93 protein-coding genes (1 of these 93 only partly in view) are annotated in these 115,343 nt (G+C 51.3%); 57 read left to right on the top strand and 36 right to left on the bottom strand.

The features are described from left to right. From hpsA to H6G21_RS13275, 5 genes are all read right to left on the bottom strand, one after another. Nucleotides 1-3,766, bottom strand: the 5' portion of a protein-coding gene (hpsA, locus tag H6G21_RS13295) for a hormogonium polysaccharide biosynthesis protein HpsA (RefSeq protein ID WP_206755608.1). The gene continues 1,844 nt to the left of window position 1, outside the view; the window shows 3,766 of its 5,610 coding nt (coding positions 1-3,766); its start codon is at nucleotides 3,764-3,766; the stop codon falls past the left edge of the window. Between the two features lie 587 nt (nucleotides 3,767-4,353). After that, on the bottom strand, nucleotides 4,354-4,590 hold the full coding sequence (rpmB, locus tag H6G21_RS13290) for a 50S ribosomal protein L28 (protein ID WP_190573901.1): 237 nt from the start codon (nucleotides 4,588-4,590) through the stop codon (nucleotides 4,354-4,356). 157 nt (nucleotides 4,591-4,747) lie between these two features. Then, entirely contained in the window at nucleotides 4,748-5,926 is a 1,179-nt protein-coding gene (locus H6G21_RS13285) for an aspartate aminotransferase family protein (protein ID WP_190573915.1), read from the bottom strand. 124 nt (nucleotides 5,927-6,050) lie between these two features. Further along, nucleotides 6,051-6,257 carry a glycogen debranching protein gene (locus H6G21_RS13280; RefSeq protein ID WP_190573900.1) on the bottom strand — a complete coding sequence of 69 codons (207 nt, stop codon included), beginning with the start codon at nucleotides 6,255-6,257 and terminating at the stop codon, nucleotides 6,051-6,053. A gap of 135 nt (nucleotides 6,258-6,392) precedes the next feature. Then, a complete protein-coding gene (locus tag H6G21_RS13275) occupies nucleotides 6,393-7,586 on the bottom strand; it encodes an RNA polymerase sigma factor, RpoD/SigA family (protein WP_190573899.1) in 1,194 nt (397 codons plus the stop codon). 1,085 nt (nucleotides 7,587-8,671) lie between these two features. Here H6G21_RS13275 and priA point away from each other — a divergent pair. Next, nucleotides 8,672-11,116 carry a primosomal protein N' gene (gene priA, locus H6G21_RS13270; RefSeq protein WP_190573914.1) on the top strand — a complete coding sequence of 815 codons (2,445 nt, stop codon included), beginning with the start codon at nucleotides 8,672-8,674 and terminating at the stop codon, nucleotides 11,114-11,116. 35 nt (nucleotides 11,117-11,151) lie between these two features. Here the strand turns inward: priA and queA are convergent, their stop codons facing one another. Continuing rightward, entirely contained in the window at nucleotides 11,152-12,228 is a 1,077-nt protein-coding gene (gene queA, locus H6G21_RS13265) for a tRNA preQ1(34) S-adenosylmethionine ribosyltransferase-isomerase QueA (RefSeq protein WP_190573898.1), read from the bottom strand. A gap of 398 nt (nucleotides 12,229-12,626) precedes the next feature. On the opposite strand from queA, the gene H6G21_RS13260 reads away from it, so the two are divergent. Continuing rightward, complete coding sequence (locus tag H6G21_RS13260) at nucleotides 12,627-13,016, top strand: hypothetical protein (protein ID WP_190573897.1); 390 nt, start codon at nucleotides 12,627-12,629, stop codon at nucleotides 13,014-13,016. Between the two features lie 191 nt (nucleotides 13,017-13,207). Here H6G21_RS13260 and H6G21_RS13255 read toward each other — a convergent pair whose 3' ends face one another. After that, nucleotides 13,208-13,660 (bottom strand): YraN family protein, encoded by a 453-nt coding sequence (locus H6G21_RS13255; RefSeq protein ID WP_190573896.1) that lies wholly within the window; start codon nucleotides 13,658-13,660, stop codon nucleotides 13,208-13,210. A gap of 118 nt (nucleotides 13,661-13,778) precedes the next feature. Here H6G21_RS13255 and H6G21_RS13250 point away from each other — a divergent pair, with 118 nt between their 5' ends. Next, nucleotides 13,779-14,294: a pentapeptide repeat-containing protein gene (locus H6G21_RS13250; RefSeq protein WP_190573895.1), complete on the top strand. Its 516-nt coding sequence runs from the start codon at nucleotides 13,779-13,781 to the stop codon at nucleotides 14,292-14,294. 95 nt (nucleotides 14,295-14,389) lie between these two features. Here the strand turns inward: H6G21_RS13250 and dnaG are convergent, their stop codons facing one another. Continuing rightward, nucleotides 14,390-16,324, bottom strand: a complete 1,935-nt coding sequence (gene dnaG, locus H6G21_RS13245; protein WP_190573894.1) for a DNA primase — start codon at nucleotides 16,322-16,324, stop codon at nucleotides 14,390-14,392. 320 nt (nucleotides 16,325-16,644) lie between these two features. Between dnaG and H6G21_RS13240 the strand changes: the two genes are divergently transcribed. From H6G21_RS13240 to H6G21_RS13215, 5 genes are all read left to right on the top strand, one after another. Then, nucleotides 16,645-17,547 carry a hypothetical protein gene (locus tag H6G21_RS13240; protein ID WP_190573893.1) on the top strand — a complete coding sequence of 301 codons (903 nt, stop codon included), beginning with the start codon at nucleotides 16,645-16,647 and terminating at the stop codon, nucleotides 17,545-17,547. A 7-nt stretch (nucleotides 17,548-17,554) separates the two neighbouring features. After that, entirely contained in the window at nucleotides 17,555-18,217 is a 663-nt protein-coding gene (locus H6G21_RS13235) for an HD domain-containing protein (protein WP_190573892.1), read from the top strand. A 174-nt stretch (nucleotides 18,218-18,391) separates the two neighbouring features. Next, nucleotides 18,392-19,033, top strand: a complete 642-nt coding sequence (locus tag H6G21_RS13230; protein ID WP_190573891.1) for a hypothetical protein — start codon at nucleotides 18,392-18,394, stop codon at nucleotides 19,031-19,033. 91 nt (nucleotides 19,034-19,124) lie between these two features. Further along, entirely contained in the window at nucleotides 19,125-20,471 is a 1,347-nt protein-coding gene (locus tag H6G21_RS13225; protein ID WP_190573890.1) for an N-acetylmuramoyl-L-alanine amidase, read from the top strand. A 514-nt stretch (nucleotides 20,472-20,985) separates the two neighbouring features. Continuing rightward, entirely contained in the window at nucleotides 20,986-22,107 is a 1,122-nt protein-coding gene (locus H6G21_RS13215; protein WP_190573888.1) for a hypothetical protein, read from the top strand. A gap of 124 nt (nucleotides 22,108-22,231) precedes the next feature. On the opposite strand, the gene glgB is transcribed toward H6G21_RS13215, so the two are convergent. Together glgB and H6G21_RS13205 are read right to left on the bottom strand one after the other, a co-directional pair. Continuing rightward, complete coding sequence (glgB, locus tag H6G21_RS13210; RefSeq protein WP_190573887.1) at nucleotides 22,232-24,535, bottom strand: 1,4-alpha-glucan branching enzyme; 2,304 nt, start codon at nucleotides 24,533-24,535, stop codon at nucleotides 22,232-22,234. Between the two features lie 629 nt (nucleotides 24,536-25,164). After that, the gene (locus H6G21_RS13205; protein ID WP_190573886.1) at nucleotides 25,165-25,464 is read right to left on the bottom strand and encodes a 30S ribosomal protein PSRP-3; all 300 of its coding nucleotides are present in this window, start codon (nucleotides 25,462-25,464) and stop codon (nucleotides 25,165-25,167) included. A 109-nt stretch (nucleotides 25,465-25,573) separates the two neighbouring features. On the opposite strand from H6G21_RS13205, the gene H6G21_RS13200 reads away from it, so the two are divergent. Further along, a complete protein-coding gene (locus H6G21_RS13200) occupies nucleotides 25,574-26,341 on the top strand; it encodes a TIGR01548 family HAD-type hydrolase (protein WP_190573885.1) in 768 nt (255 codons plus the stop codon). Here H6G21_RS13200 and H6G21_RS13195 read toward each other — a convergent pair. Continuing rightward, complete coding sequence (locus H6G21_RS13195; protein WP_190573884.1) at nucleotides 26,338-27,207, bottom strand: tetratricopeptide repeat protein; 870 nt, start codon at nucleotides 27,205-27,207, stop codon at nucleotides 26,338-26,340. The genes H6G21_RS13200 and H6G21_RS13195 overlap by 4 nt on opposite strands. 107 nt (nucleotides 27,208-27,314) lie before the next feature. Next, nucleotides 27,315-28,487, bottom strand: coding sequence for a Holliday junction branch migration DNA helicase RuvB (gene ruvB / locus H6G21_RS13190; protein WP_190573883.1), 1,173 nt, complete (start codon nucleotides 28,485-28,487; stop codon nucleotides 27,315-27,317). A gap of 152 nt (nucleotides 28,488-28,639) precedes the next feature. Here ruvB and H6G21_RS13185 point away from each other — a divergent pair, with 152 nt between their 5' ends. The 5 genes from H6G21_RS13185 to H6G21_RS13165 all read left to right on the top strand — a co-directional run bounded on the left by H6G21_RS13185 (nucleotide 28,640) and on the right by H6G21_RS13165 (nucleotide 32,756). Further along, a complete protein-coding gene (locus H6G21_RS13185) occupies nucleotides 28,640-29,185 on the top strand; it encodes a hypothetical protein (protein WP_190573882.1) in 546 nt (181 codons plus the stop codon). Between the two features lie 23 nt (nucleotides 29,186-29,208). After that, nucleotides 29,209-29,814 carry a Uma2 family endonuclease gene (locus H6G21_RS13180; protein WP_190573881.1) on the top strand — a complete coding sequence of 202 codons (606 nt, stop codon included), beginning with the start codon at nucleotides 29,209-29,211 and terminating at the stop codon, nucleotides 29,812-29,814. Next, entirely contained in the window at nucleotides 29,811-30,416 is a 606-nt protein-coding gene (locus tag H6G21_RS13175; protein WP_190573880.1) for a Uma2 family endonuclease, read from the top strand. Before H6G21_RS13180 ends, H6G21_RS13175 begins: the two co-directional genes overlap by 4 nt. Beyond that, nucleotides 30,413-31,009: a Uma2 family endonuclease gene (locus tag H6G21_RS13170; RefSeq protein ID WP_190573879.1), complete on the top strand. Its 597-nt coding sequence runs from the start codon at nucleotides 30,413-30,415 to the stop codon at nucleotides 31,007-31,009. The genes H6G21_RS13175 and H6G21_RS13170 overlap by 4 nt, the downstream gene beginning before the upstream one ends. A 91-nt stretch (nucleotides 31,010-31,100) precedes the next feature. Then, a complete protein-coding gene (locus tag H6G21_RS13165) occupies nucleotides 31,101-32,756 on the top strand; it encodes a rhomboid family intramembrane serine protease (protein WP_190573878.1) in 1,656 nt (551 codons plus the stop codon). 34 nt (nucleotides 32,757-32,790) lie between these two features. Here H6G21_RS13165 and H6G21_RS13160 read toward each other — a convergent pair whose 3' ends face one another. Further along, nucleotides 32,791-33,645 (bottom strand): TylF/MycF/NovP-related O-methyltransferase, encoded by an 855-nt coding sequence (locus tag H6G21_RS13160; RefSeq protein WP_190573877.1) that lies wholly within the window; start codon nucleotides 33,643-33,645, stop codon nucleotides 32,791-32,793. A 363-nt stretch (nucleotides 33,646-34,008) separates the two neighbouring features. Here H6G21_RS13160 and H6G21_RS13155 point away from each other — a divergent pair, with 363 nt between their 5' ends. The 12 genes from H6G21_RS13155 (at nucleotide 34,009) to H6G21_RS13100 (ending at nucleotide 51,957) form a co-directional block, all read left to right on the top strand. Further along, nucleotides 34,009-34,866 carry an ABC transporter permease gene (locus H6G21_RS13155; protein WP_190573876.1) on the top strand — a complete coding sequence of 286 codons (858 nt, stop codon included), beginning with the start codon at nucleotides 34,009-34,011 and terminating at the stop codon, nucleotides 34,864-34,866. Nucleotides 34,867-34,995: 129 nt separating this feature from the next. Further along, nucleotides 34,996-36,297 (top strand): ABC transporter ATP-binding protein, encoded by a 1,302-nt coding sequence (locus H6G21_RS13150; RefSeq protein ID WP_190573875.1) that lies wholly within the window; start codon nucleotides 34,996-34,998, stop codon nucleotides 36,295-36,297. A gap of 146 nt (nucleotides 36,298-36,443) precedes the next feature. Continuing rightward, complete coding sequence (locus H6G21_RS13145) at nucleotides 36,444-37,877, top strand: CmcI family methyltransferase (protein ID WP_190573874.1); 1,434 nt, start codon at nucleotides 36,444-36,446, stop codon at nucleotides 37,875-37,877. A gap of 250 nt (nucleotides 37,878-38,127) precedes the next feature. Then, the gene (locus H6G21_RS13140) at nucleotides 38,128-39,756 is read left to right on the top strand and encodes a hypothetical protein (protein ID WP_190573873.1); all 1,629 of its coding nucleotides are present in this window, start codon (nucleotides 38,128-38,130) and stop codon (nucleotides 39,754-39,756) included. Nucleotides 39,757-39,759: 3 nt separating this feature from the next. Continuing rightward, nucleotides 39,760-42,921, top strand: coding sequence for a glycosyltransferase (locus H6G21_RS13135; protein WP_190573872.1), 3,162 nt, complete (start codon nucleotides 39,760-39,762; stop codon nucleotides 42,919-42,921). Nucleotides 42,922-43,074: 153 nt separating this feature from the next. Beyond that, nucleotides 43,075-44,037, top strand: coding sequence for a GDP-mannose 4,6-dehydratase (locus H6G21_RS13130; protein WP_190573871.1), 963 nt, complete (start codon nucleotides 43,075-43,077; stop codon nucleotides 44,035-44,037). Nucleotides 44,038-44,326: 289 nt separating this feature from the next. After that, on the top strand, nucleotides 44,327-45,325 hold the full coding sequence (locus H6G21_RS13125) for a GDP-mannose 4,6-dehydratase (protein ID WP_190573870.1): 999 nt from the start codon (nucleotides 44,327-44,329) through the stop codon (nucleotides 45,323-45,325). Between the two features lie 8 nt (nucleotides 45,326-45,333). Further along, nucleotides 45,334-46,053 carry a sugar phosphate nucleotidyltransferase gene (locus H6G21_RS13120; protein ID WP_190573869.1) on the top strand — a complete coding sequence of 240 codons (720 nt, stop codon included), beginning with the start codon at nucleotides 45,334-45,336 and terminating at the stop codon, nucleotides 46,051-46,053. Further along, nucleotides 46,050-47,027: an NAD-dependent epimerase/dehydratase family protein gene (locus H6G21_RS13115; RefSeq protein ID WP_190573868.1), complete on the top strand. Its 978-nt coding sequence runs from the start codon at nucleotides 46,050-46,052 to the stop codon at nucleotides 47,025-47,027. The genes H6G21_RS13120 and H6G21_RS13115 overlap by 4 nt, the downstream gene beginning before the upstream one ends. After that, nucleotides 47,024-47,965, top strand: coding sequence for a glycosyltransferase family 2 protein (locus tag H6G21_RS13110; RefSeq protein WP_190573867.1), 942 nt, complete (start codon nucleotides 47,024-47,026; stop codon nucleotides 47,963-47,965). Before H6G21_RS13115 ends, H6G21_RS13110 begins: the two co-directional genes overlap by 4 nt. Further along, on the top strand, nucleotides 47,958-48,803 hold the full coding sequence (locus H6G21_RS13105; protein ID WP_190573866.1) for a class I SAM-dependent methyltransferase: 846 nt from the start codon (nucleotides 47,958-47,960) through the stop codon (nucleotides 48,801-48,803). The genes H6G21_RS13110 and H6G21_RS13105 overlap by 8 nt, the downstream gene beginning before the upstream one ends. A 280-nt stretch (nucleotides 48,804-49,083) precedes the next feature. Further along, nucleotides 49,084-51,957, top strand: coding sequence for a YfhO family protein (locus tag H6G21_RS13100; protein ID WP_190573865.1), 2,874 nt, complete (start codon nucleotides 49,084-49,086; stop codon nucleotides 51,955-51,957). Nucleotides 51,958-52,004: 47 nt separating this feature from the next. On the opposite strand, the gene H6G21_RS13095 is transcribed toward H6G21_RS13100, so the two are convergent. Beyond that, nucleotides 52,005-52,208, bottom strand: coding sequence for a hypothetical protein (locus H6G21_RS13095; RefSeq protein WP_190573864.1), 204 nt, complete (start codon nucleotides 52,206-52,208; stop codon nucleotides 52,005-52,007). On the opposite strand from H6G21_RS13095, the gene H6G21_RS13090 reads away from it, so the two are divergent. Together H6G21_RS13090 and H6G21_RS13085 are read left to right on the top strand one after the other, a co-directional pair. Continuing rightward, nucleotides 52,207-54,435 carry an NADP-dependent isocitrate dehydrogenase gene (locus tag H6G21_RS13090; protein ID WP_190573863.1) on the top strand — a complete coding sequence of 743 codons (2,229 nt, stop codon included), beginning with the start codon at nucleotides 52,207-52,209 and terminating at the stop codon, nucleotides 54,433-54,435. The two genes, H6G21_RS13095 and H6G21_RS13090, sit on opposite strands and share 2 nt — an antisense overlap. Nucleotides 54,436-54,709: 274 nt before the next feature. Then, entirely contained in the window at nucleotides 54,710-55,135 is a 426-nt protein-coding gene (locus H6G21_RS13085) for a hypothetical protein (protein ID WP_190573862.1), read from the top strand. A 120-nt stretch (nucleotides 55,136-55,255) separates the two neighbouring features. On the opposite strand, the gene H6G21_RS13080 is transcribed toward H6G21_RS13085, so the two are convergent. The 5 genes from H6G21_RS13080 to H6G21_RS13060 form a co-directional block, all read right to left on the bottom strand. Continuing rightward, nucleotides 55,256-55,642, bottom strand: coding sequence for a response regulator transcription factor (locus H6G21_RS13080; RefSeq protein WP_347278016.1), 387 nt, complete (start codon nucleotides 55,640-55,642; stop codon nucleotides 55,256-55,258). 521 nt (nucleotides 55,643-56,163) lie between these two features. Beyond that, nucleotides 56,164-57,156, bottom strand: coding sequence for a sigma-70 family RNA polymerase sigma factor (locus H6G21_RS13075; RefSeq protein ID WP_190573860.1), 993 nt, complete (start codon nucleotides 57,154-57,156; stop codon nucleotides 56,164-56,166). A gap of 563 nt (nucleotides 57,157-57,719) precedes the next feature. Then, nucleotides 57,720-59,879 carry a polyphosphate kinase 1 gene (gene ppk1 / locus H6G21_RS13070; RefSeq protein WP_190573913.1) on the bottom strand — a complete coding sequence of 720 codons (2,160 nt, stop codon included), beginning with the start codon at nucleotides 59,877-59,879 and terminating at the stop codon, nucleotides 57,720-57,722. A 7-nt stretch (nucleotides 59,880-59,886) separates the two neighbouring features. After that, nucleotides 59,887-60,105 (bottom strand): hypothetical protein, encoded by a 219-nt coding sequence (locus tag H6G21_RS13065; protein ID WP_190573859.1) that lies wholly within the window; start codon nucleotides 60,103-60,105, stop codon nucleotides 59,887-59,889. 266 nt (nucleotides 60,106-60,371) lie between these two features. Then, nucleotides 60,372-60,974, bottom strand: coding sequence for a superoxide dismutase (locus H6G21_RS13060; protein WP_190573858.1), 603 nt, complete (start codon nucleotides 60,972-60,974; stop codon nucleotides 60,372-60,374). A 526-nt stretch (nucleotides 60,975-61,500) separates the two neighbouring features. Here H6G21_RS13060 and H6G21_RS13055 point away from each other — a divergent pair. The 4 genes from H6G21_RS13055 (at nucleotide 61,501) to H6G21_RS13040 (ending at nucleotide 66,323) form a co-directional block, all read left to right on the top strand. Next, nucleotides 61,501-62,739, top strand: coding sequence for a biotin/lipoyl-binding protein (locus tag H6G21_RS13055; RefSeq protein ID WP_242041801.1), 1,239 nt, complete (start codon nucleotides 61,501-61,503; stop codon nucleotides 62,737-62,739). A gap of 59 nt (nucleotides 62,740-62,798) precedes the next feature. Then, nucleotides 62,799-64,043 (top strand): FtsX-like permease family protein, encoded by a 1,245-nt coding sequence (locus H6G21_RS13050; RefSeq protein ID WP_190573857.1) that lies wholly within the window; start codon nucleotides 62,799-62,801, stop codon nucleotides 64,041-64,043. Nucleotides 64,044-64,069: 26 nt separating this feature from the next. Next, nucleotides 64,070-65,350, top strand: coding sequence for an adenosylmethionine--8-amino-7-oxononanoate transaminase (gene bioA, locus H6G21_RS13045; RefSeq protein ID WP_190573856.1), 1,281 nt, complete (start codon nucleotides 64,070-64,072; stop codon nucleotides 65,348-65,350). A gap of 247 nt (nucleotides 65,351-65,597) precedes the next feature. Beyond that, complete coding sequence (locus tag H6G21_RS13040; RefSeq protein WP_190573855.1) at nucleotides 65,598-66,323, top strand: DevA family ABC transporter ATP-binding protein; 726 nt, start codon at nucleotides 65,598-65,600, stop codon at nucleotides 66,321-66,323. A 493-nt stretch (nucleotides 66,324-66,816) separates the two neighbouring features. Here H6G21_RS13040 and H6G21_RS13035 read toward each other — a convergent pair whose 3' ends face one another. After that, nucleotides 66,817-67,641, bottom strand: coding sequence for a YebC/PmpR family DNA-binding transcriptional regulator (locus H6G21_RS13035; protein ID WP_190573854.1), 825 nt, complete (start codon nucleotides 67,639-67,641; stop codon nucleotides 66,817-66,819). 280 nt (nucleotides 67,642-67,921) lie between these two features. Between H6G21_RS13035 and H6G21_RS13030 the strand changes: the two genes are divergently transcribed. Beyond that, a complete protein-coding gene (locus H6G21_RS13030; protein WP_190573853.1) occupies nucleotides 67,922-68,476 on the top strand; it encodes an SH3 domain-containing protein in 555 nt (184 codons plus the stop codon). Here H6G21_RS13030 and H6G21_RS13025 read toward each other — a convergent pair. The 4 genes from H6G21_RS13025 to cruF all read right to left on the bottom strand — a co-directional run bounded on the left by H6G21_RS13025 (nucleotide 68,456) and on the right by cruF (nucleotide 72,327). Continuing rightward, on the bottom strand, nucleotides 68,456-69,391 hold the full coding sequence (locus H6G21_RS13025) for a DNA-formamidopyrimidine glycosylase (RefSeq protein WP_190573852.1): 936 nt from the start codon (nucleotides 69,389-69,391) through the stop codon (nucleotides 68,456-68,458). The genes H6G21_RS13030 and H6G21_RS13025 overlap by 21 nt on opposite strands. A gap of 166 nt (nucleotides 69,392-69,557) precedes the next feature. Continuing rightward, nucleotides 69,558-69,791: a photosystem I reaction center subunit IV gene (locus tag H6G21_RS13020; RefSeq protein WP_190573851.1), complete on the bottom strand. Its 234-nt coding sequence runs from the start codon at nucleotides 69,789-69,791 to the stop codon at nucleotides 69,558-69,560. A gap of 227 nt (nucleotides 69,792-70,018) precedes the next feature. Continuing rightward, nucleotides 70,019-71,224, bottom strand: coding sequence for a 2'-O-glycosyltransferase CruG (cruG, locus tag H6G21_RS13015; RefSeq protein ID WP_190573850.1), 1,206 nt, complete (start codon nucleotides 71,222-71,224; stop codon nucleotides 70,019-70,021). Between the two features lie 197 nt (nucleotides 71,225-71,421). Then, a complete protein-coding gene (gene cruF, locus H6G21_RS13010; protein WP_190573849.1) occupies nucleotides 71,422-72,327 on the bottom strand; it encodes a gamma-carotene 1'-hydroxylase CruF in 906 nt (301 codons plus the stop codon). Between the two features lie 326 nt (nucleotides 72,328-72,653). Between cruF and H6G21_RS13005 the strand changes: the two genes are divergently transcribed. The 3 genes from H6G21_RS13005 to H6G21_RS12995 all read left to right on the top strand — a co-directional run bounded on the left by H6G21_RS13005 (nucleotide 72,654) and on the right by H6G21_RS12995 (nucleotide 79,910). Beyond that, on the top strand, nucleotides 72,654-73,334 hold the full coding sequence (locus H6G21_RS13005) for a CIA30 family protein (protein ID WP_190573848.1): 681 nt from the start codon (nucleotides 72,654-72,656) through the stop codon (nucleotides 73,332-73,334). 548 nt (nucleotides 73,335-73,882) lie between these two features. Further along, nucleotides 73,883-76,117: an ATP-binding protein gene (locus H6G21_RS13000; protein WP_199307195.1), complete on the top strand. Its 2,235-nt coding sequence runs from the start codon at nucleotides 73,883-73,885 to the stop codon at nucleotides 76,115-76,117. Between the two features lie 343 nt (nucleotides 76,118-76,460). Beyond that, the gene (locus H6G21_RS12995) at nucleotides 76,461-79,910 is read left to right on the top strand and encodes a HEAT repeat domain-containing protein (RefSeq protein ID WP_190573847.1); all 3,450 of its coding nucleotides are present in this window, start codon (nucleotides 76,461-76,463) and stop codon (nucleotides 79,908-79,910) included. 18 nt (nucleotides 79,911-79,928) lie between these two features. On the opposite strand, the gene H6G21_RS12990 is transcribed toward H6G21_RS12995, so the two are convergent. Then, nucleotides 79,929-81,140, bottom strand: a complete 1,212-nt coding sequence (locus H6G21_RS12990) for an IscS subfamily cysteine desulfurase (protein WP_190573846.1) — start codon at nucleotides 81,138-81,140, stop codon at nucleotides 79,929-79,931. 194 nt (nucleotides 81,141-81,334) lie between these two features. On the opposite strand from H6G21_RS12990, the gene dprA reads away from it, so the two are divergent. Together dprA and H6G21_RS12980 are read left to right on the top strand one after the other, a co-directional pair. Further along, nucleotides 81,335-82,492 carry a DNA-processing protein DprA gene (dprA, locus tag H6G21_RS12985; RefSeq protein WP_190573845.1) on the top strand — a complete coding sequence of 386 codons (1,158 nt, stop codon included), beginning with the start codon at nucleotides 81,335-81,337 and terminating at the stop codon, nucleotides 82,490-82,492. Nucleotides 82,493-82,975: 483 nt separating this feature from the next. After that, a complete protein-coding gene (locus tag H6G21_RS12980) occupies nucleotides 82,976-83,596 on the top strand; it encodes a universal stress protein (RefSeq protein ID WP_190573844.1) in 621 nt (206 codons plus the stop codon). Nucleotides 83,597-83,690: 94 nt separating this feature from the next. On the opposite strand, the gene pcrA is transcribed toward H6G21_RS12980, so the two are convergent. Beyond that, nucleotides 83,691-86,075: a DNA helicase PcrA gene (gene pcrA, locus H6G21_RS12975; protein WP_190573843.1), complete on the bottom strand. Its 2,385-nt coding sequence runs from the start codon at nucleotides 86,073-86,075 to the stop codon at nucleotides 83,691-83,693. A 105-nt stretch (nucleotides 86,076-86,180) separates the two neighbouring features. After that, the gene (locus H6G21_RS12970; protein ID WP_190573842.1) at nucleotides 86,181-86,510 is read right to left on the bottom strand and encodes a hypothetical protein; all 330 of its coding nucleotides are present in this window, start codon (nucleotides 86,508-86,510) and stop codon (nucleotides 86,181-86,183) included. 692 nt (nucleotides 86,511-87,202) lie between these two features. On the opposite strand from H6G21_RS12970, the gene H6G21_RS12965 reads away from it, so the two are divergent. From H6G21_RS12965 to H6G21_RS12955, 3 genes are all read left to right on the top strand, one after another. Beyond that, nucleotides 87,203-87,976 (top strand): WecB/TagA/CpsF family glycosyltransferase, encoded by a 774-nt coding sequence (locus H6G21_RS12965; RefSeq protein ID WP_190573841.1) that lies wholly within the window; start codon nucleotides 87,203-87,205, stop codon nucleotides 87,974-87,976. A 30-nt stretch (nucleotides 87,977-88,006) separates the two neighbouring features. Next, nucleotides 88,007-88,840, top strand: coding sequence for a cell division ATP-binding protein FtsE (gene ftsE / locus H6G21_RS12960; protein ID WP_190573840.1), 834 nt, complete (start codon nucleotides 88,007-88,009; stop codon nucleotides 88,838-88,840). A gap of 238 nt (nucleotides 88,841-89,078) precedes the next feature. Further along, on the top strand, nucleotides 89,079-89,981 hold the full coding sequence (locus H6G21_RS12955) for a glycoside hydrolase family 19 protein (RefSeq protein ID WP_190573839.1): 903 nt from the start codon (nucleotides 89,079-89,081) through the stop codon (nucleotides 89,979-89,981). Between the two features lie 389 nt (nucleotides 89,982-90,370). Here H6G21_RS12955 and H6G21_RS12950 read toward each other — a convergent pair whose 3' ends face one another. After that, complete coding sequence (locus H6G21_RS12950; protein ID WP_190573838.1) at nucleotides 90,371-90,916, bottom strand: late competence development ComFB family protein; 546 nt, start codon at nucleotides 90,914-90,916, stop codon at nucleotides 90,371-90,373. 283 nt (nucleotides 90,917-91,199) lie between these two features. On the opposite strand from H6G21_RS12950, the gene H6G21_RS12945 reads away from it, so the two are divergent. The 4 genes from H6G21_RS12945 (at nucleotide 91,200) to H6G21_RS12930 (ending at nucleotide 95,519) form a co-directional block, all read left to right on the top strand. Beyond that, nucleotides 91,200-91,373 carry a hypothetical protein gene (locus tag H6G21_RS12945; RefSeq protein WP_190573837.1) on the top strand — a complete coding sequence of 58 codons (174 nt, stop codon included), beginning with the start codon at nucleotides 91,200-91,202 and terminating at the stop codon, nucleotides 91,371-91,373. 26 nt (nucleotides 91,374-91,399) lie between these two features. Beyond that, complete coding sequence (locus tag H6G21_RS12940; protein WP_190573836.1) at nucleotides 91,400-93,673, top strand: cation:proton antiporter; 2,274 nt, start codon at nucleotides 91,400-91,402, stop codon at nucleotides 93,671-93,673. Between the two features lie 96 nt (nucleotides 93,674-93,769). Then, complete coding sequence (locus tag H6G21_RS12935; protein ID WP_190573835.1) at nucleotides 93,770-95,074, top strand: ATP-binding protein; 1,305 nt, start codon at nucleotides 93,770-93,772, stop codon at nucleotides 95,072-95,074. 7 nt (nucleotides 95,075-95,081) lie between these two features. Further along, complete coding sequence (locus tag H6G21_RS12930; RefSeq protein ID WP_190573834.1) at nucleotides 95,082-95,519, top strand: hypothetical protein; 438 nt, start codon at nucleotides 95,082-95,084, stop codon at nucleotides 95,517-95,519. A gap of 129 nt (nucleotides 95,520-95,648) precedes the next feature. Here the strand turns inward: H6G21_RS12930 and H6G21_RS12925 are convergent, their stop codons facing one another. After that, complete coding sequence (locus tag H6G21_RS12925; protein WP_190573833.1) at nucleotides 95,649-96,488, bottom strand: Rpn family recombination-promoting nuclease/putative transposase; 840 nt, start codon at nucleotides 96,486-96,488, stop codon at nucleotides 95,649-95,651. Between the two features lie 372 nt (nucleotides 96,489-96,860). Here H6G21_RS12925 and H6G21_RS12920 point away from each other — a divergent pair, with 372 nt between their 5' ends. The 4 genes from H6G21_RS12920 to H6G21_RS12905 all read left to right on the top strand — a co-directional run bounded on the left by H6G21_RS12920 (nucleotide 96,861) and on the right by H6G21_RS12905 (nucleotide 101,472). After that, on the top strand, nucleotides 96,861-97,511 hold the full coding sequence (locus H6G21_RS12920; protein ID WP_190573832.1) for a hypothetical protein: 651 nt from the start codon (nucleotides 96,861-96,863) through the stop codon (nucleotides 97,509-97,511). Between the two features lie 61 nt (nucleotides 97,512-97,572). Next, nucleotides 97,573-99,453, top strand: coding sequence for a hypothetical protein (locus H6G21_RS12915; RefSeq protein WP_190573831.1), 1,881 nt, complete (start codon nucleotides 97,573-97,575; stop codon nucleotides 99,451-99,453). Then, nucleotides 99,450-100,931, top strand: coding sequence for a DUF1802 family protein (locus H6G21_RS12910; RefSeq protein WP_190573830.1), 1,482 nt, complete (start codon nucleotides 99,450-99,452; stop codon nucleotides 100,929-100,931). The genes H6G21_RS12915 and H6G21_RS12910 overlap by 4 nt, the downstream gene beginning before the upstream one ends. Before the next feature lie 328 nt (nucleotides 100,932-101,259). Continuing rightward, entirely contained in the window at nucleotides 101,260-101,472 is a 213-nt protein-coding gene (locus H6G21_RS12905) for a hypothetical protein (RefSeq protein ID WP_190573829.1), read from the top strand. Here the strand turns inward: H6G21_RS12905 and H6G21_RS26045 are convergent. Continuing rightward, complete coding sequence (locus tag H6G21_RS26045) at nucleotides 101,447-103,210, bottom strand: hypothetical protein (RefSeq protein WP_190573828.1); 1,764 nt, start codon at nucleotides 103,208-103,210, stop codon at nucleotides 101,447-101,449. The genes H6G21_RS12905 and H6G21_RS26045 overlap by 26 nt on opposite strands. A gap of 269 nt (nucleotides 103,211-103,479) precedes the next feature. Here H6G21_RS26045 and H6G21_RS12895 point away from each other — a divergent pair, with 269 nt between their 5' ends. Both H6G21_RS12895 and H6G21_RS12890 read left to right on the top strand, forming a co-directional pair. Next, entirely contained in the window at nucleotides 103,480-103,704 is a 225-nt protein-coding gene (locus H6G21_RS12895; RefSeq protein ID WP_190573827.1) for a hypothetical protein, read from the top strand. After that, complete coding sequence (locus H6G21_RS12890) at nucleotides 103,697-104,071, top strand: type II toxin-antitoxin system PemK/MazF family toxin (protein WP_190573826.1); 375 nt, start codon at nucleotides 103,697-103,699, stop codon at nucleotides 104,069-104,071. Before H6G21_RS12895 ends, H6G21_RS12890 begins: the two co-directional genes overlap by 8 nt. Nucleotides 104,072-104,366: 295 nt before the next feature. On the opposite strand, the gene H6G21_RS12885 is transcribed toward H6G21_RS12890, so the two are convergent. The 4 genes from H6G21_RS12885 to H6G21_RS12870 form a co-directional block, all read right to left on the bottom strand. After that, nucleotides 104,367-104,930 (bottom strand): Uma2 family endonuclease, encoded by a 564-nt coding sequence (locus tag H6G21_RS12885; RefSeq protein WP_190573825.1) that lies wholly within the window; start codon nucleotides 104,928-104,930, stop codon nucleotides 104,367-104,369. A gap of 227 nt (nucleotides 104,931-105,157) precedes the next feature. Further along, nucleotides 105,158-105,385 carry a DUF4351 domain-containing protein gene (locus tag H6G21_RS12880; protein WP_190573824.1) on the bottom strand — a complete coding sequence of 76 codons (228 nt, stop codon included), beginning with the start codon at nucleotides 105,383-105,385 and terminating at the stop codon, nucleotides 105,158-105,160. A 35-nt stretch (nucleotides 105,386-105,420) separates the two neighbouring features. Next, nucleotides 105,421-105,600, bottom strand: coding sequence for a hypothetical protein (locus tag H6G21_RS12875; protein WP_190573823.1), 180 nt, complete (start codon nucleotides 105,598-105,600; stop codon nucleotides 105,421-105,423). Between the two features lie 53 nt (nucleotides 105,601-105,653). After that, nucleotides 105,654-106,508, bottom strand: coding sequence for an Rpn family recombination-promoting nuclease/putative transposase (locus H6G21_RS12870; RefSeq protein ID WP_190573822.1), 855 nt, complete (start codon nucleotides 106,506-106,508; stop codon nucleotides 105,654-105,656). 203 nt (nucleotides 106,509-106,711) lie between these two features. Between H6G21_RS12870 and H6G21_RS12865 the strand changes: the two genes are divergently transcribed. Then, on the top strand, nucleotides 106,712-108,055 hold the full coding sequence (locus H6G21_RS12865; protein WP_190573821.1) for a toll/interleukin-1 receptor domain-containing protein: 1,344 nt from the start codon (nucleotides 106,712-106,714) through the stop codon (nucleotides 108,053-108,055). Between the two features lie 20 nt (nucleotides 108,056-108,075). Here the strand turns inward: H6G21_RS12865 and H6G21_RS12860 are convergent, their stop codons facing one another. Further along, complete coding sequence (locus H6G21_RS12860) at nucleotides 108,076-109,299, bottom strand: glutathione S-transferase family protein (RefSeq protein ID WP_190573820.1); 1,224 nt, start codon at nucleotides 109,297-109,299, stop codon at nucleotides 108,076-108,078. 176 nt (nucleotides 109,300-109,475) lie between these two features. On the opposite strand from H6G21_RS12860, the gene H6G21_RS12855 reads away from it, so the two are divergent. The 5 genes from H6G21_RS12855 (at nucleotide 109,476) to H6G21_RS12835 (ending at nucleotide 113,538) form a co-directional block, all read left to right on the top strand. Next, complete coding sequence (locus H6G21_RS12855) at nucleotides 109,476-109,766, top strand: nucleotidyltransferase family protein (RefSeq protein WP_190573819.1); 291 nt, start codon at nucleotides 109,476-109,478, stop codon at nucleotides 109,764-109,766. Beyond that, nucleotides 109,756-110,106 carry a DUF86 domain-containing protein gene (locus tag H6G21_RS12850; protein ID WP_190573818.1) on the top strand — a complete coding sequence of 117 codons (351 nt, stop codon included), beginning with the start codon at nucleotides 109,756-109,758 and terminating at the stop codon, nucleotides 110,104-110,106. Before H6G21_RS12855 ends, H6G21_RS12850 begins: the two co-directional genes overlap by 11 nt. A gap of 143 nt (nucleotides 110,107-110,249) precedes the next feature. Then, nucleotides 110,250-111,140 (top strand): FecR domain-containing protein, encoded by an 891-nt coding sequence (locus tag H6G21_RS12845; protein WP_190573817.1) that lies wholly within the window; start codon nucleotides 110,250-110,252, stop codon nucleotides 111,138-111,140. A gap of 114 nt (nucleotides 111,141-111,254) precedes the next feature. After that, nucleotides 111,255-113,165, top strand: coding sequence for an adenylate/guanylate cyclase domain-containing protein (locus tag H6G21_RS12840; protein WP_199307194.1), 1,911 nt, complete (start codon nucleotides 111,255-111,257; stop codon nucleotides 113,163-113,165). Between the two features lie 214 nt (nucleotides 113,166-113,379). Next, nucleotides 113,380-113,538 (top strand): hypothetical protein, encoded by a 159-nt coding sequence (locus H6G21_RS12835; protein WP_190573816.1) that lies wholly within the window; start codon nucleotides 113,380-113,382, stop codon nucleotides 113,536-113,538. Nucleotides 113,539-113,638: 100 nt separating this feature from the next. Here H6G21_RS12835 and H6G21_RS12830 read toward each other — a convergent pair whose 3' ends face one another. Further along, on the bottom strand, nucleotides 113,639-115,189 hold the full coding sequence (locus tag H6G21_RS12830) for a hypothetical protein (protein ID WP_190573815.1): 1,551 nt from the start codon (nucleotides 115,187-115,189) through the stop codon (nucleotides 113,639-113,641). Between the last annotated feature and the right edge of the window lie 154 nt (nucleotides 115,190-115,343).

Below are 115,343 nucleotides of genomic sequence, written 5' to 3'. Positions count from 1 at the left end.
CCACCTGGGCAACACCATGATCCGGTATTGGGAATACCGTCCTTGTTGCATCAGGATATCTTGCAAAACCCGGTCTTTGGGCAGTTCTAGGCGGCAACAGACTAATGGCTACTGGGTTGATGGTGGTTACTGCATTGAAATACGGCGTAGGTGGTTTCGGCGTAGCATCTGTCTGGATACGCTTGAAGACAACCTTCTTATCACTGGCAATCTTCTTCACATAGTCATCCACCACGTAGGGTTCCATATCCCCTGAGACTTTATCGGCTCGCCCACCACGAGGAACACTCTGTTGTCCAGTCACTTGCTGTACTGTCAAACCTACCAGTTCCGCTTTAGAAGCCCGAATAGTTCTTGGAGGGGTTGAATTCAGAACCTTGGCTGTCACTTCTGTTCCATCCATGAAGTCCTCATGGCCAGGCTGACGATGATCATACTCACCGACTACATCAGCCACAAAATCATCATTGGTATCCACCAACTCCCCATCCAAGTCATGATCCGCCTCTGGGAAGAGATAATAGAGCGCTGGAAACTTGGGTTTCACCACCGGGCGGGGTGCCGTCATCGCATAGACAGGATCATAGGTGGCACTTCTAGGATCTAGCCTAGGATCCCGTGGATTATAAGTAGTCCTTCCATTACCACTATCAGCCCTCTCATCGCGGGGGAGTTCAAGAGCACCACAGAGACGAGAGAGTCCCAACCGCGCAAACTGGACTCGCTGCATATCTAGAGTACCTAACTCAATCCCATTGGGTAACGAGACCGAAGGCAGAGGAGAACTGGGTGGATTCAGTGACTGTGGATTACCACTACTATCCACCGAAAGACCCACCGGCGCAGATTGGTTATTCAGCCTTGCATTAGCTGCCTGCCTGACTATCGGAAAGAGATCTGGGTCGCAGGCAGAGGGGTAGGCAATCGTGTTAGGAGACGTAGGAGAACCCACGTTAATGACATAGGTGCCAAAGGCAGGGGAAGAGCGGAATCCAAAGGTACGATCTCGCCGCACCTGGAAGTTCAGCATGATCAGTTCAGCCAAGCGAACTATAGGATGATCAGCACTGTACTTTTGGCGCAGTAGCTCAATGTAAGCTTCCGGCGGTACATCAAAGAAGTTTTTCTCTCCTTCTGATCCAGCAACCCCGCTGTTATTAGGACTTGCTGGATCGTAACTAGACCAATATTGCTGGGCTTTGGTCAATACTTCACCATCGGAAGGATCACCATTCATGTACTTATACAACTCTTCGCCCAACTGAACCAACAAGTTAGACTCGCCGTTCCAAGAAGCCAAATCATAACTTGGATTGGTGGGATCAAACCGTTGGATTTGGTCAATGTTGTAGGCTAACATCCCAACGGTACAGGCTGCCGTTTGGATATAGGTCTTGTCTGCAATACTCAGATTGGCGTAGCCCTTGGAATCCAATCTAGACAAGGCACGACGCAGGTTAGAAAAGTTCCCCCACATTGCCATGGCTGGATAGGGATGCACCACGGTATCGTTGGGCTTAGGAGGAAATGCACCATCTGGATCACCTGCAAAGTTCGCTAAGTTATCCAATGCCTTCCGTAGAGCAGAATTCGTGTTAGCAACATCACTCTCAAACGTTGCTTGATCCTTGTCTGGAGGTTGAAACTCCAGACCATTCGTTCCCCGACCTACCAAGAAATTCGAGAACAACGCTAACGTTGGCGCATTATTTGCCGCACCATCTCTCAGCAATGTTGGGAAGAAATTGGTAGATTCCCGCAAGGTCAGGGAAGTCCCAGGATGCACCGTCGAAGCTAAACATGCCACAGGATAGTCTTTGTTGACTGCCCCATGGTAAATTGCTGCACTCTGGACTGCCGCTAGGTTATCCCGCAGCGATCGCCGTTGCTGCTGAATATGCGTTAGGGTTTTGACTTTGTCATTATCAATGGGATAGGGCTTCACGGTTGGAGGATAGAGCGGATCCGCATCTCGCTCCAAGAACGAAGCCGAGAAACTGATTCGAGTAGAACTTGGGTTCTCAATGTAACCATCCTTGGTGTTATCCCGTGCTGTGTTCCAGCCAAATAAATTCCCCAGTTCTAGACGTTCCCCCACTAAGATGCGTAAGCCTTCATTCCGCGCTCGACGCTCCCAATAGCCATCAAATCCAACCTCCCCAAACGCATCTGCAGTTGGGGGATCATTGCGGGTCAAATTAGGCTTCCCGACAATTTCATCACCCACCTTCTTGTCAGCCGGAATTTGATCATCTTTGTTAGGACCATAACGAGGCTTCGGCCCCCACAAATCATCAGCTCGATAAAGGTCATCCACGTAGGGAGCCGGTTCCTTCACATTGACAATACGGGTCGCCATTGGCCCGTTTTTGAAGGCATTCCAGGTAGACCCCGCACGGTTGTTATCCCCTTTGACGGATTTGTATTTATCCGCAGCCAATAATCGTTCTGGATTACTGAGCATCGTCAACATCGTCGCCTTATCGGTCGTTGCTACAGTATCCGTCGCAGTAGTGATGGTCGGAGCTGTATTTACACCTTGCCCCACTTGGACGTGGATGGGGATATTCGTTTGGTCAGGGGTCGTTCCTGTTCCCACCCGACCCAAGGACATAACTTGCCCTTGGAAATCCATATCTGTTTCCGTCGCATCCTTCGGTGTTGTATTGGTTGCCGAGATAATGGAAGCTTCAGGGTAGAACAAACAAGAAGCCTTAGCACTGATCAAAAAGGCGTTAAACGCATTGCCCCCAAAGACAAAGCTGCCCTCGGTATGCATAGCCCCATTCCAGCGGAAGGCCGGCCCCGGAGAGATTTCTAAATCATTTCTAAACCAAGCCCCCCACTTATTCCCCCGGTTCAGTTGCCGATCCTGGTGAAATTCCATGGTGACCGCAGCACTCTTGGGGTCGTCTGGAATAACAAAAGAATCGACTTGGAAATTCTTCCGAATCGTCGAGGTATTACTCGCATCTAGGAACCAGCCTTCTTCTGCTTGGTTACCCCCAGTTGCACTCGAAACCTTACAGGCCCCCTGGGTTTCATTACTCAACGGCCCATGGCGCACAATTTGGGCAGCCGCTTTATCCGCATCATTCGTTCGGACTAGAACTTGGTCAAAGGACAGGGTATTGGTTCCCTTAGGGGTACTAAATACGATGGAATAAACAACCGTCGCATCTTCTTTGCCATCCCCGTTGGTATCTGTCCGGAATGACCAAGCATTATCTGGGCCATTATCAGACATTTCCCCAGCTCCAGGGCGCGTTCCCAGATCCAAGCGAGTTTCATCCGGCAGGGTGTAGGGATCGGTGTTACCACTCGCATCAGGTGTGGCCAAGGGCAGGCGGGCTAATCCTTTGGTTTTGCCATCGTTCAACAGCATTGCCATCAAGTAACTCTCCTGGGGCACCCCGCCGGGATAGCGGGTGTCTTTCGAAGAATCAAACATGAATTCAAGCTTCGATCGCGCCCGATCGATCGCAGGGGTGGCCGCATTGTAAAGAACCCGCTGCTGGTTTTGGACAATGACTTGGGTATTGCGGCTATAGGCGCGATAGGTTAAGGCTCCGACCGTGAGGGAAACCACCAAAATCAGCAGCACGGTGGTAGGTAGAATAAACCCTGAATTTGTGGTTGCCCGCCGATTCGCAACAAACGTGGCTCGCAACAACCAATTGACAAGACGCTTGCTCATCGATCGCTGGAGTTTCCAGATTTCTCGAACAAGACTCTGAATAGCTTTGGAGAAATGACGGTTTGACATAGCGAATGATTAAAGAGCAAATGCTGCAAAACTGGATGCTGAGAGAAGGTAATTAATCCGATTATCCGGGTTTTCTACTTTTGGGCTGTATACCCAGAAGAGTCAGGTTAGATGGAAACCTGTTTCGATATTACTCACTACTTTTCAAACTGGCAAAAAACCAGCAGATTCCTTCGATTTCCCTCTATATGGTCTCAGGGGAATGATAGTTATCAATCAATTATTTACTCGGAATAATTCATTGAAGTAGCTTGTACCCATGAAGATAGGGCGATTTTCCTCCCAATTGACTCCGTAGAATTCAGCAAAACAGATTCCTCGACTGTGTTAATCGGCAAAATCTAGTAAGTTATTTGCCAAAATTGCTTAGAGTTGTCGGATTATTCCTAACGTACCCGCGATCGCAGCCTTTGATAAACCCGATCACGTAAAGTTTAGATGAGTATCTTTTTGCTAAGGGAAAGATTTCCCGCCAAATTCCCTCAAAATAACCAAGGGCGATAGTCTTAAGTTTCAAGACTATCGCCCCCATTGGCTAATCTGCACCATCTGAGTGGTTGATTTGACAACAACCTTCGAGTAGAGATTTACAGTTTGTTTAGATTGAGCCCTGCTTGCTTAGCAAAAGCGGATAGACCTTTGATTTCCAGGGTTTTGATTGCTTTTGTAGAAAGGCGCAAACGCACAAAGCGATTTCCTTCCGGCCACCAAATGCGCTTCCATTGCAGATTAGCTTCTTGCAGCTTTTTTGTCCGGCGGTGAGAGTGGGACACCGCCATGGCATTATTAGCTTTCTTGCCAGTCAACTGACATACACGGGACATGCTTCGTTCTCCAAGCTGTGAATGTTCGACATTTCATGCAGTCTCTCATTGTATACAGATCAACTGCCAATCGCAAAGAGCGAATTCAGCGGGCAGTATCATTGCACCCGCCAGTCGTCTGGATTGCAGACAGTTGCTCTAGCCTACATCCCTAGGACTAAACCTGTGCTAAAGCCAGATCACATAGGGCTAAAGCTTGCTCAACTTCTTCTGCGCTAACGATTAACGGGGGGACAAATCGCACGACCTGGGGCCCTGCAGGAACGAGTAACAAGCCCTCTTGCATCGCTGCTTTAACCACTTCGATCGCAGTTACCGGTTGATCAGGCTTCAATTCCAAACCATTAATTAAGCCCCATCCTCGCACTTCGGAAATCAGGTGAGGGTACTTGCTAGCCAAGGTCTGAAGCCCCGACCTCAACTGCTCACCTCGCTGCTGCACATTCTGGAGAATGTGCTCCCGTTCTAGGGTCTGACAAACCGATAGAGCCACTGCACAGACTAAAGGATTGCCACCATAGGTACTGGCGTGATCCCCCGGTTGGAAAACATCACAGGACGCTTTGCACAGAACAGCGCCGATCGGAACGCCCCCCCCTAACCCCTTTGCAGATGTGAAAATATCCGGTTCAATCCCCAACGTTTCATGGCCCCAAAGATGTCCTGTGCGTCCCATCCCAGTTTGCACTTCATCCAGAATCAGCAGAATCTCCTTTTCATCACACAACTGACGAACCCGTTGGAAATAAGCCTGATCGCCGGGGCGGACGCCGCCTTCACCTTGCAAGGGTTCCAAAAGAATTGCTGCGACTTGAGGAGTCTCTGCATCTAACGCTTCAATCACAGCTTCCAGTGCAGCTAAATCGTTATAGGGAACATAGTGAAACCCTGGAACCAAGGGACTGAAGTTCTGTTGGTATTTGGGTTGGCCGGTAGCAGTGACGGTTGCTAGGGTTCGCCCATGGAAACTGGCTTGAGCAGTCACAATCACCGGATTTTCAATTCCCCGACGCACATGGGCATACTTGCGGGCTAGCTTAATCGCGCCTTCATTGGCTTCAGCACCCGAATTACAGAAAAAGACGCGATCGGCGCAGGAATGATCCACCAACCATTTCGCCAAATCACCCTGGGGTGGAATGTAGTACAAATTGGAAACATGATGCAGGGTCTGCATCTGCTGGGTCACAGCCTGCACCATTGCTGGGTGGGCATGGCCTAGGGTACAGGTTGCAATCCCTGCCACAAAGTCCAAGTAGGAGCGATCTCGATCGTCCCAGACCCGACACCCTGCCCCCCGCACTAAGGTTAAGGGAAAACGCCCATAGGTTGACATCACACAGGTATCAAATGGTTCAGAGCTACCAGGTTCAGCAACTGACTGCTCTGACTTAATCAGGGTATTCAGACTCACAACGATCGCCTCGCAACGGTAGATCAATTCAAGGGTTCAATTCAATTTAGTCCAGTTTTAACGCACTGGCCGGGACTTCATCCCAAGATTCTACTGTTCGAGTCCTAACTATCCAGCCTGCTGATTTTTGCTGCTGGGTCAAATTTTCCTCAAAGGATTGACGACAGTCCTGGGCTTGTTGTTCGTCACAGCAAGCAATACAGACATAAAGTAATCCAGCTGGATCCAACTGTTCATTGACCCAAATTTTCATTTCCTGATCTCCTGTATCAAACCGCAAGGCAACGGGGGAAACTTCTATCCATAACAAATCTGGATAAGTTTCATTGTCATACGGATAGCCAGCCTATGCATCCCGAGTTAAACATCCGGTCACTCAAGGAAAAAGTCACCCTAGCCAGCCTTTAAGACGCTCAGCCACTTGGGGCCGTCGCAGCTTGCGCATGGCCTTACTTTGAATTTGTCGAACCCGTTCCCTAGAAAGATTAAAAATACAGCCCACTTCCTCAAGGGTGCAAGGTTTACTGGTGGTTAAGCCATACCGCAGCGAAATGACATCACGCTCCCGTTGCGTCAGAACAGTGCCCAAGATTTCAGTAATTTCTTGCCGCATGACAGCTTCACTCATTTGAGCTTCAGGAGACTGGGTCATGCCATCTTCTAATAAATCCAGTAATTCCGTATCTTCACCTTTGCCGACTCGATGGTTGAGGGATAGCGATTGGCGGCGTACTTGCTGAAGATAGGCAACTTGATCTAGGGGAATTGCTAATGATGTAGCTAATTCTGCCTCCGTTGGATTTCTGCCGAGGTCTCGCCGAAGATCACGTTGAGCCCGTTTCAGCTTATTGAGTTTTTCTACAATATGGATGGGTAAACGGATGGTTCTGGCATCGTTTGCGATCGTTCGTGTAATGCCCTGTCTGATCCACCAATAGGCATAGGTAGAGAATTTATATCCTTTGTCTGGATCAAACTTTTCAGTGGCACGGTGCAAACCCAAAGCCCCTTCCTGGATCAAATCTAGGAACGGAACTCCACGATTCAAGTAGCGCTTTGCGATCGAGACAACCAGACGGAGGTTAGAGCGAATCATTGTCCGTTTAGCCACCCGACTTAGGTGCAGCTGATGATCCAGTTGTTTTTCGGTAAAGCTCAGATGATTGGCTAATTCCAATTTTGTAGGTGCTCGATCGAGCGCTGTTGTCAAATTCTCTCGATGGCGCTCAATCTCGTTGCCAGTTCGGATTTGGCGTGCCAGTTCAATTTCTTGATCTGCTTTTAATAAGGGATAGCGAGCCATTTCCTTGAAAAAAGACCCGATCGCATCATCTGAGATCCCACGGCTATAGGTCGCTGTCCAAGTAGGTTGTGCAGTCTCTTCTAAGGATTCCAGGTTACTGGAGTCATCAAACCCATCAGGTTCATCAAAAACTTCCAGGGTGATGAGGTCAGCTTTATCGATGTCTAAAAAATTACCAAATGAATCCGCTTGTATAGACTCTAATGACTCTCCTGAGTTCGATCGAGGTTCACTGGAAAGGACTTCTAAATGAGAGGTGGAATTTGATTTTCTGCTCATTTTAAAATGATGGATGGGGGTTTAAATATTCAGTGAAAAATGATTAGTGGAGTGTAGAGAATAAAGCAGGGAACAGTTATTTGAAAGACTCTAAAAAGACTTGCTGTTTCAACTGTTAGTCCATTAGTTAAATGATTCACAACCGAAAGACAGTTCAACCCGTACTCATGGGATTTTTTTGCAAAGATGACAATATTGGAATTGGAAACTGCTCAACTGAACGAATTAGGTTGAATCATTGAACTAGATAGCTCAGCCCTATTCTAGACGGAGCAACAAGACTTGCTAGGAACACGCTCAGCTAAGTGGCAAACTCAGTGAAAAAGGTTGCTACTACGGCAGTTAGCTAAACTATAAGGAAAGATGCAAAAAATTCTGAAACGGTAGAAGTTGGTTGATGCATTTTGTAAGCCTGAGTCTTGCTGAGAGAGCATTTACCCTCTTCTGAGACTTCCATGGACCTAACTTCCGTAGACCTACAATTTTAAAGTTTGAATAATTATATTCTGTAGTTAATTTAACGAAATTCTTGAAAAATTTACATCCCTTATTATCAGCTAGAAATAAATAGACGATCTGTTTCAGCGTAGAGTTGTGACATAGAGTGCTGGACAAATGGTTCATAATCAGCAGCTACACCGACTTTAAGCGGGTCAAGAATTGGCCTAAAAGGCTGTAAAACTGTTGGATGAGTTTTAACTGAGTTTAAGTACTCGCTCTTAACTTTGGCGTTTTGGTTCAATGGGAGACAATATCCATGACTGTTTTTTGGGAAGTAAAACACTCAGAAAACTTTTCTAAGTGTAGATTTTTTAGCATTCTCTTAGCTGTTGTAGGAAGTTCTGCACTTTTTCTTAAGCTTTAGCGGGTTAACGGTATAGGGGGGGCTATGGGGCTCAATTTTGTATGACGCATTGGAGTTCAGTACTTTCCAATACAGTCGCTGTAGACAATTTGCTATAGGCAAATGGCTATAGTAAAGTTCGCTATATTCAGGGAGAAGATTCTAATCAGCTCATTGGGAAGTATTGTGGGAAATATTGTTGGAAAGCGTGCCTGTGTCACCTTTGGATAGTGCTGCAATTATGCCTGATGGGGCGATCGTTCCCATGAGCCCATGGATAGAAGTCTTGGTGGATTGTCCAGGAGCCCAGGGGCTATACACCTATACCGTCCCCCAGGGTATGGAGATTGCAGTGGGGGATGTGTTGACAGTTCCCTTTGGGGCGCAGCAGGTCGGCGCGATCGCGATTCGTTGGCTCAATGCCTTAACCGATGATTTGGATCCGCAGCAAATTCGTCCAGTGGAGTCGATCGTCAGTCGTGCCTTTTTTCCCTCCACCTACTGGCAATTGTTAAACCAGGTGGCAACCTATTACCAAACCTCCCTCATGCAGGTGATTCGGGTTGCATTACCGCCAGGATTGCTGACGCGATCGCAACGTCGTCTGCGCTGCCAAACCGGCCAACAAAGTGAACCGGACGCATTGCCTGAATTAACCTTGCCCGCTCAAAAATTATGGAATTTGTTGCAACAGAGTAAAACGGGAGATTATTCCTGGAAGTTTATTCAGCAGAAAATTAAAGGGGCCAATCGAGCGGCTCAGGAACTAGAGTCCTTAGGGCTTGTGGAAAGTTATTTACAGCCCCCAGAGCAGATTCGGACAAAACAACAGCAAACGGTGACCTGGGTGTCTGATCAGAGCGAAGGGCTGAGCGATCGGCAGCGGGCCGTTTTGGATCAGCTGAAGCGGCGAGGGGGAGAGGTCTGGCTGGCGGAATTACTGCAACAGTGTCAAGTCAGTGTTTCTGTTGTCAGAACCTTAGAAAAAAAAGGTTTAGTGACGCTGCAACTGCGTGAAATACTGCGTCAGGAACAGTCTGAGATCGAGGCCGACATGGCCAAAGTGTTAACTGCGGATCAAACCCAGGTTTTGGCTAATCTGCGATCGTTGCAAGGCTCTCAGCAAGTGCTGTTGCATGGGGTGACGGGATCGGGCAAAACGGAGGTCTATCTCCAAACGATCGCGCCTCTGTTACAGCAGGGGCAATCGGCGTTGGTGTTGGTGCCGGAAATTGGGTTAACGCCGCAATTGACCGATCGCTTTCGGGCGCGGTTTGGCGATCGGGTGTGCGTGTATCACAGTGCCCTATCCGATGGTGAACGCTACGATACCTGGCGGCAAATGCTGCTGGGACAGCCCCAGGTTGTGATTGGCACCCGATCGGCTATTTTTGCGCCCCTGCCGAATTTGGGGTTGATTATTCTAGATGAAGAACATGACTCCAGTTTTAAACAAGATCAACCCGTTCCCTGCTACCATGCCCGGACGGTGGCCCAATGGCGATCGCAGCTTGCAAACTGTCCCTTAATTTTAGGGTCTGCTACCCCGTCATTTGAAAGTTGGGCTACGGCCCAGCGATCGGACTCGATCTATCTCTCCATGCCCCGACGAATTCACGATCGACCCATGCCCCAGATTCAAGTTGTAGATATGCGATGGGAATTGCAATCTGGTAATCGATCGATGTTCAGTCGAGCGTTGCAAGAACATATTACTCAGCTTAAACAAACTGGACAGCAAGGAATTTTATTTATCCATCGTCGTGGCCATAGTACCCACGTTTCCTGTCGCAGTTGTGGCTATGTGATGGATTGTCCCAACTGTGATGTTCCGCTGGCTTATCATCACACCCATGCGGATGCGGTGGAGTTATTGCGGTGTCATTACTGTGGATATACTCAAGTTCAACCTCAGCATTGTCCCGACTGTTCCTCTCCCTATTTCAAACATTTTGGCAGCGGGACTCAAAAAGTGACCCAAGAGTTAACAAAGTTATTTCCAGAGCTGCGGGTATTGCGATTTGACAGTGATACAACACGCACCAAAGGAGCCCATCGCGCTTTACTGACCCGCTTTGCCAATGGGGACGCGGATCTCCTAGTCGGGACACAAATGCTGACCAAAGGGATTGATCTTCCCCAGGTGACGCTGGTCGGCATTGTGGCGGCAGATGGGTTACTCCATCTCCAGGATTTCCGGGCCAGTGAACGGGCCTTTCAAACCCTACTGCAGGTGGCGGGCCGATCGGGGCGTGGAGCTGACCCTGGTCGCGTGATTTTGCAGACCTACACGCCGGAGCATCCCGTCGTGCAGGCAGTGGTGAAACAGGACTATGCGGCCTTTGTAGCAGCGGAATTGCCCCTGAGAGCTGCGTTGAATTATCCGCCTACGGGACGGCTGATTTTGCTGAAGTTCAGTAGTCCCGATGCCGTGGCGGTGCAAAAAGCTGCCGATCGGGTAGCCCAAGTTCTGACGCAGCTGGATGCAAAACCGGATGCAAACTATGAACTCCTCGGCCCCGCCCCGGCGGCGATTTTACGAGTGGCGCAGCGCTACCGTTGGCAAATATTACTGAAGAGTCCTCTGGGAAGTGTCCCCAATTTGCCGGACTTAGCTACCCTTCGATCGTACTGCGGCCAGTCCGTCAGCTTAACGATCGACATTGATCCGATGAATTTGTTGTGACGGGTGGTGTGGTCGGAAATGGATAGCGATCCAGGCTAAATTTTGGCCTCGGGCAAAATCAGCATGGCATCCCCGAAGGAATAAAAACGGTAGTTCTCACGAATCGCTTCTGCGTAGAGATCCAACAGTCGCTGACGGCCAATCAGTGCACTGATCATCATCATCAAGCTGGATTTCGGGAGGTGGAAATTGGTGATCATTCCATCCACGGTTTTCCAATCGTAACCGGGATAGATAAAAATCTCCGTTTTGCCGCAGTAGGGTTCCAGCTTCCCCGATCGCTGGGAGGCTCCTTCGAGCGATCGGGCAGAGGTTGTTCCCACGGCAATCACGCGCCCCCCATTGATTTGGGTTTGCCGCACCTTTTCAACGGTTTCCGCTGGGACTTCAATCCACTCCCCATGCATCTCGTGCTGGGTGATGTCCTCCACTTCCACGGGACGGAAGGTGCCCACGCCGACATGTAATGTAACAAATGTGCGATCCACCCCCTTTTGGGTTAACCGTTCCAGTAATTCTGGGGTGAAGTGCAAGCCTGCTGTGGGGGCAGCGGCGGATCCGAGGCGATCGCCGTAGACCGTTTGGTATTGCTCCGGGGTGGATTGGCTGTCCTGGATGTAGGGCGGCAAGGGCATGTGCCCGTATTGCTCAATCACTTCTAGCAAAGACTGATTCGTTGCAGTGCGGAATTCCAGGAGTCGGCCTCCCGTAGCGCTGTCCCGATCGAGGATGGTTGCAGCTAATTGCACGGATGTGTTCTGGGGGGCGATCGGCGTAAATTCAATCACTGCACCGGGTTGTAACTTGCGACCCGGTTTGACCAGTGCAAGCCACTGGTTAGGACTTTTTTCCTCCAATAAGAGAACTTCAACTTGGCTACCGGTGGGCTTGTGGCCGTACAATCGCGCCGGAATCACCCGCGTGTTGTTCATCACTAACAGGTCGCCCGGTTGGAGGAATTGCTCTAGCTCATAAAAATGTTGATGACGATGCTGGGAGCGATCGGAGATGACCATCAGCCGAGAATGATCCCTGGGATGGGCGGGATTTTGGGCAATCTGTGTCTCCGGTAAGGTGTAGTCGTAGGCCGAGAGGCTGCGATCGAGATCCATGGAATTGTATCGGAACAAAGTCTAGACAATCAGCGTACAGGGGAATGGAACTAGAGGGAATGTATAGAACTATGGAGAATGTGTACAATAACGATAGAGTCCAAAAACTAACTTCACTAATCGTTGGTAATTGTAAAGTATGGAGAATGTGTACAATAACGATAGAGTCCAAAAACTAACTTCACTAATCGTTGGTAATTGTAAAGTTAGGACTTATAAATGTACCTATTAATACATTTTTTAATCAACATTAACTAAAATTTAGCCTCAAAAATTTCTTCCCTGGAAATTCACTTTTTTTGGGTAGGTTCCCGCTCCTAGGTTGGGGGATATTCCCCTACATTTACAGCGGATTGCCGTCGATGATTGAAAGTGTCGCATTTGCGAGGACATCTTGTATGGATTATCTTTACTACCTTGCGAATGCCAGCCTCACCCTTCGGATTGTTGAGTTTCTGCATGCGAATACCCAATTGCCGCTTCTCTTCATGACGGTGATTCATCAAATTGATGGATGGGTGGTGCGAGTTAAGTTTGAACACCCACTTAACCCGCAGCAGGATGGTGATTTTCGCGCCTTCCTGAATGAGCTGGGCATTCCCTATGAACCCAATGTTCGTGTCCAGATGGCCCTTTGGGGGTTAGAGATGGGCCAGATGCCGATCGATGTGATGCAACGCTACCAAATAGCAGTGGTGTCCCATGGCCAACCCGATCGGGCGGAAATCGAAGCCTTTCGAGGCCAGTTTGTGCAGGGTTTAGGTTATTGCCCTGAGACCTTAGCTTAGGGCAGGTGGTGAGCGGAGAAGTGCTTATGATGAGCAGATTCTCGGTTTTATGAGGTTGCCTAGGCGTTAAATGCTTGGGTTGAGTGGGTTGAGCAAGCTAGGTAAGGACTGAATTGAGCGAATCACTCTTGAGCGAATCAATTCAGTCAGTTTAGTTCCATTTAGTTCCATCGGGATTCGTTGCAGGTCAGTTAGATACGCTGGTTAAATTCCAAGGCGTTGATTAAATAATTCACCAAAGTTAAGTGGTAGTTTGCGATCGTGCGGCTAAATCCAGGGTGATCGGGTTGGCTGTGCGATCGGGGAGAACAATGAACCAACGCAAGATCAAACCGGCAGGGGCGATCGCGGTGCTGGGGATGTTTGAGCAGAAATATTTGGGCGGTTTTCCAGAGTTTGGTTTGCTTCTGACGGGTGACGGCGAGGGAGCCATCGGAATCCCAGTTGTAGGGCTGGCGGGTTTTGACTTCGATGAAGATTAGATCGCCAGCGGCATTGAGTGCCACGACATCTAATTCGCCAAAGCGGCAATGCCAGCGCTGATACAGGACAGTGCCGCCTTTTGTGGCGACCCATTGGGCCACTAACTGTTCTCCTAGGAGGCCAGGATCGGGGGTGGGATGGGTAGAAGAGGGACTGCTCATGGCTGTGTTGCTCACGGTCTTTTCTAGGATTCCCCGAGTTACGACCGTGCCCCACCGATGTACGATCTAAGAATAGGCAGATTGTTTGAAAAGATTCAGTTGGTGAATGCGTACCGAAATGCGTACCGAAATACGGATTGAAAAGCTTGCTGCACAGTTTCAGCGCTTGGCATTGTGGGTGGCGATCGTCGCGATCGGGTTACTGTGCACGCTGACTCCAGCCTGGGCAGAGGACTATAACAAGGAATTTCTGGTAGGCCGAGATTTTTCTAACCGGAATTTAACCGATTCCAGCTTCAACCATGCCAACCTGCGGGAATCAAATTTTAGCCATGCCAACCTGCAAGGGGTCAGCTTTTTTGCTGCGAATTTGGAAGCATCGAACCTCGTGGGTGCGGATCTGCGGAATGCCACGTTGGACAGTGCCCGCATTTCTGAGGCGGACTTGAGCGATGCCAATTTGGAAGGGGCCTTTGCGTTCAATGCCAAGTTCGAGAGTTCGAAGATTGACGGTGCGGACTTCACCGATACCCAGATGCGGGAAGATACGCGGCTGTTGCTCTGCAAGTTGGCCACAGGCCGCAATTCCGTCACAGGTCGAGAGACTCGCGAAACGCTGTATTGCGATGAATAGGCGCGACTAGCGTTGGGGATGTTAGAAACCGGGGTTCTACGGACAACTAGGCTTCTTGCCTAAATTTGCCAAAGAACCCCGGTTTCTGTTTGGCGTCACTCGCCTACCCAAGGGCTGAGCACGAGATCGGAAAAGTTCACTTGCCGCTGCCGATCGAGTTCACGAATCCGTTGATCTTCGGCGTAAACTTTTTGCTGGTAATACTGCCCCAGATCCGGGGACGTCACGAAGTCAGTATTTTTCCACAAATCGAGAAAATGTCGGCGACGCTTTTCGCACATGACCCGCTCCATGGCAGCGGCGGCTGTACGAATCACTAGTTCCGCCCGCTGAATATCCGTGGTGGTTTTTTCATCCAGTTCAAACAGGCGATACACCTGCGTCATTTCCGTGGGGAACTCAGTGCAGCGATCGCGCAGCAAAGTCAACAAATCTGGCGCATCCGGCGCGACAAATTCTGAGGCGGTGGGATTCGCGGCTTGAATTTCTAAAATTTGTCGCCAGAGAAAACGATGGTGGGACTGGCTGAATTCCAAATCGCGCTCTTCCAAGACTTCCACAATTGTGGAACGATGCTGGGGGGCATGGAGATACAGTTGCAACAGTTGGGACTCGGCTTCTTCCAGAAGCGATCGGTCACCGGGAGTTTGCCATTTGGCCGATCGACCGTGCCAGCGTTGCCCTTTAACCTGGAGCCGTAGATTCTCTTCGATCTGCCGGACGAGTCGGGTATTGCCCTGGCCGAGTAATTCCGAGCATTTCTGGATGTAATAGGTTCTTAAGGTCGGATTAGGTAAATTTCCCAGTAATTTGACCAATTCCTCCGTGGCCGCCTGCATCTGATCGGGCTGCTGGAGGTTTCGGGGGTGGATCGCCTGCTGGATTTGCCAATCGATCCACAGGGGCGCATTATCCAGCAATCGCTCATAATCAGCCGTGGCGTGGTGTTTTAAGAATTCATCGGGATCCTTGCCGTCGGGAATATTGAGGATCCGTAATTGCACATCACCTTGGTAGGCCAGGTTGGCCACTTCCCCGATCGCCCGTTCCGTGGCCTGGACGCCTGCCCGATCGGCATCGAAGTTAAACACTACCCGTTTGGATTCGGTGTAGCGCAGGAGTTGTCGGACTTGGTGGCTGCCCAAGGCGGTGCCCAAGGACGCGACGGCACTGGTAATCCCGGCGGCGTGCAGGGCAATCACATCAAAATAGCCTTCCACTACGATCGCTTGGTCGGTTTTGGCGATCGCGGCGCGGGCTTTGTCCAATCCGTAGAGGGTTTTGCCCTTGTCAAACAGTTCGGTTTCCGGCGAGTTGAGATATTTCGGTTGCTCATCGCCCAGCGATCGGCCCCCAAAGCCAATCACCCGACCTTGCAGATCCAAAATTGGAATCATCAAGCGATCCCGGAAACGATCGTAAAAACCGCCACCTTCCTTGCGCGGTACCAGCAATCCGGCCTGCTCCACCAAGGCCACGGGATATTTTTTCTGCTCTACCAAATAGCCGTAGAGGGTTTCCCAGCCGCCCGGTGCATAGCCGAGCTGGAATTGCTGAATCGTTTCTTCCGAAAGCTGCCGCTGCTGGATTAAATAATTGAGTGCGGTCTGCCCCGTCGGTTGCCGCAGGGCATATTCGTAGAACTTTGCAGTCAGGGCCAGAATTTCGTACAGTTGCTCCCGCACGGAGAGTTGGCGCTGAAGTTCCTGCCGTTGTTCCACGTCCAGGGTTTTCACCGGAACTTGGTACTTTTTGGCCAAATCCAGCACCACTTCGCTGAAATTGCGTTTGCCAATCTCCATCAAAAATTTGATCGCGTTGCCCCCCGCCCCGCAGCTAAAGCAGTAATAAAACTGTTTGCTGGGGGAAACGCTGAAGCTGGGATTGCGTTTGTCGTCGTGGAAGGGGCAGAAACCAACAAAATCTTTGCCCTGCTTTTTCAGGACGACATGTTCCGAAACGACATCGTAGATATCAGCACGCTCTTTGACAGCTTCGATCGTGTCTGGATGCAGACGAGGAACGTTCATGGCAGTGCGCAGGTTGGACAGTTCAGGTTGAATGGCTAAACTTTAACAGGATTTTTGGGCGATCGATCCGATCGTTTTCCAGTCGGTTTTCGGCAGGAATCGGTTTACCTGGGCGAATAGAACGCGGTAGACATGCATACATTAGATTTAGCGTGCTTCAAACAGATTTAGCGTACTTAACCCTCTTTTATAGTTTTTATGTACTAATTTAATACCAATTTCCCCATAACTGTTAGCTGGTCAGGTATGATCTGGAAATTTGCAGCGAGATTGTCTACCCTAAAAGGAAATCTTTCAGCCACGATGAGGGTGCAATCAGGATGAAACGTTCTCTGCAAAGATTCTGGCTAGCGTTTGCCTTAGGTGCAGTATCCTTGATTCCCTGCCGAGGGTTGGCTCAATCACCTGCACCATCGGTACCGCAACCACAACCGCAACCGCAGGTAAATCCTCTCTACCAATCTGCGGTGCAGGATGCGGCCAAGGTGGAACCGGGGGAAAATGTAGATTCCCTCTGGCCGATTACGCCGGACAATCCCAAACTGGTGTGGAATGCCAATAAAACCCGGCTGCTGGTGGTGACTTGGAAAAGCCAAGCGGCCTACGATCGCTTCATCAAACCCACCACCCATACATCGGCCAGTGAAGCGTTTGTGGTCTGGGTGACGGCGGCCCCGCAGGTGAAGGAATTCTGCCAAAACTATTTAAAAAAATATCCCCACGCCTCGATCTCCGATCTCAACCAGCGGCTCAAGCAATACCTAGGACTCCATCCCGATTGGCCGTATGACCTGTTTGTGGAAATGTGGGTCAGTCCGACGGATCTGTTTCGTCCCTGCGTTAATCCCAGTATTACCGATCGGCAATGTGCACTGACGTTTGATGCCAGTAATGCCAGCAAACCGACGGTGAAAAATATTGCCGACTACCCTGCGTTTTACAAAAATCTCTACTTCCAAAGTTTTCGCAGTGGGCCGGGAGTGCCTTGGACGGGCTTGGGCTATACCTATGACTGGGGTAATGCGCCAGCTCCACAGAAGACCGATCGTCTCGATCTCACCAAAGCGATCGGAGCCAGCGAGTTTATCCTCGTACCCAGTGCTTCCTACAGTTTGCAACAGGCAGCCTCAACCCAGCGCTACTGTGAACCTGGGATTGCTGATGATGATCCGAGTGCTACACTTCCGAGCTCTACAATGGGAGCGCACAATAACCCTCTGTGATCGATCAATGCTACCTGCCTCGCCCCGGCTGCAACAACAACTGACGTTTATTTTGGAAATCGATCGCCTGAAACAGGTGCTGCGGCATACTTTGCTGACCGATGGTTCCCGCCGGGAAAACGATGCAGAACATTCCTGGCATTTGGCCATGATGGCGATCGTATTACAGGAATATGCGGCGCAGTCCGTGGATTTGCTACGGGTGCTGAAAATGCTGCTGATTCACGACTTGGTGGAAATTGATGCAGGCGATACCTTTTGTTATGACGAGCAGCTTCTGACGACTAAAGCCGATCGGGAACAGCAAGCTGCCGATCGCTTATTTGGCCTATTGCCGATCGAACTCCAAGCGGATCTCTATCCGCTCTGGCAGGAATTTGAAGCGAGGGAAACAGCGGATGCCCAGTTCGCCGCAGCCCTCGATCGCCTGCAACCTATCCTGCACAACTACCAAACCCAAGGGCACAGTTGGCAGAAGAATCAGGTGACAGCGGATCAAGTGCGCCGCCGTGCTCAGTCGATCGGAGTGGGTGCGCCTGTGCTAGGTGACTATGTAGAGGCTTTGCTGCAAGCGGCGATCGACCAGGGATATCTTTTAGACGCGCCAGTATCCCTTGCATCGGCGATCGACGGCCAATCTGAAATATCGCCTGAAAGGTCGGAATATTAAATTATCTTTCCAAGAGTGAATTGAGTAATCGGGCCGAATTATCCTGACAGCAAGGTTTGGGTGTCGCTGACTCTGTTGTGTAAAGCCACTGTGTAAAGCCACTGTGTAAAGCCAGGGAAATTCTACCCATCGCCCCACCTAGTGAATCGCCCCACCGAATGAAAGGTCTACGTCATGGCTGATTCTCCTCAACCCAGCGACGATCAAAGTGACGATCGAACGCCGAATTCTTCTGTCCAGTCATCCCCGGCTAGTGGCGAGACTTGTGGTGAGACAGTGGATGAGATTTTGTCGCAGCATCCTTTGAATCGTCGATTGCTGGTGGTGAGTGGGGTTGTGGGGAGTCTGGCCGAGATCGTGACGGCTTCAACGCAACTGTTTGAAAGTTTTCAAGGCTTTTTTAAAACGACCCATGATCCGGTTGCCCAAGCTCAACTGAAAATTTTGACTCCTGCTAATAATAGTGAAGTGTCTATGCAGGTGAAGTTTCAAGGCACGTTTCACTCGATTCCCGATCGCTACAGTCCCTGGTTGTGCATCTACGCCCCCGCCATCAAACGTTATTACTACGAGGAAATCATTCTGCCCGTCGGTCAAAAAAAAGGTGTTTGGCAATCAGGGCCTTTTCCGATCGGCGATCAATCCTCTAAAGGCATTGGGTTCACGATCGAGGCCCGATTATTAGATCCTAAAGATTCTGAAGTGATTCGCACCTTTCAAGAAGCGGTGTCCCGTCGCCAAGTTGAGAATGGTCGTAAAGAACCGTGTTTAGGGACTCCGTTGGATGCTGTGAACGTGATGCGGCAAAAGAACTGACCCGGAAGGTAGGGAATAGAACCGTGTGAGCTTGCCGCTGCATTCCCTAATTCTTCGTCCATAATGGACAAGCATCATAGAAGACATCGGTATGGGACGAATCTTTCTTTCCGCAGCCCACGGGGGATTAGAAAATGGCAAATCCGATCCAGGTTCTGTGGCGGGAGGAACCACAGAAGCGCGGGAAATGATTTTGCTGCGGGATATGGTCTTAACGGAACTACGATCGCGCAGATTGGAGGTGTTGGCTGTCCCCGATGACTTGAGCTTGCAGCAAACCCTAGATTGGATTAACCTGCGGGGCCGCAACGATGATGTCTCCCTGGAAATTCATGCCGATTCCGCCAGCAATCCCTTGGTGCGGGGATGTAGCGCCTTTTACATTAACCAAAATGATCAACGCAAACGCCACGGAGATTTGTTGCTGCTGGCGTTGACTAAACGGGTGCCGCAGTTGCCCAATCGCGGAGCCAAGCCGGATACCACCGTGGGGGTTGGTAATCTCGCCTTCTGCCGTCAGTTGGTGACGCCTTCTCTGTTACTGCAAATCGGCTTTTTGACCAATCCCGACGATCGCTTCATCATCCAAAATCAGCGGCGGGATTTGGCTCTGGGCATTGCCGATGGGGTGCAAGCTTGGCTGAAGGATGTGGAATCGTCTCAACCGCCCCAGCCGGTTTATCCGCCGGTGACCATTAATATGAACGGCCAAAGCTATGGTGAACAGGGAATCTTGGTCAATGGAAACTCCTACATTCCCATTGACCTGGCCGATCGCCTAGGGGTTGATCTGTCCCAAGTGCCAGCGGTGCGGCGGATTACCTATCGTAATGTCGTGTTTGTTAAGGCGATCGAACTGCGGGATTACAACATTTCCGTTGGTTGGGATTCCCAGACCCGCACGGTGATCTTGAAATCGATCCTGAAAATTTGTCCTGGCTCCTTCGATCGCATCATGGAACATGGCAAAACCACGGAACTGCAAATGATGATGTTCCTCAAGACGAACAACGAATTAGCGGTGCGCGATTACCCGGACATTGCCAAACTGTATCGGGAAGAAGGGTCGATCGAAGGCGTGGATTACGATATTGCCTTTGCGCAGATGTGTTTAGAGACGAACTACCTGCGATTTGGGGGAGACATTAAGGCGAGCCAGAATAATTTTGGGGCGTTGGGCACCGTCGGTGGTGGGACGGAGGGTGCATCATTCGCCAGTGCGCGGATTGGGGTACGCGCCCATATTCAACACCTGAAAGCCTATGCCAGTACGGAGCCCTTGGTGCAGGAAAATGTCGATCCACGGTTTCGCTTTGTGACACGGGGCATTGCACCGTTGGTGGGTCAACTCAGCGGACGCTGGCGGGAAGATCTGAACTACGGCGATAAAATCTTGGGAATTCTCCGCCGGTTGTATGAAACCGCTGGCTTGTTGTAATTCTGAATGTGGCTAAGATGCACATCACTCAGCAACAAGAACAATTCAGCAACGGTTATCTCCAAATCGTTGCGTCAACTGCGGGTTGTAAGTTGTCCAAATCAGATGTAGATGACGATAGCGTTGACTTTAATATCCAAGGTAAGGGTTTCTCAGGGCTGATCTCACGTCCACAGCTTGATGTTCAGCTGAAATGTTACATGAGTAATTTCCCCATTGGCCCAAAGGGGTTCAGCTACCCTTTGAAGATGAAAAACTATGATGACTTACGGATAACAGACATCCTTGTGCCCCGAATCTTGATTGTAGTGGTTGTCCCAAATGATATTTCACAGTGGACAGTACAATCTGATCATGAAACTCTGGTTAAATACTGTGGCTATTGGGCGTCGATTAGGGGACAATCAGAGAAAGTCAACAAAACAAGTGTATCAATTCACGTCCCGCAGGCAAATCGATTAACCGTTGATGGACTCAGACAGCTATTACAGATTGTTGCCTCAGGAGATGCCCCATGAAAGCGACAATTCGAGACCCTGAAACCCTTCAATCTATTGAACCCAACCAAGTTGCCACCTACCTTCAGATGAATGGCTGGCAACAAGAAAGCTTTTTGCCTGATAAAGCTTCAATCTGGACGTTAGGTAGCGAACCTGAATCACAATTTGAAGTTCTTTTACCATTGAATCCTAAGTTTCGAGACTTTCCGATTCGTATGAGTGAAGTTTTGAAGACTTTAGAAGCTGTAGAGCATCGATCTCAAATCGAAATTTTAACCAGTTTGGTTGGTAGTGTCGCAGACATTATTGATATTCGATTAACACATCCTAGCTTCGAGGATGGAACCATGCCCTTGCATGACGGTGTTCATCTAATTCGTCATGCTAGAGACTTGTTACTTTCTGTTGCATCCTCTACTGTTGAGCCAAAAGCTCATTTTGAGCGGACTAGACCACCTCGAGCCAGTCGGTATGTAGAAAAGGTGCGCTTGGGACAAACCAAGCGAGGCAGCTATGTCTTATCGATTGTGTCTCCGCTTTCTCCTATGCAACTCTCTCTGGATTCTTCTGAGCCTTTTGAACGTGCTGTCGTTAAGAAACTCTTTAAATCACTGGAAACAACAAAACATGTTGCAGAAGAGATCGCTTCATCTTCCCGACATGATCTTCTAGTCTCCAATAATGAGATTCAGCAAGGGATCAGTGCTAACCTCTGTGCAGCTCTGATGGGAATTCATAATAGTGGAAAACAACAAGGATTGGAGATCAATTTAAACTGGGCCTCTGCAATTGGAGTTCCTGAAGATGTAGGCACACAAATTATTTTTCCTTCAAGAATAATGCCTAGTGTGGCGCGGTTAGGAAGACGGCTGAAAGCGCATGTTTATGAGAACTTTGAAGTTCGAGGAGAAGTCATCAAACTCGAAAGGCAGAGAAAAGATGCAACAGGATCAGTCACATTGCTTAGTAGAGTAGACGATAGAGAAAGAAAAATCAAAGTAGAACTTGCTGAAACAGACTACAGGTTGGCATCTATTGCAAATCAAGAGAGGAGAGTTGTTATCTGTAGAGGAAATTTAATTAAAGAGGGGCGCATCTTCACTTTAGCTTACCCCCAAGGGCTATCACTGGCTTAGGGAATATTTTTTGATTGGATATTGTTTAAGGATGCGATCGCCCGAGCACAATAGCCCCAGCGATCGCATCCTACCGTTGACTTACCCTACAGCAGGGTGGATCTACGTTAACCCTGGATCTACGTTAACCCTCCTCGGTCTGCCCTGGTAGAGAGGGCTTCTTGTTCCGATCGAGCTTGAGGATGACCGTTGCCAGGGGGGGCAGACAGAGATCCAAGGAATAGGGCCGATTGTGATAGCCCCAGTCCTCCGTCCATTTGCCACCGAGGTTGCCCATATTGCTACCGCCGAATTCCCGAGCATCGCTGTTAAAGACTTCTTGGTAGAACCCGGCATCGGGAACCCCGACTCGGTAGTGGGCGTGGGGTTGGGGCGTAAAGTTACACACCACCACCACGTATTCCTCGGAATCCTTGGCCCGACGGATAAACGACACCACACTGTGGCGATTGTCGCTGCAATCGATCCATTCAAACCCAGGCTCCGCAAAGTCCTGGCTATAGAGGGCAGGTTCGCTACGGTAAACCTGATTCAGCGCGGACATGAACGAGAGTAACTTCTTGTGCGGTTCGAACTGCAACAGGTGCCACTCCAGATCCGCCCACACGTTCCACTCGCTCCACTGGCCAAACTCCATGCTCATGAACAGGGTTTTCTTGCCGGGATGGGAAAACATGTAGGTATAAAGGCAGCGCATGTTGGCAAATTTCTGCCATTCATCCCCCGGCATTTTTCCGGGCATGTTGCTCTTGCCATGCACGACTTCATCGTGGGAGAGCGCCAGCATAAAGTTTTCGCTGTGGTTATACCACATGCTGAAGGTGATGTTGTTCTGGTGGAATTGGCGGAACCAGGGATCCATACTGAAGTAGTCCAGCATGTCATGCATCCAGCCCATATTCCACTTCAGGTTGAACCCTAGCCCCCCCACGTAGGTCGGCCAGGAGACCATGGGCCAGGAGGTGGACTCTTCTGCGATCGACAAAATGCCGGGGAAATAGCTGAAGATCACGTGGTTCATCTGCCGCAGGAAATCTGCCGCTTCGATGTTTTCCCGTCCGCCGTATTGGTTGGCGACCCACTCGCCGGGTTTGCGGTTGTAGTCCAGGTAGAGCATGGAGGCCACGGCATCTACCCGAATCCCATCGATGTGGTACTTGTCAAACCAGAACAGGGCATTGGCCACGAGGTAATTGCGCACTTCATGGCGGGCGTAGTTAAACACCAAGGTGCCCCATTCCTTGTGCTCGCCCTTGCGGGGGTCGGCGTGCTCGTAGAGGTGGGTGCCATCGAAGAAGGCGAGCCCGTGGCCATCCTTGGGGAAGTGACCCGGAACCCAATCCACAATGACGCCGATGCCATTGAGGTGGCACTGATCCACGAAGTACATGAAATCTTGGGGGGTGCCAAAGCGGGAGGTGCAGGCGTAGTGGCCCACGACTTGGTAGCCCCAGGACCCATCAAAGGGGTGTTCCGCGATCGGTAAGAGTTCAATATGGGTAAAGCCTGCGTCCTTCACGTAGGGGATCAGCTTGTCCGCCAATTCCCGGTAGGTGAGGAACCGTGCACCGGGCTTCAGGTCGGATACTACGACCACGGGTTCCGGCGTGCCATCGGGTAATACAGCGGGTTCGGACGAAGCGGCATGGAGCCAGGATCCCAGGTGAACTTCGTAGACGGAGATGGGCTCGTGCATCGGCTCCGATTGGCGTCGCTGCTCCATCCAAGCGGTGTCATTCCATTGGTAGGTATCCAGATCCGCCACGATCGAGGCTGTTTTAGGCCGGACTTCCTGTTGGAATCCGTAGGGATCGGACTTTTCGTAAATGTGGCCGTCCTGGTTTTTCACCTCATATTTATAGGCGGTGCCGACTGTCAGGCTGGGAATAAAGAGTTCCCAAATTCCCGTGGGGCCTCTGCGCATTTGATGTTGCCGCCCATCCCACTGGTTAAAGTCACCCAGGACAGAAACGTTGCGGGCATTGGGAGCCCAGACTGCAAAGTAGACGCCCTTCACGCCACTCACTTCGGCCAGGTGCGCCCCCAGCTTTTCATAGATGCGGTGGTGGTTGCCTTCGCCGAACAGGTGCAGGTCAAAATCGGTCAGGCAGGGCGATCGAAAGGCGTAGGGATCGTAAATGACGCGCTCGTGACTCCCTTCCTGAATCCGCAGTTGATAGTTACTGAGTTCCGGCAGATCCACCACACATTCAAAGAAATGGGGATTGTGCAGCGGTTGCATGGGGTATTCCGTCCGCTCTTCGGGGCAGACCACCCAAACCTTGTCGGCGGTCGGCTGATAGGCCCGAATGACCCAGACGAGCCTGCCATTTTGTTCAATTTGATGAGCGCCGAGAACCTCGAACGGATCCTGATGCTGGTTACCAATAATACGTGCGACCTGTTCGGGGCTGAGGGTGCTTGTCATGCGGATCTACCTTACCAACGGAATTATCTCAAAGAACTCAAAAAAATCAGGATTCAGGGGGAACCCGTCCTCCTTCAATTCGTTATGGAAATTAACTTAATCAGAATTGCTTATTGGGTCGGTGTCGTCACCCAACTTGGTGCTGTTGAATCGGTTGACATCAAACTTACCAGGATGAGTTGACATCAAACCTACCAAATCCTTTTGAAAGTTGAAAGTCTTAATGATTTCCTCCCCAGGATTCCGACTGGACTGCCGATCGATCTAACGGATTTTTCTAAAGTGGACTGTTCATAGGGAACGTAACGCTTCCCTGCGGATCGATCGGTTGGGTGAAATGGATAACCCGAAATGGGATCTGGCACTCCTAGATTACTTGGATTACGGGTCAGTGTCTTGGATGACTGGCCAATTCTATCGATCTGTTTTTCGGTTGCAGTCTGCCTTTAGGAGGTTTGGAGAGCATTTCCCTAAAAAACAAAGCCCCAACTCCAGCGGAATCAGGACTTTGCGAACCCTTGATTAAGTGAACTTTGGGTCGGTGAACCTGTCAGTTCAGGGGAGGGCAGTTCAATTTTGAATGCAATGGGAGGCTCTTCAGCGTTTCAGTTGAGCGTTAGGCAGCAGGATTAGGCGCTACCGCTGAACATGACATCGGGGAATTTAGATTGAGCTTCCGTTACAGGGCGGCTCTTGCCCTCTTCTTGCCAGTAGTTGATGACTTCTGTTGCTTTGTTGAGCAATTCCACGCGATCGACTTCAGAAATCCAGTGCTTGGATTCCAATTCGGTCTTCATTTGTTCCCACGCATCATTGCGCGGCCAGAAGAAATAGCAGGTCAGCGGGCTAGAACCCTTTCCAACGACCTGATCAACGGCAAGTGCCACATCTTTATCGAGCCAAAGAACCTTTAAGATAAACTTCGACAAACCTAGCCTCCAGCGCAGTCCCAAGCTTTAAATAAGTACAGCCCATAATTGTACCAGGAATTGGTAATCTTGGATGTTCTAGAGGCTGGAGTCGATCGAGGAACGGGCAATGATTTTAGTGTTCGACATTGATGGTGTGATTCGGGATGTGGCGGGTTCCTATCGGCGGGCCTTGGCAGACACGGTGGAACAGTTTACCCAGGGTGCCTACCGACCCACGCCCCAGGAGATTGATGCCCTTAAGGGAGAAGGGTTGTGGAATAACGATTGGGAAGCCTCCCAGGAATTGATCTACCGCTATTTTGAGCAGCAGGGGCAACCCCGATCGCAGGTGGATCTCAGCTATGAAACGATCGTGGCCTTTTTCCAGGGCAAATATCGCGGGGAGCAGCCGGATGGCACCTGGACGGGCTACATCACCCAGGAACCGCTGTTGGTGGATGCGGCCTACTTTGATGCGTTGACGGCTGCTGAGGTCAAGTGGGGCTTTTTTAGTGGGGCGACGACGGCTTCAGCGACGTTTGTGCTGACCCAGCGGGTGGGGTTGCGATCACCGTTGCTAGTGGCTATGGAAGACGCGCCGGGGAAACCGGATCCCACGGGGTTGTTTGCGGCACTGACCCAGTTGGGAGAGCATCCGGGTGATCGTCCGGTGGCCTACGTGGGGGACACGGTGGCGGATATGCACACGGTGGTGCAGGCCCGTCAAATACAGCCCGATCGCCGCTGGCTCGGGTTAGGGGTATTGCCACCCCACATTGCCGCTGATGCAGACCGTCGAGAGGCTTACAGTGACGGATTACGCCAAGCCGGAGCCGATCGGGTGGTGAGTTCTGTGCGGGAGATAACCCCCGCTTGGTTAGACGGGATCCTCTAGGACAGTTTGAGGAATTTTTCTAGGGCGACGGTAATGTCATTGGGCCAACGGCGGACGGTTTTCACCCAATCGAGATCTTTGTAACGGGCATCCAGTTCGATCGCAGAGGCCCAATTGCTTTCGGCCTCATCCCGTTGCCCGATCGCCCATAAAGCCGCTGTGTAAGCTGCTCGCATGTCCGCAAACCGGGGATACTTGCGAATAATATTGCGCATTTCCCGAATCGAGTCTTTGAGGTCGCCCATTTGATACATGGCGAGGGCGGCATTGGCCCGGGCGATCGCGAAATCCGGGGCTAACAATGACGCTTTGCGGTAGTCAGTCAGGGCTTCTCCCCAGCGCCGCAGGCCGCCTTTAGCATTACCCCGATTGTTATAAGCAGCGGCATCGTTGGGATCCAGTTCCAGCACATGGTCATAGTCGGCGATCGCGGCTTCGTACTGGCCCAAGCCTTCCAAGGCGGCCCCTCGGTTCAGGTAGGGATCGGGGGCATTGGGCGAGAGGGAGATCGCGGCGTTGAAATCTTCGATCGCGGCTTCTAGTTTGCCTTGGCTGACCCGTGCATTGCCGCGATTGCTGAGCAGGGCGGCATTGTTGGGCAATTTTTGCAAAAGAGTCGTCCAATAGTCCTCGGCCTGGGCAAATTTGCCTTCATTGGTGGCAGTAAAGGCTTTTTCCCGCAGGTCGGCAATCTGCTTGAAAAACTCCTGGGGCGAAGCTTGCTCCAGCACCTCCTCAGCCGCTTCCTCTTGGGCAGGAGCCGGACTTGGAGCCACTGTTACCGCAGCGATCGAGGGCATGGGGTGACTCCAGAATCCAGCGATCCCCACCCACAATCCAAGAACCCAAGACAATAAACGACGCATGATCCAATTCCCCCCACGGTGAACAAATCGGTAAACCAGTCAATTTGATATCACTGCCCCAACTCATGGGCGATCGCTAGAACCGCTGAGCCTATTTTTACAAATCTTTAAGATAGCAGGGTTAGTTGGCTGCTGGGGGGTTCGTAGCCTAGATGTTTCCAAGCGGCGGCGGTGGCGACGCGGCCTCTCGGGGTGCGGCTGAGGTAACCGATCTGCATCAGGTAGGGTTCGTAGACCTCTTCGATCGTTTGGGCATCTTCCCCGGTGGAGGCGGCCATGGTTTCCAAGCCCACTGGCCCACCGTTAAAGCGCTCGATCATCACCGTCAACATGCGGCGATCGGTCCAGTCCAAGCCACAGGGATCCACGTTAAATAGTTCCAAGGCTTCGGCGGCGATCGCGTCATCGATCGGGCCACTGCTTTTGACTTGCACGTAGTCCCGCACCCGTTTGAGCAAGCGATTGGCAATCCGGGGGGTGCCCCGCGATCGACGGGCGATTTCTTCGGCTCCCGGTGGGGTAATCGGCGTTTCCAGTAAGGTTGAAGTCCGCAGAACAATTTCCGTCAGTTCGTCCAGTTCATAGAACCGCAGGCGTTGGATCAGACCAAAGCGATCGCGCAGGGGGGAAGTCAAGGCTCCCACGCGGGTGGTGGCTCCGACGAGGGTAAATGGGGGCAGTTTGAGCGATCGGGTGCGGGCGCTCTGGCCTTTGCCGATCGTCACATCGATGCGAAAGTCCTCCATGGCGGGATAGAGAATTTCCTCGGTGACGCGGGGCAGACGGTGGATCTCGTCAATAAACAACACATCCCCTGGTTGTAGGTTCATCAGCAGGCCCACAATATCCCGAGGTCGCTCCAACGATGGTGCACTGCTGATTTTGCAATTAACGCCCATTTCCGTCGCCAGGATCAGTGACATGGTGGTTTTTCCCAATCCCGGTGGGCCGTAGAGCAGTAGGTGATCGAGGGACTCGCCCCGTCCTCTGGCCGCTTGGATGGCAATGTCCAGCACGTCTTTCAAATCCCGCTGACCCACGTATTCCCGAATGCTCTGGGGCCGAATCTTTTCCTCTTGCCGTAGCGTCTCTTCTGGGGCTGATTCCGGCTGTAATAACTCGTTCTTCGATCGGTCTAGTGGTTGGATGGGATCGGCTTCCTGACGGGCAGGGCGAACGGTGCGCGATCGTCGTGCTGGGGCGATCGACGGTTCTGGGAGGGGTAACTGCCCCTGCTCAGGTGGATCGGGATTGGGTTGCTTGGAGGAAATGATCGCCATACATTCAACATCAGGGAAAAGCTTGCGGGGTCAACGGTGGCAGAGGATTAGGACAGACCTACTAATAGCCTATACCACGGAACTTAAACTGAACTCACGCTGAACTCGCTAAACTCAGAACAGTCGCCCTAATCGCAAGCAATTGAACAAAAATGGCGGACATTGATTTAACCTTTACCATTCCCCCAGAGGTCACCTTTGAACAGGCGATCGCGATCGCCCAGGATCTCCTAGCCGCTCAGCCGACGGATGATGTGCTGACAGCGGCGATTACGGCGCTGGTGGCCACCCCAAATGGGGCACGGGGCTTTTTAGTGACTTTTCTATCGGGGGATCTATCAGGAGAATTTGCCCGCGCCGATCGGCCCACGGAGGCGGTGGCCCAAGGGTTGCGCACGAATCCCGAGTTGATTGCTGATTTGATGGCGAAAAATCTGGCCATGTCCACTGCGATGGAACTGACCCATCGGCGCAACGGCCATCCGGAGATGGCGGCGGGATCCCACCTCACCCAGCAGCGATCGCGGCAACTGATCCAGGGCCTCCATCTCCCGATCGTGCAAAATCGCTTAATGGCCCTCCAGCAGTCAATTACCCAAGGCCGTGGCGAGTATGCAGATTTCCTAGCGCGCTGGGGCTATGATGACGAACAGAAGGCTGCGATCCTGGCGGCGATTGAGCCACTAATCTCTCCGTAGCTTCTCAATCAGGGGGTGAAACGATGACGATCGCGACTCCACGACGGATGAGCCTTGAGGATTATCTAAACTACGATGACGGGACTGATACCCGCTATGAGTTGGTGGATGGGGTATTGGTCGCGATGGGTGCTGAAAGTCCAATTAACAATACGATTGTCATGGTTTTACTGGGGGTCTTAGGATCCCTGGGTATCCCGTTCTATCGCTTTGCCACGGGCCATCACATTCAAGTCGATTCCAACAAGGCCACCGCAAGACAACCCGATCTGATTGTTCACACTGAGGAATCCATCCAAGCGATCCTGAAAGAGGGAAAGATGCTGCGATCGGAGATGCCTGCTCCGCTGTTGGTGGTGGAAGTGGTGTCTAATAGCGACCACGATCGCAGCAGTCGAGAGCGGGATTACTTTGACAAATGGACTGAATACGCAGCACGGCAGATTCCGGAATACTGGATAGTGGATCCCAGTGCAGGGTTGGTGCTGGTCTGCGTTTTAGTCGGGGCTGCTTATCAGAACGTTGAGTTTCGGGGCAATGAGGCGATCGTGTCTTCCACGTTCCCAGCGCTGAATCTAACGGCTAGTCAAATTCTCAAGGCAGGGCAGGACGGGGAGGTCAACCAATGACGATCGCGACTCCACGACGGATGAGCCTTGAGGATTATCTAAACTACGATGACGGGACTGATACCCGCTATGAGTTGGTGGATGGGGTATTGGTCGCGATGGGCAACGAGAAACGACTGAACGAAAAAATTGCGCTTTGGCTGATTGGGCAGTTTCTCCCCTGGGTTCCCCTTGACTTGATCGCGCGGGGCACGCAGATAGCAGTCCAGAGTCCATCCGTTACGATACGGACGCCCGATCTCATGGTGCTGACTGAGACGCTAGATCAATTGCTGACCCAGGCGAGTCAATCTGTGATTACCCACGAGATGCCTCCGCCTCAACTGGCGATCGAGGTGGTGAGTCCTGGTGCGGTTGGCAGTGAAAACTACCAACGGGACTACGTTCAAAAGCCGATCGAGTATGCAGCGCGGGGCATTCCCGAGTATTGGATTATCGATCCGGAGCGGGCTGTGGTTTTAATTGGCCTCTTGCAGGAGGGGCGCTACCAGTTTCAGGCGTTTAGGGGGAGTGAGGCGATCGTGTCTCCCACGTTCCCAGCGCTGAATCTAACGGCTAGTCAAATTCTCAAGGCAGGGCAGGACGGGGAGGTCAACCAATGACGATCGCGACTCCACAACGGATGAGCCTTGAGGATTATCTAAACTACGATGACGGGACTGATACCCGCTATGAGTTGGTGGATGGGGTATTGGTCGCGATGGGCGCTGAAAGCACGTTGAATAACTGGATTGCAGGATTTTTGTATGCTTACTTCCTGCAACACATGGGTCTTCCCTTCTATCGACTGGGGATGAAACAGAAAGTTCAGGTCAACAGCCGCTTTGCGAGTGCCCGTGAACCGGATCTGATTGTGCATTCACCCGAATCAGCAGCAGCGATCGAAGGCTTATCCGAGGTCTACCTGAAGCTGGCAAATGGCGTTAACCCTTGGGTTGTGATGGAAATCGTTTCCCCCGGCGACGAAGCCAGTGAAAACTACCAACGGGACTACGTTCAAAAGCCGATCGAGTACGCAGCGCGGGGCATTCCCGAGTATTGGATTATCGATCCGGAGCGGGCTGTGGTTTCAATTTGCCTCTTGCAGGAGGGCACCTACCCATTTCAGGTATTTAGCGGCAGTGAGCCGATCGTCTCACCCACATTTCCAGCCCTGAACCTAACGGCTAGCCAAATCCTAAAGGCCGGTCGTTGAACCGTCTTTAAACCGTCGTTACATCGATGGGAGCCGATCGCAGGCGACTGATTTTTTGCTTACCTTCCTTCTTACCCGATCGGCCTGAGCCATGAGCCTTGATGTCTTGATTATTCAGCTAGTGGCCTTGTCCTGCCTAGTGATTATTGCGCGGGCTGGACGACGGCAAAGTTGGGCCTGGATTGCTTTGGCGATCCTGGCGGTGCTGGCGATCGGGCTGCTGCTCCAGGCTCCGTGGACGGCAGCGGTGAGCGGTACCCTGTGGGTGCTGGCCATTGTGATCCCAGGACAGGGGCTGCGCTATTTCAATAGGTTGCGCTTGCAGGAGCAATATCAACAGGCACGCAACTGGGCTAGGGTACTGCGCTGGTTGCACCCATTGGACGGGTGGTGGCAATTCCCGGCCATTATGCAGGCCCAAGCCTTGGCCCAGGCGGGTGATCGGGACGCGGCACTGGCCTTGCTGAAACGCTATCAAACCGATCTCACCCCTACGGGCCGCTGGGTCACCACGATCGTCTATCAACTAGAAGGCCGCTGGGCTGAGGCCGTGATCTGGGCACCCCGCTGTTTGTCGGAGGCCCAAATGTTGCGGGAAACGGCGGTATTGGGGTTGTACCTGCGGGCGCTGGGGGAAACGGGGGATCTCAATCAACTGGTGCGGCTAGTCGATCGCTGTGCTCAACAACGCCAACGCCTCGGGAGTTCCATGGCTCTGGATTTTGGCAGACTCTATGCCTTTGCCTTTTCGGGACAACCGGAGCCTGTTGCATATCTGTTCACAACGTCGTTAAAAGCCTGTAGTTCCCCAATCCAGCAATTTTGGCAGGCTACGGCAGAGTGGTGCGCTGGGAATCGGGCTGGAGCCCAACCGCTGTTTCAAGCCTTGCAAGCTCAATCGGATGTCGGGTTGCACCAAGCGATTGCCGCACGGCTTGCCGCTCCCTACCGTCCCCCAGAACGCACCCTCACCTTGGCTGCCTACGAACTACTCAACCGTCTGCGCCAAGGGCTTGACCAAGATGGAAAATATAATCTCCGCCAAGTGGTCGCGTTTCAACAAGCTCCCGTGACCTACACATTAGTCGGTCTCAATGTCCTCATCTATGGCTTACCCATGGCGTTGGCGTTGCTGTGGGATTTGGAACGGGATTTATCCCGCTGGCTAGACCGCATTCAGGATCCTAGTTTGCCCCTTTGGGTCTTCCAGCCTGTCTGGCTGATCTATCGATCGGGGGTGATGGTGCCGGAATTGGTGCAGCAGGGGCAATGGTGGCGACTGCTGACGGCCACGTTTTTGCACATCGATCTGATGCATCTGGGCTTGAATATGTTGGGGCTGTGGTTTGTGGGGGCCTTTGTAGAAGCTCGCCTGACGCCTTGGAAGTTTTTAGCGGCCTATCTGACCTGTGGGGTGGGTTCTATGGCGATCGTGGCGTGGGGCGCGATTCTCTCAGGCGAGGTGGATATTTCAGCCCTAGGCGCATCGGGGGCAATCATGGGTGTTTTGGGCATGATGGGCATAATTTTTTTCCAGGAATGGCGACATCATCGTGCACCCCTGGCGGCCCGCTGGTTGCGAACGTTTGGCGTGATTATTGTCCTCCAGACGGTTTTTGATGTGCTGAATCCTCGGGTGAGTTTGTTGGGGCATCTATCAGGGCTGATTTTAGGCTTCGGTGCGGGATGGATTCTCTTTCGGCGTCGTCCCGTGTCTTCTGCGTCAGGGGATAGTCCCTTGCTGTAGTGAAGTTGGATGATTTCGCTTCTCCAGCGCCTGTCTATGTGGTGAATGGTTTCACCGCAATTCTTGCCGTATAGTCCACACGATTGAGCAGCAGTGGAACTTGGTGTTCAGCTAAATATTCATCGGTGGCTCTTCGACTGCCTTGCCAATGACCGTAGTCATCGATAATTAGTACCCCACCCCCCACTAGGCGAGGAAACAGGTGAATCAGTTCATGGTGGGTTGATTCGTACCAATCCGTATCGAGCCGAAGAATCGCAATCTTGTCCGGTGCCTGGGCAGGAATGGTGTCCTCCACTTTGCCTTTAATGAGGTTGACCCGATGGGCAGGATAGCCCGTGCTGGCTAAATTCTGCCGCACTTGCTCGATCGAAGCGTAGCACCAATCCGAACTGTCTGCCGTTTTCTTCATTGCCTCAAACTCAGCCGCAGCGGGGTTGCCGGAATAATCAACATCCGCTTCGGTGGGCTGGGGCATGCCTTCATAGGTGTCAAACAGGTAGAGATCGCGATCGGTGTCCCCCCACCGCTGAAGGGTCTGGGCAACCGCCATCATGCTCCCCCCTTGCCACACCCCACATTCCACCACAGCGCCGGGAATGTCGGCCCTCACAACATATTCCACCGCTTGCATCAAGGCAAAGATGCGCTCAACACTCGTCATGGTGTATGGCTGCACCGATCGGATCACCGCAATGCTGTTTTCGTCAAAGTCGGAGGGAAAACTCGTTCGATCGGAAGCATCTAGCACCGGAGCCAAATCTTCTGACGGGGGCTGTTCGATGAGGTGCAAGGGAGGCTGCTGGTTGTCCAAAGCTGGCTTCTGGGCAGGATAGCGGGTTACTTCAAACCCGAAATTTCTGATCCATTGTTTGATTGTTTGTTTCATATCCTTACTCCCTAGCTACTAGGAACCAACCCGAACCACCCTGATTTGGTGGATATTTGATAGAGCTTCATTGGGCAGATTCAATTTGCATATCAATCTCTAACCATATCCGAGAACCTTTAAGGTGATTGAAAAAAGACTATTCCAGAAAGACTTAACGGAGCCTTAGCGTAGATTGCTAGATCTGCTCTGGATCTGTGAATGTCTTCGAGTAGGATCTTATGTCGTCTTCTGTAACTAAATGCTAATAAATTTCAGCGTGATTTCTAACCTTATACTCGTCCTAAAGCCGCACACAAGCTATTGTTCTTTGACGCGAGGTGTGATAACTATAGGGGGCAACTGCAAGCTAGGGACTGTTCAGTGCTCAAACCCGCCTATCTGTTTCGTCAAGTGACTCGCCGACTCCCCCTTTCATCGGGTCTTTGGGTCAAGGCTGATTTACTGAAAGTATTGGTACAGCGGGAACTCGTTGCACGGTATAAAGGCTCTTTGCTCGGCAACTTTTGGACACTCATTAGCCAGTTAACTCAGTTGCTGATCTACACCTATGTCTTTTCGATCGTCCTCAAGGTCAAGCTCAGTCATCAGGCCGATATTCATGGAGCGTTTCAAGGCAGTAATTTGGGGTTTGCGCTGTGGTTGTTTGCCGGATTAATTTCTTGGAATGCTTTTGTCTCCGGATTGATTCCCGCCACAACCTCCGTAGTGAATCAGCCCAATCTCGTTAAGAAAGTAGTGTTCCCCCTGACGCTCCTGCCCCTTGTTCCAACCGTTGCCGCCTTTGTGGATAGCTCGATCGGGCTGGTGGTACTAATTGCTGTTTTAGGAATTTTCACTCACACGGTTCATGCAACGCTATTACTGCTGCCATTCATTTGGATGCCTCAACTGATGCTCACCGCAGGTTTAGCCTATCTTACTGCTGGATTGACTGTGTTTGTGCGGGACATTCCCCAAAGCATTGGTATTTTATTAAACTTTGCATTCTATTTGACGCCGATTATGTACCCGATCGACCTCATTCCCCAAGCATTTCAAACCTGGATTCGCTGGAATCCCTTTAGTGTTATCGCTGAAATCTACCGCGATTTAGTGCTCTGGGGGCAGGTGCAGCACTCAGGTGAATGGATCTACCTCTGGATCGTGGCTGTTGTGATCTTTGGGCTCGGATCTTGGGTGTATCGTCGGCTGACTCCAGCTTTTGCTGATGTGCTGTAGCAGCGTCTGTTTTTGCCTCCGTTTCCAGAAACCTTGTTTCCACAGCATCGAGTCAGATGGCTGAGTCCTTGCTCCTGTCGATCGCTGCCTTGCCCGGTTTATCGCTAGAAAGACATCGCTAGAAAGACAATGTCAGATATTGCAATTTCCCTCAATCAAGTCTCCAAGTGTTTTAAACGCTACGCCCGTCCGGTCGATCGGCTCAAAGAACTCCTCCTACCTGGTAAACCCCGCGCCGAAGCATTTTGGGCGCTGCGGGATATTAACTTAGAGATTCCCAAAGGAGAAACCTTCGGCCTCGTTGGACAAAACGGTTCCGGCAAAAGCACGCTCCTCCAAATCATTGCAGGGACCCTCCAGCCCAGCAGCGGCGAAGTCATTACCCATGGTCGCATCTCTGCCCTGCTCGAACTGGGCAGTGGGTTTAATCCAGAATTCACAGGGCGGCAAAATGTCTTCTTTAACGGACGTATCCTGGGGCTGAGCCAAGCGGAAATTGAGGCACGCTTTGACGATATTGCCGCGTTCGCTGACATTGGCGACTTTCTCGATCAGCCGGTTAAAACCTATTCCAGTGGGATGTTTGTTCGCTTAGCCTTTGCTGTTGCGATTAATGTCAGCCCCGATATTTTAATTGTGGATGAGGCGCTGGCTGTCGGAGACATCTTCTTTCAGGCTAAGTGTTTTCGGCGGATTGAGGTGCTCCAAGATCAGGGCGTGACGATTTTATTCGTCTCCCACGATCTGGGCTCGGTTCAAAATCTTTGTAAAGAGGGGATTCTGCTGCACCATGGCCAAATCCTATGTCGGGACGAGCCCAGCGTTATTTCCAGCGAATATTACAAGCTGTTTCGGGTCGAGCACGAGAAACTGCACTCCTCCCAAACTGATTACACCGACACTGATTTCCCCTCGGTTCGAGAAGGGCTGATCGAAGTGACCTACGATCAACGCATTAGTAACGGCAAAGCCACGATCGAACAGGTGTACGTCACAGCCCTCAACGATCACCCCCAAAAGACATTTCAGGTCGGAGAAACGGTCAAAGTCACGCTGGTTACCCGCTTCCATGAGGACTGCGAAAAGGTTTCGTCTTGCGTTGGGCTACGCGATCGCTTTGGCCAGAGCCTGGTGGGTAAACACACCTGGTATGACCATCCCGGCCTCATTCCCAAGGTGAAGGGAGGTGAGGTTGTAGAATTCGAATTTACGATGCAGCTGGATCTCCACCATGGAGAATATCTCGCCATTATCGCCGTGGCCTCGCAGCGCAGTGAAGCCGACTACGACTCCCTCGATATCATTCAAGATGCCTTTGTCATCACTGTCGCTGGCGAAAATCGTCATTGGGGCATGGCGAAGATAGCCGGTTCCGTCAACATCTACCACCACGGTCAACCCTTAGAAATGGCAGAAACGGCTGCGCTCTAGATCCCGTCACGTCCCAACTGCAACCAAGCTGCAAATTTTGTGAGAAGATACGATGCGCTGAGGCTTGTGCAGTGTTCTTGCCTGACCTCATCCCTCCGAAAACTCCAGCTTCTGCAGCAACGTTCTTTTCCAACACCAGAGAAACTATGGCTGTTACCACCTCCCAGTCCCCCTTTGCCCGCCCAAAAAACTGGCTGATTCGTAAGCTCGATCGCTGGGCTGCCCGTTGGGTGCTGCGTGCCATGGTTGAAAAAACCGAAAACATGATGTCGGTTCGCTGGACGGGGCGTCAGATTTGGCAATGTCCAGTGGATGCTTGGGTCGTGCAGGAAGTCATCAGCGAACTCAAGCCTGACCTGATCATTGAAACCGGAACCTTTCTCGGGGGATCGGCCTACTACTACGGCTGTATCTGCGACATGCTTGGCCATGGCCATGTGGTCAGCGTTGATATTGCGCCTAAGGGGATTCAACCCCATCCCCGCGTTACCTACATTTCTGGGTCATCCGTCGCCCCAGAGATTGTTGATCAGGTGGCTGATTTAGCCCGTAGCCTGCAAGCCAAGCAAATCCTCGTCATCCTTGACTCTGATCACAGTGCGGGGCACGTTTTGCAGGAAATGGAGATCTATTCGGCTTTTGTCCCCATGGGGGGCTACATGATGGTGCAGGATGCCTGCATTGATGAATACGAGGTCTTTAAGGTCGATCGACCCGGTCCCGGTGTTGCGATTCAGAAGTTTCTGGCGGAGCGATCGGATTTGGTGCTCGATCGTGAGGTGGAGAACCGCTATGTGGTGACCTTCCATCCCCAAGGCTGGCTCAAGCGAGTCGCTCCAGATCCCAAGCCGATCGATTTAACTCCCCCTGCTGAACAGACTCCAGTCGCTGCACCCAAGCTCAATGTGCCAGACATCTACCAGCATGTCAATTTCCAGCTACCAACCCACCGTCTGAGTGAGATTTTTCCGGGGATCGAAGGGGTGTCCGTACGATCGATCGCTTCCCAAATTCAGCGCAAAGACGATTGGCCTCTGCCCGTCGTAGAACTCCTCACTTTAGGCGCGATCTGTCAGCATCTCCAGCCCAAGCGGATTTTTGAAATTGGCACCTATCGGGGAGCCAGCACAGTCATGATGGGACTCAATACGCCGGAGGAGACGGAGATCTTCACCCTGGATCTTCTCCCTGAGACCCAAGCGACCCACCAGCATGGGTTGGGGGTTGGACTGCCTCAGTTTCCTGTGGGTGAGCAATTTCAGCACAATCCTACGGTATCTCCGAAGATTACTCAGCTCTATGGTGATTCCCGCGAATTTGACTTCAGTCCCTACTATGGCACCTTGGATTTGGTGGTGATTGATGCCGACCATACCTATGAGTTTGTCAAATCAGACACAGTGCAAGCCCTGAAGCTACTCCGCCCAGGTGGTGTGATTCTTTGGGATGATTACCTCTGGATCCAGAAATATCCCGAATGTGCTGGTGTGACACGCTGCTTGGACGAACTCCAGCAGGAAATCGATTGTGTACAAATTGCAGAAACTCGTCTAGCGATTTACGTGAGTCCTCAATCTTGAATCTAGGCCATTGCTCCATGGGGGCTTCATAGAAGTGGGGTTGACTGCTCAGTTAATACGGCTCAGTCAGTGCTAAGCAGTCAATTTAGTGAAAAGTCAAAGGCTTGCTATCAACCTAGACGGCTGATGATTGGCGTGGCTGATTCTAGGAGGATGCTAGGTGTATGAGGATGTGGAATAAACGTACAGAATTCGCATTGATTTAGGTTTAACCATTTTCTATTTTTTCTTGTCCTGATCTGTGAAGTCTATGACAAGTCATCTGGTTTGCACCATAATCACGAAAAATTACCTTGCCTATGCTCGGGTTCTCGCAGTTAGTCTCGCGGTTCATAACCCTGATTTGAAACTTTATGTCTTGTTGGCTGATCGTAATGATGGGGAGATTGATCCGGAGCAGGAACCCTTTCACCTGATCCCGTTAGAAGCGTTAGCGAATCAAGCCGCGGTGCAGCGGATGTGTTTTTACTACACTCCGTTTGAGCTGTGCTGTGCTTTGCGGGGCTTGCTTCATCAGTACATCCTGGATCATACGACGGCAGAGCGCTGGATCTTCCTCGACTCAGATATTTATGTCTGTGGGTCGCTAGAACCGGTGTTTGAACGGCTGCGATCGGCTGCGATTCTCTTGACGCCCCATAACCAAACGCCCCCCGAAATTGAACGAGCAAATATCTGTGAAGTCAATCATCTTCTACAGTCTGGCTTATACAATGCTGGGTTTCTGGGATTACGACGCTGTGAAACCACTTCCCGATTTCTCCATTGGTGGCATGCACGCTTAATTCATTTTTGTTTTAATGACCTAGGGCATCAAGATTCTCGTGGCCTATTTGTGGATCAACTGTGGCTTAATTTGGTTCCCATGTATTTCCCAAAAGTTGAGTTTCTTCAAGATTTGGGGTGTAACTTAGGTCATTGGAATCTCTGGGAGCGACCTTTAAGCCAAACTGGGCAGGGCTTAATTCTTGCGGGAGGATCTGTTCTGCGATTTGTGCACTTTAGTGGTTGGAGCTTTGAAAATCCGACTAAAGTTTCTCGTTATGATGACTTCTATGATTCGACAGATCAGCCTGTCTGGGCAGAGTTAGGGGTGAATTATCAAGTCCTTTTGAGGGAACAAGGTTATGCAGAACTGAAGCATTTCAGTTACGGATTTGCAAAATTTGTGACGGGAGAACCGATTACCCTGGCAATGCGGCGAGCCTATTACGATGATCTTCAAGCTGGACGAGCGATTGACCAGCCCTTTTCCCAGGCTAGATTTTTTTTGTCCCGAACCTATGAACCCGGTAGTAGTGTTCGTCTACTGTGGCAAGAAATTGTGCAACTCCAGCAACGAGTGCGTCAAGTAGAAACACTAGAAGTGCAGTATCAAGAATTACAGACCCAGTCTCAAGAATTACAGACCCAGTATCAAGAATTAGCAGACTGGGCGATGGCACTGGAGTCACAGTGCCATCGGTCTGAGCAAGCCTTAGAGAGGAGTCAGCAAAAGTATGATCGGTTAATGGATAGTTACTCTATGCGGATTACTGCTCCCTTGCGTTCTTGGAAGCGTCAAGTGAGAAGGCTTGGGGCAGGTCTACTACGCCTGAGTAAATGTCTTCTGAAATTAGGCTTCATCCGAATAGTTCTTTTGCTGAAATTAATTCCAGGGATGAAGATGCTGCTGAAGAACATCTTGAGGAGATTTCCAAAACTAGAATCGAAGCTGCGTTCGCGCCTATCCAGTGCCTCCTTGCCCTTGGCACATTCGCCCTCAATGATTTCTGTAGATCCTGTTATTCCGCCCGAATTGCTGCACCTCACTGCCACTGCGCGATCGGTCTATGCGGAATTGAAAAGTGCTATTGAGAAACACCAGAAGGATGAGTGACGGATGAGAATTGTTGTTGACTTGCAAGGGGCTCAATCGGTTAATTCTCAAGCTGGGGAAGTGAGTGAGTCTTCTCTGAGACTGCTCCAAGAAATTGTTCGTCATCGAGGCAAACATGAAATCATAATCGCTTTGAATGGCCTTTTTCCGGCAACGATCGAACCGATTCGCGCCAAACTTCAGGGGTTACTCCCTCAGCAAAACATTCGGGTTTGGTATGCCGCCGCTCCTGTGAGTGCGCAGAATCCGGATAATGCATGGCGACGCCAAGTGGCAGAACTCACCCGTGAGGCATTTCTTGCAAGTCTCAACCCCGATATTGTGTGGGTTGCAAATTGGTTTGAAGGTTTTGAAGAAGATGCTGTAACCAGTCTGGGTAAGTTTGTGCGTTCCATCCTAACGGTGGTGACTTTATTTGACTTAACACAGTGGCTGCATCAGCAAACTCATCAGGGAGATCCGCGCTTTCAAGCGTGGTTTTCAGATCAGGTCAAGCAGTTGGCTTGTGCTGACCAAATTCTTGTCACTTCTGAAGCTTTACGTCAGCAAGGGATACAGCATTTAGACTGGTCAGATCAAAAAGTAGTGAATCTTGCTGCGGGAGATCAAAGTGATTGGAGTGGTTGTGCACAGCAATTTATTGTTGCCCTAGAGCGTTTGTACGCTGAACGATCGACCTTCTGTCCGCCATCGTTCCCTATTAGTGAACAGCTTCCTAAATTAGCGTTTCTCTCGCCCCTCCCCCCTGAGCGGAGTGGCATTGCGGATTATAGTGCTGAACTGCTGCCAGAACTAGCCCGCTACTATGAGATTGATGTGATTGTTGCTCAGGCAGAAGTCTCGGATTCCTGGGTTTGCGATAACCTCCCGATTCGCAGTGTGGATTGGTTTGTTCAAAATGTAGAACATTACGATCGTATCCTTTACCACTTTGGGAATTCGCCGTTTCATCAACATATGTTTGACTTGATAGAGCGGTTTCCTGGTGTGATTGTTCTACATGATTTTTTCCTAGGGCATATCCAAGCCCATCGTGATTTGCAGGGATTTGTTCCAGAGGAATGGTCTCGGGAGCTGTATCACGCCCATGGTTATGGGGCTCTATGCGAACGCTGGCATGCTGCGGATCTTTCTGATGTGGTGTTTCGTTATCCCTGTAATCTGAGTATTTTGCAACAGGCGATCGGCGTGATTGTGCATTCTACTCAGCCCTCGAAGCTGGCTCAACAGTGGTATGGTTCAGAGATCGCTCAGGCTTGGTCAGTGATTCCGCTGTTGCGGAAGCCTGCAGAAAACATGGATAAACGGCTGGCTCGACAAAAGCTGGGTCTCGAAGAAAATGCCTTCATTGTTTCCTGTTTTGGGATTCTCGGCATTACAAAACAAAATCATCGACTATTAGACGCCTGGCTTAGGTCGTCTCTTGCCCAAGACAAACGCTGTCTCTTGCTGTTTGTGGGGAATCATGGGGGAGGAGACTATGGTAACCAAATCCTACAGACCATTAAGTCCAGCGGGTTACAGAATCGAATTCGCATCACGGGCTGGGTTGATGGTTCCGCGTTTCAAAATTACTTGGTTGCGAGTGACGTGGCGGTGCAGCTGCGGACACTCTCTCGAGGGGAGACGTCAGCATCTTTGCTGGATTGCATGAACTATGGCTTGCCGACGATCGCCAATGCCCATGGTTCAATGGCGGAATTGTCACCGGATGTGGCGTGGATGTTACCGGATGAATTTAGTGACGATGAATTGACTGAAGCCTTGGAAGTGCTGAAGGTAGATCAATCCCGTCGTGAACGCCTGGGGCAGCGCGCCCACGAAGAAATTCTCCATCGCTACTCGCCTGAGTTATGTACTCAACAATATCAGGCAGTGATTGAGAAGTTTTATGCCCAAGCGGCGGCGAATCGAACTCAACTGATTCAAGCCATTGCCCGTCTGGAGGATTCATCCCCAGCTCAAAATGAATTGCTTGAGGTCTCTACGGCGATCGCGCTCAGTCTACCCAATCAAAAAGGTCTTAAACAACTCCTAGTCGATGTGTCTGCGCTAGTCCAGCACGATTTGAAAACAGGGATTGAGCGAGTGACCCGAAGTATTCTACGAGAACTCTTGCTCCATCCTCCGAAGGGATACCGTATTGAGCCAGTTTACGTTACGCCCCAGAGTGGTGGATATCGCTATGCGCGAAAGTTTACCCTGAAATTTTTAAACTGTCCGCAGAAAATCCTGTGGGATGATCGCCTGGAGACTACCTCAGGGGACATCTTTTTGAGTCTGGATGTGCACTACGCTTTTACTCAAATGCTGGACTCTCTACAGATGATGCGCCAGCAAGGAGTGCCAGTCTATTTTGTCGTCTATGATCTTCTGCCGGTGCTGCTGCCCCATTGTTTTCCAAAGGAGTCAGAAGGCCTGTTTCGCAATTGGCTACGGGTGGTTGTTCAGGCAGATGGAGCAATCTGTATTTCTCGAACGGTTGCGGATGACCTGCGACAATGGCTCATCAAGACTCATCCGGAGCGATTGCATGAATTGAAGATTGAATGGTTTCACTTAGGCTCCGATCTGGAAAATTCAGTGCCTACGGTAGGGATGCCAGAAGATGCGTCCACGGTGTTAGCCCATCTGATGACGAGGCCAACTTTTTTGATGGTAGGGACGGTCGAACCTCGAAAAGGCCATGCTCAAGTGCTGGCTGCCTTTGAACGACTGTGGGATCGGGGTGTTCAGGCCAATTTAGTCATTGTTGGCAAAGCTGGGTGGATGGTGGAGACATTGGTCCATCAATTAAGTCACCATTCCCAGCTCAATCAGTGTCTTTTCTGGCTCCAGGGCATTAGTGATGAATACCTTGAGCAAGTCTATGGGGCCAGTACGGCCCTCATTGCAGCCTCTGAAGCAGAAGGATTTGGATTGCCCCTGATTGAGGCCGCTCAACGAGGGTTGCCGATCGTTGCACGGGATATTCCAGTGTTTCGTGAGGTGGTGGGTGATCATGCGTTTTACTTGGCGGGGACGACTCCGGAGGCGTGGGCGTTGTCCCTAGAAACCTGGTTGCAACTCTACGATCGTGGAGAAGTCCCTCAATCCGGTTCCTTAGAATGGTTGGATTGGTGTCAAAGTACCCAACAGCTTCTCAAGGGAATCGGGATCCAGTGAGATATTCCATCCTCCGGGTGCAGGGCTGGGTCGGGATGATCTTTAGGGGGAGGGCAGAACTGTGATTGTGAGCGCTGGTGGAGATGGCGGCTTGTGCTACATGGGTCGCTACTTTGCTAGACTTTGCGGTGGCCATCTCCATAGGAAATACCCATGACCAAAAAGGCACTCATCACAGGACTGACGGGACAGGATGGTTCTTACTTGGCGGAGCTGTTGCTGGAAAAAGACTATGAGGTGTATGGTCTCGTGCGGCGATCTAGTTCTGGAAATCTTGATCGGATTTCTCACTTGGCCGATCGGGTCAAAATCATGTCCGGAGACTTGCTTGATCAATGCTCCTTAATGGATGTCATTACAGAAGCTCAACCCGACGAAATTTATAATTTAGCTTCCCAAAGCTACGTCCCGTTGTCATGGACACAGCCAGCACTGACAGCAGAATATACGGCGTTAGGGGTGTCGCGGTTATTGGAGTCGATTCGTCGCTGCAAACCCGATGCTCGATTTTATCAAGCCTCCAGTAGTGAAGTCTTTGGGCAACCGGATGAGTCCCCCCAAACGGAGCGCACGGCCTTTCGTCCCCGTAACCCCTACGGTGTGGCTAAAGCTTACGCCCACTGGATGACGATTAATTACCGCCAACAATACAATCTCTACGCCTGCTGCGGCATCACCTACACCCATGAATCCCCGCGTCGGGGGGCGGAATTTGTGTTTCGCAAGATTACTCGCGGGGCGGCGATGGCCAAGCTGGGATTGCTCCAGGAGTTAAAACTGGGGAATTTAGATGCCAAGCGGGATTGGTGCTATGCCAAAGATGCGGTGTATGCCATGTGGCTGATGCTACAACAAGATGTGCCGGATGATTACATTATTGCCAGTGGCGAAGTCCATTCTGTGCGCGAATTAGTTGAGTGTGCTTTTGGTTTTGTTGGGTTGACCTGGCAGGACTTTGTATCTGTGGATCCGACATTTTATCGTCCCGATGAGGCAGTTCAACTGGTCGGCTCGATCGAAAAAATCCGCCACGATTTGCAGTGGCAACCTCAGTATTCCTTCAAGCAATTGGTTGAATTAATGGTGGAGTACGACCTTAAATTGCTCCAGGCGTAAAATTGCTCCAGGCATAAAATTGCTCTAGGCGTAAAATTGCTCCAAGCGTTGTTTCCTCGGCTGAAGACTGGCTGGAAACAACCTGTCGGGATTGGAGCACAGGGGCTGAATACCGTTGATTTGTCTTGGGGGTGCGAGGGATAACGATCAGAATTTGCTCAGCAAGGGAACCCAATTCAGATTACATTGAGTCAGGGAACAGGCTGATACAAGTTCTAGTTAATGTTCTAAGGCGCGATCGAATTATGTCGATCGTCCTAAGCAAGATATTTACGGCGTTTGCGAGACTATGGAAAACTTTAGCTGGACTGGAAAACAGGTTTTAGTTACAGGGGCAGGCGGTTTTATTGGCAGTCATCTGTGTGAAGCGTTGGTTGAAGCAGGGGCTGAAGTCACCGCCATGATTCACTATAGCTCTCGAAGTGACTGGGGAAATCTGGAGTTTTTGCCACAGGACTATAAAAAATCGCTCCAAGTGGTATCTGGGAATATCGAAGACAGTGATTTTGTCATGCGCCAGGTCAAAGGGAAAGCGATCGTCTTTCACTTGGCCGCTTTGATTGGGATTCCCTATTCCTATGTTGCGCCCCGCAGCTATCTAAAGACCAACATTGAAGGAACGCTGAATGTGGTGGAAGCAGCGCGCCATTTTGACTTGGAGCGGATTGTCCATACCTCAACGTCCGAAACCTACGGGACGGCGATCTATACCCCGATCGATGAACAGCATCCCCTCCAAGGCCAATCGCCCTACTCCGCCTCCAAAATTGCAGCGGATAAAATGGCAGAAAGTTATTATTTAGCCTTCGGTCTGCCGGTCTCGACCATTCGTCCGTTCAATACCTACGGGCCCCGTCAATCGGCTCGGGCTGTGATTCCGACGATTATCAGTCAAGCCTTTACCCAGCCTAGTATTCGACTTGGTTCCCTTGATCCGGTGCGCGACTTAAACTTTGTCAAAGACACCGTGTCCGGCTTTATCAAAGTGGCGGAGTCGGAAAGCTGTATTGGTCAAGTGACAAATGTGGGCTACGGCAAAGGCATCACGATCGGAGAACTGGCTCACACGATTTTGTCCTTGATGGGGGTTGATAAACCGATTGAAGCCGATCAAGCGCGGGTTCGCCCCAGCAATAGTGAAGTTTTTACCTTGATCTGTAATAATTCCAAAGCTGCGGAGATTGCGAACTGGCAACCACAATATTCTTTAGAACAAGGTCTGCAAGCGACGATCGACTTTGTGCAAGCCAATTTAAACTTCTTCAAAACCGATCAATATAGCGTGTGAGGTGCAGGATGCAGGCGTTAGTGTTGGCCGGGGGGAAAGGTACTCGGCTCTATCCCTATACCACGGTGCTGCCTAAGCCCTTGATGCCAGTGGGAGATTACCCAATCTTAGAAATTTTGCTGCGCCAATTGAAAGCAGCAGGCATTACTGAGGTGATTTTGGCAGTTGGCTATCTCAGTCACTTGATTGAGGCATTCTTTCAAAATGGTGAACGGTTGGGCCTCAAAATTAGCTATTCCCTAGAAGAGAAGCCCTTAGGAACAGCAGGGCCGATTTCCTTAGTGCTCGATCGGTTGGAGCAGGACTTTTTAATCCTGAATGGCGACCTGCTGACGACCATGAGATTTAGCAACCTGATTCAATATCACAAAGCAAACCAGGCTGCTGCCACGATCGGGCTCTACCAACGGGAAGTCAAAATTGATTTTGGGGTGATTGAGACTAACGAGCAATCCCAACTCCTCTGTTATCGAGAAAAGCCAGTCTATCACTTTGATGTCAGTATGGGGGTCAATGTTTTAAATAAACAAAAAATCCTCCCCTATCTCAAGCCCGGTGAATATTTGGATATTCCCGAACTGATGATGCAATTGTCTCAGAATCAGCATCCCGTTTATTGCTATCGCGAACCTTGCTATTGGCTGGATATTGGCCGAGTCGATGACTATCAAGTAGCAGTGAGCCGATTTGTCGAAAATCCCGAAGAGTTTATTCCATCCGGCCTATGACGGCTCCAGCTATGACTCCAGCCACAACAAAGGTATTGATGACGGGGGCCGGTGGTTTCTGTGGCAAGCATTTAGCCACCTACCTGAAGTCTCAGGGCGTCACTGTCTACACGATGGGGATGCATCCACCGGAGCCATCCGACGAGACTGTCCAGCAGCATTTTACGATCGCTGACATCACCCATTCCCAGGAACTCGCCAGCATTTTCGATCGGGTACAGCCGGACTACTGCTTTCACTTGGCAGGGGTCGCCAGTGCGGCGGATCCCGTCACGTTCTATCGGGTGAATGTCTCCTACGCGGCGGCCTTGCTCCATGCCCTAGACCTGAGTGGGCTAGCAGCAAACTGTCCCACCCTACTGGTGGGAACCTCGGCGGAATACGGGGTGATTACGCCTGAACAGGTGCCGATCCATGAAAACACTCCGGTGTCTCCCTACCACCACTATGGCATCAGCAAACTTGCCCAGACCCACTTGGGAATGGCTGCTGCGAGAATGGGTAGACCCCTGGTGATGGTGCGCCCCTTTAACATCATTGGCCCTGGGATGCCCCGCCATTTATCGGTGCAGAGCTTTGCGACCCAAGTTGTGAAAATTGGTCTGGGGCAACAACCCCCGGTAATTGAGGTGGGGAATCTGGGCAGTTCTCGCGATTTTATTGATGTTGAATCCACGGTTCGGATCTACTGGCAGTTGCTGCAAAATCCCCAAGCCTATGGAGAGGTGATTAATATTTGTTCTGGGCAGGGCGTGGTGATGGCGGACTTGTTGCAGCGGTTGATTCAGCTATCTGGGGTGGCGGTGGAGGTCAAGGTCGATCCCGATCGCTTTAAAACCCTAGATATTCCCGTGCATTATGGCTGTACGCAAAAGCTAGAACGGTTTATCCATGGCGTGCCCCACTTGGATCTAGACGGGACGCTTCAGCGAGTATTAGACTACCTAACGGTCAACCCCTGCTTTGCGCTATGAAAACTCTAACGGTAATTAGCCCCATTTATAACGAAGAAAGTGTCATTGAGGCTTTTTACACAGAGCTTTCGGCGGTGCTGTCTCGGCTGGTAGGGTATCACTCAACGATACTCTTTGTGGTCGATCGCTGTACGGATCAAACCCTCCCCATTCTGAGGCGAATTGCCCAAAAAGATCCCACTGTCCAGGTTTTGGCATTATCCAATCGGTTTGGTCATCAAATGTCTTTGCTGGCTGGGATTGACCACTGTGATGCGGATGTGGTGGTGATGATGGATGGGGATTTGCAACACCCGCCGGAACTCATTCCAGCAATGCTAGAAAAATATGAACAGGGCTACGAAATTGTTTACACTTTGCGGGAAGATGCAAGGCAAAGTAGTCTCTTTAAGCGCTGGACCTCGCGATTATTTTATCGGTTTATTAATTGGATTTCTGAGATTCCCATTTCAGAAAGTGCGGCAGATTTCCGGCTGGTGTCTCGATCGGTAATTGAAACCTTTCAGACGCAAATTCGAGAACGCAACCAGTTTATGCGAGGGCTGTTTAGCTGGGTTGGGTTCAATAGTGTGGGCGTACGATTTCGGGCTCGCGATCGCTTTGCAGGCACCACCAAATATTCTCTGCGGAGAATGGTACGCTTTGGTTTGCACGGAATTGTTGCTTTTAGCAAACGCCCATTGCAGCTTTCAATTTTGGCAGGTACGATATTTGCATTTTTTAGTTTGATCTACGCGGTCATTGCGTTTGTTCAATACTTTTTTTATGCTTCGTTGCCCTCGGGATGGACAACCCTGGTGATTATGATTGCCCTATCTACTGGGATTCAGCTGATTTGTCTAGGGTTTATTGGCGAATACATTGGCGCTATCTTTGACGAAGTCAAGGGTAGACCTCACTACCTTGTGTCGGAGAAGATTAATTTTAACCATGAGTAACTGTATTGTTTGTAACCACGATGAGAAAACTCCGCTGTATCGCGGGATCGATCGATGTCTGAGCTGTGGTCATGTGGCGGCGGATTTGTCGATTTCCAGCGAAGAACTGTTCAAGCTTTACCAGAAAGACTACTTTTTTGGGGAAGAATACAGCGATTACGTGGCAGATAAGCGGATTGCTCAGAAAAATTTTGCCCTGCGCCTCAAAACCCTAAAGCAATTTTTGCGACCGGAACGACACCGGACGCTGTTTGAAATTGGCTGTGCCTACGGGTTCTTTTTGGAGAAAGCCCAGGCATTGTTTGAGAAAGCCCAGGGCATTGACATTACCGAAGATGGAATTCGCTATGCCCTGAATGAACTGAACCTAGATGTGGTGCAAGCCGATTTTTTGAGTCATGATCTGGGCGATCGTACCTTTGATGTCGCCTGTATGTGGGACACGATCGAGCACTTACCCAATCCCCATCTCTACGTCGAAAAGTTGAGTCGGCATATGGAAAAGGGCTCACTGATTGCGATTACGACAGGGGATATCGACAGTTTCAACGCCCGGATGCGGAAAGAAAATTGGCGCTTGATCCATCCGCCTACCCACATTCATTACTTCTCCCAGAAAAGCCTAGCTCACATGCTGAATAATTACGGCTTTGATGTGGTTTACAGCCGCCATTGTGGTTTTTATCGGAGTCTCGATAATGTTGCTTATAACATTCTTGTACTTCGCTGGAAGCAACCTAAGCTGTATCACTTTTTGAAAAAACTCCGGCTAACGGAACTGGATTTTTACCTCAATCTTTACGACATCATGTATGTCATTGCTCGCAAACGTTACTAAATCAACTGTGCAGATCGCCCTAAGTTCTATAGTGATGAGATCCTAGGAGCATAAGCAGGGTTAACTGCGATCGCAGGATCATCCTTTGGATGATGGTGGAACTGTTAAGGTTAGCGGAGTCGAGCATTGTAAGACGAGCTGGCTGTGCTTCGTTGGGAAGGTTGATTCGATCGGGACTGCTGAGGTAATCGATCGTTGATCGGGGCTGTCTCAGGATACGGTTTGGAGTGTTGCTGAGATTAGATTGTTACTGAGATTGAATTGTTGCTGAGAAAAAGCTATGCAGATGGCGAATGAGTATGCTCAGGCTCCTCGAAAATTTAATTGGGAAAATCCTCTGATTCACAGTGTAGTGGTGTTTCTGAGTTTCTCATTGCTGTTTACGCTTTTCTTTGCTCCGGTGTTGTTCTCAGGGCGGCTATTGGCTCCCGGAGATGGCATTATCTACTATCTCCCTGCTCTGTATTCGGCAAAAACGCTGTGGACTGACCTGATTTTTGGGGGATATCCCGTAGTGGGCGATCCGCAGAATATGACTTGGTATCCCCTGGCACTGCTATTTCATTGGATTCCGAATTCCTGGAATGCCTTTGTCGTTTCGGCATATGTCCTAGCTGGCAGTTTTGCCTACTGTTACGGGTACATGCTAACGGGGTCGCGTCTGGCAGCCAGTGTCAGCGGGATTGTATACAGCATGTGTGGTTTCATGATGGCCCATCTCGGTCATGCCACAATTATTCATGCAGCGGCTTGGATGCCGTTGTTGTTGTGTGCGATGGAGCGGCTGCGTTACGGGTTTTCGCGGCTTTGGTTTGGGCTAGGCGTGCTGGCGGTTAGCTGCTGTTTCCTAGGCGGACATCCTCAGATAGCGGTTTATAGTTTGGGGATGGGCTTCTTTTACGCGCTATTTTTAGGATGGCGTGTTCCTTTGGGCCGGAAAAAATATTATGCCTATGCGATCGGGGTATTGGCGGTTGGATTAGCTTTGTGTGCCATCCAGATCATTCCGACGGCTGAATTTAGCCGCTTGAGTCCCCGTTCTGCGATGACCTTTGGAGAATTTGCGAGCTATTCTTTGCCAAGGTGGCAGACGTTACAGACTCTGTTTCCCTACTTCTTTGGTGGGCTTCTTCCTCCCTTTAATTTTCCGTATTGGGGCAAGACCAGTCTCACAGAAGTGGCTGGATATTTAGGCTGGCTACCCTTGATGCTAGCCATGGTGGGAGCGATCGCCCATCCCAAGCGTTCTATCGTTCGTTTTTGGCTATGGGTTGGGGGGATTGCGTTCCTCCTCACCTTTGGGGGAGATACATTTTTAGGTCATCTTTTCTATAACGTTCCGGTTTACAACAAATTTCGTGCCCAGGGGCGTCATGTCATTGAAGCAACCCTTGCGGTTAGTGTTTTGGCAGGCTTTGGAGTGGCGGCTATCCAGCATCGACTTGTGTCTCGGAGGGTTATTGTTAGAACAATTGCGGTTACGATCGCGGTGTTGCTCCTGAGCCTAGTCAGTATGGGGATTTTGTACCCCGCGTTGCAAGAGAAAGCGATTCAGGCGGGAGTGACTGTGTCCCTCAACTTTTGGCCTTGGTCAAATCCAGCGGTCGGAGTGCCAATAGTGATGTGCGTGGCAAGTCTGGTGGGTTTTGGACTATTGCTGCGCTGGCGCGATCGTCGCTGGGTTGGGTTCATCCTCATCCCGATTTTGATTGCTGATCTTTCCACATTCGGCTGGTTTTGGGAGTGGCAAATTAACTCTCCCCTCGCAACTGCGCTAGAAGCAAAGCCGATCGTACAGAAATATCGATCGTTGTTGGAGGCGAATCATCAGCGGTTTCTAGGAACCGTCGAGTCTATCGCTTCGCTCCAAGATTTCGAGTCTGACGTTTTCCCAAATCTGACTCGTCTGTGGGATCTGCCGAATATCAGTGGATATTCTCCGCTGATCCTGTCTCGCTTTAGTGAAGTGATGCGGATGAGTACTAACGGTGTGCTGTCCAGTGTTCCGGTGAATGTGAATGATCGGCGTCTGGATTTCATGGGAGTGCGGTATTTTCTTGATCAGTCTTCGGGCATGTCTGAGCAGCCAGGATTTGTATGGGCGGGCCAAGATCTGGGGATTGCCTTAGGATCTACGGCCTGTGGTCCATCATTGCTGAGTCCTTCCATGAACGTCTATCTATCCACAAAACCGATTGAGGTGAGCGAGATAAGTCTTGTGACGATGTTGGGATGTTCGGTGACGGTTCCACAGAATGCAGCCGTTGTGCAGGTTCAAGTCACGGATACCCAGGGTCGGGTAGAAACCCATGCATTACGGGCGGGGCGGGATACGGCGGAAAATTCCTATGATTGCCCGGAGGTCAAGCCTTTGGTGCGGCACCAGCGAGCGACCGTCTTTCGCGATCTTCCCGCAGCTAAACCGGGGGCATGTCAGGCCCATGAGTATGTGAGTAGCCTTGTTCTGAGTCAGCCACGACAAGTCAAACAGATTGAACTGAAATGGAGTGATAGTAAACTTCCAGGGGTGCTCCTTCTCCAGCGCATGAGTCTGATGAATCGACAGCGCAACACCTCTTTTCCCTTAACGTCGGTAGGGGTGTCGCCGAAGTGGAAGCAAGTTGAACAGAGCGACGCGGGAACGATCTACGAAAATCAACAAGTCTTACCCCGGGCATGGCTTGTATCCAAGACAGTCCGGCTAGAGCCCCCGGAGATTGTGACTGCGATTCAGACTTCCCGCCTGCCTGAGGGGGGAGTTTATGAGCCAGAGAAAGTTGCCTTAGTGGAGAATGCAGCAGCTGTCTTTCAAGGTTCAGACCTCGGAACGGCAGGTCAAGTAAGGGTGGTTCAACGGGCTGAAGCCATGATTGAAGTGCAAACTAAGGCCCCATCAGAGGCATTTCTGGTCTTGAGTGATGCGTATTATCCGGGCTGGCAAGCCACGATCGATGGCAAGCCGACTCGTATTTTTCCAACCAACTATATTCAGCGAGGGGTCAAAGTCCCTGCAGGCGAACATGTTGTCCGGTTTGAATTTCACCCTTTGAGTTTCAAGATCGGGGTCGGGATTACGACCGCAACGTTGGTGGCTGGAGGCTATGGATTGTTACGGATGGGTCGGAAGAAAGTACCCATGGAGGCTGTGGACTAGGGTATGGACTTGCGGTTTAAGGTAAGGCTGCCCCTCTAGGCATTGAGTCATCGTAAACGCAAAACAAGGGTATGTAAAAATAGAGGGTTAATGTTTGCGGTAGAACGTCGATCGCTGAGATTGACGCCCCATTGTGCTGATTCCCGTTGGGTGCCATCTTCTTGTGCCAAAACATACCCCGTTGTGTCAGTAACCGCAGGACAATACCCAAGAAATCCATCCAAGAAATCCATCATCGTAGGAAGCGCCATGACTGCCCCCGCCAAGATTGTTTATACCTTTACCGATGAAGCTCCAGCATTGGCGACCTATTCCTTCTTGCCGATCGTCCAGGCATTCACAAAGGCGGTCAAGGTGACGATCGAAACCAGCGATATTTCCCTGGCAGGTCGCATCCTGGCCAACTTTCCGGAAAACCTGCGGGAGGATCAGCGGCAGCCGGATGCGTTAACCCTGTTGGGGGAACTGGCGAAAACACCAGAAGCCAATATCATCAAACTGCCGAACATCAGCGCTTCAGTCCCGCAACTCCTAGCGGCGATCGCGGAATTGCAATCCCAGGGTTACAACATTCCCGACTATCCAGCGGAACCGAAGGATGAGGCAGAGAAAGCGATTAAAGCCCGCTACGCCAAGGTGCTGGGTAGTGCGGTGAATCCCGTCCTGCGGGAAGGCAACTCCGATCGGCGGGTGGCAGCAGCGGTGAAGCAGTATGCCCAAAAGCATCCCCACAAGGTCGGGGCTTGGGCGGCGGATTCGCGATCCCATGTGGCCCATATGCAGAGCGGTGATTTCTACGGCAGCGAGCAGTCGGTCGTTGTGGAACAGGCGGGTAATGTCCGGATTGAATTGGTGGCGGCGGATGGTGCAGTCACGGTGCTGAAGGAAAAGACGGCAGTGCTAGCGGGCGAGGTCATCGATGGGGCCGTCATGAGCGTCAAGGCGCTGCGATCGTTCTATGAACAGGAAATCAAGGCTGCCAAAGCTGACGACATTCTGCTGTCCTTGCATGTCAAGGCCACGATGATGAAGGTGTCTGATCCCATCCTGTTTGGCCATGCGGTAACGGTGTATTACCAGGATGTGTTTGCCAAGCACGGGAAGACCTTTGCCCAATTGGGCGTGAATCCCAACAATGGCCTTGGGGATGTGTACGCCAAGATTCAAGCCTTACCCGAAGCGGAACGGGCGGCGATCGTGGCAGATATTAACGCGGTCTATGCCACTCGACCTCGGTTGGCGATGGTCAATTCCGATCAGGGCATTACTAACCTGCACGTGCCCAGCGATGTGATTATTGACGCCTCCATGGCCGCCGCCATTCGTAACTCCGGTAAGATGTGGGGCGCGGATGGGCAAGCCCACGACACTAAGGCGATGATTCCCGATCGCTGCTATGCCACGATGTACCAGGCTTGCATTGAGTTTTGCCAAACCCATGGGGCATTTGATGTCACAACGATGGGCAATGTCTCCAACGTGGGGCTGATGGCGCAGAAGGCTGAGGAATACGGCTCCCACGACAAGACCTTCGAAATTCCCACCAACGGCACCGTGCGAGTGGTGGATGACCAAGGGCAAACCCTGCTGGAACACGCGGTGGAACAGGGCGATATTTGGCGGATGTGCCAAACAAAGGATCTGCCGATCCAGGATTGGGTCAAACTGGCGGTGAATCGGGCACGCTTAACGGGGAATCCGGCGGTATTTTGGTTGGACGCCGATCGAGCCCATGATGCCAACTTGATCGCCAAGGTCAACACCTATTTGCCTAACCATGACACCGCTGGGTTAGACATTCGCATTCTGTCTCCCGTGGACGCGATGACGTTTACCTGTGAGCAGATCAAGGCGGGGAAAGACGTGATTTCTGTGACGGGCAATGTGTTGCGGGATTATCTGACGGATTTATTCCCCATTTTGGAATTAGGAACCAGCGCCAAAATGCTGTCGATCGTGCCGCTGTTGGCGGGCGGTGGGTTGTTTGAAACGGGGGCAGGCGGCTCGGCTCCGAAGCATGTGCAACAGTTCCTCAGTGAAGGGCATTTACGCTGGGATTCCCTTGGGGAGTTCCTGGCCTTGGCGGTATCCCTGGAAGATTTGGGGCAAAAGACGAACAATGCTGATGCGTTAATTTTGGCGGAGACCCTCGATCGGGCCAATGGTCAGTATTTGGATCAAGCCAAATCCCCCTCGGCAAAAGTCCAGGAGTTGGATAATCGAGGCAGTCATTTTTATCTAGCGATGTATTGGGCCCAGGCGTTGGCGGCGCAGGCTCAAAATCCAACCTTGGCTGCGCAGTTTGCGCCCTTGGCCCAGCAGTTGAGTGAACAGGAAGCTCAGATTTTGGCAGAGTTGAATGGCGCTCAGGGGCAGTCGGTGGAGATTGGGGGCTATTACCATCCGGATCCGACAAAAGCAAGCCAAGCCATGCGACCGAGTGCAACGTTAAATACCGCGATCGCGGCGCTGGGCTAGGCAGAAAATCTAGGCTCCGCAGAAAAATCTATGGCAGCCCCTGGTTATCCCCTATGGATCTGCGTGACAGTTCAGGAACAGGAACATCAGGGGCTGAATTTTCGAATTAATTCTTTGATACTAAAATCATCAGCCCACAAGATTTGCACATTCAAGATTCACACATTCGCAGATCTCCAGATTCTGGATTGGTAGAGTCAAGATTCGCGCAGTCTCAAGCCGTATTCCGCTTACACGCTTCCACTTAGTAAAGACTGCCCCGGGGGTGGTTTTGGTGAACAAGACTCTAGTTTGGACATTAGCGCTCACGTCTCTCGTTGGTCTGGCTGGCCCAGGGCTAGCTCAGAATCAAGATCAAGCGATTCGGATTACATCAAATAGTTCAGTAGAAACTCGAACTGGGACTTCTGCCAGTGCTCAGAAAGACTCTAGTTGTGCTGGGTTTATTCCTGCCCAGCCTAATTATGAGGTGACGTTGACAGAAGACCTAGATCGCCGCTTTATCGTGCAAGGCAATCCGAACACCACCTTGCTGGTCATCAACAGCAAAGGCAAAAAGTTCTGTGTGCAAGCAGATAGTACCTCTAATGGCAAGGCAGAGATTCCTGGTCGCTGGGCTAAGGATATCTACCGAGTCTTTATTGGGGCGAGAACACAGGGACAAAACCCGTATAAGTTGACGATCGAACCCGTCAACTAATCGATTCAACCTGGAATTCCAAAAACTGAGACTTTAAGAGCAGTGCAGTCAGAACTGTCCTAACTGGGCCTATCTGACTGCACTGCTCCAACCTTTACAGACTTTTCTATCGATTAAAGCTTAAAAAACAGGATACTCTACCAGAGGCTGGCTCAAGAGTTTGGCCTTGGACAGAATTTCTGTCATCGCAGTGTCTTTGCGACAGAAGATGTCGATCGTGCCTTCCTGGAGCAATCGCTCAATGCGGGGTTCCTCCAGGGAAGAATAAGCCATGATTTGAACGGAAGGGGCGATCGTTTTGATTTGTGCCGCTGCCCCTGGGCCGTCTAGAACCGGCATTTGCATATCCAAAATCACAACATCGGGATGGTACCGTTTGACCATCTCGACCGCCTGAACCCCATTTTCAGCCACATCAACAAGCTCTATCCCCGGTTGGCCCTTAAGCGCAAGCTTGAGGGTGAACCGAGTCAGTTCATGGTCGTCTGCAATAAGAATTCGCAACACTGATCGCTCACAAGAACGCATTTCAACACGCATTTCAACCTAGTCGATTCAATGGAACACCTACGTCGAGTGTAGGCCGCAGATCTGAAATTGGTCGTCTACCCAGAGACTTAAGCAGTCTTTAAGATTTCGCTTTTCTCGATCGGGGGATTACACGGTTGGGGTTATGGGTTGGTGCCATAGTGGCAGGAATCCCAGGAGAGAGCTAGCGCAGATTTACGGAAGTCTGGCTCCCATTTGGATGGGGGGCTGTCCTTCAGTCTGCCAGGTTTCAGCAGATTCCCTGAAATTGCGAAAAACCACCTCTGTATGATCACAGAGATGGCAAAAACGCTGAGTTACATGTTTTAAGGGTGGGTTTTCAGGGGGGATGTAATGAGGGATTGTGTAACGACAGATTGTGTAACGACAGATTGTGTAACGACAGATTGTTGATGGAAGGTTAGATGGTGGAATGTTGGGGTTGGTAGATGCTGGAAGCAGGAGAAGATGAACGAATTTCCCCTAAATTAAGAACCCGCCTATACCCAATCCTTGAGCAGGGCTTGACGCCGAGGGTGCCGTAACTTGCGCATGGCCTTGGCCTGGATTTGGCGCACCCGCTCCCGGGAGAGGTCATAGATTTTGCCAATTTCGGTCAGGGTATAGTGTTGCCCATCTTCCAAGCCATAGCGGAGACGAATGATTTCCCGCTCCCGATCGCTCAGATGTTCCAAGACGGAATTCAAGCGATCGCTGAGAAGCTTGCGATCGAGGTTTTCATTGGGGGCGATGTTGTCCGCATCTTCGATCAACTGCATCAGCTCAGTGTCTTCGTCCTTGCCCACCCATGCATGGAGGGACAGGGTGCGTTGGCTGACATCCAGCACCTGATCCAGCTTATCCTCTTCCATATCCAAGGCCCCAGCCAGTTCTTGCTTCGTGGGACGACGACCCAGCTCCTGGGAGAGGGTTTGGCGTACCTTGCGCACCTGGTTGAGCTTCTCGACCATGTGGACAGGCAGGCGCACCGTACGGGACTGGGACGCGATCGCCCGTGTAATCCCCTGCCGGATCCACCAGTAGGCATAGGTTGAAAACTTATAGCCGCGTTCGTAGTCGAACTTTTCTGCGGCGCGCATCAACCCCATGGAGCCTTCTTGAATCAAATCCAGGAAGGGCACGCCCCGATTGAGATACTTCTTCGCGATCGAGACGACTAACCGGAGATTGGCTCGTACCAACTTCCGCTTGGCCCGTTCCCCTGCGATACCGCCCTTGGCAATCTCCCGAGCCAGTTCAATTTCTTCCGCCTGATTCAGCAGGGGGTAGCGGGCCATTTCCCGCAAAAACATGCCCACGGAGTCATCAGACAACCCCAAATAGTCACTTGAGTTTTTGGGGAGTGCCTTGGCGATCGCTTCTGGGGTCAGCTCTTCGTCGCTCAGAACTTCAATTTCGTTTTCGTCGATGGGAAAGTCCTGAGGGATCACATCGGGCACTGGATCTTTCTTTTTGGAATACTTAGATGCCATAACTCAAGTTACACAATGGTTTCAGCGTTTTTAGAAAATTTTGCCTCCAACTTTAGCGCAAGTTGTGAAAAAAATGACACCAATGTTGGAAAAATTTCACTCTTCTTACAGTTGATCTTTTCGGGAGTCTAGTATTCGCTATTGAGCATCACGGAAGAAACCAGCTCTGAACCAGGATGTCTGGCAGGGGTATGCCAAGGGATGCCAACGTTTGGACGTGACCCCTTGTCTGCAAAGTGGATCTGTAAAGTGGCGTCTTCTAGCCAGTGCCGCCGAGCAGCAAATGATGGATCATTCTGCTCCTCCAGCAACGATCTGTGTGCTTAGAAACCCGTAGCCGCACCACAAAGGAACTACGACACTAGATATAGCGTTTTTCTGGATTTGTCAACACCAGAATTCAGAAAACTTCAAGTTCACTGCCTGCCACCAGGGCTGTTCCAGGGGGCGCAGAATCGACTACAAGCCAGACTGGGCAAGGATTAAGCGGCAGTTGCCCTGACCTAGTTGCCCTGACTTAGTTGCCCTGACTTAGTTGCCCATGTCCAACGTGTTTCGATCGACTAGGAATTTGCCTGTTGTGCCATTTCGCAGAATAACTTTTGGGAGGGTTGCTCATGGCTGCCATGACTAGGCCGCCGCTGGACATAGCGACCATCCGCTTGTAACTCCCAAGCTTGCCGATTGTCCGCCAGCATCACCCCCAGCATTTCCTGCAAATCCAGGATTAACTCCGGATCTTCCACAGGAACGACCGCCTCCACCCGCCGATCGAGGTTGCGAGGCATCCAATCCGCGCTGCCGATTAAAATTTCTTCTTCGCCGTTGTTACGAAAATAGAAAATCCGGGAATGCTCTAGGAACCGCCCAATGATGCTGATGACCCTTATGTTTTCGCTGACCCCCGCCAGTCCTGGTTTCAAGCAGCAAATGCCGCGAATAATCAAATCAATGCTAACGCCTGCCTGGGAGGCTTCGTACAGTGCCCGAATGATTTGGGGATCAACGAGGGCATTCATTTTGGCGACGATGCGCCCCTGATTGCCCGCCCGTTGATGGTCAATTTCTCGCTGAATCAGGGTCAAAATGCGATCGCGCAAATTCACCGGAGCGACCACGAGCTTGCGGTAATCCCTTTGGCGAGAATAACCAGTTAGGTAATTGAACAAATCCGTCAAATCGGCTCCGATGTCTTCGCGGCAACTGAACAAGCCTAAATCCGTGTATAAGCTAGCCGTCTTGGGATTGTAATTCCCCGTACCAACATGGGCATAACGACGAATTCTGCCAGCTTCCCGCCGGACAACGAGCACTAATTTGGTATGGGTTTTCAGGCCAACTAGGCCGTAGACAACGTGGACTCCAGAACTTTCCAGCTTCTTGGCCCAGAGGATGTTGTTCTCTTCGTCAAAGCGCGCTTTTAGTTCCACCAGCACGGCCACCTGTTTGCCATTTTCCGCTGCTGTAATCAACGCTTGGATGATGGGCGAATCCCCCGAAGTTCGGTAGAGCGTCATCTTAATCGCTAAGACATCCGGATCGTGGGCAGCTTCTTCAATAAAGCGCTGCACACTGGAGGTAAAGGAATGATAGGGATGGTGGACGAGTAAATCCTGTTTGCGGACGACTGCGAAAAAGTCTTCCTCTTTGCTACTCGGCGGATCGGTGACATCGCTGTCCACTACGCGGCGCAACCGAGGATGAACAACAGATTTCCAGGCAGCGTCTTTTAAATCTGGGACGGGCAGCGCCAGAAAATTCATCAAATCCCGCAGACTCAACAACCCATCGATTTCATAGACATCCTCCGGTACGACATCCATTTCTTCCATGAGCAGCGATCGCAGGGCGGTGGGCATGGCGGATGGGGTTTCCAGCCGCACCACTGAACCGCCTACCCGTCGCTTGCGCAATTCCTGTTCGATCGCCAGCATCAGGTCATCGGCTTCGTCTTCCTCCACTTCCAAATCGGCGTTGCGGGTGACGCGGAAGGGATAGTATTCCTGGATTTGCATGCCCGGAAAGAGACTTTCCAAATTGTGGGCAATCACCTGTTCTAGGGGAACCCCGGCCCAGAGTGTTGGCTTGGATTTGGTGCCCGTGGGAACGTTTGTCTCGATCGGCAGTTGAATGAAGCGGGGTAACACCTTCGGTGCTTTCACCCGAGCGTAGAGTTCTTCTCCGGTTTCGCTATCCTTAATCACCACAGCCAGATTCAAACTGAGGTTGGAAATATAGGGAAAGGGATGGCTCGGGTCGATCGCTAGGGGCGTCAGAACGGGAAAGACCTGTTCTTCAAAATAGTTTTTGAGGTAGGCCCGCTGTTCCTGGTTCAGATCCATGTAATCCAACAGGAAAATGCCATGGCCTGCCAGTTGGGGCCGCAGGGCTTGCTCAAAATGGCGATGTTGCTTCGTGACTAACGGGTGGAGCCGTTGCCGAATCATCGCCAATTGCTCCTGGGGGGTTTTCCCGTCGGCACTCAGTTTGCGCACCTCCGCTTCTACCTGCTGCTTGAGAGCCGCGACGCGCACCATGAAATATTCGTCCAGGTTGGAGCTAAAAATGGCGAGAAACTTGAGTCGCTCGATCAAAGGCGTTCTCGGGTCAAACGCTTCATGGAGTACTCGACTATTGAACTCAATCCAACTCAACTCACGATTGAAGTAGTACTGTGGATCCGTGAGATCAATTTCAATGGGTGTTTTTCGCCGCCGTCGCATCATAAACCTACAGTCCTTGGCCAAAGACTTCGTGCTCCCGTCCAACCCACCATTCTCCCAGATTCATCAAATCTTGGTGAATGTCGGCTAAGGTCTCTTCATACTCTTCCGGTGTCATTTCGGCCCGTTGTTCCTGAAGTTTGGCGAGGCGCAATTGCACCAATAACCAAGGCTTAGTGATTCCGTTGGTGGATTCTAGATACTTCGCGAAGTCATGACTATTCATAGCGCACTGGATAACAAAAGGTGAGTGATATACAAAACAGTTGCGATCGACGTTGGAAGGCTCCTGTTTGGAAAGCTCCTGCGATCGCAACTGCTAGGAAAGGTTAATTGAGCTCCGATCTACCAGTTCGAAGATGGTAGAGGGCAAGGAAATGGGAGGCGTATCCCCTGGACTGAACGAAGCCCTGAGGCTTGAACAGAGCCCTGAGGCTTGAACAGCGCCTAGGACTAAACAGCGCCTAGGACTAAACAGCGCCTAGGACTGAACTAAGCTGCTAGGTTCGCAGCCACAAAATCCCAATTCACCAGCTTGTCCAAGAAATTCGCAATATAGCCAGGACGTGCATTCCGGAAGTCAATGTAATAAGCATGCTCCCACACATCCAAGGTCAGCAGAGGCTTTTGACCTTTGGTGAGGGGATTATCTGCATTCGCTGTTTTGGTAATTTTGAGGGTGCCTGCGTCTTCCACCAGCCACGCCCAGCCACTGCCGAATTGGGTTGCTGCGGCATTGGCAAATTCGGTTTTGAAGTTATCGTAGCTGCCAAACGCTGCATCAATTTTTGCTGCCAGGTCACCGGTGGGTGCACCACCGCCACCTGCTTTAAGGCTATTCCAGAAGAAGGTGTGGTTCCAGACTTGAGCTGCGTTGTTAAAGATGCCTGCTTTATCCGCATCACCAGCCGTTAAGCGAATGATATCTTCGAGGGATTTCCCTTCGTATTCCGCCTTACCTTCGATCAACTTGTTCAGATTGTCCACATAGGCTTTGTGGTGTTTCCCATAGTGATACTCAAAGGTTTCAGCCTTCATCCCAGATGCTTCGAGGGCATCGGCAGCAAAGGGCAGAGGGGGTTGTTCAAATGCCATGTTTGTTCTCTCTCCAGTCAGGACGGTAGGACTAGGACACCAGGGCCCAAATTGAATGTTCGGTTTGTTCTGGTTGGGCGCTGATCAAGTCACACGCTCTCTATTGTCTCACCAAGGTGAGGATATATTACAGAACGTAGCCATATCCAGTTCAACTTAGGTGAACTGTCTGCATGGTAGCAGATACATCCCAGATTCGGCTGTAAGGGGGCAAACTTTAGCCACCTGAGCAACCTGTGATGAGCCATCTAGAATGGATCGTAGAACAGGAGGGAGTTTGGGAGCGATCGCAGGCCAGGGTCTGGGTTTAATTGCCTGCCTAGAACCCTTCATAATTCGTTATTATCTTTAGGATTGAAGCTTAACCACCCGATCACCTGGTCTATTGATCTATCGGCTCATCAATCGGCTCGTTGCCTCATCCAGGGTCAGGATTTCTTCCTGCATTGAGGCTAGGATCAGGTCTGACTGACTGCTTCTCTCCTCTGCCTATGCATCTGCTGTGTTTTTCTAAGGAGTTTAAGCTTTGAATCCTAATCCACTGATGAACCCGTCTGGTGCAAGGCTCGTTTTGATTGTTTCGGTGGTCGCAGTCGCGATCGCGGGGATTGGTACCTCGGTGGTGTTGATGCGACCCAGTCAACCCACCCCTACGGAAACGACCAATGTAGCCAAGGCAGAAGAGAATAAGGATGCGATCGGCGCGTTGGGGCGTCTAGAGCCCGCCGGAGAAATTTATAAGGTGGCTGCGCCTGCCACGGGCTTTAGCTCACGGATTGAGAAGTTGTTGGTGAAGGAAGGGGATAAGGTCAAGGCTGGTCAGCCCTTGGCGGTGATGGATAACTATCCTTCTCTCGTAGCGGCGGCTCGGCAAGCGGAAGCTCAGTTGATTGAAGCACAAACTCGGCTGGATCAGGTGCGGGCTGGGGCAAAACAGGGGGATATCAGGGCGCAACGGGCGGAAGTCTTGCAGGCGGGGACGGATTTGGAGCGATCGCGGGCAGATTTGAGCACGGCAGAACTCGAGCGGCAAAAGGCGATCTTTGAAGCGAACAAATGGGAAGCTGAGTTTAAAAAAGCAGAGTGGGACTACCAACGCTACAGTCAACTGCGCAAGGAAGAAGCCATCTCCGAAGCGGAATTAAAAAGTCGGGAACTGAATTACATCACGACGAAGCGACAGTTTGACCAGGCGCAAAAGGCGGTGGGCCAAGCGGAACAAACCGTGCAGCAACGGCAGCAGGCAATTGCTCGTGCCAATCTCGCGATCGCCAAGGAAGATCAGCGGCTGAGCAGTGTGGCGGAGGTTCGGCCAACGGATCTCAAGCAAGCAGAAGCCCAAGTTTTGGTGGCAAGAACCAATTTTGAAAAAGCCAAGGTGGAACTGGAAACGGCAGTAGTCAAGTCGCGGATTGATGGCCAGGTGCTGGTGATCCATGCAAAAGATGGAGAAACGGTGGGCACCAACGGCATCATGGAAGTGGGACGCACGGATCAAATGTTTGTGGTGGCGGAAGTCGATGAAAACTACATTGGCAAAGTTTCCTTAGGGAATAAAGCCAAAATTAAGAGCGATGCTTTCCAGGGTGAGATTACCGGCACTGTGACGGAAATTGGCCGACAGGTCCGCAACAATGATGTGACCAGCGCCGATCCGGCGGATAAACAGGATGCCCGTATTGTGGAGGTCAAAATTCGATTGGATGACAGCAAACCTGTAGCGGGTTTAACTAATCTCCAAGTGAAAGTGGCAATTAACCCCTAGCTGTTTACGGGTTGCTAGTAATCTCCTAGCTGTTTGCTGAAATTTTCCATGGTTTCACAATGATATTTGCAATTCCCCTAGCTTGGCTTCAATTGAAGCGTGAGACAATCCGGTTGCTGGTTGCGATCGCGGGTATTAGCTTTGCGGTTATCTTGATGTTTTTGCAACTGGGTTTCCAGGATGCATTGTTTGAGAGTGCTATTACCTTTCACAAAAATTTGAAAGGGGACATTTTTATCATCAGTTCCCAATCCACTGCATTGATTGCAATGGAAAATTTTCCAGAACGCCGACTGTATCAAACCTATGGGGTGCCTGGAATCAAAAATGTGAGTCCCATGTATATTGGCTTTGGGACTTGGAAGAATCCATTTTGGGAAGGCTTGCCGAAATCCCAAACTCGTCAGCTCATGGTCACTGGGGTTAATCCTAGTGATGATGTCATTGAGATTCCAGGATTTACGGTACAGGCGCGCAATGAAATTCGCTTAGAAGATCGGTTCCTGTTTGATAGTAAGTCACGGGAAGAGTTTGGCCCGATCGCCCAAAAATTTCCCGAATATCAAGCGAAAGGTGAACTGATTCGTACTGAGATTTCCAATAAGCAGGTGAAGATTGCGGGCTTGGTTGAACTCGGTGCGTCCTTTGGTGCCGATGGTAACGTGATTACCAGTGACGATAATTTCCGTCGAATTTTTGATCAACGACAGAAAGGCGATATCAACGTTGGCATTATTCAATTAGAACCGGGAACGGATGTTCTCAAAACGTTAGATACGCTGAAAGCGACGATGCCGGGGGCTCTCAGGGTGAATCCTCAATTAACCCCAGAGCAAGCGCGGGAAGACTTCATCATTGGGGATGTACGGATTCTGTCAAAAAAAGGATTTATTAACGTCGAACTGAAGTATTGGCAAGAAGGAACCGCGATCGGATTTATTTTTGGCCTAGGAGTCGCGATCGGCTTCATTGTAGGCATCGTAATTGTGTATCAGATCCTCTACACGGATGTCACTGATCACCTAGCAGAATATGCAACTCTGAAGGCAATGGGTTATAAAAATCGCTATTTGCTGAAAGTGGTGTTTCAAGAAGCAATGATTCTAGCCGTCATGGGTTTCATTCCTGGTTACGTGCTCAGCAGCGGGATGTATGTGTTGACCAGAAATGCGACGGCACTTCCCGTAGGTATGACGACCAGTCGCGGTATTTTTGTATTCTGCCTTGCGGTAGTCATGTGCTTAATTTCCGGCACAATTGCAGTGCGCAAAGTCCAGGATGCTGATCCAGCGGATATTTTCTAGCGAATCTTAATCCTTTTTGGTAACCCATGGCTCACCCGAATCTTTGGTATCCCTACACCCAAGCAAAAACGGCTCCTGATCCGATTAAAGTGATTGCAGCTCAAGGCGCTTGGCTAGAGCTAGAAAATGGTCAACGGATTTTAGATTGTATTTCCAGTTGGTGGGTTAACCTGTACGGCCACGCCCATCCCCACATTGCGGAAGCGATCTACACCCAAGCCCGTACCCTGGAACAAGTAATTTTCTCGGGTTTTACCCATCAGCCAGCGGAAACCTTGGCGGAGCGGTTGACTGCCCTATTGCCGCCACCATTGACGCGGGTGTTTTATTCCGATAATGGCTCCACGGCGGTGGAAGTGGCGCTGAAAATGGCCTATCAGTACTGGCTGAATCAAAAGCAACAACGCCGCACGTTTATCGCCTTTGAAGGGGCTTACCACGGTGATACCTTTGGCGCGATGTCGGTTTGCGCCCGATCTACCTATTCCGATGCCTTTGCGCCGATGTTGTTTGAGGTGGAGTTTATTCCCTTTCCCGATACGTTTTTGGGGGATCCGGAGGTTGAAGCCAAGGAAGCCGCAGCCTTAGCGATTCTGCAAGAGAAACTCCAGCAGAACCCCGATCGCTATGCTGGGGTGATTGTCGAGCCGCTGGTGCAGGGAGCCTACGGAATGCGCATGGGGCGGCCCCAGTTTTTGCAGCAGGTCCAGCAATGTTTGCAGGAATGGGGAGTGCTGCTGATCTTTGATGAGGTAATGACAGGCTTTGGGCGGTTGGGGACAACATTCGCCTGCGATCGGGTGGGAATCTGTCCCGATATGATTTGTTTATCCAAGGGGATTACAGGGGGATTTTTACCGTTTTCCGCCACGGTCTGCACAGAGGCGATTTACGAAGCCTTTTACAGCGAGGATTTGAGTAAGACGCTGTACCATGGCCATAGCTACGCTGGAAATCCCTTGGGCTGTGCTGCTGCGATCGCGGGGTTGGATCTGTTGCCGCAGTACGAACCCAGGTTTGCCGCCTTAGAAAACCAACATTTAGAGCACCTCCAAGCCCTGAAAGACTATCCCCAGGTAGAACGGTTGCGGGTCACAGGAACGATCGCGGCGATGGACATTACCACCGTTCCCGAGGGCTATCTCAACTCAGTTTCGGTGCAGGTGCGGCAGTTGGCGATCGAGCATAATCTCCTCCTGCGACCCTTGGGGAATGTGCTGTATCTCCTACCGCCCTACTGCATCACCGATGAGGAATTGGCGTTTATCTATGGGGGGATCCGGGCGATTTTAGAGAAACTTGCTTAAAATTGAACATATCCTTGTTCTTCTGGATTTAGACCTCATACCAAATTGATTGATCAATGCTACAGATCCGATCCCTAGCCCTCCTTAATAAAGGGGGAATTCAGCTAAATCCTTGCAAAGTCCCCCTTATCAAGGGGGATGTAGGGGGATCGTTATGTGTGGCAATTACAAGTTGATTTAGACCTTAGCCCCTCTGGATATTGGCTTGTAATGTCTTCTTACTGTTTCCTCAACCGGATCGAATTCCATGACTGAGCCTATTATCGCGATCGACAAGGTGAATCATTACTTTGGAAAAGGGAACCTCCGCAAGCAGATTCTCTTTGAGGTGACGACCACGGTTGATCCAGGGGAAGTGGTGATTATGACCGGGCCATCGGGTTCCGGGAAAACGACGCTTTTGACGCTCATTGGGGCCCTACGATCGACCCAGGAAGGCAGTATGAAAGTCTTGGGGCAGGAGTTACGCAACGCGGCGGAAGGGCAATTGGTGGGACTGCGGCGGAATGTGGGGTATATCTTCCAGGCCCATAATTTGCTCAATTCCCTGACAGCCAAACAGAATGTCATGATGTCCTTGGAACTGCATGACCAGATTACGCCCAACGAGGCGCGGGATATGGCGGAGGGCATGTTGGAGGCTGTGGGATTGCAGGATCGCATGAATTACTATCCCGATGAATTATCCGGGGGACAAAAGCAACGGGTGGCGATCGCCCGGGCCTTGGTCTCCAATCCAAAGTTGGTTCTGGCCGACGAACCCACCGCCGCGCTGGATAAGAAATCGGGACGGGATGTGGTGGAGATTATGCGTAACTTGGCCAAGGAACGGGGATCCGCTGTGGTGTTGGTGACCCACGATAACCGGATTTTGGATGTGGCCGATCGCTTGATCCACATGGAAGATGGACGCTTGGAATCCTACGATTTGGATCAGGAACCCGCGCCCGAAAAAGCGATCGCCCTCGGTTAAAGGCAATTGCTCTCGGTTAACGTCTTTGCGTCTAATCTTTGCGATCGACGAGTCTCCGCGATCGGCTAGCTTCTGCCATCGGGAGTTCTGAAATCGGAAATATCAATGCTAGAACTACGGAAAACCTAACGTTCCCCTCAATCTTTTCGGGATTGATGTGCGATTGTCCGACAAATCGGTTATTATTGCTAGAAAGCATGTGATCCTCATCACAAATCATCCATAGGAATGAACCGATCGGGTGATGGCGAATCACCGTATTGGATGAAGTTATTGAGCCTGGGTCAAGGCTAATCTAAAGGGGTATAGAGCACAAGGCTTCGGGTTGACGGGAAGGGGCTTTCCAGTTAATCCGAAGTTTTTCCCGTGATGCCCCCCGTTGGCACCCAAAGCGCATCTGTCTCGAACGGGGATACCAAAAACGGGGGATATCACGGTGATATCAGGGGATAGCAATAGGTGATAGCAATGGGAAGATTACGCGCAAAAAAAATTACGCGAAACTCATTGCCATTAACTCATCACTGATTTCAAAGTTAGCGGTGACCGTTTGCACATCGTCCAAATCTTCCAAAGCATCAATGAGTTTTAACAACGATCGGGTTTGATCGGCATCCTCCAATTCCATGGTGGTGGTTGGAATCCACCGGAACTCCGCCTGGGAGACGGTATAGCCCTGTTTTTGTAAGCACTGACTCAGATTTTCCAGATTGGTGATATCGGTGAAGACTTCCGCCAATTTCCCGATCGCGATGCCATCGTCTTCCGACAGGTCGCTTAACTCGTAGGTGTCTGCCCCCGCTTCTAGGCAAGCTTCCAATAAAGCTTCTTCGTCCAGGGTGGCGGGAATGCGGTTGCGGCCTCGCCCAGTGGGGGTGAGATCGAAGGTCAAAGAAACCACGCCTTTTTGTGCAAACATCCAGCCCACACAGCCCGTTTCCCCCAGGTTTCCGCCATTTTTGCTGAAGGCGGCGCGCAAATCGGCGGCGGTGCGGTTGCGGTTGTCGGTCAGGGCTTCAATCAAAATTGCCACTCCTCCGGGGCCATAGCCTTCGTAGCGAATGGATTCCAATGCATTCCCATCGGCTTCTAAGGTGCCGGAGCCCTTCGCGATCGCCCGATCAATATTGTCATTGGGAATGCCTGCGGCCTTGGCTTTGTCGATCGCGGTGCGCAGTTGAAAATTCCCCGCTGGATCGGCTCCGGCGCGGGCCGCTACAATAATTTCCCGCGAGATTTTAGTAAAGACATTGGCACGTTTTGCATCAACGCGGGCTTTTTGCCGTTTAATATTGGCCCACTTACTATGTCCTGCCATTACTATGTCCTGCCATAGGTTCGGTGCTAGTTCAACAGTTTTCTAGGATAGACGATGAACTGTATCCCTGAGGAGCACTTGACTGGGTGTCGGTCAGCCTGAATGGAAAGAAATGTAAAACATCGCCCCCATTTCCCTAAAATCTACGTCACGATCGAAGGTAAGAGGATAAGGATAGCTAATTATTTCTATGCGTAAAATTAAGTAATCCCTATCCGAAGGATGCCGATCAATTGATAGCCGATCGCGGCCTGCGATCGTGCGTTGTGAGGAATGCCCTATGAAACTTCTCACCTTACTGCAAACGGGAATACGAGCGAGTCTGACGGCGGTTAGTCTGCTTCTACTGGCAGCAATGGCAGCGGTGGCCAGACCGGCCTATGTGGTGAATGTGCAGCCAGGAAATGTGGTGAATGTGCGATCGCAGCCAACAACTCATTCGGAAGCGTTGACCTATGCAACCAGCGGGCAAAAGTTGGAAATAATGGATGGGCAACGCGGCCAACAGGGATACATCTGGTACATGGTGCGGATCAATCCCGACGATCGCGGGTGGATTCGGGAGGACTTTCTGCAATTTCCAGCGATCGGGGGCGAATTTTTTCCATCCCAGGCGATTTTGGATGCAGGTGTGCCTCGTGGAAGGTTAAATGTGCGATCGGGGCCATCGACCCACTACAATGCGCTGTTTGCTGCACACCATGGCGATAAGGTTTTGATTAAGGAAATGGCGGCAGATCCGGCGGATAACGCTACCTGGTATTACGTGAAATATTTGAACGACTCCCATCGGCAGGGGTGGGTGAGAGGAGATTTAGTCCAGTTTTTGTTTTAGAGAACTCGCGGTTTTACGATCGGTGTTGCGCCGCGGAGAACGCCCGATCGATGGTTCTGCGATCGGCTGGCACTGGGGGCACTGGCACTGGGGGCAATAGTGGGCCGATCGCCCCGCTAGTTTGATGCGTTCGATCGGGGTTCCGCAGACCCGACAAGCTTCTCCATCTCGCCCATAGACCCACGCCTGTCCGCCGTAGTTGCCATTCACCCCTTCCACGGTGCGATAGTCCCGCAATGTCGTCCCTTTGGCGGCAATGCTGTCTTCTAAGACTTGAATGACATGACGGCGCAGGGTCGCGAGTTGTTGCGGCTGGAGGTCGGCGCAGTGGGTGGTCGGATGCAGATTGCTCAAAAATAACGATTCATCGGCGTAAATGTTGCCGACTCCGGCGACTAACGTTTGATCTAGCAAGGCATTTTTTATCGGACGTTTGCGATCGCGACACCAAGCGGCTAAATATTCTTCGGAAAAGGCGGCATCAAAGGGTTCTGGCCCCAGATTTTGCAGGCCGTGCACGATATCTTGAGGCAGGCGATCGGGCGGTACCCACCAAATTTGCCCAAAGGTGCGCGTATCGACAAAGCGCAATTCCCGATCGTTCTGGAAAAAGAAGCGCACTCGGGTATGTTTCTCCACGGGGCGATCGGATGGGACCCAGAGCAATTGCCCGGTCATGCGCAAATGCACCCCTAAATAGCCTTGGCAGCCAGCCTCTCCTAACTCTGCCAGTAAATATTTGCCCCGCCGTTGCCACTGGGTGATCGTGCAATTCACGAGATTGCTGGGAAAATCCAGGGGATCCGGATAGGCGATCGTGCGGGGCAACAACACTTCAGCGCCAGTCATGGGCTGGTGCAGGGTTGTTGCGTTCAAACCTCGGCGCACGGTTTCCACTTCAGGTAACTCAGGCACGATCGTCGTCCTCACAAACAGTCCTGATCCAGTCTAGGTGATGTCATCAATATAAAAATGGAGTAGATCGATCGACCTACTCCAGACGGCTTGTGACTGCTGAATTATCTTCTAAGAGATGCCTGGGCTAACCTCAAACATACTCTCTGAGAGAATCCACCTAGCCTTATTTCTTAGCTTTAGCGGGAGGAGCTTCAACTTCCACCAATTCGCTCACTGCAAAGTTGTTGGTGTTGACGCCACTAGCGCTACCGCTAAAACCGCTGTAATTTACTTTGTCAAAGCGCACCACTACGTTGTACTTAATGCCGCTTTGGTCAATGGATGCCACGGTACCAATATCATTGTACCAATAGGATTCGGGACGCAGGATGCGAACTTTTGAACCACGCTGAACCATGAGTGTTTTTCCCTCTTTTTATCAAAGCTAAACTCATACAGCTTTATTGATTCCCACTTTACTATGGGAGGGAAAGGTTGCTACGGAACTCATCCAGGGTTGCAACAAACTGAAACATAACCGCAACTTTTGGCATGAATTAATATTACTAGCCCCATGAAATCCATAGAAAATCGATCGAGAATCAAGCAATTGCCCGATCGGGGTATCCATTTAGAGTTGAAGAATCATTGAGCTTGGTAAATTCTGCCCCGCCACTGGGTGGGTGTGCGGCTAGAGGATAGCCAAATTCGCCAGACTGCGAAGGGATCCGCTAGGGGCGACAACCAAAACCACAGTTTTCCTTGGGCTTGACTGAAATCGTAGGACGGCGCGATCGCGAATCCCAGGGCAAATCGCATGATGACTAAGATGCTATTGCCAGCTAAGGTGCCGAGGATGGGTAATGAAGTATTGCCTGTGAAATAGCAAATCGCACTGAATAGCAGGAGGGCGATCGGAAACCCTTGGGTCATGGCGAGAAACCACAGATCGCCCCAGACCTGCTCCGGGGTGGCGGCATCTTTGAGATCCAACGATCGGCCCCATTCCTCCCAGGTCTCTCGCCAGCCTTCATACATCCGCACTTTCAGTACGTTAGCTCCGTCTAAGAAGCCCACCTTGGCCCCCAGCGCGGCGGCATTTCTCGCCAGGGTCACGTCATCACAAAAGGATTGGCGAGCGCTGCTGTAACCACCTAGATCGGCCAGGAGCGATCGGCGACAGAGAAAACATTGACCGTTGGCCATGACCCGATCGGCCTGGTTACCCGTTTCCCCCGCTGCGCCAAAGCGGTAGACCAAGGTCATCAGCAGGGCGGGTTGCAGCCACAGTTCCCCTGCGGATTTCAAGATAAATCGAGGCGATAGGGAAATCAGGTCATAGCCTTCCGCTTCTGCCGTGGTGAGCAGGCTAGCGACCAATCCGGGTTGGGGCTGGGTATCGGCATCGATCCCCAAAATCCATTCACTTTGCTCGGAACTGGCGAGGAAGCCATTGTGCAAGGCCCAGGGTCGTCCCACCCAGCCCCGAGGCAGGGGATCATCCTGCATTAACTGAAAGCGAGGATCGGCCATGGCGGCAGTTTTGACCAGATCGGGGGTGCCGTCCGTCGATCGGCTATCCACGACCAAGACTTCCCGCACTTCCGGCCCTTGGGTTGCCAATCCATCCAAACAGGGTTGCAGCCGCGCCGCTTCGTTCAAGGTGGGAACCACGACGCTAACTCTGCCAAACTGGCTGGGTTGGGCCGATCGAGCTTGCAGGGGCGGATGGCGAAAGGGGCCGCGCAGTAACCGGGACAGCAAAATGGCGATCGCGGGTAGTTGCAGGAGCAGAATCAGGGCAAAGGTGGCATCTAACACAGGCAAAACCGTAACAGAACATGAGTTCAATGAATTCGTGGTGCGGCGCGATCGTCGGGGCTGCTACGCAGCGAAGATCGGGGAACTTCTCCCCGCCCCCCTGCGATGTCAGGGGACTCTACTCCCCCGACACCCCCCGAAAGTGAATTCTCCGTCCCAGTACAGGGGCTTAGTGAGGGACAATTTTGCTTGTCGAATTCACTTGAATAGAAAGGACCGACGAACATTTAGCTGGCGACGATCGATTCCGCCACGGTTTCGCTGGCAACGGGCGCAACATCGGGCGTCTCAACGGGTACCTTGCGCCAGAGGGCGATCGCAGGCACGACCCCAAACCCGACGGAAATGGCCATCATGACCCAAAAACGGTGATCCAATTGCGCTAGGGTGATCAGCGCTCCAAATGCAAAGTTGATCAGGTAAATCGCGAGGGGGGTATTCAACTGCTCGCGGCGTAGACCGATCGTGCCCTTACCCCAAAACAGAGAGGCCGCGGTCATGAAGACCATCCCGGTTCCCAACCACCCAGTAATGTTGCGATAGGGCATGCCGAAAAATTCGCCGACATCTTGGAACTGCCAGAAGGGATAGGGCGTTTGGCTCATAGCGGGATCCAGGACGAAGTCCCAGGCGGTGAGCAAGCCTGCACCCACGACAATGCTGCCGATCAGTCTGGTCCAGGTGGGGAGTTTCAGTTGTTCCAATCCCGATCGGGCGATGACATAGCAGGACAGCCCGACGTAGAACCAGGACAGGGGAATGGTGAAGGGCACTAAGCCTGCAATTTTGTAGCCCAGGCCATCCAGATAACCGTAGGCTCCGAAGGGGAAGCCTGTGCTGGTGCCCAAGAGTTCGCTACAGAGGGATAGGCCAACGGCAGGAATCATAAAGGTAAGCCAGCGCTGATATCCCAAAACCCGGTAGGCATAGAGGGAAACGGCGATCGCCCCTAGTACGATGTAAACCACACCCCCGCCCGCCATGCTGTAGGCAAAGGCCCGCTGCCCAAAGGCGGGTAAAGCAGTGATGAACTCTGGATTAGGCAGCACCAACAGCAAGCCCGCTAATCCAAAGGCGAGGGACAAACAGTGACCCACTAGACAAGCCCGCTCTGCGATCGCAATTCGTCCCATAGCTTTCTCCATGGATGTACTCAACGGATGGACTGAGATAAATGGACTGAGGTAGTCAGACAAAGATAATCAGATAAAAAAGTATAAATTTATAGACTGCTTCTTAGTTTACGAATCTTTATGAAAAAAAGTAACAAGCCTGACGACGGTTCCTGAAATTCTCCCCTGAACCGATCGGGTCGATCGTGGAAAATTGCGGGATGATCCAGATGATCCATAGGCGTGATCCAGCTAACCACTCGCGGCAGGGGAACCGATAAATCCTTAGAATAGAAGTACTGGCTCCGTGTAACCGTTCATTGCGCTCAGTTTGGTGAGTAATCCCGATGGCTCAACCCAATCCCTTGGAAAATTTAGGTCGCTTGGTGAAGACGCTGGATTACTTTGAAGCGATTCCGATCGTCAGTTGGATGCAAAAAATGTTTCAACCGAATGTCCCCGTTCCCCAACCCCAAGTGATCCAGGCAAACTCTGGACAGGCGGTGGTGTTTGACTTTACGACGATCGACAACCTGCCCCAAACCTGGGGAGCCGTGGATGATGTGGTGATGGGTGGGGTGAGTGCGAGTTCGTTGATCCGGACGATCGAGGGAGCGCTGTTTACGGGAAATGTTTCCACGGCGAATTCCGGTGGCTTTGCTTCGGTGCGGACCCGTAATTTTGAGGCTCCGCTCAATTTGGCTACTTATCAAGGGCTGGAACTGCGGTTAAAGGGGGATGGCAATCGTTACAAATTCCTGGCGCGCAGTGATATGGGCTGGGACACGATCGCCTATGCCTACGCCTTTGATACCCAGGCCAATGAGTGGATGACGATCCGCATTCCCTTTGCAGAAATGATTCCGGTGTTTCGGGCTAAGACGTTACAAAATACAGCGCCGATCAACCCCAGCCAAATTCGATCGTTGCAATTGATGCTTAGCAAATTTGAGTACGATGGCCAACTGAATCCAAAATTCACTCCAGGACAGTTTCAGTTAGTGCTTTCGTCGATTACAGCCTACTAGTGTTCTGTGATGCCTCCAGAATCCGCCTCATGCAGGGGCTGCCAGAACTGTTTCGGTTGCTAAATCAGTCTAAACAGTTCCCAGGTTGGGGTTAGGTTATTTGTCTCAATCTAATGTCTCAATCCAAACTTGTTGTTTTTAGTAATCTATTGCACTGGAGAATAATACCGGGAATTGATAGAAAAGTAACTGCGACTGGTTACTGCAATATTGGGTCGGAAGATCTCCCACCGACAGGGTGAGTTGATATTGAGATTCATCAACATCTAGGTAGTTTTGCCGTGTATCAGGGCATTCTGCCAATGTATGGTGTTGCTTAATCTACTTTTCCTGTCTAGTCGTTCCATCGTTTTTTCTAGCCCCTCGAACAATCAAATTCTGCGCTAAGGGAAACACTAGGCAGAGCTGAACTAAAGCCAAGACCGTTCTACTTTAAGCGTTCTACTTCAACAGTGTTTGACTAACAAATCTTTTGCCTGAAACAGTGGCGTTATCAATTTATGAAATTGCGGCATTTGAACTTTTGGGGATCAGAGAAGAAGTCGGCCATGTCTCTCCAGCAGAAGCTGCTGGTCACCTTTTTACCCATGAGCCTCCTGCCGATCGGAATCGCAGGTACGATCGTTTGGGGATTGACCTACCAACGGGCCGCCCAACAAGCTGAGACGAGACTGAAATCCCTAGCTGGTACAACCGCAGAATTAACCCATCGAGATTTAGAAAGTAAACTTGCCTTGCTCAAGACGATCGCTGCGACTCCCTTGGTACTAGATAGTGTGAAAATGGGGACTTTGCAGGCGGACGCGATGGATCTGCCCAAGTTGCCCATTGAGCAGGTTGAAGCCCAATTTCGCCAGACAAAGCTAATCCAACCGAATCTATCCCTGAACCAGTACTTAAAAAGTGCTGGTGAGAGTAGTCAATTTGCTGAAATTTTTATTACAGAGCGTTATGGTTTCAATGTCGCCTATAGCCAACCGACCAGTGACTTTGTGCAGAGTGATGAAGCTTGGTGGCAGCACGGAAAGCACAAAGAACATTGGATAGGGACTCCTAAATTTGATCAGTCTACTCAAAGAGTGACGATCGAAATGGTGGCGGCTATCTATGATTCACAAACCAGGATTTTTTCGGGTGTCCTGAAGGGGGGCTATGATGCCGACCAATTGGAATATTTAAAAAAGGATGTGCAAAATCTGCAATTGGTGGGTTCTGAGCAGCTTCAACTGATTGCGGTGGGAACGCAGCCTACGGTAATTGCGACGGTGCAGCCCAAGGGGATTAGTAGTTCCCAAGAGATTCCTGACCAAGCAGAACTTCTTAAACAACTGCGTCATTTAGTAAATGGGGCTGTTCTATCCGATCGGTTATCCTTTGAAGATCATCATTTGGTGTATTGGGTCGCGGGCGATCGGCAATATGCACTGATGACCATTCCGGAGACCAATTGGGTGACGGTGACCTCAGTGAAACTAACGCAAATTCAAGCCGCAGGTTACCAAGTGGCTTCCATGTTTAGCTGGTTTTTCCTGGGCCTGAGTATTGTGGTGACCGTTGGAATTGTGAGCTTTGCGCGCACAATCTCAGCTCCCTTAAATCACTTAGCTTCCGTGGTGCAACAGGCTACGGAAAAAGCCGATTTCACCCTCCAAGCGGCTGCTACGAATAGTACCCATGAAGTAGGTGTATTATCCCAATCTTTTAATCAATTACTTCAACGGGTACAACAGTTATTGCAAGAACAACAGGAAGCTCAGTATGTGCTTGAGAGCTATAACCAAACATTAGAACAAAAAGTTCAAAGACGAACACAGCAACTGGAAAAATATAGTCAAACGCTAGAACAAAAAGTTGAGGAACGCACCCAAGCCTTGCGGGAAAAGACCCTGCATCTGGAACAAACGCTGCAAAAATTGCAAAGTACGCAAGCCCAAATGGTGCAGGCAGAAAAAATGTCCAGTTTGGGACAGTTAGTTGCAGGCATTGCCCATGAGATTAATAATCCGGTTAATTTTATTCACGGCAATCTTCTCCATGCCCACCAATATGCGCAGGATCTGTTCGAGGTGTTGGCTGTTTATGAAACGGAATATCCTTATCCCACGGCATCGATCGTGGAGGCTAGGATTAACTATGACTTGAATTTTCTGAAGGATGATTTGCCGAAGTTATTAACTTCCATGCAAACGGGAACCGAACGCATTCGTGATATTGTTAAATCCCTCAGAAATTTTTCGCGCCTTGATGAAGCGGATATCAAAACCGTAGATATTCATGAAGGGATTGACAGTACGCTGATGATTCTGGGGCATCGCCTTAAGGCCCAAGGCCAGTGTAAACCCATTGATATTGTGCGTGACTATGGGAATGTACCCCCTGTGGAATGCTATGCAGGACAACTGAATCAAGTGTTTATGAATGTGATCGCCAATGCGATCGACGCGATCCAAGAAAAACCGCTTCAGAATGCTGAAATTATGGGGCGCATTGGGATCCGTACATCCGTGATTCGATCGAACTGGGTGGAAATCGCGATCTCGGATACGGGAAGCGGCATTCCCCCGGACGTCCAACAGCGCATTTTTGATCCCTTCTTCACCACCAAACCCGTGGGCCAAGGGACAGGGATGGGCATGTCCATTAGTTATCAAATCGTGACAGAAAAGCACAAAGGGCACCTAAAATTTTGCTCAACCCCCGGAGTGGGGACTGAGTTTGTGATTCACATTCCGATGCAAGCGGCCAATGCCGATCCAAGTGAAGATTGGCAGCAGCAGGCTTGACGAAAATTACTGCCCCTGGCTCCCGTAATTTTGCGAGGATTGGAAAATTTTGCGATCGCCTGTTCGGTGGTTTCCCTCATTGGGCATCCTAGGCGCAGCAGGGTTGCCTATTTTTAGGCATCGTCATCTACTTCTCATCACCGTCCTTTCGTTCCGAGCATCGTCATTCCTTCCTGATTTTTCGATTGCAATCATGCTGTATTTGGATCCACTGGTTAAGAGCTGCTCTGTCCGGGGATGCTGGCAGATGGGTTGTGAATAGCAAATTAGGATGGACGCGAGTTTTTAGATGGCACCCTGCTAAGCGTTTCGTCCTCACAACGTTGATTTTCTGGCGGGTGCTATGGCTACTTCCAATCTACGATCGCTATTCTGGGTCATGCAGCTCAGTGCTTGGTGCGTGATGCCTATTACGCTGATGACGGCTCCCCCGGTCTGGGCCAGTGAGCGACTGGTGGCCGAAGTGCAGAAACTGACCAATGAAGCTAAGCGAGATAAAGCTGTCCAAAAATTGCAACAAGCCGGTTCTGCCGCGATCGAGCCTTTGCTAGAAGTGATCGAAAATCGTAAGGCTCCCCTGAAAAATCGTCTTGCTGCGATCGAGGCCCTGTCGGAACTTGGCTCCGATGCAGAATTAGCGGTGCCCGCCCTCAGTGAAGCCCTCAGCGATCGCAATGCAGAAATTCGGAGTCAAGCCGCGCGCAGCCTAGGGGCGATCGGGCCTAAGGCCAAGGCCGCCGTTCCTGAACTGATTGTGGTGCTGAAGGATCCCAATGAAGGGGTGCGGATTAGCGCGGCCAATGCCCTCAGCCGTATGGGAAATGCGGCCAAACCTGCCGTACCTGCGTTGATTGAGGCGTTGGAAGATTCCAGTCAGGGGGTCAAGTCCAATGCGATTGCGGCGTTGTCTGGACTGGGAAGTGATGCCAAAAGTGCGGTGCCTAAATTGGTTGAGGCGCTGGCGGATAACGATGAAGGAGTGCGGCAAAGTGCAATTACGGCCTTGGGAAGGTTGGGCGCGGATGCCAAAGCGGCAGTCCCTGCCCTGAGCCAAGCGTTGCATGATCCCGATAAGGATATTCGCCTCAGTGCCATTACAGCCCTGGGTCGGATTGGGGGAGAGGCCGGGGGGTCGGTGGAAGAGTTGGTTAAGCTATTGCAAGGCAGCGATCGGGAATTACGGTCCTTTGCGGCGCTCTCCCTGGGGCGCATGGGAGAAGCTGCTGCCCCCGCGATTCCCGATCTGATGAAGGTGTTGGCGGATGCGGATAAGGATGTGCGGTTAAATGCGGCGGCGGCTTTAGGCCGCATCGGCTCCCAGTCCCAAGCAGCGCTGCCAGCCCTGACTGAAACCTTGAAAGATACCAATATGGGTGTGCGGCTGAGTGCGGCCAATGCCCTGAGTCGCATTGCAGGCGGACTCCAGGATGAAGCGACGAAGCTGTCCCGTGAGGAGCTGATGGATGCGATCGAACATCTGGAAAAAATGTTGCCCGTTTTAGAGGATCCTGAGAATGGTTTCAGTGATGAAGTGGTAGTAGCGGTCAAGCGATCGCTCACGGTGTTGAAATCTACAAAGGATTCCCAACTGTTTGAGCGCACCTTAGATTGGGCCAAGGAGAATCCTGCGATCGCCCTGGTGGGGTTATACATTGTGGCCACGCCTGCGTTTTGGCTCTTAATTTTGTTGCTGCGTCCGCTGTGGTTGTTGAAACTCAACGATTTGCTCAAACCCTATACGGATTTTGAATTGCCGACCCCCCTAGGCAACACAATTAAGGTGCCTCTGCGGTTTGTCATGTTTTTGGGCTGGTTCCATTACCATCCTCGGGTGCTGGATGCCTGGGTGGAACAACAAGTGCCGATCGCGCGGGATGCCTTTGCCCACAAGAGTACGGTGAGCGATCGGGCCGTTTATATTCCCATTCCGGTGGTGATGCAGGGCAATACGATCGCGGAACTGAGCAGCCAGGATATGCATTCCACCTTCTGGGATGGGCGGCAATGTTTGCTGATTTGGGGGGAAGGGGGCATTGGCAAAACCAGTTTGGCCTGCAATATGGCGAAGTGGGCTATGGCCGATCACAAAGACCAACGCCTCTGCCGCCATCGCATGATTCCGGTGTTGCTGGAGCAGGAATTGGATTTTAAAGTGCCGGAGGACAAGGATCCCTTCCGGGAAGCGATTCGGGGGCAGTTACAGGCGCTGGTGGATTCGGCGGAACCGCTGTCCGATGAATTCATTGAAAAACTGCTGCGCCAACGCCGCATTTTAGTCATCGTCGATCGCCTTTCGGAACTGAGTGATGCGACGCGGCAGGAGATTCGTCCTGGCCATCCCGATTTTCCGGCCAATGCGTTAATTGTGACGTCGCGGGTGGAGGAAACCTTGGATGGCGTGCCGAAGACGATCGTGCGTCCAATGCGAATTGAAGGCAATCGTCTTTCATCTTTCCTAGAAGCCTATTTGACCCAATGCAATAAACGGGAATTGTTTAAGGATTCGGAATACTTTGACGCCTGTAGCCAGTTGTCCAAAATGGTGGGGCAGCGCAATATTACCGTCTTGCTAGCGAAACTCTATGCTGAGCAAATGATTTCCACCAAGGATCACGATCGGGAGGACAATCTACCGGATAATATTCCTGATTTAATGCTGAGTTACTTAAACGAACTCAACCGGAATCATAACGAAGATGAACCGGATAATCCCACCATTCACCAAGACAGCAAAATTATTGCTTGGGAATGCTTAAAGCAATCTTTCCGTCCGACTCCTGCGCGGCGAGAAACGATTTTGATGGAATTGGAAACGCAGTTGGGAGTGGATAGTGAAACGGCAAAAAATCACTTAAAACATTTAGAAAAACGCTTACGCATTCTGCATACCGTTGGCCCTGCCCAGGATCAAATCTGCTTCGCCCTTGATCCATTGGCAGAATGTTTAGCCGCCCTCCATTTAGTCGAGTTGTATGGGAATGAGGCTTATTTGTGGGCTGACTTTTTGCTGCAAGCGGATGCCATGCCCGGTGCACCAGAAAGCATCCAAGGATTTCTGCTAGCGTTGCGGGATTGTTGTCTTTCCCGTGGCGTCGATATGGATATTCCGGAATTTATTCTGGATGAGCTAGGGCGGCGTGTGGGGTTGAGTGCGGAATTGCTGCGGCGGGCCCAGGTGGAGCAGCGGCTGGCGCGGCTGGCACCGAAGTTGCAGGATGAGTTACTGGACAGTCGCCTGCGGGCAATTCGTGAGCTGAGTGATTTGGGGAGTTCGGCGAAACCGGTGTTACCCGCATTGGTGAAAGCGTTCCAGGATGATCACTGGCAGGTGCGCCAGGAGTCCATTCGTGCCGTGGGTCAGATTGGGGCGGAGGCTCGCAGTGCGATTCCGGCCTTGGTGGAGCGGATTCGGGATCCCGATCGCCGCATTTCGGGAGAGGCGATCGCGGCCCTTGGAAAAATTGGAACGGTGGCGATTCCTGCCTTAATTAGTGCGTTGGAATCCAAGGTGCCCCACGTTCGCAGTAGTGCAGCTTGGGTGCTAGCGAGTTTCGAATCCAATGCCAGAATTGCGGTGCCTGCGCTGACCCGCTGTTTGCAGGATGAAGATTGGCAGGTGCGCTGGGTGGCGGCCTATGCCTTAGGCGCGATCGGGTCGGAGGCTAAGGAGGCAGTTCCGGCACTGATTGCAGCGTGCAAAGGGGAGCTATCCCTCGTGCGGCAGGAGGCCAGTCGGGCCTTGTGGCGGATCAATGGTGAAGAGGCTTCCGCGATCGTGACGGCCCTGAGTTAGACGGGTTGGCGCTATCGGTCAGTCAGGGGGGCTGTTGATTGCGGTGTTGATTGCATCACTGTGCGGTGTGTTGATTGCATTATTACGCAGTGTGTTGACTGCTGTGATCACTGCTTGGGCTGCCCGATCGATCTCAGCTTCGGTGTTAAATCGACCAATGCCAAAGCGCAGGGATGCAAAGGCGAGGTCATCCGTCAGACCTAAGGCTGTGAGGACGTGGGAGGGGGCAATTTTAGCGGAGGTGCAAGCGGAACCGGAGGAAATGGCGATCGTGGATTGCAATGCTACGAGTAATGCTGCGCTGTCCACTCCAGCAATGCTGAGATTTAAATTTCCCGGTAGGCGTTGCTCAGGATGACCGTTGAGGTGCACACCTGCCAAGGATTGTAATTGGGCCCACAGGCGATCGCGGAGTTGGCGGAGGCGTTGGGCTTCCTCCGGTAAGGTGGCTAGGGCAAGGTCCACGGCCTTGGCAAACCCAACAATTTGGGGCGGGTAAAGTGTGCCCGATCTGAGGCCCCGTTCGTGGCCCCCGCCGTGGAGTTGGGGGGCTAGGGTGACTCGTGGATGGCGTCGCCGCACGTACAAGGCTCCGATGCCCTTGGGGCCGTAGACCTTATGGGCTGTCAGGGACATCAAATCCACTTGCAGACTTTGTACGTTGAGGGGGATTTTCCCGATCGCTTGGGCGGCGTCAGTGTGGAAGATGATTTGGCGATCGTGGCAGATTTGGCCGATGTCAGCGATCGGTTGCACAACCCCAATTTCGTTATTCGCTACCATGACCGACACGAGAATGGTGTCCGATCGCAAGGCGGCTTCCAATTGCGCTAAATCTAGCAAGCCATCGGATTGCACTGGCAGAATGGTGATTTCAAAGCCTAAGGTTTGCAAATACCGACAGGGATCAAGCACAGCATTGTGTTCCGTGGCAACGGTGACAATGTGTTTGCCTTGGCTGTAATACGCTTCGGCAATGCCCTTAATTGCCAGGTTATTCGCTTCCGTTGCACCGCTGGTGAAAATAATTTCCTCGGGGGTTGCGCCGATCGCATCTGCGAGGGTTGTCCTTGACTGGTTGACGGCGGCTTCGGCCTCCCAGCCATACTGATGGGTCACGCTGGCGGGATTGCCAAAAAACTCTGTAAAAAAGGGTTTCATCGCCTCAAAGACACGATCGTCTACGGGTGTTGTGGCGTGGCAGTCAAGGTAGATCGGACGATCGGGCATGGTGGCAGTGGCAGGTTAATGAACGTCAAAAGACACGATCGTGATAGGTCAAACGCTACAGCGCAAAGCACATGGATCAAAACAGGATCAAGAATCCCTACGGGATCAAGACCGGTATCAAGCCCTAACCCAATCTGGGCATAATAACTCAAATGATCGAATTAAGCACAATTGAGCATGTAGGGAAATAAACGGTGCAGGAGCGGGCGTACTGGTTGGCTTGGCGGGAAGTTGCAGGGGTGGGGGATGTGTTGCTCAACCGGCTGCGCGAGTATTTTGGGGATTTGCAGACGGCTTGGGAGGCAACGGCAGCGGAATTGTTAAACGTGGAGGGCATTGGCCTCCTGACCGCCGATCGCATTGTGCAGGATCGCCGCGATCTGCACCCGATCGAACTTCTCCGGGCCTATGAGCAAAGCAATCCCCAGTTCTGGACGCCTAGCGATCCAGACTATCCTCCGCTGTTACAGGAAATTCCAGATAAGCCTGCGGTGTTGCATTATTTAGGCAATCCCCACCTGCTGGCTAACCTCGCAACTGCGCCTGGAATTGCCATTGTGGGCACGCGCAACCCATCGGATTACGGTAAACGCTGGACTCACCGCATTAGTAAACTGCTCAGCCAGAACAACTTTACGATTTTGTCGGGGTTGGCGGATGGCATTGACGCGATCGCCCATCAGGCTTGCTTAGAGGCGCAGGGATCGACGATTGCAGTGCTCGGAACGGGGGTTGATCAAATTTATCCTGCGAGTAACCGCCAGTTGTATCGGCAAATCCTCGATCGGGGACTGCTGCTGAGTGAATATCCCCACGGAACCAAGCCGGATAAAGCCCATTTTCCCCGCCGCAACCGCATTGTCGCGGGTCTTAGCCGAGCGATTTTAGTCATGGAAGCTGGTGAAAAGTCCGGTGCCCTGATTACTGCTCGCTTGGGGAATGAGTGTGGACGGGAAGTCTATGCCCTGGCAGGCAATCTGGATAATCCCCAAGCTGAAGGTTGCATTAACTTGATCTCCCAAGGGGCGCAAATTATCCCGAAACCGGAGAAGTTGTTAACCCTACTGGGGGCGTTACCGGGAATTGATTACACAACATTAGCGACAGTGCAAAGTGCATCAGCACCAAGTTCATCTTCAGCGTCAGTGATGGCTTCTGTTGATTTAACGACTTTAGAACCGATGCTGAGAACGATTCTGGAAATGCTGATTGAGATGGATGGCTCAGTGCCGATCGATTGCTTGGTTCAGCAAACGCAATTGCCGACGGGAGATGTGAGTAGTGCTCTTTTACAGTTGGAACTCATGGGTGTGGTGCATCAAGATCCTGGAATGCGCTATCGCGTGGTGTGAAGGGGCAGACTCCCTAGCTTTCTGCCTGCGGCAGAGTCACAAATTGAGATGCGATCGTGTTGTCCGTCGATGGTGTTTATTAACTTTTGTATTGTTTTTTGTCAATCTTGGAAACTTCCTGGATTTATATCATACTTCTCAGTAGGCTTGAATTAGACTGTTGGCGCTGCGACATTGACGTTTCATGGGTTTCGATCTACTGATTTCCATCTGCTAATCTATTGTTAGTTAACTTTGTTTCTGATTAGGATCGATCGCGAACTTTAATTGCAATGATAGTCCCAGAGTTGAATAAATCAACTTTTGCGTTACGTTCTGGGGGCAATTATGTTATGTCATCCGCTTATCTGGGTTGCATCTCTCTCGCCTACTTGCTAACTCAGTTCCTTCCATGACCGTGACTATGGTTTAACTACGGTTAACTACGGTTTATCTGTTGTCCAGCTTGATTTGATACCATGCTGTATGCGAGGGGATTCAATTATGAGCTTTCGCCGCGTTTTAGTTGCTTTGGATCACTCCAGTAAGGATGATTGGGTGTTTGGTCGCGCGATCGATCAGGTGCATCCCCAGGCTAGTCATTTGTTAATTACCCATACGGTCAAAACCGATCGCGATGTGCAGGCGACGATGCCCACGTCTCTCGATATTCGCAATGCCCAGGATGCGCAGTCGATGTACGATACGCTGCGACGGGTGCAACAACATCGCCTAGAACATGAATTGAAAAAAGCGCGACAATGGATCGATCTCTATCTTCAGCAGGCGATCGCCAAAGGGGTTGCCACGCAGGTGGCTTGCCAAATGGGGAATCCAGAGTTGAAAATTTGTCAGCTTGCCGATCAATGGAAAGCGGACTTAATTGTGATTGGCCATCGCGAAAACCAAGGGGTGCGTCAGGTGGGTATGAATAGTGTCAGTCAATATATTCTGCAACATGCATCTTGTTCGGTGTTGGTGGTGCATGAAATGGTGCAGACGGTTGATTGGCCGGAGGCTGAGACTGCGACGAGCAGCCATCCGCAATCTCCAACCGTGGCGACCCATGCCTATCCTGACCCAGCGTCTTTGTCGTCTTACTCCAGTTATCAGGTAAATGCGTAAAACCCTCGTCACTGGAGCAATCCTGTCAGGACAAGTGACTTCCTAGAGCCAAGAATCCCCCCGTGCTTCAGATGGGGGAGTGTCAAGAGGCAACTTACTGCACCTTGCGAATTGGCGCAATCTTCGGATCAATAATCTTGTGTCCAGCTTTAGGAAACTTCACCCCTAAATTCACCTTGCTACCATTGCCAAACACATGGCTCACCTGACCTGTCCCAAACGCCTCATGGACTAACTTATCGCCCACCTTCCATTCCTGGGGGGGATTGTTCCGAGCTTTGAAGGTTGAGCTAGTTGCAGCCTTGCCAGCGGTTTTACTGCTAGCAACCCGCCCCGATGCCATTCCCTGACTCAGCCGGGACGGGATCGCTGACAGCGTATTGCTTTCCAGTAATTCCTTAGGTAATTCCGCAAGAAAGAGTGATGGCATTGCTGGTTCCCGGTTGCCATAGAGCCGCCGTTCCCGCGCATAGGAGATAAACAGTCGTTCCTGAGCACGGGTAATGCCCACATAACACAGCCGCCGTTCTTCTTCGATCGCGGCGGGATCATCCAGCGATCGATAACTGGGGAATAGCCCCTGTTCCAATCCCACCAGAAAGACCACCGGAAATTCCAACCCCTTCGACGAATGCAACGTCATGAGGGAAACGACCTCATCTTCGTTATTTTTATCGTCAAGATCGGATGCGAGGGCCGCACTGGCCAAAAATCCCGTTAAGCTACGATCGTCTTCGCTGTCTTCCTCAAATTGCAAGACTGCGTTGTATAACTCCTGCACGTTTTCCATGCGATCGATCGCTTCATCGGTGCCCTGCATTTTCAGATCATCTAAGTAACCCGATTCCTCCAACAAGTTTTGCACCAATTCTGAAGCAGACATCTGATCAAGCCGTTGACGATACTTGTGAATCAAGCTGGAAAACGCTAAAACCCCTTTAGCAGAACGGCCTGCCAGGGTTTTAACAGAAGTTTCATCGCTGAGAATCTGCCACAAAGATGTCTCTAATTCCGTGGCGGCTCTGACTAACGATTCGATCGTGGATTTGCCGACCCCACGTTTGGGGGTATTAATCACCCGCAGCAAACTGACTGTATCGGCAGGATTGGCAACCGCACGCAAATAGGCCAGCACATCCTTAATTTCTTTACGATCGTAGAAGCGTAGGCCCCCAATGATTTTGTAGGGCACGGCGGCACGGCGGAGGGATTCTTCCAAGGCGCGGGATTGGGCATTGGTGCGATAAAGGAGCGCGAATTTGCCCCAGGTCAACTCTGGATTGGTGCGCTCCAAGCTCTGAATTTGCCGCACCACAAATTCGGCCTCATCCACTTCATCCTCACAGCGATGGCAATAGACGGCTTCCCCTTCCCCGCGAGTAGCCTTGAGGACTTTATCAATGCGTTCGGTATTGTTCTCAATCAACGCATTCGCCATTTCCAGGATATTCGCCGTCGATCGATAGTTTTCCTCCAGCTTCACCATCGTCTGCGTTTCCGTATCGGCTTTACGATCGCCGAAGTCTTCTTGGAAGCCCATCAGGATGGTGAAATCCGCCGATCTAAAGGAGTAAATCGACTGATCTGCATCGCCCACCACAAAGATCGATCGGTGGTTCCAATCGTTGAACTTGCGCGGAGATTGGCCGTTGGTCGTCAATTGTTGCAGCAGATCGTATTGCGTGCGATTCGTATCCTGGTATTCATCAACCAAAATGTGACGGAAGCGTCGATGCCAGTAATCCCGCACCTGTTCATTTTGTTGAAATAGCTTTACCGGAAGCCAAATTAAATCATCAAAGTCCAGAGCGTTATTTTCCGCCAGTCGATCGAGGTAATGGTTATACACATCAGCAATAACCCGACCTCGGAAATTCGGCTGTTCCCGTTCTACCTCTGCTGGAGACAGTCCTTTGTTTTTAGCATTGCTGATGGCGTAGCGAACATTACGCGGCTCAAACTTCTTATCGTCTAAGTTCAGCTTATTAACAATGATATCTTTAATCACACTTTGGACATCGGATTCATCAAAGATCGAAAAGGTTTTCGTCCATGTCCGACCTTTTTCGTCAGTGTACTTCTCAATATCAAAGCGCAGAATTCGGCAGCAGAGGGCATGGAACGTGCCAATCCACAGGTCTTTGGTAATGGTTTTGTAGACCTGCGATCGCAGCTTGGTCTGTTCATATTCCGGCAAAGCATTCAAGGGTTTGCCATGGCTTGCCTGAGCCTGCTGATCGGCAAACAACCGCTCAATCCGATCCTTCATCTCCTTGGCGGCTTTGTTGGTGAAGGTGACCGCAAGAATATTTTCTGGATCCACACGATGGGTCAGAACAAGATTCGCGATACGATAGGTCAAGGCTCGCGTTTTGCCAGATCCAGCCCCCGCCACAACCAACAATGGCCCACAAAAGTGTTCGACCGCTTGCCGTTGGGACGGGTTGAGGTGTGCCAAAAAGTCCTGAAACTGAGCCATGGGTTTGCGCAGAGAAAATGAGAGACAGACCAAATACTCACAATAGCGTTTTCTGGGAGTTTTGGGCGATCGTCTGGCAAGTCGGATCGGTTCAGAAATTATCGCCTATGCAGAAGGAGATGAATCCTGTCCACAATTGCCCCCAGACGGCACTTCCTTGGGGTCAGAGTGAGGGGCGGATTCGGGGTCAGATTTAAGGTCAGACCGGGGAACGTAGTAGGAGTGAATCAGGAGCAACAACGCTGTTGTTCGCCAGGATTCATCTTCTTCCAAGTCCTCAGTGAGGGCGGGTAACGCAGCCACCATGCGATCGAGGAGTGCCTGGGCAATTTCGGTGTAGTAGGTAAAGGGATCTTCTCCAGCGGGGGATGGCTGTTCCCATCGTTGGATTAACCGTTGTTCGTCGAGTTGTAACAACTCCGGATACACAAACATGAGTCTTCACCCAACATCATGGACTCTAGTGTGACAAAGTTTGCAAATTTCTTGGCAAGAGGATGTGCCGATCGAAGATCTGTACACTGTAGTACAACGATTGATTAAAAGACATTAAGGAACGATTAACGCGCTATGGTATCTAGCGCAAGGATACCGTGGACTACTATCCCAGGAATAGGCAAAAGCGATCGACGGAATTAATAGACCCGATTTGAAGGCTAGACCGACTTAAAAACGGCTTTAAAACCAGGTTTGCATAAATCAATTTGGAATTACTAGCAGCAACAAGAAGCAACCATTGGAGCAATAGAATTCTACAAATCAGTATTCAATTGACAATCAGGTTCTCAGCCCATACAGGATCAATGCAGGTCAATATGGTTTGACCAATCGTCCGTAGACCTGATCCAGTCTCACGGTTTTCCAGTCTCACGGTTTTCCAGCACCATTGCCAGACACTTTGCCAGAAAGAGATCCATGAAAATCCAATGATTAAGCGTTTTTTAGGGACAGCCTGGGTTACAATGCATTGCCTGGATGGGCAATCTATTTCCTAGGCAATCATGCCTAGCAGATCACTCCTCCAGACTCTGATCAAGTGTCTGTCAAATGTCTGTCAAATGCTTGATTACAAACTCGAACACCAGGATCATTGTAGAGGTGTGGCAATGGTTGCAGCTGATCCGCATATGTCCAACTCCCCCCAACAAAAGCACCCCGATCGCTTTTCTGTGCTCGGGTTGCCCGTGCATCTCCTCCCCAACTACGCCAACTGGTTGGCCGATCGCCTACGCCATCGCCAAGGTTGCCATGTCGTCACGCTGAATGCGGAAATGACCATGCAGGCCGAGCAGAATCCGACCTTGGCGAACATCATTCATCAAGCGGATTTGGTGATTCCCGATGGGGCGGGCATTGTGCTTTACCTCAAGCTCTATGGCAAAACCACCCAACGCTGCCCCGGCATTGAACTCGCAGCCACCCTCCTGCGCCATGTAGCCTCGTCTGGCGATTCAGTCTTTTTCTATGGCGGTGCGCCTGCGGTGGCGGAACAGGCCGCAATCAATTGGCAACACCAACTGCCCGGATTACAGATCGCTGGCAGCCAGCATGGCTACCTCCAGGGTGAAGAAATGGCTGCGTTCCGGGAACAATTACGATCGCTACAACCGCGCATCATCTACGTCGGGCTGGGCGTACCGCGTCAGGAACTGTGGATTGCTGAACACCGTCACCTCTGTCCAGAGGCCATTTGGATTGGGGTGGGTGGCAGTTTTGACATTTGGGCAGGCACCAAGGATCGCGCCCCCGCTTGGCTCCGGGACAATCACCTAGAGTGGGTGTATCGCCTGTATCAGGAACCCTGGCGTTGGAAGCGGATGTTAGCATTACCGCAGTTTGCTTGGCGATCGCTGGTGTACCGAATGACCGGACGCAACCCCGTCAGCCGTGAATTGCGATAGGAACCCGTATTAGAAAGGAGTTGGTCACGTATGGCGCAGAGTTTGGTGAATCCCCAGGGCAGTCCTGCCGACCCGGTTGCTGAGGCAGAGCGGGGCCATTCACCACACCTATCGACCCACCCACCCACGCATCCACCAGCTGGGGAATCGCGCCAGTCCCCCACGGAGGAACGAGTCTCCCCCCAGGCGGCCAGGGAAACGATTATTCAATTGCGCAACGTGGGCAAAACCTATCGCAATGGCAGCCAAGCCCTGACGGGGGTGAATTTGGATCTCAAAAAAGGAGATTTCTATTTGGTGACGGGGCCGTCGGGCTCGGGGAAGTCCACACTGCTGAAGCTGCTGTATGGGGAAGAACGGGCCAGTAGCGGTGAAGTGAAGGTAGACGGCTGCGATTTGAATACCCTGCGGGGCGATCGCTTGGCCCGGTTGCGGCGGCGGATTGGGGTGGTATTCCAGGACTACAAGTTGATTTCCCGGCGTACCGTCGCGGAAAACGTAGCCTTTGTCCTGTGGGCCCAGGGCTATGGGCGGGCGGAAGTGGAACGGCGGTTGCAACCAGCGCTGAAAATGGTGGGGCTTCAGCACAAGGCTCAAGCGTTTCCGGAGGAGTTGTCTGGGGGAGAACAGCAACGGGTCAGCATTGCCCGCGCGATCGTGGGAACGCCCCCAATTTTGCTAGCGGATGAACCCACGGGAAACCTGGACCCCGATAACTCTCGCCAAATTTTAAATATCCTGAAGCGGCTCAACCAGATTGGCATTACGATTCTGGTCACGACCCACGATGAAAGCCTGATTCGATCGGCGGATTTACCGATCCTCCAGGTGCGCAATGGTCAGCTTTCCCTGCTACAACCTTAAACCTAGGACAACCTTAAACCTAGGACAACCTTAAACCTAGGACAACCTGAACGCTCAGCGGGAAGGTGTTCAAGCTGGGAAGGTGTTCAAGCTGGGAAGGTGTTCAAGTTAAAGTGGGAACAGAATTGCGGAAGTTCTCTCTAGTCAAGTGAAGTAATGCTACGGATGTCGAAGACCTTTTATTTTTTCGACAACATGGGAAGAAAGCTCTATTAAACTTGATCGATCGAACGGAACTATGCCCTCTGCAACTCAGCTCAAACTTTGGCGTCAACAAGCTGCGGATAAAATTTCCAGGTTGCTCACCGAGAACGACGGCACCGAACTGGTGACGGGCGATTTCAAAGTAGATGAACTCCTGCGGATTCTGAATAACCTGCCCAAGCGTCCGGCCAACCGCCCTCCCTATGCAGGCACCTTTCCTAATCTTGCAATCCCTGAGGCCCGCCGCAAAGCGGCTGATCTCTTGAAACAACGCATTCGGGCCATTACTGGGGAAACGTTGCAGACCCAGGATGGGCTGGTGGATGACACGCTGCGGGTGTTGCTGCGGGCCAACGATCGGCCAGACGGGAAATCTCCCTATGCCGAATTTTTCCCAGAAGAAAAAATTCCACCGGTGTCGGTCGATAATTTGCTGGATATTGCCCCCTATGCCGAACCGGCGCAGGTCAGGTTACTCTATCCCCACCTCTTGGTCACCATGGCCACCTATAAGATCAACACCCCCCTGCGCCAAGCCCATTTCCTGGCTCAGGTGGCCCATGAATCGGGTTCTTTTAACTATTTGGAAGAACTGGCGTCTGGGGAGGACTATGAAGGGCGGGAAGATCTAGGCAATGTCCAGGAAGGGGATGGGGTTCGCTTTAAGGGACGGGGATTGATTCAAGTTACGGGTCGCCACAATTACCGTCATTGTGGCACAGACTTGGGGATCGATTTGCTGGCCAATCCCACCCGCCTAGCCGATCCCGATTTGGCTTGTTTAAGCGCAGGGTGGTTCTGGAATCGGGAACACCTGAATAGTCTGGCAGATGAGGATGATCTCGATAACGTTACCTTGACGATTAACGGGGGGTATAACGGCTACGAGGAGCGCCGGGACTTCCTGATCGTCGCAAAACAGGTCTTGCAGGTGTAGCCCGAAGCACGGCAACGATTGAGCAATATCGGCGTAAACAAATGAACCCCCAGGAAGATTCTAGAATGGCTCCTGGGGGTTATCGTTTAGAAGACTGGATAGCAGCAAGCAACTTTCAATCAATCACTTTGTAATCAATCACGTTGCAATTAATTACTTTGCAGTCAATCACTTTGCAGTCAATCACTTGCGGGGAACAAGTTGCGCTAAGTAGGGTTTGCCTAGATCCTAAGAAGAACGACGATCGAAGAATAACTGCTCCATCCTGCGATCGAGGCTGACCAGTAGATTGCAATCTATAGAATTGGCAATTAGTCCATAAATTTAATCTATTTATTTATCTAGCCGATCTTGAATTCACCGCAGCGGCCTTGGGAACTTGGGATACCCTATCTAGCGCCCGCTTCAAAGGTGGGTGCATAGGCTTGTAGCAACGAACTGACCTGGGTCAGGATTTCGTCTTTGTTGTTGTTCTTGCCGATCGCTTGCCGTTCGGGGTAGAACTCTGGACGATCGAGGTTCTTCGCGATCGCTTCGTTGACACACTGGGCGATTAGGGGAGATAAATCTTCCTTCGCTTTCGATCTTTGGTAGGTGGCCCCTTCTTCCGTCGTAGCGTAGAGCGGGGGGAGACGGTTAAGAGCATAGGCGGCAATATCCCCCAGATCTAGGGTACGTTCGCTCGTGGCTTCAATTTCGGCCACCCGCGCGATCGCTTCCGTCAGCACCAACTCTTCCATGACGTTGATGAACTGCTTCCGGGGTACGGCCACCACTTCTCCAGTCAGCAGGGCACCCATCAGACGATCGAGGGACATATATTCTTCGATCGAAAGTTCTGAGGCCGTATCACAGATCCGTCCCACTTCCGCTTCCATGGCGGGAGTCAGATAACCATCCTGCAAGGCTTGTTCGACGATCTTCTCAATACTCATAGCGCTTTCCACTGGCTTGATCGTGGCGTGTTGAGATGGGTTTTATCCATCATGCCCCAGAATCGAGGTCTAGCAACACCCATTATGCACCACACAATTTATATACGTTTTCCCCTCAGTTGTATCAGGGAAATCAAGGATTCTCCAAGGAATTCCTCATTTTTTTTCCCGTGGCTTGATTGGGGACTGTTTTGGGCTGAGACCCGGAAATAGGAGCTAGGTCGGGAATTACGACCTAGCTCCGAATCAAGGCTCAATTCAAAGGGGAGAAAAGGGGGATGGTTTGATACCAAAACCCGTTCAGGAGACGGGGTGGGAGGTTGGCAGGCCGGGGCATCGCCCGATCGAGGTTGAAAGGCCAGAATGCCGATTTGGCAAGGTCGATCGAGATTATCCCCGCGATCGACCCCGTGGGAACCTGTGGGCCTGTAGTATCCTGAAAGTTAATCAACTGTAATATTTCTTCTCATCTGAGAGCGGCCTGTGCAGGAAGACTTTCGACTGATTGTGGATTTGGTGACCGTCCTGGCGGCGGCGGCGGCGGGTGGTTTGCTGGCAGCGTTGCTGCGCCAACCCGTGTTGCTGGGCTATCTGTTGGCGGGCATCATTGTGGGGCCGACGGGGCTGGGGCTGATTAAGGAACTGGTGCAGGTAGAAACCTTGGCGCAGTTTGGCGCAGCCTTTTTGCTGTTTGCCCTGGGAGTAGAGTTTTCCTTCTCAGAATTGCAGAAGGTGAAGTGGATCAGTTTAGGTGGGGGCGGTTTGCAGATTGCCCTGACGATTTTGGTCACCACGGGGGCTTCGTTGCTGATGGGCTGGGTGACTTCGCCGCCCCAGGGGGTGTTTCTCGGGGCGATTTTGTCGCTGTCTTCCACGGCAGTGGTGCTGAAGTCGTTGATGGAGCGCAATGAGACCGGGACAGCCCACGGGCAGGTGATGCTGGGCATTCTGGTGGTGCAGGATTTGGCCTTGGGGTTGATGCTGGCGGTGCTGCCAGCGCTGGATAAACCTGCGGAGGAAATTGGGCTAGCGATAGGCTGGGCTTTGGTGCAGACGGGGTTGTTTGCGCTGGGGGCGGTGGCGGCGGGAATTTGGGTGATTCCACGGCTGTTGCGGCTCCTGGCTAAGACGGAGAGCCGAGAACTGTTTTTGTTAGGCGTGGTGGCGCTGTGTTTGGGGATTGCGCTGCTGACGGAACAGTTGGGCCTGTCGATCGAGATGGGGGCCTTTGTGGCGGGGTTGATGATCTCGGAGGTGGAGTATGCGGATCAGACCCTGACCTATGTGGAGCCGATTCGAGATATTTTTGCGTCGTTGTTTTTTGCGTCGATCGGGATGTTGATCGACCCGGTGTTTTTGTGGAATAACCTGGAGCTGATTCTGGGGCTGGTGGCGCTGGTACTGGTGGGTAAGTTCCTGATTGTGACGCCGTTGGTCAAGGGGTTTGGCTATGACTTGAAGACGGCGCTGATCAGTGGTTTGGGGCTGGCGCAGATTGGGGAGTTTTCCTTTGTGTTGGCGAGTGAGGGACAGGCACTGGGGCTGGTATCGCGGCGGGTGTATTTGCTGATTTTGGGGACGACGGCGGTGACGTTGGTGGTGACGCCGTTTATTTTGCGGGCGGTGCCGCAGTTGCTGGCTTGGGCGGAGGCGGTGCCCTGGTTGGCGAAGTATTTGCTGAAGGCCGATGGACTGATGGACAGTTCGGACGAGTTGCCGCAGAAGAGCCATGTGGTGATCTGTGGCTATGGCTGGACGGGGCGTAATTTGGTCAAGCTGTTGCAGCAGCAGAATTGCCCGGTGGTGGTGGTGGAGCAGTCGGAAAGCCGGATTCAGCAGTTGCGAGATGGGGGGATTCCCTACATCTATGGCAATGCGGCGAGTTTGCATGTGCTGGAGAAGGCGGGGGTGGCGGAGGCGCGCAGCATGGCGATCGCGCTGCCGGATCCGATGAGTACGCGGTTGGCATTAAAGCGGACGTTGGAGATTGCGCCGGATTTGGATGTGGTGGTGCGGGCCAATCAGCCGAAGGATATCGAGATGCTGTACCAGCTGGGGGCACGGGAGGTGGTGCAACCGGAGTTTGAGGCGAGTTTGGAGATTTCAGCGCACCTGTGGATGGGCATGGGGTTGACGGAGAGTTTGGTGCAGAGTCGGATTCAGACGATTCGCAATGCACGGTATTTGGAGTTTCGGCCTGCGTTGTCGTCGGATGAGGTGTCGCGGGAGTTGAAGGCGGCGACGAGTGATTTGAATAACAAGTGGTACAGTATGCCGGATGATTCGCCGCTGCTGGGGATGACGTTGCAGGAGACGGATGTGTGGCGGCTGACGGGGGTGACGCTGATGGCGATCCGTCGGGCGGGGGGTTTGGAGGTGGATTACCCCACAGGGGAGGTGACGCTGGAGCAGGGCGATCGGGTGTTGCTGGTGGGCGATGTGGCGGAGATGAAGGCGTTTGAGGCGCTGGTGAAGGGAGAGGCGGCGGTTCCGGCTCAGGGGAATTCTTGCCAGTGGTTGCGGGTGCCGGAGGGCAGTCCGATCGTGGGGTTACGGATTCAGGAGTTGGCGTTGGAGGGGGTGCAGATTCAGGCAATTCGGCGGGAAGGCAAGTTTTTCCAGGGGCCGGAGGGCAGTGTGGATGTGCAGGCGAACGATCGGTTGTTGTTGTGTGGGACGGTGGCGGCGTTGATGGTGGCGCAGGTGCAGATTGTGCCGGAGTTAAGTTCGCCGCTGGGTTCGTCGATCGCGAGCTGAGGTTGGGGCTGAGGCTGAGGTTTCCGTCGGAATGCTAGGATCGGTGAGGATACTAGCCTTTTTGGATGGATTCCTTGCCGTGGCTGGGTTGAGGGTATGACTGAAACAGTAGTCGTTAGAAATTTTGCGGGTATTCAGAACCTGGAAATTGAGGTGAAGCGAATCAATGTTCTGATTGGCCCCCAGGCAAGTGGTAAGAGCATTTGTGCAAAATTACTGTTTTACTTCAAGCGGTTGATTGAGCAGTATTTCTTGGTGGTTGAAAGTAGTCAGACTCAAGAAGCGGTAGATGCTCACTACCGGGCTGTATTTGAGGAGTATTTTCCGCCGGAGGCTTGGGGAAAAGATGCGTTTTATATTCGGTATGAAATCTCGCCTATTTTTATCGAAATTAATGGTTGTCAGTTCGGGGAAGAGACTTTTTCCCTGAAGTATTCAGATGCTTTTTCAGCTGGGTTTACGGCTCTAAGGAAGACTGTGGATCAAGTTGCAGAAAGTGCAAATCAGAAATTGTCTTCAGATATGTTGAAGGTTTGGGCAAAACAGGCCCTAACTCGTTCTCTTTTAAAACGGTCTTGGATAGGCTCTTTGTCTGAAGTCATTGGGCAAGAAGTTGGGTTTTCTCAGCTGTTTATTCCGGCGGGGCGATCGTTTTTTGCGGTTTTGCAGGCTAATATTTTTTCTTTTTTGTCAAGTAATAACTCTCTCGATCCTTTTTTGCGGGAGTTTGGGGCAGTTTATGAAAATCTCAAGGATTCTCGCCAGGGGGATACGGGCGCAGCGGAAGGAGACAATGCTGAGATTGAAGCTGAGATTGAAGCTGAGATTCGGCGGTTGATTGAGGCGTCGCTGTGTGGGAAGCATGTGCGGGAAAAGGGAAGGGATTTTTTTGAGAGTGAGGATGGGCGGCGGATTAATGTAGCGAATTCGTCTTCTGGGCAGCAGGAAACGTTGCCGCTGACGATCGTGTTGGCGGCGTTGCCTTCTCTGGCAAAATCGCAGTCGGGGCAGACGGTTTACATTGAGGAGCCGGAAGCGCATTTGTTTCCGAGGGCGCAGCGCAGCATTGTTGAGTTGATTGCGACGGTGTTTAATTATCGAAAACATCATCTGCAATTTTTTATTACGACCCATAGTCCCTATGTGCTGACGGCGCTGAATAATTTGCTGCAAGCGGGGATGCTCTACGGTGAGGTGGAGGGGGAGATGGGGCGGCAGTTGGCGCAGGTGGTGCCGATTTATAAAGCGTTGGGGAAGGGGGATTTGGCGGCCTATGTGGTGGAGAATGGGACGGCGAGGAGTATTGTTTCTGCGGAGACGGGGTTGATCGATGCGGAGGTGATTGATTCTGTGTCGAATGAGTTGGCGATCGAGTTCGATCGGTTGTTGGATCTGGTTTGAGTGCGGTATGAAAAATATTCCAGCGCGGTGTCAGGAATTGACTCAGGATCGGCGCATTGTTTTTAGGGAAAAGCGCAGCCAGATTACGTTTGTCAATGCGGCGCAGGTTGAGGTTCTGAAAATCAAGGTGGATGGGTGTGTGGTGTGTGATGGGGAGACGCTGCGCTGTGATTTCGCGTTGGTGCCCGATCGGGATGTGGAAATTTATGTGGAACTGAAGGGGAGTGATGTGGCCCATGCGGTGGAGCAGTTGAAAAGCACGATCGGGCTGATTTCGGAGGATCCGAAGCGTTTCAGGAAGCTCTGTTTTGTGATTTCGACGCGGGTGCCTCGGCAGGGGACGGATCTTCAGAATTGGCAGGTGGCGTTTAAGAAGCTGTTTAATGCCAAGCTTCAGGTGAGGAGTGGGCAGGCGGAGGTTGATTTGGGGCAGGTGGTGGGATAAGCATGGTCGCCTAGCAATCCAAGGTTCGATCGCGGACGTAATCCTATTTGTTCTGCCTGTGATGGGCGCAAGTAGGAGGGATTTGCTATGGAAGGGTGGTGGGGTGGGGGTGGAGCAGGGGACTGAGGGTTAGGGTTGTTGGGTGGTGAGCCAGTGTTGGAGGTCTTGGGGGGTTTTGAGGTCGAGGAAGGCGTCGGTGAGGGCTTGGCGGGATGGGGGGCTGAGTTGGCGGATTTGTTGGGTGAGGGGTTCGCTGAGGGGGCCGAGGTGCCGATCGAGGAGGCGCAGGAGGATGAGGAGTTCTCCTTCTTGGCGACCTGATTGCAGTCCGGCTTGGCGGCCTTCTTGGAGGATTTCTTGGTAGGTGACGGATTCTCGCATGATGTCTCTCCTTAAGATCCGGCTGGTGATGTCTTGATTTAATACTAATCCGGCGAGGATGTAGGCGGTGCCGGTGAGGTTGCTTTGTTGGCGTCGATCGGGGAGTTGGTCGATTTTTTGGGCGACTTGGCGGAGGGTGGCAATGGGGTCTGAGGTTTGGCTGAGGACGGCGAAGGGAAGGAGGCCGGGGGTGTTGAGGAAGCGATCGGGGGGATGTTCCCAGAGGCGGAGGATGTTGTATTGGGCAGTGAGGTTGGGGAGGATGAATTGGTTGTTGTGGACGAGGGGGGAGGTGCTGGGTTTGAGGTAGATGACGTATTGGTGGAGGTGTTTGTTGGGGTAGCGGCGGTAGATGCGGAGGCAGTAGTCGGCCATGCGGAATCCCATGGCTTCGTCGGGGCGGGTTTGGAATTCGATTTGGAGGACGGTGTCCTCGTTTTGCATGAGGATGAGGGCGTCGGCGCGGATGGGTTCTAGGGAGAGTTCGGAGGGGCTGAGTTCTTGGAATGGGGTGGGGGTGCCGAGAAGCCAGGTGGCAAAGTCGGCGGAGAATTGTTCGACGAGGAATTTGCAGGTGAGATCAAACATGGTTCGATCGTACCATTTTGGGGGATTTGGGGAAGGGGGGAGGGAGGTGATGCATAGAAGAAAAAAGTAAGGAAAGGGTAAGGTTTTTGGGGAGTTTTTGGGGAGATCGTGAAGAGATTGTGGTGGGTAGGGGAATTTTGCGTAATTTTTGGATAATTTTCTAAAGTTGCTTTCCGTCAAGGTATTTTTTATTTAGAATAAGTAGTGTGCCGTTTTGGGTACGTTTAGTCAGGATGGTCGATCGAGTGTGGTTCTCAACGAAGCCGGTTCGATCGATGGATGTGTGTTTCTACCCGTTGTTTAATTTGTTTTTTGTTTTTTGTTTTTGACTGCTCTGTGTTAGACATTTAGCGACGATCGAACGGATTTGTTATGGCGACGAAGCATGATGTGGGGCTGCGGGTGCGAATCCTGCTGTTGTTGTCGGATGGTGACTTGCGCCGGAGCGAGTTGCTGAAAGGTTTACGGAAGAAGGGTGAGACTGCGAAGTCCCATCAGGCTGCGTTGGATCAGTTGGTGAAGGATGGATTGATAGCGGTTTCGGCTGAGCGTTTTCCGATGGCAAGTTTGCTGGATGCGGGCAGATCGCAGTTACAGCAAGATTTGCTAAATAAAGAGTTTGAGTTTACTAGTCAAATTGGGAAGCGATTCGCGAATTTGCTGCTGGGTGTGATGCGATCGGCGATCGGAAATGCGCCAGTGGTTGTTGCATCTAATGGTCATAATGGGCATTCTACGATCGAATCCTATGAAGAATTTAAGACCGTTGCTTTAGAAACATTTGACACCCTGAATCGAAGCTTTAACCTCGATAATTTAGTGCCAATCTATCGAATTAGAAGAGAGATTGGTGAGAAGGTATCGCGAGACAACTTTGATGAATGGTTGCTAGAAATGCAGGCTGAAGATATTGTTCAGCTTCAAGGAGGTAGCCTGCCGGATGGTGATACCTCCAAGCTAGAAGATTCGATTACCACCGAATTGAGTGGCTTACGTTGCTATGCAACAATTCTGAGTCAGTAGATTAAAAGCATCATTTTTCAACACTCCTGTTCCCACCCTTCATTCATCTAGCAGGTTCTATATGTCCACAAGTTCGATGGATTCGTTGCATCAAGTCATTTGTGCAAACAATCCTTTCGTAGAGTTTATAGTTCGTACACAAGATGTATGGGGCAAGGGATTTCCTGATGAGCCATCTTTAAATGCCCATGCATCAGATGCGGTATTCAAGGCGATTGAAGAACTAGACAATCGGCAACGCAAAGTAGCAGGAATCACACTAAAAGCTGAAAAAGGTTTAGGAAAAAGCCACATCATTAGTCGAATTCGGCATCGAATTCAAGAGAGAGGGAATGCACTCTTTATCTACACGGGCGACTATGGAGATTTCAATCAAATTCGTGCAGAGTTTTTAAAAAGCCTAGCTCTTAGCTTGAAACAAGTAGGCAGCAAGAACGTAATGCAGTGGCAAGAGCTTGCTACAGATTTACTCAATGACGTTTTCAAGAAAAACTTTCATCCCTATGACTTGCAAAAAGCAATCCCCCGCAAAATCAAGGAAAATCCTCAATGGATAGACAATATAACAAGCCAAGTTTGTGTTGCCAAACCCGATATTAGTAATCCAGATTTGGTTCAGGCAATTTTATGGACTCTCTCACCAGTTCATGCGCCACATGCAATCAATTGGCTTTCTGGGAAAAATCTACCTCAGAGTAAATCAGATAGTCTTGGCCTCCCAAATTCCAATACAGAAGACCGTGCTTCTGAAGCTTTTGATATTACTTGTCAAATTCTTGACTTGATTAGCAACTACAAATCAATTGTAATTTGCTTTGACCAACTTGAAGGCACTGCTATCAATGATGCTGGCTACACTAAAGCTCAAGTTGTTGCCAACTTAGGAATGGATTTATACAACAATATTCAGAGAGGAGTTTTATTAACGGCAGTATACCCTGATATTTGGGTACACCAAATCCGAGCACTTCCTTCTGCCGAAGCAGTAATAGATAGAATTGGAGAGCTTACAATTGATTTGAAATATCTGAATGCCGATGATGTTATTTCTTTAGTTAAACGGAGATTGGATGTTTTCTATAGTGAGCATCAACTCATTCCTCCACATGCACTATATCCTTTGGATGAATTAACTCTGCGGGAAAAAGGAAAGCAAAAAGCAACTGCCCGAGATGTTCTTCAATGGTGCTATAAAAACTGGAAGGTCGAATTAGATAAGGTTCCGCCTACCGAGAAACAAGACAATTTGGTAGAGCTTGCTTATCGAAAAGAGCTGGCCATTCTAAATCCTGATGACTTCATTGACGACAAAGCCAAGCTAGCTAGGGCACTTAGCTTTGGTTTTGAGAATTTGATTGGTAAAACTTTAGAAGGTGTACATATTGAAGCTGTAGATACTAATGTAGCTCCAAAGGCTGCCAATAAAGGTTTCATAGATTTTAGGATTTTAGGGACAGAAAACTCCCAAACTGTGAAAATTGGAGTCGCTGTCATTCAATATCCTGTTGGGATTGGCGTGCAAGCAGGATTAAGCCGATTGATTGATTATCAAAAGTTCGACCTAACACGAGGTTGCTTAATTCGTACAAAAGATATTTCTCCTGCTGCGAAAAAGGCGCAACAACTTCTTGAACAGTTACTTCAACAACTGGGAGGAGAGTGGCCACGTTTTGAAGTTGATGATTTGATACCTCTTCTTGCTATTCGTGCAGTTTTTGATGCGAGAGAAGATTATGATTTCACTGAGCAAGAAATCAGGAATTTTATTAGTCAAAACAAAATTGCTGAAAATAATCCATTGCTGTTAGAAATTTTAAGTGATCCATCAGGCTCAAAACCTACCAACCTCATAGATGAGGATGCTGATATAGAAACTCTAGATATTTTGAGTTCTGACGTGGATGAGTTGACGGATAGCTTGAATTTTGGTGATGCTGCGTGAAAACTGAGCAGACATTTACAATGTTATGTCTACCTGCACCTGATGTAAAAGGGCTAGCAACAGGTCAGTTAATTTTTGCATTTCCATCAATATTTATCCGCACTGGCCAAAGTTTTTTACTATGTCCTTCAGAAGTTTTATGTGACAGTGATTCAATCGAATATTGCTATAAACCTGATTTTCATCAGTCAGCAAGAAATTCTTTGTCTGCCTTAGAATTGGACTGTCCAGAGATTGAGTACTGGGCAAAGTGTGAAAAGTGTTCCATTTTTAATAGTATAGATAAGATAGAGGCCCTATCAGCCTTATCTATCTGGACACGAAATTGGCTGACTTCCAAATTAAATAAGCAGCAAAGCCTCTTTCTAGCAATTTTAAGGTTGTATAAACTAACATCTCCTTTTACTTTGCCGCCTGAAATTATTTATCAAGATCGGGTGGGGAAATATGTTAGTCTTTCTACTTCTTACCACATAGAAATTAATCAACCAATTTTACAAGATCGTATTTTCGAGAAACGCAAAAAACAGCTTGAAGAACTTCGTGCTCCAGAAAACCCAGAATTAGAAACTCTACACAGCCAAATTAGTGAAATCCTCGTAACTAACCCCGCTGCAAAACTATTAGAAAAGGATCTCACAGACTTCCTAGGTTGGGCATCAACTCACGATACAACCCCAAACACCCCCGAATTAGAGTGGATTGACCGCATCGCCACAGTTGGCAACTCCAGCGATGGTAATTCCTTTGAAAAAATGGTGCGGAAAAGTCTAATTCAGTTAGGCTTTAGCAACTCACTCAATAACTCAAGAGCCAGCCTAGACCCAGACTCCTCTGGCGGAGCAGGTGGCATCGATGTTTATTGTGATGCACCCTTTAGCCTCGTTGGAGAATGCAAAGCTACTAAGCATGAAACAGTTCCTAATAGCGTTTCAGCACAACTCATTCACCTAGGACATACCCATCTTGGTAAACCAACCTTCGATCGATCTGTTAAAATAATTTTCGCCGCCGGAGAATTAACTAGTCACGCTAAACAAGCCGCAGCCGAAAATCAGATGAATGTTATGCGCCCAGAAACCCTCCAAAGACTTGTCACGCTGAAGATCAAACACCCCGGTAGCATTGACCTTCAGCAATTAAAAGTCTGCCTAGAAACGCAACCCTTTGGACAAGACTCTGACGATAAAGTTAATCAATTCATTGACAGCATCTACCAAACCTTAAAAATCAGAGCGCACATCATCCAAGTTATCAAGAACTACCTTGATAGTGACATTGCAATCAATACACAAGCCAAACAGGTTGATAGCACCTTGGTCTATGGTTTATACCTCGGTTCCAATCCTCCTATTGCACTGACCCCTGAGCAACTCAAAGAAATTTTGATTGAATTAGCGTCGCCGTTGTCAGGATATTTAGGCCGCGTACCGGGAACCGATCGCTTCTACTTTTTGCGAGAACTGTCGATCGCCTAGCGCGAGGAAACCAGGTAGATCAGCCAAATGCAAAGTTTTGAAACAGGGATTGACAAAACCGAATCCTTATCTCTAGGCTGTTAACTTAAGTTCTTTCTGCATCCGGTTCCAACCCGCAGAAAGCGCCAAAACCCAAAAAAATAGAGCGCCACCCAGAGTTGCAGCGAACAACCCTGAGTAGCTAACCCCCAAGCTGTGCATACCAGCTCGGCGGCTTGCTGAGAATTTTAACATTCGATCGAGCCACCCTGTTTCGTAATGCGTCCGGGGTGGCTCTAACTTTTTGGGCTTCCTCCCATCCCCACCCCACAAACCAGGAGAAGCTCCCATGTGTTTCACCGGCTCCAGCGACGATCGTCGCCTCGATTCCCCTACCCCAAAAGAACTCGACATCCACCTCATCGGCCACCGCGAACTCGTCGAAAGCACCATCAACCAACTCCACGCCCTCCGCTTCAGCGATCGCATCCGCTGGAGCATCCCCACCCCCATCCCCAACTCCAACGGAAAATACATCAGCATCCTGCACCGCGAAGCCTAACCCCCGCAATCAACCGATCGTCCAACCGATCATTCAACTTCCCCATCAACCGCTGAACCGACAACACCTTCCCCGCGCGGTTCACCTCATACACCCAATCCTCCTGAAAATTCGTCACCACCACCCGCAACCGATCCGTCGTCACCCACGTCAAACAAGGCTCATTCGGCGCAGCCGTCGGCGATCGAAAACACTCCGTCACCTCCTCAAAACTCCGAATATGTAACCCATCCATTCGCAACTTCAATCGCGCACTTGCATCCTGCAACACCACCCGCGCTAACCGAGACGGTAACCGATCCGTTCTCACCGGCAATCCCCCGATCGCCTCCGTCCGAATCCCAAACCGTTCCCCCACCCGATACACCTGCCGTTGCCCCGATCGTCCCTCCACCGTTACCCGATAGCCCTGCTCACCCATTCCACAATCCTCGATCGGCAACGGCAACCCCAAACACCCCCCAAACCGCCGCGCCTCCAACCGCGTAATCCACACCTGCTCCGGCTGCAACTCCAAATGACTCCCCGCCAACCCCTTCACCTGCATCGCCAACCGCGCCCCCAAAGTCTGCTCCAACACCGGATTCTCCCGTTGCAACAACACCGCCGATCGCTCCTCCCGATCGACCCGCACCGTCCAACGCCTTAGCCCCTGCTCCAGCTTCACCAGCCAGCCACTCCCCGGAATCGGATCACAGGCATAGGGCAACCCCCGCACCTGCTCACAACCCTTCGGCCAATTCACCGCCGCCGCCCCCAAAAACCGCCCCTTCCCCTGACCAAACCCCCACTCCGTCGCCGTCTTCACCACCAACTGCCCCGCCCACTCCGGCAAATCCGGCTGCACCCGCCGCCCCGTCCCATCCACCCGGAACGTCAACATCGGCACCGGCTGCGGCCCCACCTGCGACCCCGAAATCTCCGCTGGCCCCGGCAGTTCCCTGACCCCCGCCACCGTCACCCGCCAGCCCGCCACCGCCCCCTTCCCACAATTTCGATCGAGCACCCCCAACTCCAAACACCCATCCTTCCACGTCACCGCCTCCGCCGACCACACCATCACCTGACTCGGATGCAACTTCGCCCCAAACGCCCCCACCATCGGCCCCCCCTCCGGCAACGCCCAATACTGCGCCGCCGATCGTTGCACCGCCTCCCGCACCTGCCCCGACAACCCCTGCGGCAACTCCAACCCCTCCCGCCGCACCAGCACAAACGCCCCCTCACTCGCCACATACACCACCCGCTGCCCTGCCCCCTCCAGCGTCACCTTCCAGCGAGGCACCCGCGCCGAAATCCACGGCACCCCCTCCATATCCCGCAAACTCGCCGCCGCCGTCCGCACCACCTTCCCCGACGCCGGAAACCCCCACCGCCCGATCGCATCCTGCCGCAACTGCTCCAACACCCCCACCGGAACCTGCCCCGCGATCGCAGCATTCTCGACTGGCGAACTTGTGACGATCGAACTTGTGACGGTCGATCGGTCGATCGGTGCCTTTCCATCAACGCTCCCATTGCCAATCTCATTGGAAGTTCTATTGCCAATCCCATTGGAAGTCCCATTGGAAGACGCGCTAGACGTAGCACAGGCCAACATTCCCAGCACCAAGCCCGCCCAAACACCAGACCGCCGCACCATCCGAGAAGCCATGAAGTACCGCATAATTACCGGGGGATAGAGAAAGACCCTTCTATCATGGCCCCAGCCACCCCAGCCACCCCCAGCCATTACCATTTTTGAAACGCCCTAGCCCCACCCACCCCCTGGGTCAGCAAATTTGTTCTACCTGAATTTTGTTCTACCTGTACTTGCAGAGCTTGGACTGGTTCGTTGGCAAAGCCCTCCACCTCGGAAAGCGATCGCGCAAGCTACGGGGCGATCGCTTCGTTAGGCATCTCAGGCTACTCACCAGTTAGTTTGAATGCGGCATCGTTGACAATCAAGGTAGGATTAACTAGTATGACAATATAATCCTACCAAGCTGTCGCAGTCGGCTTACAGCCATGAGTAAGAAAGTTAGTATCACCTTGGATGACGAAGTTCTAGATTTTGTAGATCAGCTGGCAAGCAATCGTAGCAGCTTTATCAATAATGTTCTCTTGCAAGAGAAGAAAAGGATTTTCATGCGAGAGCTAGAAGATGCTTATAAAGCTCAGGCTAATGACCCAGAATTCCAGGCAGAAATCTCTGTCTGGGATATTGCAGCAGGTGATGGTTTAAATGCCTAACGGAAACTTAACCTACAGGCGAGGAGAGATCTGGTGGGTCGATTTGAAACCCGTTATTGGTCATGAAACCGATAAAGAACGCCCCTGTCTAATTCTGCAAAATGATATTGGCAACCAAAATGGGACAACAACAATAGTTGCTCCATTGTTGCCTGGAACAAGGACGTACCCGTTCGTTGTGAATGTTAAACCAACTACGCAGAATGGACTCGATGGAGATCGGCACATCAATTTAAGTCAATTGAGGGCTGTAGATGCTCAGAGGATTAAGAATAAACAGGGTGTTTTAGAAGAAGTTTATTGGGAAGAAATCGAGAAAGCAGTCTGTATTGAGCTTGGTTTCAGTTTAGCGTTTAAGTCTTCGTAGCTTACCTAACCAGTGCGATCGTGCCTTGTTTTATAGCCATGGCCCATGAATTTGGGACAGTGGTATCAAATTGATTCATCCACGCTACAGATCCGATCCCCCCTAGCCCCCCTTAATAAGGGGGGAATAGAAAGAAATAGGAGAAAATCTCATAGAATTTCTATTTTTTGCTTGATTAACTCAAAGTCCCCCTTTTTATTGACTCAAAGTCCCCCTTTTTAAGGGGGATTTAGGGGGATCGGAGGGCTGGCGAGTGAAGATCAGATTGTCCTATTGGTTGCCTAAAAACGAAAGATTACAGCTTCAACCAACCAAACACATCAGCGATCGTGAGCTGCAAGTCAGCCACTAAACGGGGAACGGGTAAAACATCCTGTGCTTCTTGTAAAAACTCGGGTTGTTGTCCCGATGGATAAATGAGGACAGACTTTTCTGCTGGATCAATCAGCCATCCCATCTGACACCCATGGTTTAAGCAGTGCAGGATATTTCCAGTAACTTTAGTTGGGCTTTGATCCGGGGAAAGAATCTCGATCGCCCAATCTGGACATCGCGGAAAGACATTGGCAATATCACCGTTATCATCAACAGGAATTCGATCCCAAGCGAACACAGCAACATCCGGAACAATCGATCGCTCACCAAAAGTACAACGCAATTCTGGAAAAGCCAGAGCAATCTTCTGATCTTCAACAAGCTGATTAATTGCGGTAACCAGCTTACCCTGTAGTTTGCTGTGCTTTCCCTGCGGCATAGGTTTTTGAACGATTCGCCCATCAATATACTCACTCGCGGGTTTGGTCTCTGGCAACTTCAGAAACGTCTCCAGCGTAATTGTTTTGTCTGGAACCTGTACCATCAGCAACCTCTCCTTCGCCCAAAACCAATCCAGCAGAGCAAAAAGGTCATGGCCCATTCATCAAGCGAACCATAACCCATTTTAACCCTACTGATCCGATCGCACTGGCACTGGCCCCCCTGCCCTGTAGATTTATCAAAGATTTCCAACCCCCCAATTTCCCCTTGCTAGACTGCGAAAATTCCTGAACTTGATCCGCGATCGCCATTTCAAGTCATCGATCGCTACTACCCCTGATGATCTAGCCAATTTGTCAGGTCATCGATCGAGGCAAACCGGAGCGGCGCGATCGCTAGAGCCTGCAATTGGTCGAGCGACAAGGCATTGATTCGATCTTTAAGGGCATCAGATAACGCATCAAATTTTTGTTCTAACTGAAGATAAACCAGCGATCGTGCCTCCTCTTCCTTCGCTTCCCGAAAGACCCGTGTTTCTTCAAGTTTAGTACCTAGCATAATGTCGATACAAACTAGAGCAGCGCGATCGTCCCTTAATTTTGTTCTACCTGCGCTTGCAGAGCTTGGACTTGTTCAATCGATAATCCTGTAGCTTGAGCGATCACTTCGATCGAGAGCATTCCTAGCTTTAGAAAATTAAGTGCGATCGTCTTCGCTTTCTCTTCTTGCGCTTCCCGAAATACCCTGGTTTCTTCCAAATTAATCTCTAGCATAGTATCCATTCAAACTTGAGCAGCACGATCGCCATTTCAAGTCATCGATCGCTCTACCCCTGATTTTTGAGCCAACCTATGAGGTCATCAATGGCTCCAAAATCGAGTAGCTCTTCACTGAGGGATTCCAATTGCTCGATCGAAAGGGAGTTAATCCGATCGAAGGAAAGATCAGGAATAGATCCAAATTTGCGAGTCAGTTGTCGAGTAATCAGCGATCGTGCCTCCTCTTCCTTCGCTTCCCGAAAGACTCTGGTTTCTTCCAATTTAGTGCCTAGCATCGTATCAATTTCCTCCCGCGATAAATTCGTAAACTTATACACGATGATTGTACTGATCATCTCTATTATGCCTTGTTTCATAGGCAAGTCCGTAATCTCCTGGCTCGCCCGCCCAATCAGCATCCTCGCCTTCTCTGGTGCAGTTGCATCCTCTTCGATCGTCAGCACCATAGTCGCCACCCCCAACGGCAAAAGTTCGAGCGCGCCCAACTCATTCAGATAAATCCGATGCACCTGATCACTGTTTAGTAATGCCCGATAGGGGTAGGTTTCAGACTGTTCCATCGATCGTGACGGGTAAATCACTACCATCTGCCAATCAAAAAATGCATCTCGATTGCGATAAAAATAGGCCATCGACTCTGTAAACATTCGCTCATAGAGCCTGCGATCGGGCTGCATCTGAACCTCAGAAAAAAAGACTACCCCTTCAGGTTCATCTTCTGGGGGCAAAAACACCCCATCGATCATAAACGTCGGCTCTTTCACCGCCACTGATTCAAATCGATAGCGTTCACGTCGTATCTGCATGACAGAATTGGCAGTTTCCGGCACCGCGTCCAATAGCTCAAACAGCAGACTGGGAGATTGCTGGAACAATTTATAAAAAATTGCATCACGACGCATACTTTCGCTAATTTACAAGAGGATTTGTTCTATTGTACTAGTGGTGTTAATCAACTAAAATCCCACTAAAATCCCTAGGTCTGGACGCTCGATCCATTACCATTTTTGCCCCCCCTGCCCTGTAGATTTATCAAAGATTTCCAACCCCCCAATTACCCCTTGCTATACTGCGGAAATTCCTGAACTTGATCCGCGATCGCACCATGGGACAGCCCAGCCCCTCCACTCCAGACCCCATCCCACCCACCCAATGGGTCAGCAAAAACGACGTTTTCATCTCCTACTCCCGTCGCGACAAAGCCTTCGTCGAACAACTCGTCGCCCAATTCCAAGCCCTAGGCCGCGACCCCTGGATCGACTGGGACGACATCAACAAAGGCGAAGACTGGTGGAAATCCATCCAACGGGGCATCGAAGCCGCTGACAGCTTCGTCTTCATCATCAGCCCCGACTCCGTCCTCTCCAGCGTCTGCCGCGACGAAATCGACCACGCCGCCAAACACAACAAACGCTTCCTTCCCCTGCTCTGGCGCGAAGGCTTCGACATGGCCAGCGTCCACCGCTGCATCTCCCAACACAACTGGATCTTCGCCCGCGCAACCGACAACTTTCAGCAAGCCTTCCAAGACCTGATCACCGCCCTCGACACCGACCTCGACTACGTTCGCGCCCACACCCGCTTCCTCCTGCGATCGATCGAATGGCAACACCGCAACCAAGACCCCAGCTACCTCCTGCGCGGCACCGACCTCGCCGACGCCCAAACCTGGCTCAGCCAAGGCATCAGCAAACAACCCCGCCCCACCGCCAACCACAGCGCCTACATCACCGCCAGCCTCAACGCCAAAACCGCTGCCCTCAAAGCCCGCCAAAAAGCGAAATGGATCGTCGTCCTCACCACCGTCATCGCTAACCTCCTCTTCGTCGCCGCCGGACTCACCCTCATCTACTGGCGCATCAGCACGATCGCCGAACAACAGGTCGAGCAAACCATGGAGGAAACCCTCGACGGAGCCCTCGCAGGCATCGACGGCGACGAATTTGCCCAACTCAGCCGACTCAACCTCGCCCCCGGTCAAACCGAACCCAGCACCCACCCCCTCTACCAAGCGCATCAAGACTGGTTACAAACCGTCCACCAAATCGCCCCCAAAGCCTTTCCCGCCACCTATACCCGCAACGCCGATCGCAAACTGATCCTGGTCGGCGACCTCAACCGCATCACCGACCCCAGCCAAGCCTCCCCTTACCACAGCCTGATCACCGACAACCTCAGCGAAATGGAAAAGGGCTTGACCGATGTCGTCATCAACCTCACCCCCTACAAAAACGAATTCGGTACCTGGGTTTCCATCTACGGCCCCATCAAAAACCAATCCGGCCAAGTCGTCGGGGCTCTCTGTCTAACCTACGACTCCACCTATTGGACAAACCTCACCGACAAAATTAAAGGCATGATGACGATCGCCTACATCCTCGCCTTTCTCTGGCTCATCATTTCCAGTTGGCTGATTTTGCGAGCCACCCAACCCACCAGCCAGGAATAACCCCCAGCAATCATCCAATCCTAACCCCCAGCATTGACAAAATTAATCGGATCCTGATCGCGACGATGTTTCACCGGAATCGGCACCCCCGGTCGATCGCCCACTAGCGCTGCAGTTGTCTCCAGCGCTTCCCGTAACCGCTTCGCCGCATAGATCGACATATCCCTCGGTACACAAATGCGATCGCGCAAATACCGCAACGCCGAATCCATCCCCTCCGGCGGCACACAACGCTCCCCCGTCATCAAATACGTCAACGCACAGCGCAACGCCACCTCAAACGCGCCATCCTCCGCCGGATTCACCCGAATAATCTTCGATCGATGCTTCAACACCCGAAACAACGCCTCCGATCGTGAACTTTCTGGCTCTGGATAAGCTACATCCGGCAGCCCCAACCACGGCCCACCATTCACCCGCTGCTGCGCCGCCTGCATCTCCGCCGAACCATTGCCATAACAGCCCCCCATCTGCGGCGGCAAATCATGGGCATGGGTATGGAAATCACTCTGCGTCCCCCGATAGGTCGATCTCGTCTCCATAGCATCAAACCAAGCCGACAACCGAGGATTCTCCTCCCGCAACGAATACCCCTTGTAGTAGTACAAACTGGCATTCATCCGCTCCACATAGGGCGTAAAAATCACATCCGCCGTGCCAAACTCCGCCAGAAAATACGGCCCCGGTGTCCTCGCCAATGCCGCCTCTACCTCCTGCACCACCGCCACAAACTGCGATCGACTGCGATCGTCCTCCTGGCGAGATCGAGCCGGATAGCATAACCAACCACACCACGCCCGAAACAACAAGCGCTCCAACCGCCGCAACGGCACCACCTGTGGATCTTCCATCCCCAGACCCAGCGGTCCATACACCCGTTCCAACGCCCACAAAATATCATCACTTTCCGTGATCACCCGTCCATCCAATTCGATCGCCGGTAGCATTCCCGAAGGCACCTTCTGCTTATACCAGCGCTCCTTCTCCCCGTAACAAAACATCGTCACCTTTTCAATGCGGTAGGGAATTTGCTTTTCCTCCAACCACAGCCACACCTTTTGGCAATAGGGACACCAAGCATGGTGATCGCGGTACAACGTCACCCGCACCGCCGACTCCGGCTGCCCAAACAACCGCAACCGCGACTGCGCATTCGTCGGGCCATTGACATAATCCAGTTGAAAATCCGTCAATGCTTCCAATTCAGACCAAGAAAGAGGCGCGATCGTCCTGGGAATCGTCATGGCAAATCTGCAACCTATCACACGAAACTAGCGCTTCCATGCTACCCGAAACCGCGATCCCATGAGACTTGGACTTACAGTTTGGACTTACAATAGAGCTATAAGAGACCTGTCAATCTCAGAAGAAAAGCAGCGATTTAGGCATTTTAAATTCAGCCACAAGTTAAGCAATCCGTATGCAACGAGAGACAGCCCTAGCCATTTTACGACAGCACCGAGAAGTACTCAGAGGGCTAGGTGTGCGATCGTTATCGATCTTCGGTTCCGTCGCCCGCGATCGCGCCCATGCAGACAGTGATGTCGATATTCTGGTGGATTGGGACGCTCCCCTCACCTTCGATCGCTACATGGATGTCAAATTGTATCTAGAAGACCAACTAGGTACCCAGGTTGATTTGGTTAGCTGGAAATCCCTAAACCCCCAAATTCGCCACACCGTCGAACAGGAAGCCATTCATGTCGCGTAATCTTCGACTGTATTTGGAAGATATCCTGGACGCCTGTGCCAAAGTTCAACGCTATAGCCAAGGGCTAACCTTTGAACAATTTGTGGCCGATGAAAAAACGATCGATGCTGTCGCCCGCAATTTGCAAATCATTGGTGAATCCGTCAAGCAGATTCCACAGAATATCCGCGATCTGGCTCCTGGAATTGAATGGCGAAAAATTGCAGGACTGCGAGATATCCTCGCCCATGCCTATTTCCAGGTTGAAGATGAAGTGCTCTGGGACATTGTGCAAACCAAGGTAAAACCTTTGCAGGAGCAAATTCAGCAGTTACTCATCAGTGAATTTTGGGATTCCTGATCATAGCTTTAGATGGTTAAAACCCAAATTATCCGGAAAACACGGATGCCAAGGAGAAAAGGATCCTGGTGCTTTTCTATACGCAATAGACTCGATATATTTACACATGGATTGAGATATTTCCTATACAAACGGAACTTGCTATGGTTGATTTCCCGGTATCCCTCTTGCACTTTTTCCGCGTTACTCCTCACGCAACCGTCTCCCTCGGGCGATTCACGGGAGTATTATTAGCAACAACCACGACTCTACTGCTGGGAGCCCAGGCTGTCTACGCCAACGACGTACAACTCCCCAAAGGCCAACGCAGCTTAGAAGTCAGACAAACCCAAGGGAAAGTCACCTATAAAGGATCCCGACCTCGACCGGCCCAATCCGGCGATCGCCTCAGCGCAGGCCAAGGACTCACCACCGCCGCGAGATCGAGTGCTGTCATCGGCATCGACTCCAATATTGGCATTGTCAAAGTCGCCGAAAAGACTGACTTCACCGTGCGGAACCTCACCATTGCCGCCGATGGGGGCCGAGTCACTCTGCTTAACGTTCACCGGGGTCAAGTTGCCCTCCAAGTCCGTCCCTTCACCAACAAAGGGTCTCGCCTAGAAGTCAAAACCCCCTCCGGCATTGCAGGTGTGCGCGGCACTGAATTTGGGGTAGCCGTCAGTCCCCAAGGTCGTACCGCCATTATGACCAACGAAGGTAGCGTTGCCGCCGAAGCCCAAGGCCAAAGCGTCATGGTGGAAGCGGGCTATTCTTCCCTGATTTATCCCGGCGAACCACCCACCCCACCCCGCCCCACCGTCGAAGATCTCTCCCTCAAGCTCAACACCTCCGACGCCTATCGATCGGGCTTGGTGCGAGTCGCAGGCAAAGTTGATCCCATTAATGCCGTGATCTACGGTGACCAAGAACTGGAAGTCGGGCGGGATGGCAGCTTTCGTCTAGAGTCCCGAACCCAGCAACGCAATTGGGCCACGATCGTCGTGCGGACGCCCCTCGGCAAAGAAAAAACGCACACGATTTGGTTGCGGTAAATCAACCTGGTTACGGTCAAGCAATCTGGCTACAGTCAAGCAATCTGGCTACGGTCAAGCAATTGGGGTGCAGTCCATCAATCTCTGGGATGCAATCGCTAGGATATAATTACTATGATGACCGTCCAATCGGGATGGCAACGGTGCAAAACTCGTCTTGCAAGGTATTGGGAAAATTGTCTGAATAACCGCCGGATCACTCCCGCTGCGGTGGCAGTCCTGCTCGGCTGTGGACTGTGGCAGGTCGGGGCATGGCAACCGCTGGAACGGTTAGGTTATAACTTGCTCTTCCAAATTCGTGAACAATTGCCCCATCCCGGCTGGGACGATCGCATTGTCGTGGTTGCGATCGACGATGCCACACTGGAACACTATCGGCAATTTCCCCTGCCCCGCCACCTCTACACAGACCTACTACAAACCCTAGAAGCCTCCCAACCCGCTGCCGTTGGCTTTGACCTGCTGTTTGCAGAACCGACTCCGGAAGATGCTAAGTTTGCCCAAGCGTTGGAAATTAATGGCAAAGCGGTGATTGCGATCGCGGCCAATCGGGATAAGAAAGTGATTAACTTAGTCCCCCAATTAACCCAAGTCACTGGCCAAGGCCACATCCACAGCCGTCCCGACCCCGATGGCATCTTCCGCCAAGTTGCCCTCTACATGCGAGGGTTTCCCGCCCTGAGTGTGGCGATGCTGCAAGCCTACAACCAGAGCCTCCGCCAAATTGTCCAAGCCCCGGATCAACCGCCACTGGCTCCCCCCGTTAGGCTCCCCCCCGCCCACCCAAAGCAACCCGAACAAACCGCCTGGATTAATTGGCCGGGATTGACCCAAGGCCCCGAAGGCGTGCCCACCTATTCCCTCGTCAAAATTCTCAAAGGCAAAGTCGATCCCCATGCCTTTGCCAACAAAATTGTCCTCGTGGGTGTGACTGCCACGGGCAACGATCCGCTGCAAACCTCCCTGGAGCAGCATTTACCCACCTCCGGCGTCTATATGCACGCAGCGGTGATTGATAATTTGTTGAACCAGCGCTTGCTCCAGCGATCGTCCGACGGGACTCAGCTATTGATTTTGGCCAGCATTGGGATTATTGCTAACTTAGTGCTCTTTCCCCTGGGTTTTCGTCAACGAACCGCCGTGGCCTTAATCTTACCCTGTGCCTGGATTGCCATTGCGGTGGCGGCGTTGATGGGTTTTAATCTCTGGTTGCCCACCTTTGCCCCGATCGGGACTTTTTTAATTGCAGGAACCAGCTTGCAATTGCTAGAGCAACGGGAAAAGCAACTGGTAATGCGATTATTTGCCCGTCACGTCGCCCCAGAAACCGCCAACCTCATCTGGAATCACCGCAGCGAAATTTTTCAACAGGGACAGCTCACGGCCCAGGAAATGGTTGTCACGGTTCTATTTACCGATATTCGGAGTTTCACCTCCATTTCCGAAACCATGTTGCCTCGGGAATTGCTGGATTGGTTAAACCAGTATCTAGATGCAATGACGGATTGTATTCATCAGCATCACGGCGTTGTTGATAAATATATTGGTGATGCCATTATGGCAGTGTTTGGTATTCCATTTCCCAGTGCCAATGCGGAAGAAATTCAGCAGGATGCGTTAAATGCTGTCTCCGCCGCGATCGCCATGCAGGAACGGCTGGCCATTCTAAATCAACAACTACAAGCAGCCGGTCAACCGACGATTCGGGCAGGGATTGGCATCCACACAGGCTTAGTCGTTGCGGGCAGCATTGGTGGAGCCAAACGGGTTAATTATTCCATCCTCGGGGATGCGGTCAATGTGGCAGCTCGGTTGGAAGCGCTGAATAAACAATTGCATCGGCAGAACTGTTATGACATTTTGATGAGTGAAGATACGTTTATCCAGGTGGGGCATCGGGTGCAGGGCTATCCTGTGGAAACCCTCAAGCTCCGGGGCCGCCAGCAAAAAACTGAGGTCTATGCGATTCAGAAAGCCGACCAACGGATCGCCAGCGAGGACGCCAGTAACCAGCCTGCTGCCTAGCCGCTAATTTTCCTGGGGCTAATTTTCCTGGAGCTAATTTTTCCCATGCTTTGCGGAATCAAACCCTAGGAACTTGTAGGTACCTCAGAATCTTTATAGGTAGCTCAGAATCAAGGCACACGAGTATACAGGCCACGAGCATACAGGCAAACAGCGCAGCACAGCACAATGCAGCCATGCGTGAATTAAACCCTAGGGTTTGAGGAGATTTCCGATGGATAGATGGCTACGGGGCTTTATCATCATCGAACGATCGCTCCAAATGGTGATGGTCGTTGGAGTTCTGATCTTTCTGGCTTATTTGGGATTGACTAACACGCAGCGTCACCCACCGGCCCCGGCTCCCAATCACAGTTCAACCCTCTCGCAATAGGCTAGTGTGATTGAGCGAGAAGCTAGTCTGATTGAGCGAGTGGTTTAGCGGGCCAGGGTGACTTGATAATGTCCCCAGGATGCCCGCTAGTACTTTGATTTTATGGACTGGGCAAGTAGTCCACGCTGGGAAAAGTGACTTGATCGACGACTTGTTTTACCCGCATTTGCGCTTGATAGGTCGCGCCCGATCGCGTGGTCTGAGTCGTAGTGAGGGTGTAGGTGAGGGGCTGACCCGGTTGGAGCAACGGTGCAAATTTATCACTGAGTTGCAGTTTATAAATATCACCCAAAACGGTAATAGTATTCTCGGTGGATAACTTGCCATTGATATTGTTAATGGCATAGGTATCCGAGATCGTTTGTTTGCCATTGCTGACCTTGACTTGTACCTCCAGACTTATAATTTCCTGCATTAATTTACCTTCATCGATCAGCGCAAAGTTACGAGCGTCTTTAAATTGATCGAAGCCCCGAAACTTGATTTGCTTGAGCCGTCCCGGTGCAATTCCATTGACAATTTCAAGTTTGTATCCTTTATCATTGCGGGTATTCCGGTATTCTAAATGACCCGGAATTTGGAACGATAAATCCCCGATCTTGTCAATGCGGGCCGCGATCGCTGGGTTACCAAGAAGATCGATGGATTTATTGGTTTTCCACTCCACTTGAAACTGATTCCGCACAGTTTGCAGGAGTTGATATTCCCCAGAAACATTCGATCCTGGAGCTAGGTATTGCCCTAAATCTGTTCTATTCAGCCAATTGTTTCTCAGTAGCCCGATCGATTGGCCCTGAATTTGCGCGATCGGCGCTTGCACCGTGAGAGTTTCCTGGGGAATCTGCACACCGGGTACCAGAACCACCGTACCATAGCTGCCGTCGGTTCCCCGGCGACCCTCTTGCCCCGGTCTACCGGCTTCTCCCGCCGTGGCATAGTAGCGATCGTGATCGACTACGCCGCGATGTTCCCAACGATATTCATAAGTTTCATTGTTATGTTCGTAGGATTTGTGGCCTGATTCTTCGCAGTCTTGCTTTTCGCGATCCACTTCCTGCCAACTGGCATTGGCCTCCTTGCGAGACCGACGCATCAATGCCCATTCACAAATGTCGATCGTCCAGGTTTGTCGGTAGGGTTGACAGCCCCGTCCTGCTGGGCCACCCCGGCCACCTTGTCCACCCATTCCCCCGGAATTGCGCAGTTGCAAGTTCCGTAGCTGCGCCAATTCACTCAAAAAGATCGTCACGTTGCCGCCGTTGCCGCCATTGCCGCCGTGACCGCCGTTACCCCCGTGGCCGCCCCTGGCACCTTGTAGATTGTAGGGGACATTGCGGGGCGACTGACAGTATTGGGCATCCTCACCATAGCCGCCATTGTCCCCGTTTTCGCCACGACTCCCAGACAGGTCAAGCGTCTGTAGGCTATTGGTCACTGGACTATTGGTCACTGGACTATTGATCACTGGACTATTGATCAGTTGAATCGATTGATTTTGGCCATCATTACCACTGCGGCCACTGCGACCCGAGATACCATCCCGTCCCGGCTGGCCAAAGATCTCCGTACGGGCGATCGCGCTCGGAATAAACTGAGTGACCATGGCAGTACTGAGGGCAGTACTCATGGCAAGAAACTGAAGGGATTTCATAGAAGATCTAGCAAGGAGGGCAAGTAACCCAAGCGCCAACCCCAGCGATCGCGCTGCCTCAACGTAGCAGAGCAATCCCGAGAGCAGGAACTCGCGTGGGTAAAGATGACGGATTCCCCGTGAAATTGTTCATCGAAGGAATTACGAAGATCTA

Origin of the sequence: Alkalinema sp. FACHB-956 (assembly GCF_014697025.1) — a bacterium.
Lineage (GTDB): Bacteria > Cyanobacteriota > Cyanobacteriia > Leptolyngbyales > Leptolyngbyaceae > Alkalinema.
Note: the sequence above shows the minus strand (reverse complement) of the source record. Positions and strands in the feature narration are given on the sequence as shown.

Bases quoted from the DNA above. Each gene is read 5' to 3' on its own strand.
- rpmB (WP_190573901.1), bottom strand. From the start codon at position 4,590: ATGTCCCGTGTATGTCAGTTGACTGGCAAGAAAGCTAATAATGCCATG.
- H6G21_RS13285 (WP_190573915.1), bottom strand. From the start codon at position 5,926: ATGTCAACCTATGGGCGTTTTCCCTTAACCTTAGTGCGGGGGGCAGGG.
- H6G21_RS13280 (WP_190573900.1), bottom strand. From the start codon at position 6,257: ATGAAAATTTGGGTCAATGAACAGTTGGATCCAGCTGGATTACTTTAT.
- H6G21_RS13275 (WP_190573899.1), bottom strand. From the start codon at position 7,586: ATGAGCAGAAAATCAAATTCCACCTCTCATTTAGAAGTCCTTTCCAGT.
- priA (WP_190573914.1), top strand. From the start codon at position 8,672: ATGCCTGATGGGGCGATCGTTCCCATGAGCCCATGGATAGAAGTCTTG.
- queA (WP_190573898.1), bottom strand. From the start codon at position 12,228: ATGGATCTCGATCGCAGCCTCTCGGCCTACGACTACACCTTACCGGAG.
- H6G21_RS13260 (WP_190573897.1), top strand. From the start codon at position 12,627: ATGGATTATCTTTACTACCTTGCGAATGCCAGCCTCACCCTTCGGATT.
- H6G21_RS13255 (WP_190573896.1), bottom strand. From the start codon at position 13,660: ATGAGCAGTCCCTCTTCTACCCATCCCACCCCCGATCCTGGCCTCCTA.
- H6G21_RS13250 (WP_190573895.1), top strand. From the start codon at position 13,779: ATGCGTACCGAAATACGGATTGAAAAGCTTGCTGCACAGTTTCAGCGC.
- dnaG (WP_190573894.1), bottom strand. From the start codon at position 16,324: ATGAACGTTCCTCGTCTGCATCCAGACACGATCGAAGCTGTCAAAGAG.
- H6G21_RS13240 (WP_190573893.1), top strand. From the start codon at position 16,645: ATGAAACGTTCTCTGCAAAGATTCTGGCTAGCGTTTGCCTTAGGTGCA.
- H6G21_RS13235 (WP_190573892.1), top strand. From the start codon at position 17,555: ATGCTACCTGCCTCGCCCCGGCTGCAACAACAACTGACGTTTATTTTG.
- H6G21_RS13230 (WP_190573891.1), top strand. From the start codon at position 18,392: ATGGCTGATTCTCCTCAACCCAGCGACGATCAAAGTGACGATCGAACG.
- H6G21_RS13225 (WP_190573890.1), top strand. From the start codon at position 19,125: ATGGGACGAATCTTTCTTTCCGCAGCCCACGGGGGATTAGAAAATGGC.
- H6G21_RS13215 (WP_190573888.1), top strand. From the start codon at position 20,986: ATGAAAGCGACAATTCGAGACCCTGAAACCCTTCAATCTATTGAACCC.
- glgB (WP_190573887.1), bottom strand. From the start codon at position 24,535: ATGACAAGCACCCTCAGCCCCGAACAGGTCGCACGTATTATTGGTAAC.
- H6G21_RS13200 (WP_190573885.1), top strand. From the start codon at position 25,574: ATGATTTTAGTGTTCGACATTGATGGTGTGATTCGGGATGTGGCGGGT.
- H6G21_RS13195 (WP_190573884.1), bottom strand. From the start codon at position 27,207: ATGCGTCGTTTATTGTCTTGGGTTCTTGGATTGTGGGTGGGGATCGCT.
- ruvB (WP_190573883.1), bottom strand. From the start codon at position 28,487: ATGGCGATCATTTCCTCCAAGCAACCCAATCCCGATCCACCTGAGCAG.
- H6G21_RS13185 (WP_190573882.1), top strand. From the start codon at position 28,640: ATGGCGGACATTGATTTAACCTTTACCATTCCCCCAGAGGTCACCTTT.
- H6G21_RS13180 (WP_190573881.1), top strand. From the start codon at position 29,209: ATGACGATCGCGACTCCACGACGGATGAGCCTTGAGGATTATCTAAAC.
- H6G21_RS13175 (WP_190573880.1), top strand. From the start codon at position 29,811: ATGACGATCGCGACTCCACGACGGATGAGCCTTGAGGATTATCTAAAC.
- H6G21_RS13170 (WP_190573879.1), top strand. From the start codon at position 30,413: ATGACGATCGCGACTCCACAACGGATGAGCCTTGAGGATTATCTAAAC.
- H6G21_RS13165 (WP_190573878.1), top strand. From the start codon at position 31,101: ATGAGCCTTGATGTCTTGATTATTCAGCTAGTGGCCTTGTCCTGCCTA.
- H6G21_RS13160 (WP_190573877.1), bottom strand. From the start codon at position 33,645: ATGAAACAAACAATCAAACAATGGATCAGAAATTTCGGGTTTGAAGTA.
- H6G21_RS13150 (WP_190573875.1), top strand. From the start codon at position 34,996: ATGTCAGATATTGCAATTTCCCTCAATCAAGTCTCCAAGTGTTTTAAA.
- H6G21_RS13145 (WP_190573874.1), top strand. From the start codon at position 36,444: ATGGCTGTTACCACCTCCCAGTCCCCCTTTGCCCGCCCAAAAAACTGG.
- H6G21_RS13140 (WP_190573873.1), top strand. From the start codon at position 38,128: ATGACAAGTCATCTGGTTTGCACCATAATCACGAAAAATTACCTTGCC.
- H6G21_RS13135 (WP_190573872.1), top strand. From the start codon at position 39,760: ATGAGAATTGTTGTTGACTTGCAAGGGGCTCAATCGGTTAATTCTCAA.
- H6G21_RS13130 (WP_190573871.1), top strand. From the start codon at position 43,075: ATGACCAAAAAGGCACTCATCACAGGACTGACGGGACAGGATGGTTCT.
- H6G21_RS13125 (WP_190573870.1), top strand. From the start codon at position 44,327: ATGGAAAACTTTAGCTGGACTGGAAAACAGGTTTTAGTTACAGGGGCA.
- H6G21_RS13120 (WP_190573869.1), top strand. From the start codon at position 45,334: ATGCAGGCGTTAGTGTTGGCCGGGGGGAAAGGTACTCGGCTCTATCCC.
- H6G21_RS13115 (WP_190573868.1), top strand. From the start codon at position 46,050: ATGACGGCTCCAGCTATGACTCCAGCCACAACAAAGGTATTGATGACG.
- H6G21_RS13110 (WP_190573867.1), top strand. From the start codon at position 47,024: ATGAAAACTCTAACGGTAATTAGCCCCATTTATAACGAAGAAAGTGTC.
- H6G21_RS13105 (WP_190573866.1), top strand. From the start codon at position 47,958: ATGAGTAACTGTATTGTTTGTAACCACGATGAGAAAACTCCGCTGTAT.
- H6G21_RS13100 (WP_190573865.1), top strand. From the start codon at position 49,084: ATGCAGATGGCGAATGAGTATGCTCAGGCTCCTCGAAAATTTAATTGG.
- H6G21_RS13090 (WP_190573863.1), top strand. From the start codon at position 52,207: ATGACTGCCCCCGCCAAGATTGTTTATACCTTTACCGATGAAGCTCCA.
- H6G21_RS13095 (WP_190573864.1), bottom strand. From the start codon at position 52,208: ATGGCGCTTCCTACGATGATGGATTTCTTGGATGGATTTCTTGGGTAT.
- H6G21_RS13075 (WP_190573860.1), bottom strand. From the start codon at position 57,156: ATGGCATCTAAGTATTCCAAAAAGAAAGATCCAGTGCCCGATGTGATC.
- ppk1 (WP_190573913.1), bottom strand. From the start codon at position 59,879: ATGCGACGGCGGCGAAAAACACCCATTGAAATTGATCTCACGGATCCA.
- H6G21_RS13065 (WP_190573859.1), bottom strand. From the start codon at position 60,105: ATGAATAGTCATGACTTCGCGAAGTATCTAGAATCCACCAACGGAATC.
- H6G21_RS13060 (WP_190573858.1), bottom strand. From the start codon at position 60,974: ATGGCATTTGAACAACCCCCTCTGCCCTTTGCTGCCGATGCCCTCGAA.
- H6G21_RS13050 (WP_190573857.1), top strand. From the start codon at position 62,799: ATGATATTTGCAATTCCCCTAGCTTGGCTTCAATTGAAGCGTGAGACA.
- bioA (WP_190573856.1), top strand. From the start codon at position 64,070: ATGGCTCACCCGAATCTTTGGTATCCCTACACCCAAGCAAAAACGGCT.
- H6G21_RS13040 (WP_190573855.1), top strand. From the start codon at position 65,598: ATGACTGAGCCTATTATCGCGATCGACAAGGTGAATCATTACTTTGGA.
- H6G21_RS13035 (WP_190573854.1), bottom strand. From the start codon at position 67,641: ATGGCAGGACATAGTAAGTGGGCCAATATTAAACGGCAAAAAGCCCGC.
- H6G21_RS13030 (WP_190573853.1), top strand. From the start codon at position 67,922: ATGAAACTTCTCACCTTACTGCAAACGGGAATACGAGCGAGTCTGACG.
- H6G21_RS13020 (WP_190573851.1), bottom strand. From the start codon at position 69,791: ATGGTTCAGCGTGGTTCAAAAGTTCGCATCCTGCGTCCCGAATCCTAT.
- cruF (WP_190573849.1), bottom strand. From the start codon at position 72,327: ATGGGACGAATTGCGATCGCAGAGCGGGCTTGTCTAGTGGGTCACTGT.
- H6G21_RS13005 (WP_190573848.1), top strand. From the start codon at position 72,654: ATGGCTCAACCCAATCCCTTGGAAAATTTAGGTCGCTTGGTGAAGACG.
- H6G21_RS13000 (WP_199307195.1), top strand. From the start codon at position 73,883: ATGTCTCTCCAGCAGAAGCTGCTGGTCACCTTTTTACCCATGAGCCTC.
- H6G21_RS12995 (WP_190573847.1), top strand. From the start codon at position 76,461: ATGGCTACTTCCAATCTACGATCGCTATTCTGGGTCATGCAGCTCAGT.
- H6G21_RS12990 (WP_190573846.1), bottom strand. From the start codon at position 81,140: ATGCCCGATCGTCCGATCTACCTTGACTGCCACGCCACAACACCCGTA.
- H6G21_RS12980 (WP_190573844.1), top strand. From the start codon at position 82,976: ATGAGCTTTCGCCGCGTTTTAGTTGCTTTGGATCACTCCAGTAAGGAT.
- pcrA (WP_190573843.1), bottom strand. From the start codon at position 86,075: ATGGCTCAGTTTCAGGACTTTTTGGCACACCTCAACCCGTCCCAACGG.
- H6G21_RS12970 (WP_190573842.1), bottom strand. From the start codon at position 86,510: ATGTTTGTGTATCCGGAGTTGTTACAACTCGACGAACAACGGTTAATC.
- H6G21_RS12965 (WP_190573841.1), top strand. From the start codon at position 87,203: ATGTCCAACTCCCCCCAACAAAAGCACCCCGATCGCTTTTCTGTGCTC.
- ftsE (WP_190573840.1), top strand. From the start codon at position 88,007: ATGGCGCAGAGTTTGGTGAATCCCCAGGGCAGTCCTGCCGACCCGGTT.
- H6G21_RS12955 (WP_190573839.1), top strand. From the start codon at position 89,079: ATGCCCTCTGCAACTCAGCTCAAACTTTGGCGTCAACAAGCTGCGGAT.
- H6G21_RS12950 (WP_190573838.1), bottom strand. From the start codon at position 90,916: ATGAGTATTGAGAAGATCGTCGAACAAGCCTTGCAGGATGGTTATCTG.
- H6G21_RS12935 (WP_190573835.1), top strand. From the start codon at position 93,770: ATGACTGAAACAGTAGTCGTTAGAAATTTTGCGGGTATTCAGAACCTG.
- H6G21_RS12930 (WP_190573834.1), top strand. From the start codon at position 95,082: ATGAAAAATATTCCAGCGCGGTGTCAGGAATTGACTCAGGATCGGCGC.
- H6G21_RS12925 (WP_190573833.1), bottom strand. From the start codon at position 96,488: ATGTTTGATCTCACCTGCAAATTCCTCGTCGAACAATTCTCCGCCGAC.
- H6G21_RS12920 (WP_190573832.1), top strand. From the start codon at position 96,861: ATGGCGACGAAGCATGATGTGGGGCTGCGGGTGCGAATCCTGCTGTTG.
- H6G21_RS12915 (WP_190573831.1), top strand. From the start codon at position 97,573: ATGTCCACAAGTTCGATGGATTCGTTGCATCAAGTCATTTGTGCAAAC.
- H6G21_RS12905 (WP_190573829.1), top strand. From the start codon at position 101,260: ATGTGTTTCACCGGCTCCAGCGACGATCGTCGCCTCGATTCCCCTACC.
- H6G21_RS26045 (WP_190573828.1), bottom strand. From the start codon at position 103,210: ATGGTAATGGCTGGGGGTGGCTGGGGTGGCTGGGGCCATGATAGAAGG.
- H6G21_RS12895 (WP_190573827.1), top strand. From the start codon at position 103,480: ATGAGTAAGAAAGTTAGTATCACCTTGGATGACGAAGTTCTAGATTTT.
- H6G21_RS12890 (WP_190573826.1), top strand. From the start codon at position 103,697: ATGCCTAACGGAAACTTAACCTACAGGCGAGGAGAGATCTGGTGGGTC.
- H6G21_RS12885 (WP_190573825.1), bottom strand. From the start codon at position 104,930: ATGGTACAGGTTCCAGACAAAACAATTACGCTGGAGACGTTTCTGAAG.
- H6G21_RS12880 (WP_190573824.1), bottom strand. From the start codon at position 105,385: ATGCTAGGTACTAAACTTGAAGAAACACGGGTCTTTCGGGAAGCGAAG.
- H6G21_RS12875 (WP_190573823.1), bottom strand. From the start codon at position 105,600: ATGCTAGAGATTAATTTGGAAGAAACCAGGGTATTTCGGGAAGCGCAA.
- H6G21_RS12870 (WP_190573822.1), bottom strand. From the start codon at position 106,508: ATGCGTCGTGATGCAATTTTTTATAAATTGTTCCAGCAATCTCCCAGT.
- H6G21_RS12865 (WP_190573821.1), top strand. From the start codon at position 106,712: ATGGGACAGCCCAGCCCCTCCACTCCAGACCCCATCCCACCCACCCAA.
- H6G21_RS12860 (WP_190573820.1), bottom strand. From the start codon at position 109,299: ATGACGATTCCCAGGACGATCGCGCCTCTTTCTTGGTCTGAATTGGAA.
- H6G21_RS12855 (WP_190573819.1), top strand. From the start codon at position 109,476: ATGCAACGAGAGACAGCCCTAGCCATTTTACGACAGCACCGAGAAGTA.
- H6G21_RS12850 (WP_190573818.1), top strand. From the start codon at position 109,756: ATGTCGCGTAATCTTCGACTGTATTTGGAAGATATCCTGGACGCCTGT.
- H6G21_RS12845 (WP_190573817.1), top strand. From the start codon at position 110,250: ATGGTTGATTTCCCGGTATCCCTCTTGCACTTTTTCCGCGTTACTCCT.
- H6G21_RS12840 (WP_199307194.1), top strand. From the start codon at position 111,255: ATGATGACCGTCCAATCGGGATGGCAACGGTGCAAAACTCGTCTTGCA.
- H6G21_RS12835 (WP_190573816.1), top strand. From the start codon at position 113,380: ATGGATAGATGGCTACGGGGCTTTATCATCATCGAACGATCGCTCCAA.
- H6G21_RS12830 (WP_190573815.1), bottom strand. From the start codon at position 115,189: ATGAAATCCCTTCAGTTTCTTGCCATGAGTACTGCCCTCAGTACTGCC.